The organism is Halorussus salinus, from assembly GCF_004765815.2.
GTDB lineage: Archaea > Halobacteriota > Halobacteria > Halobacteriales > Haladaptataceae > Halorussus > Halorussus salinus.
Window position 1 is genome coordinate 391356 of the sequence record NZ_SBIS02000008.1, and the last position, 115343, is coordinate 506698.

92 protein-coding genes and 1 pseudogene (1 of these 93 only partly in view) are annotated in these 115343 nt (G+C 65.7%); 54 read left to right on the forward strand and 39 right to left on the reverse strand.

The window, feature by feature from the left end; translation table 11 throughout:
* Both EPL00_RS18860 and EPL00_RS18865 read left to right on the forward strand, forming a co-directional pair.
* A protein-coding gene (locus EPL00_RS18860) for a hypothetical protein (protein ID WP_135854009.1) crosses the window boundary here: on the forward strand, positions 1-218 show its 3' end. 763 nt of this gene lie to the left of the window's left edge; only the last 218 of its 981 coding nucleotides appear in the window; its start codon lies beyond the left edge, outside the window; the stop codon is at positions 216-218.
* A 49-nt stretch (positions 219-267) separates the two neighbouring features.
* Positions 268-759 carry an acyl-CoA thioesterase gene (locus EPL00_RS18865; protein ID WP_135854008.1) on the forward strand — a complete coding sequence of 164 codons (492 nt, stop codon included), beginning with the start codon at positions 268-270 and terminating at the stop codon, positions 757-759.
* A 66-nt stretch (positions 760-825) separates the two neighbouring features.
* Here EPL00_RS18865 and EPL00_RS18870 read toward each other — a convergent pair whose 3' ends face one another.
* The 7 genes from EPL00_RS18870 to EPL00_RS18900 form a co-directional block, all read right to left on the reverse strand.
* Positions 826-1632 (reverse strand): hypothetical protein, encoded by an 807-nt coding sequence (locus EPL00_RS18870; RefSeq protein ID WP_135854007.1) that lies wholly within the window; start codon positions 1630-1632, stop codon positions 826-828.
* A 294-nt stretch (positions 1633-1926) separates the two neighbouring features.
* The gene (locus EPL00_RS18875; RefSeq protein ID WP_394352084.1) at positions 1927-2913 is read right to left on the reverse strand and encodes a ribonucleotide-diphosphate reductase subunit beta; all 987 of its coding nucleotides are present in this window, start codon (positions 2911-2913) and stop codon (positions 1927-1929) included.
* A 2-nt stretch (positions 2914-2915) separates the two neighbouring features.
* Positions 2916-5360 carry a ribonucleoside-diphosphate reductase subunit alpha gene (locus EPL00_RS18880; protein ID WP_135854005.1) on the reverse strand — a complete coding sequence of 815 codons (2445 nt, stop codon included), beginning with the start codon at positions 5358-5360 and terminating at the stop codon, positions 2916-2918.
* Between the two features lie 204 nt (positions 5361-5564).
* Positions 5565-7349: a Rieske (2Fe-2S) protein gene (locus tag EPL00_RS18885; protein WP_135854004.1), complete on the reverse strand. Its 1785-nt coding sequence runs from the start codon at positions 7347-7349 to the stop codon at positions 5565-5567.
* 66 nt (positions 7350-7415) lie between these two features.
* Positions 7416-8630, reverse strand: coding sequence for an ABC transporter ATP-binding protein (locus EPL00_RS18890; protein ID WP_135854003.1), 1215 nt, complete (start codon positions 8628-8630; stop codon positions 7416-7418).
* Positions 8623-9765, reverse strand: a complete 1143-nt coding sequence (locus EPL00_RS18895; protein ID WP_135854002.1) for an ABC transporter ATP-binding protein — start codon at positions 9763-9765, stop codon at positions 8623-8625. Before EPL00_RS18895 ends, EPL00_RS18890 begins: the two co-directional genes overlap by 8 nt.
* Before the next feature lie 94 nt (positions 9766-9859).
* Positions 9860-10195, reverse strand: coding sequence for a hypothetical protein (locus EPL00_RS18900; protein WP_135854001.1), 336 nt, complete (start codon positions 10193-10195; stop codon positions 9860-9862).
* 283 nt (positions 10196-10478) lie between these two features.
* On the opposite strand from EPL00_RS18900, the gene EPL00_RS18905 reads away from it, so the two are divergent.
* Positions 10479-11297, forward strand: a complete 819-nt coding sequence (locus EPL00_RS18905; RefSeq protein WP_238398252.1) for a GNAT family N-acetyltransferase — start codon at positions 10479-10481, stop codon at positions 11295-11297.
* Positions 11298-11301: 4 nt separating this feature from the next.
* Here EPL00_RS18905 and EPL00_RS18910 read toward each other — a convergent pair whose 3' ends face one another.
* Positions 11302-11952 (reverse strand): metal-dependent hydrolase, encoded by a 651-nt coding sequence (locus tag EPL00_RS18910; RefSeq protein WP_202932696.1) that lies wholly within the window; start codon positions 11950-11952, stop codon positions 11302-11304.
* A gap of 129 nt (positions 11953-12081) precedes the next feature.
* Between EPL00_RS18910 and EPL00_RS18915 the strand changes: the two genes are divergently transcribed.
* A complete protein-coding gene (locus EPL00_RS18915) occupies positions 12082-12795 on the forward strand; it encodes a cyclase family protein (protein WP_135854000.1) in 714 nt (237 codons plus the stop codon).
* Positions 12796-12892: 97 nt separating this feature from the next.
* Here EPL00_RS18915 and EPL00_RS18920 read toward each other — a convergent pair whose 3' ends face one another.
* Positions 12893-13123: a recombinase zinc ribbon domain-containing protein gene (locus EPL00_RS18920; RefSeq protein ID WP_135853999.1), complete on the reverse strand. Its 231-nt coding sequence runs from the start codon at positions 13121-13123 to the stop codon at positions 12893-12895.
* A 195-nt stretch (positions 13124-13318) separates the two neighbouring features.
* Positions 13319-14236: an ArsR/SmtB family transcription factor gene (locus EPL00_RS18925; protein WP_135853998.1), complete on the reverse strand. Its 918-nt coding sequence runs from the start codon at positions 14234-14236 to the stop codon at positions 13319-13321.
* Between the two features lie 187 nt (positions 14237-14423).
* On the opposite strand from EPL00_RS18925, the gene EPL00_RS18930 reads away from it, so the two are divergent.
* The 3 genes from EPL00_RS18930 to EPL00_RS23670 all read left to right on the forward strand — a co-directional run bounded on the left by EPL00_RS18930 (position 14424) and on the right by EPL00_RS23670 (position 16914).
* Positions 14424-15650 carry an ABC transporter substrate-binding protein gene (locus EPL00_RS18930; RefSeq protein ID WP_135853997.1) on the forward strand — a complete coding sequence of 409 codons (1227 nt, stop codon included), beginning with the start codon at positions 14424-14426 and terminating at the stop codon, positions 15648-15650.
* 2 nt (positions 15651-15652) lie between these two features.
* Positions 15653-16669 (forward strand): FAD-dependent oxidoreductase, encoded by a 1017-nt coding sequence (locus EPL00_RS18935; protein WP_135853996.1) that lies wholly within the window; start codon positions 15653-15655, stop codon positions 16667-16669.
* Between the two features lie 101 nt (positions 16670-16770).
* Positions 16771-16914 carry a hypothetical protein gene (locus EPL00_RS23670; protein ID WP_202932697.1) on the forward strand — a complete coding sequence of 48 codons (144 nt, stop codon included), beginning with the start codon at positions 16771-16773 and terminating at the stop codon, positions 16912-16914.
* A gap of 135 nt (positions 16915-17049) precedes the next feature.
* Here the strand turns inward: EPL00_RS23670 and EPL00_RS18940 are convergent, their stop codons facing one another.
* The 4 genes from EPL00_RS18940 to EPL00_RS18955 form a co-directional block, all read right to left on the reverse strand.
* Positions 17050-18348 (reverse strand): hypothetical protein, encoded by a 1299-nt coding sequence (locus tag EPL00_RS18940; protein WP_135853995.1) that lies wholly within the window; start codon positions 18346-18348, stop codon positions 17050-17052.
* A 283-nt stretch (positions 18349-18631) separates the two neighbouring features.
* Positions 18632-19585, reverse strand: a complete 954-nt coding sequence (locus EPL00_RS18945) for a hypothetical protein (protein ID WP_135853994.1) — start codon at positions 19583-19585, stop codon at positions 18632-18634.
* 97 nt (positions 19586-19682) lie between these two features.
* On the reverse strand, positions 19683-20750 hold the full coding sequence (locus EPL00_RS18950) for a zinc-dependent alcohol dehydrogenase family protein (RefSeq protein WP_135853993.1): 1068 nt from the start codon (positions 20748-20750) through the stop codon (positions 19683-19685).
* 89 nt (positions 20751-20839) lie between these two features.
* On the reverse strand, positions 20840-22807 hold the full coding sequence (locus EPL00_RS18955) for a methyl-accepting chemotaxis protein (protein WP_135853992.1): 1968 nt from the start codon (positions 22805-22807) through the stop codon (positions 20840-20842).
* Between the two features lie 204 nt (positions 22808-23011).
* Here EPL00_RS18955 and EPL00_RS18960 point away from each other — a divergent pair, with 204 nt between their 5' ends.
* The 6 genes from EPL00_RS18960 (at position 23012) to EPL00_RS18985 (ending at position 27660) form a co-directional block, all read left to right on the forward strand.
* On the forward strand, positions 23012-23971 hold the full coding sequence (locus EPL00_RS18960) for an aldo/keto reductase (RefSeq protein ID WP_135853991.1): 960 nt from the start codon (positions 23012-23014) through the stop codon (positions 23969-23971).
* A 63-nt stretch (positions 23972-24034) separates the two neighbouring features.
* Complete coding sequence (locus tag EPL00_RS18965; RefSeq protein WP_135853990.1) at positions 24035-24295, forward strand: AbrB/MazE/SpoVT family DNA-binding domain-containing protein; 261 nt, start codon at positions 24035-24037, stop codon at positions 24293-24295.
* Positions 24295-24726: a type II toxin-antitoxin system VapC family toxin gene (locus tag EPL00_RS18970; protein ID WP_135853989.1), complete on the forward strand. Its 432-nt coding sequence runs from the start codon at positions 24295-24297 to the stop codon at positions 24724-24726. The genes EPL00_RS18965 and EPL00_RS18970 overlap by 1 nt, the downstream gene beginning before the upstream one ends.
* 81 nt (positions 24727-24807) lie before the next feature.
* Positions 24808-26004 carry an MFS transporter gene (locus EPL00_RS18975; RefSeq protein ID WP_135853988.1) on the forward strand — a complete coding sequence of 399 codons (1197 nt, stop codon included), beginning with the start codon at positions 24808-24810 and terminating at the stop codon, positions 26002-26004.
* Positions 26005-26083: 79 nt separating this feature from the next.
* Positions 26084-27349 carry a translation elongation factor EF-1 subunit alpha gene (gene tuf / locus EPL00_RS18980; RefSeq protein ID WP_135853987.1) on the forward strand — a complete coding sequence of 422 codons (1266 nt, stop codon included), beginning with the start codon at positions 26084-26086 and terminating at the stop codon, positions 27347-27349.
* 125 nt (positions 27350-27474) lie between these two features.
* Complete coding sequence (locus tag EPL00_RS18985) at positions 27475-27660, forward strand: DUF5786 family protein (protein WP_135853986.1); 186 nt, start codon at positions 27475-27477, stop codon at positions 27658-27660.
* Positions 27661-27755: 95 nt separating this feature from the next.
* Here the strand turns inward: EPL00_RS18985 and EPL00_RS18990 are convergent, their stop codons facing one another.
* Positions 27756-30812, reverse strand: coding sequence for an FAD-binding and (Fe-S)-binding domain-containing protein (locus tag EPL00_RS18990; RefSeq protein WP_135853985.1), 3057 nt, complete (start codon positions 30810-30812; stop codon positions 27756-27758).
* A gap of 114 nt (positions 30813-30926) precedes the next feature.
* On the opposite strand from EPL00_RS18990, the gene EPL00_RS18995 reads away from it, so the two are divergent.
* The 4 genes from EPL00_RS18995 to EPL00_RS19010 all read left to right on the forward strand — a co-directional run bounded on the left by EPL00_RS18995 (position 30927) and on the right by EPL00_RS19010 (position 35339).
* Positions 30927-31487: an LUD domain-containing protein gene (locus EPL00_RS18995; protein ID WP_135853984.1), complete on the forward strand. Its 561-nt coding sequence runs from the start codon at positions 30927-30929 to the stop codon at positions 31485-31487.
* A 4-nt stretch (positions 31488-31491) separates the two neighbouring features.
* A complete protein-coding gene (locus tag EPL00_RS19000; RefSeq protein WP_135853983.1) occupies positions 31492-33729 on the forward strand; it encodes an LUD domain-containing protein in 2238 nt (745 codons plus the stop codon).
* Positions 33730-33918: 189 nt separating this feature from the next.
* Positions 33919-34521 carry a hypothetical protein gene (locus EPL00_RS19005; protein ID WP_135853982.1) on the forward strand — a complete coding sequence of 201 codons (603 nt, stop codon included), beginning with the start codon at positions 33919-33921 and terminating at the stop codon, positions 34519-34521.
* A gap of 98 nt (positions 34522-34619) precedes the next feature.
* The gene (locus EPL00_RS19010) at positions 34620-35339 is read left to right on the forward strand and encodes a uracil-DNA glycosylase family protein (RefSeq protein ID WP_202932698.1); all 720 of its coding nucleotides are present in this window, start codon (positions 34620-34622) and stop codon (positions 35337-35339) included.
* Between the two features lie 16 nt (positions 35340-35355).
* Here EPL00_RS19010 and EPL00_RS19015 read toward each other — a convergent pair whose 3' ends face one another.
* The gene (locus tag EPL00_RS19015) at positions 35356-35526 is read right to left on the reverse strand and encodes a hypothetical protein (RefSeq protein WP_162224272.1); all 171 of its coding nucleotides are present in this window, start codon (positions 35524-35526) and stop codon (positions 35356-35358) included.
* Positions 35527-35673: 147 nt separating this feature from the next.
* Between EPL00_RS19015 and EPL00_RS19020 the strand changes: the two genes are divergently transcribed.
* Positions 35674-36111 carry a DUF1810 domain-containing protein gene (locus EPL00_RS19020; RefSeq protein ID WP_135853981.1) on the forward strand — a complete coding sequence of 146 codons (438 nt, stop codon included), beginning with the start codon at positions 35674-35676 and terminating at the stop codon, positions 36109-36111.
* 75 nt (positions 36112-36186) lie between these two features.
* Positions 36187-36633: a spore germination protein GerW family protein gene (locus EPL00_RS19025; protein ID WP_135853980.1), complete on the forward strand. Its 447-nt coding sequence runs from the start codon at positions 36187-36189 to the stop codon at positions 36631-36633.
* 8 nt (positions 36634-36641) lie between these two features.
* Here EPL00_RS19025 and EPL00_RS19030 read toward each other — a convergent pair whose 3' ends face one another.
* Both EPL00_RS19030 and EPL00_RS19035 read right to left on the reverse strand, forming a co-directional pair.
* A complete protein-coding gene (locus tag EPL00_RS19030) occupies positions 36642-37871 on the reverse strand; it encodes an FAD-dependent oxidoreductase (RefSeq protein ID WP_135853979.1) in 1230 nt (409 codons plus the stop codon).
* A 147-nt stretch (positions 37872-38018) separates the two neighbouring features.
* A complete protein-coding gene (locus EPL00_RS19035; protein ID WP_135853978.1) occupies positions 38019-38198 on the reverse strand; it encodes a hypothetical protein in 180 nt (59 codons plus the stop codon).
* A 221-nt stretch (positions 38199-38419) separates the two neighbouring features.
* Here EPL00_RS19035 and EPL00_RS19040 point away from each other — a divergent pair, with 221 nt between their 5' ends.
* The 9 genes from EPL00_RS19040 (at position 38420) to EPL00_RS19080 (ending at position 46138) form a co-directional block, all read left to right on the forward strand.
* Complete coding sequence (locus EPL00_RS19040; RefSeq protein WP_135853977.1) at positions 38420-39100, forward strand: energy-coupling factor ABC transporter permease; 681 nt, start codon at positions 38420-38422, stop codon at positions 39098-39100.
* Positions 39100-39429 (forward strand): cobalamin transport operon protein, encoded by a 330-nt coding sequence (locus tag EPL00_RS19045; protein WP_135853976.1) that lies wholly within the window; start codon positions 39100-39102, stop codon positions 39427-39429. Before EPL00_RS19040 ends, EPL00_RS19045 begins: the two co-directional genes overlap by 1 nt.
* Positions 39426-40238, forward strand: a complete 813-nt coding sequence (locus EPL00_RS19050) for an energy-coupling factor transporter transmembrane component T family protein (RefSeq protein WP_135853975.1) — start codon at positions 39426-39428, stop codon at positions 40236-40238. Before EPL00_RS19045 ends, EPL00_RS19050 begins: the two co-directional genes overlap by 4 nt.
* 68 nt (positions 40239-40306) lie before the next feature.
* Positions 40307-41104: an energy-coupling factor ABC transporter ATP-binding protein gene (locus tag EPL00_RS19055; protein ID WP_135854358.1), complete on the forward strand. Its 798-nt coding sequence runs from the start codon at positions 40307-40309 to the stop codon at positions 41102-41104.
* Between the two features lie 176 nt (positions 41105-41280).
* Entirely contained in the window at positions 41281-42324 is a 1044-nt protein-coding gene (locus EPL00_RS19060; RefSeq protein ID WP_135853974.1) for an ABC transporter substrate-binding protein, read from the forward strand.
* On the forward strand, positions 42321-43196 hold the full coding sequence (locus tag EPL00_RS19065; protein ID WP_135853973.1) for an ABC transporter permease: 876 nt from the start codon (positions 42321-42323) through the stop codon (positions 43194-43196). Before EPL00_RS19060 ends, EPL00_RS19065 begins: the two co-directional genes overlap by 4 nt.
* The gene (locus EPL00_RS19070; RefSeq protein ID WP_238398254.1) at positions 43187-44059 is read left to right on the forward strand and encodes an ABC transporter ATP-binding protein; all 873 of its coding nucleotides are present in this window, start codon (positions 43187-43189) and stop codon (positions 44057-44059) included. The genes EPL00_RS19065 and EPL00_RS19070 overlap by 10 nt, the downstream gene beginning before the upstream one ends.
* Before the next feature lie 100 nt (positions 44060-44159).
* Positions 44160-44852 (forward strand): hypothetical protein, encoded by a 693-nt coding sequence (locus EPL00_RS19075; RefSeq protein WP_135853972.1) that lies wholly within the window; start codon positions 44160-44162, stop codon positions 44850-44852.
* Complete coding sequence (locus EPL00_RS19080; protein WP_135853971.1) at positions 44849-46138, forward strand: hypothetical protein; 1290 nt, start codon at positions 44849-44851, stop codon at positions 46136-46138. Before EPL00_RS19075 ends, EPL00_RS19080 begins: the two co-directional genes overlap by 4 nt.
* A gap of 203 nt (positions 46139-46341) precedes the next feature.
* Here the strand turns inward: EPL00_RS19080 and EPL00_RS19085 are convergent, their stop codons facing one another.
* Positions 46342-46800 carry a PH domain-containing protein gene (locus EPL00_RS19085; protein ID WP_135853970.1) on the reverse strand — a complete coding sequence of 153 codons (459 nt, stop codon included), beginning with the start codon at positions 46798-46800 and terminating at the stop codon, positions 46342-46344.
* A gap of 269 nt (positions 46801-47069) precedes the next feature.
* Between EPL00_RS19085 and EPL00_RS19090 the strand changes: the two genes are divergently transcribed.
* The 3 genes from EPL00_RS19090 to EPL00_RS19100 all read left to right on the forward strand — a co-directional run bounded on the left by EPL00_RS19090 (position 47070) and on the right by EPL00_RS19100 (position 51414).
* Complete coding sequence (locus tag EPL00_RS19090) at positions 47070-47927, forward strand: hypothetical protein (RefSeq protein ID WP_135853968.1); 858 nt, start codon at positions 47070-47072, stop codon at positions 47925-47927.
* Positions 47928-48392: 465 nt separating this feature from the next.
* Positions 48393-49694: an MFS transporter gene (locus tag EPL00_RS19095; protein WP_135853966.1), complete on the forward strand. Its 1302-nt coding sequence runs from the start codon at positions 48393-48395 to the stop codon at positions 49692-49694.
* A gap of 466 nt (positions 49695-50160) precedes the next feature.
* The gene (locus EPL00_RS19100; RefSeq protein WP_202932699.1) at positions 50161-51414 is read left to right on the forward strand and encodes a COG1470 family protein; all 1254 of its coding nucleotides are present in this window, start codon (positions 50161-50163) and stop codon (positions 51412-51414) included.
* A gap of 22 nt (positions 51415-51436) precedes the next feature.
* Here the strand turns inward: EPL00_RS19100 and EPL00_RS24195 are convergent.
* From EPL00_RS24195 to EPL00_RS19110, 3 genes and pseudogenes are all read right to left on the reverse strand, one after another.
* Positions 51437-51595, reverse strand: a pseudogene (locus tag EPL00_RS24195) (FxLYD domain-containing protein); the annotation flags it as partial.
* Between the two features lie 147 nt (positions 51596-51742).
* Complete coding sequence (locus EPL00_RS19105) at positions 51743-52606, reverse strand: ABC transporter ATP-binding protein (RefSeq protein WP_135853964.1); 864 nt, start codon at positions 52604-52606, stop codon at positions 51743-51745.
* Positions 52603-53481, reverse strand: coding sequence for a hypothetical protein (locus EPL00_RS19110; RefSeq protein WP_162224273.1), 879 nt, complete (start codon positions 53479-53481; stop codon positions 52603-52605). The genes EPL00_RS19105 and EPL00_RS19110 overlap by 4 nt, the downstream gene beginning before the upstream one ends.
* 286 nt (positions 53482-53767) lie before the next feature.
* Between EPL00_RS19110 and EPL00_RS19115 the strand changes: the two genes are divergently transcribed.
* Positions 53768-54646, forward strand: coding sequence for a transcriptional regulator (locus EPL00_RS19115; RefSeq protein ID WP_135853962.1), 879 nt, complete (start codon positions 53768-53770; stop codon positions 54644-54646).
* Positions 54647-55306: 660 nt separating this feature from the next.
* Positions 55307-56002 carry a hypothetical protein gene (locus EPL00_RS19120; RefSeq protein WP_135853961.1) on the forward strand — a complete coding sequence of 232 codons (696 nt, stop codon included), beginning with the start codon at positions 55307-55309 and terminating at the stop codon, positions 56000-56002.
* 263 nt (positions 56003-56265) lie between these two features.
* Here EPL00_RS19120 and EPL00_RS19125 read toward each other — a convergent pair whose 3' ends face one another.
* The gene (locus EPL00_RS19125; RefSeq protein ID WP_135853960.1) at positions 56266-56583 is read right to left on the reverse strand and encodes an RPA12/RPB9/RPC11 RNA polymerase family protein; all 318 of its coding nucleotides are present in this window, start codon (positions 56581-56583) and stop codon (positions 56266-56268) included.
* Positions 56584-57271: 688 nt separating this feature from the next.
* Between EPL00_RS19125 and EPL00_RS19130 the strand changes: the two genes are divergently transcribed.
* The 8 genes from EPL00_RS19130 to EPL00_RS19160 all read left to right on the forward strand — a co-directional run bounded on the left by EPL00_RS19130 (position 57272) and on the right by EPL00_RS19160 (position 68721).
* Complete coding sequence (locus tag EPL00_RS19130; RefSeq protein WP_135853959.1) at positions 57272-57466, forward strand: hypothetical protein; 195 nt, start codon at positions 57272-57274, stop codon at positions 57464-57466.
* Positions 57467-57653: 187 nt separating this feature from the next.
* Positions 57654-59417, forward strand: a complete 1764-nt coding sequence (locus EPL00_RS19135) for an ABC transporter substrate-binding protein (RefSeq protein WP_162224274.1) — start codon at positions 57654-57656, stop codon at positions 59415-59417.
* 7 nt (positions 59418-59424) lie between these two features.
* Entirely contained in the window at positions 59425-60450 is a 1026-nt protein-coding gene (locus EPL00_RS19140; protein ID WP_135853957.1) for an ABC transporter permease, read from the forward strand.
* Positions 60447-61559 carry an ABC transporter permease gene (locus tag EPL00_RS19145; RefSeq protein WP_135853956.1) on the forward strand — a complete coding sequence of 371 codons (1113 nt, stop codon included), beginning with the start codon at positions 60447-60449 and terminating at the stop codon, positions 61557-61559. Before EPL00_RS19140 ends, EPL00_RS19145 begins: the two co-directional genes overlap by 4 nt.
* Complete coding sequence (locus EPL00_RS23675; RefSeq protein ID WP_202932700.1) at positions 61556-62614, forward strand: ABC transporter ATP-binding protein; 1059 nt, start codon at positions 61556-61558, stop codon at positions 62612-62614. Before EPL00_RS19145 ends, EPL00_RS23675 begins: the two co-directional genes overlap by 4 nt.
* Entirely contained in the window at positions 62611-63687 is a 1077-nt protein-coding gene (locus EPL00_RS23680) for an ABC transporter ATP-binding protein (protein WP_202932701.1), read from the forward strand. Before EPL00_RS23675 ends, EPL00_RS23680 begins: the two co-directional genes overlap by 4 nt.
* A 16-nt stretch (positions 63688-63703) precedes the next feature.
* Positions 63704-66484, forward strand: coding sequence for a glycosyl hydrolase (locus EPL00_RS19155; protein ID WP_135853955.1), 2781 nt, complete (start codon positions 63704-63706; stop codon positions 66482-66484).
* The gene (locus EPL00_RS19160; protein ID WP_135853954.1) at positions 66481-68721 is read left to right on the forward strand and encodes a glycoside hydrolase family 3 N-terminal domain-containing protein; all 2241 of its coding nucleotides are present in this window, start codon (positions 66481-66483) and stop codon (positions 68719-68721) included. Before EPL00_RS19155 ends, EPL00_RS19160 begins: the two co-directional genes overlap by 4 nt.
* 21 nt (positions 68722-68742) lie before the next feature.
* Here EPL00_RS19160 and EPL00_RS19165 read toward each other — a convergent pair whose 3' ends face one another.
* The 7 genes from EPL00_RS19165 to EPL00_RS19195 form a co-directional block, all read right to left on the reverse strand.
* Positions 68743-69831 carry a TrmB family transcriptional regulator gene (locus tag EPL00_RS19165; RefSeq protein WP_135853953.1) on the reverse strand — a complete coding sequence of 363 codons (1089 nt, stop codon included), beginning with the start codon at positions 69829-69831 and terminating at the stop codon, positions 68743-68745.
* Between the two features lie 103 nt (positions 69832-69934).
* Entirely contained in the window at positions 69935-70741 is an 807-nt protein-coding gene (locus tag EPL00_RS19170) for a hypothetical protein (protein ID WP_135853952.1), read from the reverse strand.
* The gene (locus EPL00_RS19175; protein WP_135853951.1) at positions 70738-72120 is read right to left on the reverse strand and encodes an acyl-CoA thioesterase/bile acid-CoA:amino acid N-acyltransferase family protein; all 1383 of its coding nucleotides are present in this window, start codon (positions 72118-72120) and stop codon (positions 70738-70740) included. Before EPL00_RS19175 ends, EPL00_RS19170 begins: the two co-directional genes overlap by 4 nt.
* Positions 72121-72388: 268 nt before the next feature.
* Positions 72389-73354, reverse strand: a complete 966-nt coding sequence (locus EPL00_RS19180) for a transcription initiation factor IIB (RefSeq protein ID WP_135853950.1) — start codon at positions 73352-73354, stop codon at positions 72389-72391.
* A 164-nt stretch (positions 73355-73518) separates the two neighbouring features.
* A complete protein-coding gene (locus EPL00_RS19185; protein ID WP_135853949.1) occupies positions 73519-74601 on the reverse strand; it encodes a sugar ABC transporter permease in 1083 nt (360 codons plus the stop codon).
* The gene (locus EPL00_RS19190; protein WP_135853948.1) at positions 74598-75563 is read right to left on the reverse strand and encodes a carbohydrate ABC transporter permease; all 966 of its coding nucleotides are present in this window, start codon (positions 75561-75563) and stop codon (positions 74598-74600) included. Before EPL00_RS19190 ends, EPL00_RS19185 begins: the two co-directional genes overlap by 4 nt.
* A 9-nt stretch (positions 75564-75572) precedes the next feature.
* On the reverse strand, positions 75573-76862 hold the full coding sequence (locus tag EPL00_RS19195; protein ID WP_135853947.1) for an extracellular solute-binding protein: 1290 nt from the start codon (positions 76860-76862) through the stop codon (positions 75573-75575).
* A gap of 273 nt (positions 76863-77135) precedes the next feature.
* Here EPL00_RS19195 and EPL00_RS19200 point away from each other — a divergent pair, with 273 nt between their 5' ends.
* On the forward strand, positions 77136-78260 hold the full coding sequence (locus EPL00_RS19200; RefSeq protein ID WP_135853946.1) for an ABC transporter ATP-binding protein: 1125 nt from the start codon (positions 77136-77138) through the stop codon (positions 78258-78260).
* Positions 78261-78426: 166 nt separating this feature from the next.
* On the opposite strand, the gene EPL00_RS19205 is transcribed toward EPL00_RS19200, so the two are convergent.
* On the reverse strand, positions 78427-79779 hold the full coding sequence (locus EPL00_RS19205; protein ID WP_135853945.1) for an erythromycin esterase family protein: 1353 nt from the start codon (positions 79777-79779) through the stop codon (positions 78427-78429).
* A 441-nt stretch (positions 79780-80220) separates the two neighbouring features.
* Positions 80221-82440 carry a glycoside hydrolase family 15 protein gene (locus EPL00_RS19210; protein ID WP_135853944.1) on the reverse strand — a complete coding sequence of 740 codons (2220 nt, stop codon included), beginning with the start codon at positions 82438-82440 and terminating at the stop codon, positions 80221-80223.
* Positions 82441-82545: 105 nt separating this feature from the next.
* On the opposite strand from EPL00_RS19210, the gene EPL00_RS19215 reads away from it, so the two are divergent.
* The 5 genes from EPL00_RS19215 to EPL00_RS19235 all read left to right on the forward strand — a co-directional run bounded on the left by EPL00_RS19215 (position 82546) and on the right by EPL00_RS19235 (position 90145).
* Positions 82546-84603, forward strand: a complete 2058-nt coding sequence (locus EPL00_RS19215; protein WP_135853943.1) for an alpha-amylase family glycosyl hydrolase — start codon at positions 82546-82548, stop codon at positions 84601-84603.
* A gap of 58 nt (positions 84604-84661) precedes the next feature.
* Positions 84662-85720, forward strand: coding sequence for a TrmB family transcriptional regulator (locus EPL00_RS19220; protein ID WP_135853942.1), 1059 nt, complete (start codon positions 84662-84664; stop codon positions 85718-85720).
* Between the two features lie 60 nt (positions 85721-85780).
* Positions 85781-86809, forward strand: coding sequence for an LLM class flavin-dependent oxidoreductase (locus EPL00_RS19225; RefSeq protein ID WP_135853941.1), 1029 nt, complete (start codon positions 85781-85783; stop codon positions 86807-86809).
* Positions 86810-86933: 124 nt separating this feature from the next.
* Complete coding sequence (locus EPL00_RS19230; RefSeq protein ID WP_135853940.1) at positions 86934-88148, forward strand: AAA family ATPase; 1215 nt, start codon at positions 86934-86936, stop codon at positions 88146-88148.
* A 5-nt stretch (positions 88149-88153) separates the two neighbouring features.
* Complete coding sequence (locus EPL00_RS19235; RefSeq protein WP_238398255.1) at positions 88154-90145, forward strand: McrC family protein; 1992 nt, start codon at positions 88154-88156, stop codon at positions 90143-90145.
* Positions 90146-90269: 124 nt separating this feature from the next.
* Here EPL00_RS19235 and EPL00_RS19240 read toward each other — a convergent pair whose 3' ends face one another.
* The 4 genes from EPL00_RS19240 to EPL00_RS23880 all read right to left on the reverse strand — a co-directional run bounded on the left by EPL00_RS19240 (position 90270) and on the right by EPL00_RS23880 (position 99508).
* Positions 90270-90659 (reverse strand): hypothetical protein, encoded by a 390-nt coding sequence (locus EPL00_RS19240; RefSeq protein ID WP_135853939.1) that lies wholly within the window; start codon positions 90657-90659, stop codon positions 90270-90272.
* 88 nt (positions 90660-90747) lie between these two features.
* Positions 90748-93426 carry a DUF1156 domain-containing protein gene (locus tag EPL00_RS19245; RefSeq protein ID WP_135853938.1) on the reverse strand — a complete coding sequence of 893 codons (2679 nt, stop codon included), beginning with the start codon at positions 93424-93426 and terminating at the stop codon, positions 90748-90750.
* Between the two features lie 6 nt (positions 93427-93432).
* Positions 93433-96642 carry a DUF499 domain-containing protein gene (locus EPL00_RS19250; protein WP_135853937.1) on the reverse strand — a complete coding sequence of 1070 codons (3210 nt, stop codon included), beginning with the start codon at positions 96640-96642 and terminating at the stop codon, positions 93433-93435.
* A gap of 94 nt (positions 96643-96736) precedes the next feature.
* Positions 96737-99508, reverse strand: a complete 2772-nt coding sequence (locus EPL00_RS23880) for a DUF1156 domain-containing protein (RefSeq protein ID WP_135853936.1) — start codon at positions 99506-99508, stop codon at positions 96737-96739.
* 155 nt (positions 99509-99663) lie between these two features.
* On the opposite strand from EPL00_RS23880, the gene EPL00_RS19260 reads away from it, so the two are divergent.
* The 3 genes from EPL00_RS19260 to EPL00_RS19270 all read left to right on the forward strand — a co-directional run bounded on the left by EPL00_RS19260 (position 99664) and on the right by EPL00_RS19270 (position 105842).
* Positions 99664-101535, forward strand: coding sequence for a DEAD/DEAH box helicase (locus EPL00_RS19260; protein WP_135853935.1), 1872 nt, complete (start codon positions 99664-99666; stop codon positions 101533-101535).
* Positions 101532-102893, forward strand: coding sequence for a cell division protein ZapB (locus tag EPL00_RS19265; RefSeq protein WP_135853934.1), 1362 nt, complete (start codon positions 101532-101534; stop codon positions 102891-102893). Before EPL00_RS19260 ends, EPL00_RS19265 begins: the two co-directional genes overlap by 4 nt.
* A gap of 156 nt (positions 102894-103049) precedes the next feature.
* Complete coding sequence (locus tag EPL00_RS19270; RefSeq protein WP_135853933.1) at positions 103050-105842, forward strand: DUF1156 domain-containing protein; 2793 nt, start codon at positions 103050-103052, stop codon at positions 105840-105842.
* Between the two features lie 476 nt (positions 105843-106318).
* Here EPL00_RS19270 and EPL00_RS19275 read toward each other — a convergent pair whose 3' ends face one another.
* Positions 106319-107761, reverse strand: coding sequence for a hypothetical protein (locus tag EPL00_RS19275; protein WP_135853932.1), 1443 nt, complete (start codon positions 107759-107761; stop codon positions 106319-106321).
* Positions 107762-107775: 14 nt separating this feature from the next.
* On the reverse strand, positions 107776-110400 hold the full coding sequence (locus tag EPL00_RS19280; protein ID WP_135853931.1) for an AAA family ATPase: 2625 nt from the start codon (positions 110398-110400) through the stop codon (positions 107776-107778).
* 138 nt (positions 110401-110538) lie between these two features.
* Between EPL00_RS19280 and trxA the strand changes: the two genes are divergently transcribed.
* Together trxA and EPL00_RS19290 are read left to right on the forward strand one after the other, a co-directional pair.
* Entirely contained in the window at positions 110539-111018 is a 480-nt protein-coding gene (trxA, locus tag EPL00_RS19285; RefSeq protein ID WP_135853930.1) for a thioredoxin, read from the forward strand.
* 89 nt (positions 111019-111107) lie between these two features.
* Positions 111108-111713, forward strand: a complete 606-nt coding sequence (locus tag EPL00_RS19290) for a class I SAM-dependent methyltransferase (protein WP_135853929.1) — start codon at positions 111108-111110, stop codon at positions 111711-111713.
* 7 nt (positions 111714-111720) lie between these two features.
* Here the strand turns inward: EPL00_RS19290 and EPL00_RS19295 are convergent, their stop codons facing one another.
* Positions 111721-112083 carry an SHOCT domain-containing protein gene (locus EPL00_RS19295; RefSeq protein ID WP_135853928.1) on the reverse strand — a complete coding sequence of 121 codons (363 nt, stop codon included), beginning with the start codon at positions 112081-112083 and terminating at the stop codon, positions 111721-111723.
* A 292-nt stretch (positions 112084-112375) separates the two neighbouring features.
* Between EPL00_RS19295 and EPL00_RS19300 the strand changes: the two genes are divergently transcribed.
* Both EPL00_RS19300 and EPL00_RS19305 read left to right on the forward strand, forming a co-directional pair.
* Positions 112376-113899: an SLC13 family permease gene (locus EPL00_RS19300; protein WP_202932702.1), complete on the forward strand. Its 1524-nt coding sequence runs from the start codon at positions 112376-112378 to the stop codon at positions 113897-113899.
* Between the two features lie 80 nt (positions 113900-113979).
* Positions 113980-115176 (forward strand): nitroreductase family protein, encoded by a 1197-nt coding sequence (locus EPL00_RS19305; RefSeq protein WP_135853927.1) that lies wholly within the window; start codon positions 113980-113982, stop codon positions 115174-115176.
* Positions 115177-115343 lie beyond the last annotated feature (167 nt).

A 115343-nucleotide genomic window follows, 5' to 3' on the forward strand; every position in this document is an offset into this window, starting at 1 on the left:
GGACGCAAGTCCGCGGGACGAGCCTCGTCGAGTACGCCCGGCTCGGCGAGACGACCGTCGAGACGCCCGCGTGGTACGACGAAGCGAGGAGACGGACCGACGGCGAAAATCCGGACGGAACCGCACGCACCGCGACGACCACCGAGTCAGACGAGACGACTGCCGCGGCCGCCACTGCCGCCATCGCCGCCACCCGTAAGAAAGTTCGTTTGGATTAGTGCAAACCTAGTAGATTTATGCGTCCGGACGCCGGAGTGGGAGACGACAATGCAACAGCAGTCGGCACGCCGGACGGCGACCTTGGACGACTCCCACACCGAGACGACCGAGATTCTGATGCCCGACGACACCAACAACCTCGGGCGGGCGCTCGGCGGGTCGGTCCTCCACTGGATGGACATCTGCGGGGCCATCTCTGCCCGGCGGTTTGCCCGGCGACAGGTCGTCACGGCGTCGATGGACCACGTGGACTTTCTGGCTCCCATCGACCTCGGTGACGTGGTGGTGACGGAGGCGTACGTCTTCGAGACCGGCGAGACCAGCATGGAGGCGAAGGTGGACGTGTACGCCGAGCGACCGAGCGACGACGAGCGCCGCGAGACCGCGACCTCCTTCTTCACCTTCGTCGCGCTGGACGACGACGAGAAAGCCACGAGCGTGCCGGACCTGCGGTGTCCGACCGACGAGCAGGAGGCCAAACGGGCGCACGCGCTGGAGGAACGCAAGAAACGGCGATTGGAGTTGGCGGAGAAGGTGTAGGAATCGGACGAAGCTATCGGAAAAGCGGCTCGTCGAGCTATTCAAACGGCACCGTTGGCGGTTCCTTCATAGCAGCGATAGTATAATCGCAAGTACGCTAATTATTACCCCCGACCCAGCAAGTGACGATTCGATATACCCCGATTGCTTGAGCAAGTACGAGATGTACAACGGAGTCACTACGATAGCCACGTGAAGCGCGATGATTACGGATAGCTGCGTAGAGACTAAAATCGCGCCCACGAGTATCGGCCAAACGGTTAGAACCAGTGTCGCGCCTAGACCGTAGCGAAAACAGGTTACGATAGTACCATAGCTGGAAACGTACTCGGAGAAATCGAAAATCGCATCACGGCTTCCGATAATCGCTTTAGCAATTGTAAATGCAACCGACAGTGCGATTGCTATAGCTACACCAATTCCGAGCATCTTTAACACAAACGTCCAGAGTACCAGCAGTTTGGGCTTGAAGAACGTGTACGCCAGCAGAAATCCACCGACTATCAAACCCGTTCGTCGGTGTGTCATTATACCGCCAAGTGCGACTACCGCGATAGCCGGTATCAGGACGAGTATACAGGCGATAGCGAGGAGATAGATAGGCTCCAAGTATTGAGACTGACTCGTCCACCACTGATAGGTCCCCTGAATATCCATCTTCAGGGGCATCTCCGATGCAGTCCGGTAAAGCGCTTTTTTGGTACTATTCCGTTCCCGTTCCGTACCCTGCCACGGAAAGAATACGTATATAAACGAAAACAAGAGGAAGGCGTTTAGAATTGCTAAAATCGTTGGCGTGGCCTGGATTATCGCGTTTGCTTTCCTTTCAAGAGTTTCCTCTATCGACTCCTCTAGCTGTTGAATTCCTATCATCAAAACCCCGACTAACTGCATTATCTTCGGGTTATTTATAATAAAATCGAAAAAGGGACTAGGTACTTTCGCAATCTGAGAGAATAGATTACTTAACACTATTGTTGGGTACATAGTCACAGCGTGCGTGAACGACGTTTTTCGCTTGTAAACGCCGATACAAGAAAGTAATGTCTAGTGAATCTATAACGATTACAGTAGGGTTTTCTTTGTGTTTCTGCACGCCTAAACAGGTTTAGTACGTTAGACCTCGGGAAAATAGTTCGTGAGGCGTTAGACCAACCGAACCGGTCGCTACCAGTCCAACGAGCCGCCCGAGCGGTACTCCGTGACCTGCGTCTCGAAGAAGTTCTTCTCCTTGTTGAGGTCGGTCGCCTCGGACATCCACGGGAATGGGTTGTCCGTGCCGTAGGACTCGGGCAGGTCGAGTTGCCGGAGGCGGCGGTCGGCGACGTACTCGACGTACTCGGCGAACTGCTCGGGACCCATCCCCAGAATCTCGTCGGGGCAGGCCTCGCGGGCGTAAATCTGTTCGAGTTCGACGGCCTCCTCTATCATCGCGGTGATTTCGGCACCGAACTCGTCGGTCCAGACGCCGGGGTTCTCCTCGCGAATCGTGTTTATCAGGTCCACGCCGAACGCCAGATGGACCGACTCGTCGCGCATGATGTACTCGAACTGCTGGCCGATGCCGACCATCTTGTTCTGGCGCTTCAGCCCGAGCATCATGGCGAACCCGGCGTAGAAGAAGATGCCCTCCATCACGACGTAGAACCCGACCAAATCCCGGAGGAGCGACCGCACGTCCTCGTCGGTCCGGAGTTCGAAGTCGTCGTCCAAGATGGACTGGGTCATCCCGACGACGAACTCGTCTTTCTCCTCTATCGCGGGCACCTCGTCGTACATCCCGTACACGTAGTCGGGGTCGAGACCCAGCGAGTCACAGCAGTAGATGAACGTGTCGGTGTGGATGGCCTCCTCGAAGGCCTGCCGGAGGAGGTACTGGCGACACTCGGGGCTGGTGACGTACTCGTAGATGGCCAACACGATGTTGTTGGCGGTCAGCGACTCGGCGGTCGAGAAGAACCCGAGGTTCCACTCGACCAGTTGGCGCTCGGCGTCGGTGAGCGCGTCGCCGTTCCACTGGGTCGCGTCCTCGCCCATCGGAATCTCCTCGGGCACCCAGTTGTTGTCGATTCCGGCGCGGTAGTACTCGCGCGCCCAGTCGTACTCTATCGGCAGTATCTTGTTCGGGTCGGTCTTGTCGTCGTTCAGTATCATGGTCACTGACAGGCGTCGCAGGTCGGGTCCTCGACGCTCGGGAGGTCGTCTCGCGCGCTGTCCGAGTCGTCGGAATCCGCGGCGCTCGACTGCCCGCGAGTCTGGGTCTTGCCGTACTGGTCCATGTCGAGGGTGGACTTCTCTATCTGGGACGCGCCGAGCGTCCGCAGGTAGTAGGTCGTCTTCACGCCGAGTTCCCACGCGGTCTGGTACACGTCGTCCAGCATCGACCCGTCGGTCGTCGGGAAGAAGACGTTGTGCGAAATCGACTGGTCTATCCACTGGCCACGGCGGGCGGTCAGGCGCAACTGGTGGCGGGGGTCCACCTCGAAGGCGTTTCGGTAGAGTTCGCGCAGGTCGGCCGGAATCTCCTCGATCTCCTGTATCGACCCGTCGTGGAACTTGATGCGATCCACCATCTCGTCGTCCCACAAGTCGCGCTCCCGCAGGTCCGCGACGAGGAGGTCGTTTATCACGGTGAACTCGCCGCTCATGTTGGACTTGACGTAGAGGTTCGAGTAGATGGGTTCGATGGATGGCGTGGTCCCCGCGATGGTCGAGATGGTCGCGGTCGGCGCGACCGCCATCGTGTTGGAGTTTCGCATCCCGTGGGTCGCTATTAGGTCTCGCACCGCGTCCCAGTCGAGGCGCTCCTCGCGCGGCAGGGGAATCTCGCGGCCGCGCTCCTCCTCCAGCAGGTCGATGGTGTCCTGCGGGAGGAGTCCCCGGTCCCACTTCGACCCCTCGAAGGAGGGGTAGGCCCCGCGCTCGCGGGCCAACTCCGCCGAGGTCCGGATGGCGTGGTAGGCGACGAGTTCTTGGGACTCGTCGGCGAACTCGACGGCCTCCTCGGAGGCGAAGGGAATCCGTTGCTCGAACAGCGACTCGTGGAAGCCCATCACGCCCATCCCGACCGGGCGGTGGCGCATGTTCGACCGCTCGGCCTCGTCGGTCGGGTAGAAGTTCAGGTCTACCACGTTGTCGAGCATCCGCATCCCGGTCTCGACGCTCTCGCGCAGTTTCTCGCGGTCCAGACCGTCACCGTCGGGACTGACGTGCTTCGAGAGATTGACCGACCCGAGGTTACAGACCGCGTGTTCGTCCTCGCTGGTGTTGAGGGTAATCTCGGTGCAGAGGTTCGAGGAGTGAACCACGCCCTCGTGGTCTTGGGGCGACCGGACGTTGCAGGGGTCCTTGAACGTAATCCACGGGTGACCGGTCTCGAACAGGCGCGTGAGGGTGTCGCGCCACAACTCCTCGGCGTCCACTCGCTCGTACTGACGGAGTTCGCCAACCTCGGCGCGCTGTTCGTACTCGCGGTACAACTCCTCGAACTCCTGTCCGTACGTCCCGTGGAGGTCGGGCACCTCGTCGGGGGAGAACAGCGTCCACTCGCCGCCCTCGCGGACGCGCTTGACGAACAGGTCGGGAATCCACGCCGCGGTGTTCATGTCGTGAGTCCGGCGGCGCTCGTCGCCGGTGTTGCGCCGCAGGTCGATGAAGTCCGGGTAGTCGAGGTGCCAGCATTCGAGGTAGGCGCAGGCCGCTCCTCGGCGCTTGCCCGACCGATTGATGGCCGCGGTCACGTCGTTCGAAATCTTGAGGAACGGGACGACGCCGGTCGATTCGACGCCAGTCGATTCGATGAGCGACCCCGAGGCTCGGACCGGCGTCCAGTCGTTGCCGAGACCGCCGCTGTACTTCGAGAGTTGGGCGTGGCCCTTGTAGGAGTCGAAGATGCCTTCGAGGTCGTCGGGGACCGTCGTCAGGTAGCAGGAACTCAACTGCGCGTGGGTGGTCCCGGCGTGGAACAGCGTCGGACTCGACGGGACGAACCGCAGGGTCGAGAGGAGGTCGTAGAACTCGCGGGCGTACGCCTCGCGCTCGCCGACCGACTCGCGCAGGGCGAGTCCCATCGCCACGCGCATCCAGAACGCTTGGGGAAGTTCGAGGCGCTCGCCCTCGGCGGTCTTCAGGAAGTACCGCTGGTAGAGGGTGTCCAGCGCCATGTAGTCGAACAGGTCGTCGCGCTCGGGCGCGATGGCCTCGGCCATCGAGTCGAGGTCGTAGGCCAGCATGCGCTCGTCTATCAGTCCGGCCTCGACGCCGCGCTCGACGTTCTCGGCGAACGTCTCCCGATACGCCGACGCCGCGGCCGCCGAGTCGAGACCGTCGTCGGGGACCTCCCCGACGACCTCTCGATGGTACTGCTCGCGGAACAGCGACGCCGCGACTCGCTTGAACGCGGGGTCGCGCTCGATGCGGGCGGTCGCGGTCCCGATGGCGGCCTCGTAGACCTCCTCGCGGGAGGCCCCGTCGTAGAGGTTGCGCTCGGTCTCGGTCGCGAGTCGTGCGACCGTCTCGTCGCCGACCGACTCGCAGTCGGCGCAGGCGCGCTCGAATACGGCTCGTATCGTCTCCGTGGTGGAAGTCGTAGCTTGGCTCATGTGTTGTCCGGACCGAGGAGCGCGCGTCGAACGCCCTCCGAGAGCGGTCTCGCGCTTTCGAGCGAACGACGGCGTTTCCACTAATCGCTCGGTAGAGGCGGTCTACGACGGCGCACTCCTCGGCTGTACCAACTGCTGACCGGCCACACCCGGATAAAGCTTTCCAAGCTACGTTTCAAAAGAGCAAATAGATTTGTATTCGAGCTACGACTCGTGAATCTTCTCGCCGCGGTGGAGCCTGTCGGCGATGGTGAACGTTTGCTCCGCGGAGCGCCGGGTGGGGACGTGGGCGGCGACGTAGCGCGCGGTGGCGACCAAGTGCGTGCGCGCCTGCTCGGGGTCGTCGGTCAGGTCGAACTGCTCGAAGGCCGCCTCGACGTTCTGGAGCGTGTGGAAGCCAGCGTCTTCCCGGAGGAGTCCTTCGCCCAAGACCCGCTTCAACTCGGCGGGGTCGCCACCGTCCGCCAGATACGCCGCGACCAGCTTTCCGGCCGCATCGACCTCGCCCTCCTCGTCGAAGAGTCCGAGGAGTTCCCCGTGCAAGTCGTCGGGGGCCTCGACCTCGGTCCCGTCGGGAATCGGCGTCGGCGGCGTGTTGAGGAATCGGTCGAGGTAGACGCTCGCCGCGCCAGCGATGGCCCCGCGGTACGCGGCCGTCGAGTCGGCGGTCGCGGGCGAGTCGGTCCGTCGGGCGGCCTTCTGGACCGCGTTGGCGTAGGTGTAGGTGTGGTGGACGGTGTTCCAGTCGTTGAACTCGTTGGAGGTCCCGAACCGGGCGACTCGGCGGCCTGCGGCCTGCGCGACCGCGCCAGCGAGTTCCTCGGGAGTCGCGCCGTTCTGAATCGCCGCCTTCGTCGCGGTGACTATCTCCTCGGGGTCGTCGCTGAGGAGGGTGTCCACGAACCCCTCGGGCGCGTCCCAGTCCTCTTCGTCTCCCTGCGCGGCCAGTTCCGGGAGTTCGTCGTACGCGTCGAACGCGAGTTCGGCCACGTCGATGGGTTGTCGCCACGACGACAACTCCTCGGAGCGCGTGGCCTCGGTGAGTCGCGGGATGACGCTCGGCAGAATCTCGTCGGCGCGGTCCCAGCCCACGTGGTCCAGCGCCTCGCAGGCCTTGTTCACGAAGTCGAAGGTGTGGCCCGCGTCCATGTACAGGTGGTCGGTCGCGGCCAGATAGAGGATGTCGGCGACCTCCGCTGGCTCCAGCGTCTCGATGGCGGTTTGGAGGCATCGCTCCGCGCCGTCGCGGTCCCGGACCTCGACGGTCTCGCGGAACCACTCTTCCAGACGCTCGCGGGAGAGGTCCCGCGTCGAGAAGGACGGCTGGTCGAACGTGGGCGGTTCGCCCTGACAGTCCTCGGCGACGTGGTAGAGACCGGTGTAGAGCGCGCGCTTGCGGTCCTCGGGCCGGAGTTGGTCGTGCAGGTTCGCCATCGCCGAGAGGATAGTCAGCCCGGAACTCCACCCGTCGTCGCGGAACTGCGCGCCGAAGGTCAGCCCCTGTTCGAGCGGGTCGGCATAGGGGACCTCCTCGTCGGCGAGGCCGACGACCGACTTGGCCACCACGAGTCGCAGGCTCTCCTCTAATCCAGTCTGGAGTCGGTTCGTGTAGTGTTCGACCGGCGGCAGGTCGGGGTCGGGATGCGGGTCCACGTACACCTCGCCGTCCCGGACCTCGACGGGGAAGCTCTGTACGTCGTCGGCCCACGGGTCGAAGGTGTCGCCGCAGGAGAGTTCGAATCGCGCGTGGTGCCAGTGGCAGGTCAGGATGCCGTCGTCAACGGTGCCGTCCGCGAGCGGGAATCCCATGTGCGGACAGCGGTTGTCCACGGCCCGAAACTCGCCTTCGTGGTGAAAGAGGGCTATCGCGCGGCCGTCGGCCCGCGCGACCGTTCGCTCCTCGTCTCGGAGTTCGTCGGCGTCCGCGACGCGGACGAACGACTCGCTGGCCGTCGATTCGTCGCCGGAAGCAGGGTCTTCGGTCGCCATAGATAGTGGATTGTCACCATCCCTCAAAACGGTTCCCGGAAGCGATTTTTTGTAACTCTCCCCACACTACTGGTCGTGGAGGAGACAGGCCGCCGGGTGGCCCGCGTCGGTCTCCCGGAGCGTCGGTCGCTCGCGCTCGCAGACCGTCTCGAACTCGTCGGCCAGCAGGTGGCGGGCCGCCTCGCGGTCGCCCGCGACCAGCGCGTCGAGGGCCGAGGAGAGAACGTCGTCGGCCTCCTCGTCGGCGAGGCTCGCGGGGATGTCGAGCCGGTCGCGGACCGCCGACGAGTCGGTCTGCGCGTCGAGGTCGAACTCGTCGGCGTCGAGCGCCGCCCGGAGGTCCATCACCGCGCGCCAGTTCGCCTGCTCGAAGTCGTAGCCCTCGGGCTGAACGATTTCGGGGCATCTGGTGTGGAACCGGCACCCCGACGGCGGGTCCGCTGGCGAGGGTACGTCGCCCGAGAGGCGCACCCCCGACCCGCGCTGGCCGGGGTCGGGCGCGGGCACCGACGAGACAAGCGCCCGCGTGTAGGGGTGCTGTGGGTCCGACAGCACCTCGCTGGTCGGACCGGTCTCCACGATTTCGCCGAGGTACATCACCGCCACGCGGTCACAGATTTCACGGACGACCGCCATGTCGTGGCTGATGAGCAACATTCCGAGGTCGAACTCCCGCTGGAGGTCGTCGAGGAGCGAGAGGATGCTGGCCTGCACCGACACGTCGAGCGCCGAGACCGGTTCGTCGGCGACCAGCAGGTCGGGATTGAGGACGAGCGCGCGAGCCAAGGCGGCGCGCTGTTTCTGCCCGCCGGAGAACTCGTGGGGGTAGCGGTCGAAGTCGTCGGCCGACAGCCCGACCCGCTCCAGCAGGTCCGCGACGACCTCGCGCTGGCGCGCGTCGTCGCCGACGCCGTGAATCGAGAGCGGTTCGGCGACCGACTCGCCGACGGTCATCCGCGGGTCGAAACTCGACGTGGGGTCCTGAAACACCATGCCGACCCGCCTGCGGAACTCCCGGCCGTGGGACCGCTCGCGGTCCGCGACCGGCGAACCGTCGAACGCGACCGCGCCGTCGGTCGGTTCTTCCAGTCCCATCAGCGTCGTCGCGACGGTGGACTTGCCACACCCCGACTCGCCGACCAGTCCGACCGTCTCGCCCCGCTCGACCTCGAAGCTCACGCCGTCTACCGCCCGGACCTGTCCGACCTCCCGACCGAGGAGACCCTCGGTGATGGCGTAGTGTTGCTTCAGGTCCGAGACCGACAGGAGCGTCTCAGTCATCGTCGTCCTCCTCGGCGAGCGCGGCGTCGTCGGGTCGGTCGGCGACGGCGGCCGTGCCCGACACGCTCGCGGACTTCGACGCCCCGGCCCCCGGCGCGCCCGCCTCCATCTCCGCCGGGTCCCGCTCCGGGCCGTAGAAGACGCAGGAGACGCAGTGGTCGTCGGGCGTCTCCTCGCCCGCAGTCGCGGTTGGGTCGCCCTCGTCGAATGGGGCGTCGCCGTCGAAATCGTGTAGGGGCGGTTGCTCGCCCGACTCGCACTCGGCGACCGCCGCGGTGCATCGCGGGTGGAACCGACAGCCAGCGGGCGGGTCGGTCGGGTCGATGGGGTCGCCGGGAATCGGGTCGAGCGCCGACCCGACGCCGGGCAGACACTCCATCAGCGCGCGGGTGTAGGGGTGGCCCGGCGCGTCGAATAGCTCCTCGACGCCGCCCCGTTCCATCACCTTCCCGCCGTACAGCACGACCATGCGGTCGGCGACCTGCGCCGCGACGCCGAGGTCGTGGGTGACGAAGACGATGCCCATCTCGCGCTCGTCCTGCAAATCCCGCAGGAGGTCGAGAATCTGAGCCTGAATCGTCACGTCGAGGGCGGTGGTCGGTTCGTCGGCGACCACGAGGTCCGGGTCGCCCGACAGCGCCAGCGCGACGACGACCCGTTGAGTCTGACCGCCGGAGAACTCGTGGGGGTAATCGTCGTACCGCGTCGCGGCGTCGGGGATGCCCACCCTGTCGAGGAGGTCCACCGCTAGCTCGCGGGCCTCGTCGCCCGACACCTCGCGGTTGCGCTCGACGGCCTCGCGGACCTGCGCGCCGACGGAGTACACCGGGTCGAGCGCGCTCTGTGGGTTCTGGAAGACGTGGGCGATGCCCGACCCGCGAACGTCCCGGAGGTCGGCTTCCGAGAGGTCCAGTAAGTTCCGCCCGCCGAACCGAATTTCTCCCTCTAACTCTGCCGACACGAGGCGGGTCAGCGACTCGCAGGTGACGGTCTTGCCCGACCCCGATTCGCCGACGAGACAGACCGTCTTACCCGCCTCGACCTCGAAGCTCACTCCGTCTACCGCGCAAATCTCTCCGCGCTCGCCCTCGAACGTCGCCCGGAGGTCCCGGACCGACAGCAACGGGTCAGCCATCGGCGACCTCCCTTCGGTCAGCAAGTTCCTCACGTCGCGTTGACATTGACTTGGGAAGACATACCAATTCGTCAAAAGGGTTTGGTTTCGGGGGTCAGTCCAGCAGGTCCCGGTAGTCGGGGCGGACCCACGAGTAAGAGACGCGTTCGAGACTCTCACGGACGTTCTCGTTGCGCGCGAGGGTCTCGGCCTCGTCCTGTCGGACGCCTTCCGCGTCGAAGGGCATGACCGACGAGAACACCCCCTCGTAGTGGTAGACCGCGCGCCCGCCGCCCGCTTCGAGGCCGACCAGCGAGTACGCGCCGTTGTCCCGGCGCAACAGGTGGGCGGCTTTCAGGTACACGTCGCCGCCGCCCTCCTCGCGGGCGATGGCCTCGCAGAGTCGGTCGAACAGTTCCGTGTTTCCCGTGGGCGCGGCCGAACTAGCCATGTTCGAGACCACGGGGGCGACGACTAAAGCGGTGAGCCAAGCGGAGTGAAACTGAAAGTGACGTATCGACCGTCAGACGCGATTGTTAGTTATCTATACTTTCGGAACTTGTACGAACGCATAGATTAATAACTGTCGGCGAAAAGGTAGGAACACAGGCCTGATTGGTAGTCAGTGTCTGTCATTCCGGGCTGGTATCCCGACATCACTACTCCCAAACTGGATTCTGACGCCGCGACGCGAAGTACCACGCAGTGACGAGTTTCCTTCGGCGACCCGATAGTTGACCGCCGAGCGCGTCGCGGGCCGAAGCACCCATCCCTACGGGCGGCCAACTCCGGTCGTGTTCCCCCACGAAATCGAAACCGAGCGCCTGCGACTCGTCCGTCTCTCGCGGGCCACGGTGCCGACCGCGCAACTCTATCGGCACATGCGCGCCGGGGCACCGCACATGAGCGAGGTCAGCGAGTACGCGATGTGGGACCCCCACGAGACGCCCAAGGACACCCACGACTTCCTCGTGGACGTGGAACGGCAGTGGGACGACCGCGAGCAGGCGACTTACGCTATCTTCGCGCGCGACGACGAGGCCACCACCGACCCGGAAGATGCGACCGACGCGAACGACGCGACCGGCGCGAACGACGCGACCGGCGAACTGGTGGGCACGACGAGCCTCGACTTCGACTGGGACCGCCGGTCGGCCGAACTCGGCATCTGGCTCCGCAAGCCCTTCTGGGGCCGGGAGTACTCCGGCGAACGCGCGGCCGCCCTACTGGAACTGGCCTTCGACCTCCTCGACCTCGAACTCGTCGGCGCGTCCCACCGCACGGGCAACGAACGGTCACGCCGGGCCATCGAGAAGTACGTCGAGCGATTCGGCGGCCAACACGACGGCGTCCTCCGGGACTTCTTCCCGCGGGACGGCGAGGTCGGCGACCTGCACCGCTACACCATCTCGCGCGAGCAGTTCCGGACCGCGACCGGAGAGAACGAGGCGACGAGAGAAAACGAGACCCCGACCGAGAACCGGGCCGCGACCCCGACCGAGAACGAGACCCTGACCGAGAACGAGGCCGCGACGACGAGGAGCGACGAGTGAACGGTCAGTCGCCGCTCTGGACCCGCGGGGGCGATTCGGCCGCGTCACCGTCAGCGGCGCGGAATCGCTCGGGAAGCCGCGAGCGGAGCGTCGGCGGCACGCGCGGGACGAGGAGTTCCGCCAGCATCGCCAGCGGTTTCCGGGCGAGGGCGTAGGCCGCCGAGACCGCCAGCACCGCCGCGACGAAGGTCCGGGGCGTCCCGGACCACGCGACGAACGCGGGCGCGGCGAAGACGCCAGCCACGAGCAGGTCCTCGGGCGCGCCGTCGTAGCGAATCCAGCGCCGAGGAGCGACCCACCTTCCGTTGAAGTGGTCGTAGACCGCGCGGTCGGACTCGGCCTCCCACGGCCGGAGTTCGAGGCCGCCCCCGAACACGTCCATCAGCGAGTGGGCCGCGGCCCCGGCGAGGAACAGCGCGAGCGCGACCGTCTCGGCGACCGGCGCGACGGCCGCGAGCGCGACCGCGGGGACCGCGGCGACCGCATAGTACACCGGGTAGTGGAGGGTCCGGCGGTGGCCAGCGTAGAGGTCGAAGTCGGGGAACACGCTCCCGGCGACGCCCGCGACGAACGCGACGGGCGCGAACTCGGGCGCGACGGCGGCCGTCGCGGTCGCGAGGACGACGCCGAACAGGGCGTGGGTGGTCGCCATCATGTGAGCGACGCGTAAGTCTCGGGGCGATAAATGCGTGTCGTGTTAGGCCGTACCACATCAGGAAGTGGACGCGATAAATCGAACCGACGAATCCGGAGGCTGAAATCCGAGGAGCGCCACCGTCGAGGCATGCCAACCCGCGACCTCTCCCAGTCGCTCGACGCCGACGCGACGGTGTACCCCGGCGACCCGCCGGTCGAATCGACGCCCGCGGCGACCCACGAGGAGGACGGCTACCGCGTCACCGAGTGGCGACTCGGGACCCACTCGGGGACCCACGTGGACGCGCCGAGCCACACCGAACCCGACGGGAAGAATTTAGACGCGTTCGGCGTCGAGGAGTTCGCCTTCGAGGCGCGACTCGTGGACTGCTCAGGCGTCGGCGCGCGCGAACCCATCGGTTCCGAGATGGTGCCCGAGCGCGAGAGCGAGCGCGGGAGAACTGAGACGAATGGAATGGAGACGAATGGAACAGCGAAGAGTGGAACAGCGAGAGCCGAGATGGTCGTCTTCCGCACCGGGTGGGCCGACCACTGGGGCACCGACCGATACTTCGACCACCCGTATCTGACCCGCGAGGCGGCGGCGACCTGCGCCGACCGGGGCTTCCACGTCGGGATGGACGCGCTGAGTCCCGACCCGTCGCCGAGCGAGCGCGAAACGGCCGAGGAGACCGAACCGGAGGGCGTCCCCGCGCATCGGGAACTCCTCGGGAGCGACCGGTTGGTCGTGGAGAACCTGACCGGACTGGCTGGACTCCCCGAGCGGTTCGAACTGCGAGCCTACCCGCTCGCGCTGGCGGCCGCTGACGGGTCGCCCGTCCGAGCGGTGGCAACGTGGTGACGCGGTGTGATGGCGACGCCGTGACGCGATACGGTGGCGACGCCGTGACGGAGCGACGCGGCGAGGTGGCCGACCGAGGCCGCCCGCCGATTCGGAGTCAGTGTGTCGATGGCAGTACGTCTTTCACCGGATAGAGGTCCTCGTGGATGCCCTCCGCGTCGCAGTCCTCGTTCGGGCATCGGTAGTACCACCCGTCGTCGGTGGCCGCCGCGGCCTGAAATCGCTCCCCGCATCGTCCGCAGAACAGCAGGGAGTCGAAGTCGTCCGCGCCGCGTGAAAGGTCTACGTCGTCGGTGCTGGTCTCTCGGCTCTCGAGGAGTTGTTCCATACGCTAACATCACGGGGCATCATATTAAAGACCCACCGTTTTTCCCCACGTCCGGGAAGGTTCCCCGAAAATTTAGCTCCGGGACGCTCGAATCGAATTCGGCCTCGCGCCGTCCTGCGGTGGCCTCGCGCGGGCGACGGCGCGGCGCGACGAAATGTAATCGCAGTTATATAAATGTAATCGCAGTTATATTTCTCACCGGGCGCGGAGGTACCACGCGACCCCGAGCGCGAGGAGAACCACGAGTCCCCCGAGGAAGAAGACCACCCCCGGCGGGAGACCGCTCGTCGCCGCGCCGGAGGTCCCGCCGGACGAGGCCACCGTGGTCGTCGCCTCCTCGGCGACGGTCCGAGTCGCCTCCAGCACGGTCTCGGTCGCGTCCGCGCCGGTGGGGACCTCCTCGGCCGTGGTGGGCGTCGCGTCGGCCCCCGTCGCTTCGGTCCGGGTCGCTTCAGTTCGCATCGCTTCGGTTCCGGTCTCGATTTCGGTCCGGGTCTCGGCCGCGGTTCCGGTGGCCTCGGGGCGCGTCGTGGCCGCCTCCGGGGTGGTCGTCGCGGCGTCGGCGGTCACCTCCTCGGTCGCGTTCAGTCCGACCGCGGGGTCCTCCTCGGTCGTCCCGGCGACCGACTGTCCCTGCCACTCGCGGTCGGTGAGCGAGGAGCCGACCGCGTTCGGGCCGCCGAACAGCCGCTGGACGGCGAGACTCGACAGGCCCAACACGCCGAGGCCGCCGAGCAGGCTGGAGAGGGCGGATTCGAGTCCGGGCGCGTCATCGTCGCCGCCAGCGAAGACGACCAGCGGTTTCGCGGCGGGCGCGTACACCTTCATCTCGCGGCCCTTCTCCGAGTAGACGGTATCGACGACTTCCACGAGGTCGGCGTCGGTCAGGCGTTCGAGGTGATAGCGCACGTTCTGGATGGACGTGTCGGCCTCGTCGGCGAGTTCGGAGGGCGTCGCGGGGTCGTCGTACAGCGCGGCCAGCAGGTCGCGGGCCGTCTCGGATTGGAGGGCCGCGAGGAGGTCGTCGGCGTCGTCGCTGTCCACGCCGACGACTTTGGGTTCACCCCCGTCACCGGCCGAGGGGTCGGGGCTGGAGGGCAGGAGGTCGGCCATACCGACTCGTTGCAGGCGTCGGGGTTATAATTTTGCGTCTCCGGATTCAGGAGCATTGGTCGCAGTGGCGTCTTCGGGCGTCGAATCGGCTATCGTTCTCTCTCGGCCGTTCTTGTCGTCGGTCCGTTATGAGTTAGGTGTGCCTAAAAACCGGAAGACGTTTAATGATTTAGGGTAGCCTAAACGTATGGAACGCGACGCTCACCGCGGCGGCGAATCGACGCGACGCGACTGTCTGAAGTACGGCGGAGCGATAGTCGGCGGGGGACTCCTCGCGGGCTGTGTCGGCGGGAGCGACGCCGGTTCGACGGCGACGACGACCGGACAGGAGACGACGACCCGAGCCGAAACGACCGCGGCCGAGACGGAAACGGAGACCGAGACGGAGACCGCCGAGTCGGAGACGACGACGGCGGACGACGGCTCCTACACGGTCTCGATGGCACCGGTCGGCGACGTAACCTTCGAGTCGGTTCCCGAAACGTGGGTCGCCAACAACGGCAGTTGGGCCGACATGGGCATCGCGCTCGGGCGCGAACCGCCGAAGGCGCTCTGGCTCACCAATCGGTACCACACCCAGTACTACGACGAGATTCCCGGCGTCTCGGTGGACAAGAGCGACATGGTGTCGCTCTACCAAGACGGCGTCAGCAAGGAACTGTTCTACGAACTCGACGCCGACGTTCACGTCATGGACCCGAACTTCCTCCAGAACCGATTCAAGGGCTGGGAGCAGGCCGACGTGGACGAGATAACGGAGAACGTCGCGCCGATGTTCGGCAACTGCATCTACGCCCAGCACTACCCGTGGCACTCCGACTACCGGTACTACACGCTCTACGAGGCGTTCGAGAAGCTGGCGACGGTGTTCGGAGCGACCGACCGCTACGAGGAGTTCTCGTCGCTCCACGACCAGTTCCAGTCGAACCTCGATTCGGTCGTTCCGTCGGAGAGCGAGCGGCCGTCCGCCGCGGTCCTCTGGGGCGTCGGCGAGAAACCGGAGAAGTTCTACCCCTACATCATCGGCGAGGGCACGGGCTTCAAACATCTACGGGACCTCGGCGTCGGCGACGCGCTCGCGGACTCGGACGTGAAGGACTTCCACGGGAGTCGCGCGGCCATCGACCTCGAAACGCTACTGGAGGTAGACCCCGAGGTACTGATGCTCCGCGGGTACGAGGCCAAGAGCGAGCAGGAGTTCCGGAACACCGTGGTCGAGTTCCTGAAGAACGACGACACGGCGAGCGCGCTCACCGCGGTACAGAACGGCGACGTGTACCGCGCGGGGAGCCTCTATCAAGGCCCCATCACGAACCTCGTCCTCACCGAGCGGACCGCGGCGCAACTGTACGACGCGAGCGACGAACTGTTCGACCGCCAGCGCGTCGCCGACATCGTGAACGGGGAGTTCTGACGATGGGCGGAGCGTCCGACGATGGGACGGGAGCGAACGCGGACGAAGGTTCGGCGACGGACCTCCTCGACGAAACGACGGTCGTCGTGGTCGGCGGCGGACCCGCGGGCTGTTCAGCGGGCGTGTTCACCGGGCGGTACGGTCTCGACACGACCGTCTTCGACCGCGGGAACGCGGCGCTCCAGCGGTGCGCCTACTTGGAGAACTATCTGGGCTTCCCGGCGGGAATCGACATCGACACCTTCCACGAGTTGATGCACGCCCACGCCGAGGAATCGGGGTGCGACATCGTTCCCGAGACGGTCGTCTCGGTCGAGCGCGACGGTGAGGACGGCGACGATGGCGACGACGATGATAACCGCGACGGCGACGACGAGTCGCGCTTCGTCGTGGAGACCCAAGCCGGTCGGCGCGTCAGGACCGAGTACGTCGTGGTCGCGGCGTGGTACGACGGGTCGTATCTCCGGGCGCTCGGCGACGACGAGATGTTCGAAGAACACGAGCATCACGGCGAGGTCGAGGAGCGTTTCGACCCGGAGTACGCCGACGACGACGGCCGGACGCCGGTGGACGGACTGTACGTCGCGTCGCCCGCCGACGCGCGAAGCGCGCAGGCCATCGTCGCCGCCGGGAACGGCGCGCACGTCGCGCGCCACCTCATCGAAGACCACCGACGCGAGCAGGGCTACCCGGAAGGCGTCGCCGCTCACTACGATTGGCTCCGTCGGGACGCGGAGTTCTCCGGCGAGTGGGCCGACCGGGACCGCTGGCGCGAGTGGTTCGAAAACGAGGTCGGCGACGACTATGAGGTGGACGACGACCGACTGGCCGACCTGCGCGAGACATACATCGACCGCGAGTTCGCGACGCGCCGGACCGACGAGGAGGTCCGCGAACAGTCCGAGCGGGGCCTCGAACGACTGGTCGAGATAGTCGGCACCGGACGACTCCTCGACGCGATGGACGACGAGACCGTCGCCGAGTACGCCGCTGAGGCGGTCGATTCGCGCGGCGAGTAGTCGGTCGGCGACGACCGCGGTCCCGAGACGGAGCGGCGCAACTCGCCCGACTTCCGACTACTGCCCAAAGCTACAAGCCGAGAACTGTGGTAGCACGCGGCATGGCACTGTGTCCGAACTGCGAGTCCGACATCAGCGAGTGGGCCGAGCGACTGGAGCAGGCAGACCGCGCCAGCACGCCGAAAGTCTGGACCTGTCCGGACTGCGACGCCGTACTCGGCATCTCGGACTGGGGGTCGTCGTAGCTAGCGTTTACGGTTTCGTTTTCGCTTTCGTTTACGGACACGTCGGTTCGTTCTCGCGTGGGCCTACTCGTTCCGACACACGCTCGTTCTGACGCTCGCCCCGACGCTCGCCCGTTCTGACGCTCGCCCCGACGCTCACTCGCGCTCGACGGTCCACCCGCGCCAGCGCGAGACGGCACCCCGCGCGTCGATGGCGTACGCGCCGAAGGGGAAACCGGGGTCGATGTCGTAGGTGACGCTCGCGGTGTCGTACTCGCCCGAGACCCGCGAGACGGCGTGAACGTCGTCGCCCTGCGCTATCCACCAGACGATTCGGTCGAGTTCGCCGTCGGCGTCGGTCGCGGCGACCTCGAACGCGACGTTCTCGGTGGTCTCGCGGGCGGTCCGGAGGGTGCGGGCCTGCGGGCTGACGCGCTCGACCACCGGCGCGCGATTCCCGTCGGGGCCGACCTCGACGGTCCATTCCACGGCGTCGATGGGGTCGTCGCCCTCTTGGGAGGAGTCGCCCTCGCGGTAGACCTCCGACCGAATCCGGTAGGTCCCCGCCGAGTCGAAGCGGTGGGTGAACGTCGCGCGCTCGGGGGTGCCGAGGTGGTCGTAGAACAGGTCGGGGCCGACGCGCCGGTCGCCGTCCACGTACCACTCGGCGTTCACGTAGTCGCCGGGGTAGTCGGCGGCGTCGGTCTCGAACAGCACCGGCGTATCGGGTCGGACCGTGACTCGCTGGCTCGGACTGGCCCGCGAGACGGTCGGCGAGGAGTCCCCGGACGACACCTCGGTCCCGTTCCAGTACACCGTGGCGGGACCGGCGAGCGCGAACGCCGTGATGGCTCCCGTCACCTCGAACTCGTCGGTCCCGCCCTCGGGACCGACGTGGCCGACCGCTCGGGTCCCGTCCACCGTATCGCCGCTGTCGAGTTGCCGGACGGACTCCTCGGCCGCGAACTCGTAGGCCGCGACGCCGCCGCCGTCGCTCTCGACGCGGAGTCGGTCGGTGCCCGACCCCGAATCGAAGTCCGCGCCGGTCAGCGACCCTGCGGGACGGGGGAACGACGACGCCGCGACTTCCGACCCGTTTCGGTAGAGCGTCGCCGGACCCGCGAGGACGAGGCCGGTAATCGACCCCGAGTACTCGAACGCGTCGGCACCGCGCTCCGGGCCGACGTTGCCCGCGGCGCGACCGCCGGACACGCGGTCGCCGCTGTCCTTCTGCCGGAGGTCGCCGCTGACGGTGAACTCGTAGGCGGCGAACCCGCCGCCGTCGCTCTCGATACGGAGGGATTCGGAAAGTCGGGGCGCGTCGGTGGCTCTCTCGGCGGGCGCTCGCTCGACGGGCGCTCGCTCGGCGGCGGCGGCCGGACCGCCGAGCAACGGTGCGACGCCAGCGGCGACTCCTCGTTTCAGGAACCGTCGTCGGGAGTTCTCGCGGACCATACTCCCGGCAACGGGAAAGAGAATCAAAGTTATATCCGGCCTAGCCACAATATTCGTCGCCTACCTCGGGGATAGGCGTCGGTTTTTCGGCGAGGTCGGCGGACGCGGAGGGGCCAGTAGTCGCGAAGTGGCCGGTGGCCGCGAAGCGGTCGGCAGTCGAAAAGTGGTCGCCCGGCCCGAAGGTGCCTCGGCGCTGAGGAACGCGGGAGAGACCCCAATAGACAACGATTCATCCACTCTATAGAATGATTTAGAATTGTCCGGGCGAGCCTGCACGTTTCCGCTACCCGTCGCCGCACGGTCCCCGCGAATCGCCGTGGCCGAGGTGGGCCTCGACGGCCGACTCGCTCCCGACGCGAATCGTGCGGGCGTTGTCGGGGTTGCCCGGCGGCCGGTGACAGACCGCGTAGCCGTCGCTGTCGTCGCCGCGCTCCTCGTCGTCGTCGCCGCTCTCGTCGTCCTCGCTCTCGCACTCGCCGGTGGCGAGTCGTATCGGCTCGTCCATCCCGAGCGAGATACGCTTCGAGACGCCCGCGGAGCCGGACAGGAACTCCCAGTCGGTGACGGTTCCCTCGTAATGCTTCTCGTGGAGGGCGGCCTCCTCGCCGAACGCCGGGGCCACCGCGACCTCGAACTCCTCTCCGAGACCGCGGAACGCGCCGCCGTCAGTGCCGCCGCTTCCCCACGTCCAGTCGATGCGATGCTCCGTGCCCTCGGTCGCCCACCGGTCGTAGTTCGAGGGCGCGGGGTCACCGTCAGGGTCGCGGTAGCGGTCGTCCTTGACCACCCACGCGCCGCTCTCGGGGAGGCCCGAAATCCGGAACGTCGCGCTCCCGCCCGCCGAGGAGTCCAGACTCCCGTGGACGACCACGAGGCTCAGCCCCGTCGGTCCCTGATAGAGGAACGCGACGCTGGTCCGGGGGCGCTGGAGGTCGGCGGTGCCCGCCGAGCCGTAGGTGGCGGCGTCGCCGACCGACGCGCCGTTGTCGTCGCTGACGTACTTCTCGGGGAGTTGGTAGTCGTAGAACGTCTCGACCGGCAACTGGCCCCGGAGCGGACGGACCGGCACGCACTCCTCGCCCTGCACGAGGCGGTACTGGCTGGTCGCGGTTCGGCGTTCGGTCTCGTCGGTCCCGACCGCGCCGGTCGCCGCGGTGCCGACCGCTCCGGCCGCGAGCGTCGTGCCGACGGCCGACAGCACCGCCCGCCGGGTCGGCGTCGATTGCTGGCCACTCATCGCCTGCGAGGTAGGGCAGGTGCTGGTATTGTTATCGGGTGGTTACCACCGAGTCCAGCCGTTCGGGAAGTCCACGAACCCGATCAGTGGCCTGTCGTCAGAACTCCGTGACGACCTCGATGCCGACCGTGCCGTAGTCGCTCATCGCGGCGAGGCGGTCGGGCACGGCGTCGAGCGCGACCTCGTTCGTGACCAGTTCGGCGGGCGACACCACGCCGCGGTCCATCATCCGGAGGAGTTCGCCGTACCGGGTCGGCGGCATCCCCCGCGAGCCGAGGAAGGTAATCTCGTTCATCGTCATCGCGTCGGTCGGGAGCGAGACCTCCCCGCGCTCGGCGTCGGTCGTCAGCCCCAACTGGAGGTGCTGGCCGCGCTTTCGCAGGCAAGCGACCGAGTTCCGGCAGGTCTCGGCGACGCCGAGCGCGTCCACCGAGACGTGGGCACCGCGACCACCGTCGGTGAGGTCCCGGACGGCCGCGGGCACGTCCACGACACGCTCGGCGTTCACCGTCTCGTCGGCACCCAATTCGCGGGCCTTCGCCAGCTTCTCCTCGCTCAAATCGACCGCGACGACGGTCGCGCCCAGCGCGTCCGCGACGTGGACCGCCGAGAGACCGACGCCGCCACAGCCGTGGACCGCCACCCAGTCGCCGGGCGTCACGTCCGCGCGGTGGGCCAACCCGTGGTACGCCGTGGCGAACCGACAGCCCAGTCCGGCCATTTCGACCGGCGAGACGTTCTCGGGCAACGCGACGGCGTTGTAGTCGGCGTAGGGGACGTGGACCCGCTCGGCGAACGCGCCGGGCGCGGCCTCCTCGAACCCGAGCGCGATGCCGTCCTCGCAGACGTTACCGTGCCCGTTCCGGCAGTTCTCGCAGTCTCCTCGGCCGAGGTTGAACGGGACCGCGACGCGGTCGCCCTCGGCGAATCGTTCGACGGCGGAGCCGGTGGCGACGACGCGCCCGGCGGGTTCGTGGCCGAGAATCTGGCCCTCGGGGACCCGGTCGTCGGCCCACTCGCCGTGGCCCTGCCACGCGTGCCAGTCGCTCCGGCAGATGCCACACGCCTCGGTCTCGATTACGACGCCGTGAGCGTCGGGGTCGGGGTCGGGGACCTGCTCGATTTCGAGGAGGTCGCCGTACTCGCGCAGGACTGCGGCTCTCATGGACGTGTGTTTCCCGCGGTCGGAATTAAATCGGTGGGGTCGGACGACGGCGACGAACCGCTCGCTCGGGAGGACGACGAACGGCCGCGCTACGCCGAATCGACCCGCGGTGGCGCGTCCGCGTCGGCGTCCCGGCCCGCCGCGTCTCCGACCCGGAACGCCGAGACGAGCGACTGGAGGCGTTCGGCCCGGTCGGTGAGCGACGCCGCGTTGGCGCTGACCTGCGAGGCCGACGAGGCCTGTTTCTCGGCGGTCGCGGAGACGCTCTCGACCGCTTCGGCGGTCGAGCGGCTGATGTCCGCGGCCTCGTCGGCCATCGACACCGCCTGCTCGGCGCTGTCGGCTTGGTCGTCGGTCGCGTCGCGTATCTCCCGGACGCCGTCGTCGGTGTCCTCGGCGTTCTCCCGGACGCGAGCGAACGCGTCCGCGACCTCCCGGACCGCCTCGACGGACTCCTCGACGTGTCGCTGGGCCGACGCCACCTCGTCGGCGGTCCGGTCGGTCTGGGACTGGACCTCCCCGATGAGCTGTTCTATCTCCCCGGCCGACTCGCGGGTCTCGTCGGCCAACTGCTTGACCTCCTCGGCGACGACCGCGAACCCCTCTCCGTTCCCGTCGGCGTCCCCGGTTCCGGCGCGCGCGGCCTCGATGTTGGCGTTCAGTGCGAGCATGTTCGTCTGCTCGGCGATGTCGCCGATGAGTTCCACGATGTCGCCGATTTCGGCCATCCGGTCGTCCAGCGCCGCGACGTTCTCGACGGTCGCGTCGATGGCCTCCTCGACCTCGCGGGCGCTCTCGATGGCCTCCCGCGCGGTCGCTTCGGCGTCGTCGGCGACCGCGGCCGTCTCGGTCGAGGTCTCGGCCACGGTCTCCGCGGAGGCGGCGACCTCCTCGATGGCCGCCGAGATGTCGTTCATCGCCGTCGAGACCTCGCCGAGCATCCGGCGCTGGTCGTCCGCGCCGGTCGCTATCTCCCGAATCGCGTCGTTGACCTCCTCGCTGGCCTGCTCTATCTCCTCGGTCCCGGCGTCGGCCTCCTCGCTCGTGGCCGCGACCTCGCGGGCGAACGACTGGATGTCGGCCATCGCGGATTCGGTCTCCGCCAGCATCTCGTTGAACGCCTCGGCGATCTCGGTCATCGCCTCGCTCTCGCTGTCGGGGTCCAACCGGACGCCGAGGTCGCCGTCGGCCGCCCGCGCCATCGCGGCGCTGTATGCCTCGGCCTTGGTTTCGAGGTGGTCGTTCAGTCGTTCGACCGCCTCCTGTCGGGCCTCCGCCTCGGCTTTGGCCTCCTCGGCTTCGCGCTTGGCCTCCTCGGCTTCCGCCCGCGCGGCTTCGAGTTCCGCCTGCTTCTGTTCGAGGGTCTCGACCTGCGCGGTCTTCTCGCGGGTCCGTTCGAGTTGCTGGCGGGTCTCCTCGCGGGAGCGTTCGGTCGAGTACCAGTGAGTCATCAGCGCCGCCGCGAGCGCCACGACGAACGCCGCGTGGATGACCGCCCACGCCCACGGGTTGTTGATGGCGGCGGCGTGGTTGTAGACGCGACTCGGGTCTATCATCCCGAAGTAGCCGTGCTGGACGGCGACGAACACGATGCCCAGCAAGAAGGGAACCCAGTCCTCGTAAACGGCGACCACGGCCATCACGACGAAGAAGTGGAAGTGCGCCTCGATGAAGCCGCCCGAGAAGTGGACGAGGACGGAACAAGAGAACGTCAGTCCGGCCGTCGCGAGGGCCGTCCGGGTTCGCCGCTCGAACCCCGGCCAACTCGCCAACAGCGCGAGCGCGACGATGACGCCGAGTTCGAGGAGGACCGACGAGAGCGGAATGCTGGGGATGGTCGCGCCCGTGACCGACTCGGTGCCCTCGTAGAGACCTAACGCGAGGAGGACGGGTACGTGTGCGACGAGGAACGCGAGGACGTTCCGGTGGCGAGTTCGCCACGTCTCCTCGGGGATTGACTGGCCGTCCGGCGTGTACTTGACGTACTCTCGAATCGTTCGCCGCCACCCGCTCGCTCGGGCTTCGGCCCCGCGAGCGTCGGGTTCGGTCTCCGCCATGTACGTTTCCGAGGATTGCCGAACAAAAAACATTTGGACTAAATGCCGTAGAATCTTTGTTCTAATCCAACATTTCCGTCGAATCTGAGATGTCGAGGTCGGGTCCGCGACCGCACGACCGCCCGGTTCCCGCGCGACCGCGTTCGATATCGCCGTCCGCCGCCGACGCACAGAACTAAGGCCGAACCCGCCGACACGAGGAGCATGGAGTACGTCAAACTCGGGTCCACGGGAACGAAGGTCTCGGAAATCTGCTTCGGGACGTGGCGCTTCGCCAAGGAGACCGACGGGACCGTCGAGACCGACCGTTCGACCGCCTTCGACCTGCTGGACGCGGCGTGGGACGAGGGGGTCAACTTCATTGACACCGCGAACGTCTACGGCGACCCCAACGGCACCGCCGAGGAGTGGATAGGCGACTGGCTCTCGGACTACGACCGCGAGGAGTTCGTGCTGGCCTCGAAGGTCTACTTCGGGGTCGGCGACGGCCCGAACGACGGCGGCCTCTCGCGCAAGCACATTCGGAGCCAGATTCGAGGGACGCTCGAACGCCTCGGGACGGAGTACCTCGACGTGTACTACATCCACCGGTGGGACGACGAGACGCCCATCGAGGAGACCCTCCAAACCCTTCACGACCTCGTGCGCGAGGGGAAGGTCAACTACCTCGCCGCGAGTTCGATGGCCGCGTGGCAGTTGACCAAGGCGCTCTGGACCAGCGACGTAGAGGGACTGGAACGCTTCGAGGTGACCCAACCCCGGTTCAACGCGGCCTACCGCGACCCCGTGGCCGACTACCTCGACGTGTGCGCCGACCAAGACCTCGCGGTCTGTCCCTACTCGCCGCTGGAAGGCGGGTTCCTGACTGGCAAGTACGAGCGCGACGGCGACGGTCCGGAGGGGTCGCGGGGCGACCTCTACGACTGGAAGAACCGGTTCGACGAGCGCCAGTGGGACGTGCTGGACGAGGTTCGCGCGGTCGCCGACGAGACCGACGCCACGCCCGCGCAGGTCTCGCTCCGGTGGCTGGCCGACCAGCGCGAGTTCCAGTGTATCCCCATCGTCGGCGCGCGGACGCCCGACCAACTGGAGGAGAATCTGGGCGCGAGCGAGGTGTCGCTCTCTGACGACCAGTTCGAGCGGATTCGAGAGGCGTACGAGTGAAACCCGACGCTCCTCATGAACCACCACATGAGGTTTAAGACGGTCGAGTAACGACTGTTACGTATGGCAACGAACGGAGAGCAGACGACCATCAACGATCACTACTCGGTCACGGTTCCGGCGGCGATTCGAAATCGACTCGACATCCAGCCGGGCGACAAACTCGATTGGGCAGTTACCGACGACGGTGACCTCGTAGTCCAAGTCGTCAAACAACGGTACGGAGCGTTCGAGGACTTCGAGGCCGTAGATATGGGCGAAACGGACGTTGCTAACGACCACGACGTTGCAGGTGTCGAGAACAAATACGACGAGGTGCGGTGATGGCTGTCGCGGTTATCGACACGAACGTACTCGTCGCTCGCGTGAGTTCCCGAGACGCGAATCACGACGCGGCGAGTGCTATCGTAGATGCGGCCGACCACGGCGACCTGCCGACGATGCGGGTCACGAACTACGTCCTGACGGAGACGTTGAACTATCTCCACGAGCGCAAACGGCATCAAGTGGCAGTCAAATTCTACGAGCGTCTCACCGAAGCGGCGGGTTTCGAGTTAGTTCACACGCCGAAGACGGACTTCTCGACCGCTGTCGAGATGTTCGAGCGATACGACGGTCTCTCGTTCGGTGACGCGACGATATGGGCGTACATGGACCGTGAAGGGTTGGAGCATCTGTATAGCTTCGACGACGATTTCGACGCGGTCGGCGACATCACGCGCTTCGAAACGGCGACGAACCCGTTCGAGCCTTGATTCTCTCGTGGAGCGTCAGATATTTTCTCCGATATTTCCGCCAAAGCCGGAGTTTTATACCCGCCCCGAAAAAGTGACCTCGTGACTGACGACCGAGAGGCCTCGCGCCGCCAGACTGTCGGTCTCGTCGCCGGACTGTTCACCCTCTCGGCCGCGGCGGGCGCGTACGAAATCGCCCCCGCGAGCGTCCTCCCGCTCGTCCAGACTTCGCTCGGCGTCGGCGAGACCGGGGCGTCGTGGCTGGTCAGCGTGATGTACCTGACCGCGGTGGTCGCCAGCGTGCCGGTCGGGGTCGTACTCGACCGCGTTCGCGTCCGGCGCGCCGTCGCGGTCGCCACGCTCGCGCTCTTGGTCGCGGGCGCGTGGGGATGGGTCGCCGCGACCGCGGGGGCCTACTGGTGGCTAGTCGCCTCCCGAATCTTGGGCGGACTCTCGTACGTGCTGGTGTGGAACGCGGGCGCGAATCTGGTCGGGCAGGCGGTCGAACCGGACGTTCGTGCGACCGCGGTCGGCGTGTTCACCGCGAGCGCGCCGGTCGGGTTCGCGCTCGGGCAGTTCGGCAGTCCCCTCCTCGCCGAGCCGTTCGGGTGGCCCGCGACGCTCCCGGCCTTCGCCGCCATCGCGGTGGTCGGCGTCACCGTCTTCCTGTTGGCGACGCAGGGCCGCCGAATCGGCGTCGAGACCGCGACCCCGAGCAGGAGGGAGGTCCGCAATCTCTTCACCAACCGGGCGGCGTGGACACTGTACGGCCTGTGCTTTCTGGCGTTCTCGCTGTACCTGTTCCTCAACAGCTGGCTTCCGAGCTACCTGAACGACCGCCTCGGCGTCTCGCTCGCGGTCAGCGGCCTGTTGACCGCGCTGTTCCCCGCGGTCGGCGTCGTCTCGCGGACCAGCGCCGGACCCGTCTCGGACCGCCTGTTCGGCGGGGAGCGCCGCCCGGTCGTCCTCGGCGCGTTCGTCGTCGCGGTGCCCGCCGTGGTCGGGTTCGTCGCGGTCTCGGGAGTTCCGGCCGCCGTCGCGCTGGTCGTCGTCGCCGGGTTCGCGGTCCAACTCTCCATCGGCCTGCTGTACACGTACGTCCCGGAAGTGACCTCCTCGGCGGTCCGAACCACGGCCATCTCGCTGTTGACCAGCACGGGCTTGCTGGGGGCCTTCGTCGCGCCAATCGCGGGCGGCGCAATCATCGACGCGGTGGGGTATCGCCCGGCGTTCTGGACCGCTGGCGTCGTCGCGCTGTTGGGGGTCGTGCTGGCGTGGTACGCCCCCGACGCGCGCTGACGTATCGGCTGACTCTCGCTCGGCGGAAGCTATATTGACTCTGCGAGACGACACCTAGAGTCGTACGGTGGGGGATACCATGCCAGAGAAACCACATCAGAACTTGGCCATCATCGGCCACGTAGACCACGGAAAATCGACGCTCGTGGGGCGACTCCTCTACGAGACGGGGAGCGTGCCAGAACACATCATCGAACAACACAAAGAGGAGGCCGAGGAGAAGGGCAAGGGCGGCTTCGAGTTCGCCTACGTCATGGACAACCTCGCCGAGGAGCGCGAGCGGGGCGTGACCATCGACATCGCCCATCAGGAGTTCCAGACCGACGAGTACTACTTCACCATCGTGGACACGCCCGGCCACCGCGACTTCGTGAAGAACATGATTACGGGTGCCTCGCAGGCTGACAACGCGGTCCTCGTCGTCGGCGCGGACGACGGTGTTCAGCCACAGACCCAAGAACACGTCTTCCTCGCGCGCACGCTCGGCATCAACGAACTCATCGTGGCCGTCAACAAGATGGACGCGGTGGAGTACGACGAGAACCGGTATCGGGAGGTCGTCACCGAGGTCACGGACCTGCTGAATCAGGTCCAGTTCAACACCGAGGACGCGAGTTTCATCCCCATCTCCGCGCTGGAGGGGGACAACATCGTCGAGCGAAGCGGGAACATGGAGTGGTACGACGGCGAACTCGTCCTCGAAGCGTTGAACGGTCTCGAAGAACCCGAGCCGCCGACCGACGCGCCGCTCCGACTCCCGATTCAGGACGTGTACACGATTTCGGGCATCGGGACCGTCCCGGTCGGGCGCGTCGAGACGGGCGTGCTGAACACCGGTGACGACGTGTCGTTCCAACCGAGCGACGTGAGCGGCGAGGTCAAGACCATCGAGATGCACCACGAGGAGGTCCCGGAGGCCCAGCCCGGCGACAACGTGGGGTTCAACGTCCGGGGCGTCGGCAAGGACGACATCCACCGCGGCGACGTGTGCGGCCCGGCCGACGACCCGCCGACGGTCGCCGAGACGTTCACGGCCCAAATCGTCGTGATGCAACACCCCTCGGTCATCACCGCGGGGTACACGCCCGTCTTCCACGCCCACACCGCGCAGGTCGCCTGCACGATGGAGTCCATCGACCAGAAGATAGACCCCTCGTCGGGCGAAGTGAAAGAGGAGAACCCCGATTTCGTGCAGTCGGGCGACGCCGCGGTCGTGACGGTCCGACCGCAGAAACCCCTCTCTATCGAACCCTCGTCGGAGATTCCGGAGTTGGGGAGCTTCGCGGTCCGGGACATGGGCCAGACTATCGCCGCGGGGCGCGTACTGGAGGTCAACGAGCGATAGCGCGCGCCGGTTTCGAGGTCGGCAGTTTCCGGCGGCCGAAGTCGAATATCACGAATTTTCGACGTGCTAACCGGCGGGCGGCGAACATCGCATGATTTTACTGTGCGCACAGAGTTCGTTGGAACATGGGTTTTGGTAGCTACGACGAGTCCGAGCAGAAGGACCAAGAAAGTGACTTCGACGAGGACGACGGCGTGAACGTCCACGAGAACTCCCACGAGGGCGAGATTTCGTTCGACTCCGACGCCTCCCAAGACGAACTCCTCGACCAGTTGAACGACATCAAGAACAGCGGCGACGACGACGAGTAGACCGAACCGACCGCCCTCCGGCGACCGATTTTTCTGCTTTCCGCCGAGCGAACGCGATAGGTTTCGGCGTCGGCCTCGCCGTCGGCGACCGGCGCTCACCGACCGGCGAGCGCGTCGGCCAACTTCTCGACGGGATGGGGCGGTTCCGCGCTCGCTCCCTCGCGGTCGCCCAACTGCGTCCGGCAGGACGCCCCCGGCGCGACCACCGAGTCGCCGTCGCTGTCCTCGACCTGCTCGAACAGGATGTCGCCGATGGCCTTGCTCATCGAGTAGTGTTCCTCCTCGTAGCCGAAGCTCCCGGCCATGCCGCAACAGCCCGAATCGAGGGGGTCCACGCGGTAGCCCGCGCGTCGGAGAACCCCCACCGCGTGGTGGTCCTTCTTGGTCGCCTTCTGGTGGCAGTGGCCGTGGTAGGTCAGCGACTCGTCGGGCGCGTCCCAACTGGCGTTCTCGTCCAGTCGGAACGCATCGACGTACTCACAGACGCCGTAGGCGTTGCGAGCGACCGTCTCGGCGTCCGGCGCGAGCGACCCGTCGCCCAGCAGGTCGAGGTAGTCCGACTGGAACATCACCGCGTCGGAGGGTTCGGCGACCACGAGGTCCCAGCCCTCCTCGATTCGCGGCGCGAGTTTCCGGACGTTCTCGCGGGCGGTGTCGCGGGCCTCGTCCACGAGGCTCTTGGAGAAGGCGGGTCGGCCGCTGTCGGTTACGTCGCTGGGGATGCGGACGTGGACGTTCGCGGCTTCGAGCGCCCGGACCGCCGCCTTGCCGACCTCCGGGTGGCTGTAGTTGGTGTAGGGGTCGGCTATCAGCATCGCCTTCCGGTCGGCCTCGTCGGCCGAGACTCGGGGACCGCGGTCGGCGTACCAGTCCCGGAGCGTCTCGCGGTGGAACTCCGGGAGGCTCCGCTCGCTGGCGATGCCCGCGACTTTCTCCATCGCGGCACGCGCGCCCGGAATCTTCGTCGCCCAGTTCGAGAGGGGCGCGAGCGCGCTCCCGAGCGAGAGCAGGGTCTCGGTGCGTCCGAACAGTTTGCTCCGGAGGCCGACGCCCTCGCGCTGGTGGCGCTGATGTTCGACCTCGACTTTCAGCTTCGCCATGTCCACGCCGCTCGGACAGTCGTGCTTACACCCCTTACAGCCGATACAGAGGTCCAGCACCTCGTCGGCGAACTCGTCGGTGAACACCTCACCCTCGGGCAGGTCGCCGGACATCGCCTGCCGGAGCATGTTCGCCCGGCCGCGGGTCGAGGTTATCTCCTCGTCGGCCGCCCGGTAGGTCGGGCACATCACGCCGCCGGTGGTCTCCTGCTCGCCGCGACAGCCAGCGCACCCGTGACAGAGTTCGACCATCCCCTGAAAGCCGTTGTCGTTCGCCCAGTCGAGCGCGGGGTCGAAGCCCGCCTCGAAGTCGTACTCGGGGTCGAAGCGCAGGTTCTCGGTCATGTCCACGTCGCCACAGACCTGTCCGGGGTTCAGGAGCCAGTCGGGGTCGAACGCAGTCTTCAAATCGCGGAACGTCTGCCAGAGGTCGTCGCCGTACAACTTTCGGTTCCACTGGGTCCGGGCGCGGCCGTCGCCGTGTTCGCCCGAGACCGACCCGCCGTACTTGACCACGAGGTCGGTCACGGCGTCGGCGATTGACTCCATCTTCTCGACGCCTTCCACATCTTTGGTGTTCACGAGCGGCCGAATGTGGAGGACGCCGGGTCCGGCGTGGGCGTAGTAACTGGCGAAGGTGTCGTGGTCGTCCAAGATGTCGTGAAAGTCCGCGACGTACTCCGGCAGGTTCTCGGCGGGGATGGCGGTGTCCTCGATGAACGAGATGTGCTTCTCGTCGGTGGTCCGCGACAGCAGGATGGGGAGTCCGGACTTGCGCATCTTCCAGAACTTCGCGCGCTCCTCGTCGTCGTGGGCCTCCATCGCCGCGACCGCGTAGTGCGGTTCGGCCGTGACCTCGGTCGCGCCCTCGCCGGGTTCGGCCTCGGTCGCCGCGCCGGGCACCCGGTCGGCCACGAGGTCCGCGACCTGCTGGCGGCCGTGGTCGTCGTCCTCGGCGTAGAACTCCACGAGGAGTACCGAGTCGGTCCCCTCGGGGAGCATCCCCACCACGTCGCGGAACTCGTCGGTGTCGGCCGCCAAGTCCAGCAGTACGTCGTCCATCACCTCGACCGCGGCCGGGTCGTGTTCGAGGATGGGTGCCACGTCCTCCATCGCGTCCAGCACGTCGTCGTAGGTCAGGAGCGCGACCGCCTTCGTCTCGGGGACCGGTTCGAGCGAGACGGTCGCCTCGGTGACGACCGCGAGGGTGCCCTCGCTCCCCGCCAGCAGTTTGGCGAGGTTGACCGTGCCGCCGCCCGCTTCGGTCGCTCCGCGGGCTTCCTCCACGAGTACGTCCAGATTGTACCCCGAGACGTTGCGCTTCAGGTCGGGATAGCGCGCGTCGATTTCGTCGGCCTCGTCGTCGATGATGCGAGCCACCTCGGCGTAGATGCGGGCCTCGATGTCGCCCTCTGGGTCGCCCTCCTCGCGCAAGGTCTCGACTTCGACCTCGCCGAACGTCGTGACGGTGCCGTCCGCGAGGACGACCTCGCACTCCTCGACGTAGGCGTCGGTCTTGCCGTAGACCAGCGAGTGCGAACCGGTCGAGTTGTTCCCGATAGCGCCGCCGAGGACGCTCTTGTCGCCCCACGCGGGGTCGGGCGCGAACTTCAGGTCGTCGTCCGCGAGGTCGGCGTTCAACTCGCCGAGCGTGACGCCGGGTTGGGCGGTCGCGGTCGCCTCGTCGGGGTCGAACGAGACCAGCCCGTCCATGTGCGTCGTGAAGTCGAGGACCACGGCCTCGTTGACGGTCTGGCCCGCGAGGCTCGTGCCGCCGCCCCGCGGGAGAAGCGGTATCTCCTCGTCGGCGCAGTAAGAGACGACCGACGCCACGTCGTCGGTGTCGGTCGGGAAGACGACGCCGATGGGAGTCTGCTCGTAGATGCTGGCGTCCGTGGCGTACAGTTGTCTGGTGTAAGTGTCGAATCGTACGTCGCCCTCCACGCGCGAGTCGAGCGCGGCCAGCAGGTCGGGCCGGGCGACCTCCTCGTCGCGGTAGTCGTAGTCGCCCCCGTCGGCGGGGTCGGGGGAGTCGGTGGGACGGATAGCCATGCCCCACAGTTGCGAGGAGAGCCGCATAAATCCGTGGTCGTCGGTATCCGCCGAGACGTTCGGGAGGCGGTCGCCCGTCGAACGTTTATTGGGGTCACGTCCCAACCACGAGCCATGAGCGCAGACGTAGCCGAGGAGTTCGCGGCCTCCCTGCGGGACCTCGGCGTCTCGTGGTCGCGGACGACGAGAGAGGGGTTCGAGGAGACGGTCGCCGACGCCGTGGAGCCGCCCGCGGTCGGCACGGAACTCCCCTTCGAGGGCGTCTCGCTGGCCGAAACCGACGTGACCGCGGACCCGACGCCCGCGCGACTCGACGCCGCGACGACGGGCGTGACCGCGGCCGCGTTCGCCATCGCGGACTACGGGTCGGTCGTCCTCCGGCCCGACGAGTCGGGCACCGAACCGGTCAGCCTCTACCCGGAGCGCCACGTCGCGGTGCTGGCCGCGAGCGACCTCGTGGCCGACATGCCCGCCGCCTTCGACCGACTCGCAGAGGCGGTCGAACGCGAGCGCGGTGGCGGAGCGGAGAGCGGTGGCGGGACAGAAGGCGGTGACGGAACCGGCGGCGACGCGATAATCGCCACCCGCCCGAGCGCGACCGCGGACATGGGCGCGCTCGTGACGGGCGCGCACGGCCCGAAGACGGTCCACGTAATCGTGCTGGAGGACGAGTGAGCCGATGAGTTCGAAATCGCGCGACGCCAAGGCCGCCGAGATTCGGCGACTCCTCGCCGAGGAGGGCGCGTCGGTCGCCGAGAACACCCGCGGGTTCAACGAGGGACGATACGAGTCGGTCGCCCGATTGGACGACTACGACGAGTTGAAGGCCGAGGCGCGGGCCATCAAGGAGGACGCCATCGAGCGCCTGCCGGAACTAATCGAGGAGGTCCGCGAGAGCGTCGAGGCCAACGGCGGCACGGTGTATCTGGCCGACGACGCCGCGGACGCGAACCAGTATATCGCGGAAGTCGTGAAAGACCGGGACGCCGACACCGTGGTCAAGAGCAAGTCGATGACCTCCGAGGAGATAGCGGTCAACGACCACCTCGAAGCCCGAGGGACCGAGGTCTGGGAGACCGACCTCGGGGAGTTCGTCCTGCAAGTCGCCGACGAAGCGCCGAGTCACATCGTTGCACCCGCCATCCACAAGTCCCGCGAGGGCATCGCCGAGCTGTTCAACGCCCACTTCGACGTGGCCGAACCGCTCGAAACCGCCGAGGAGTTGACCCAGTTCGCCCGCGAGTACCTCGGCGAGCGCATCGAGGAGGCCGAGGTCGGGATGACCGGCGCGAACTTCGTGGCGGCCGAGTCGGGGACGATGGCGCTCGTGACCAGCGAGGGCAACGCCCGCAAGACGATTCAGGCGACCGACACGCAGGTCGCGGTCGCGGGCGTCGAGAAGCTGATTCCCACCGTCTCGGACCTCCAGCCCTTCGTGGAGCTAATCGGACGCTCCGGGACCGGCCAAGACATCACCTCCTACGTCTCGCTGTTCACGCCGCCGGTCGAGTCGCCGACCGTCGATTTCGCCGACGACGAGACGCCGCTCTCCGAGGTCGGGAGCGACGACCGGGAGTTCCACCTCGTCCTCATCGACAACGGCCGGACGGCGATGCGCGAGGACGACCAACTGCGCGAGACGCTGTACTGCATCCGGTGTTCGGCCTGTGCGAACTCCTGTGCCAACTTCCAGTCGGTCGGAGGCCACGCCTTCGGCGGCGAGACGTATTCGGGCGGTATCGCCACCGGGTGGGAGGCGGGCGTCGAAGGTCTCGACACCGCCGCGGAGTTCAACGACCTCTGTACGGGGTGTTCGCGCTGTGTCAACCAGTGTCCGGTGAACATCGACATCCCGTGGATAAACACGGTGGTCCGGGACCGCATCAACCGCGGCGATGGCGGCGCAGGCGGCGAAAGCGCCGAGTTCGACTGGCTCGTGGAGGGACTGACGCCCGACGAAGAACCGGGTGGCGTGAGCCTCCAGAAGCGGTTCTTCGGCAACTTCGAGACGGTGGCGAAGGTCGGGTCGGCGCTGGCTCCGGCGTCGAACTGGCTGGCCGACCGCGCGCCCTCGCGGTGGGCGATGGAACGAATACTGGGCATCGACCGGCGGCGCGAGTTGCCCGCGTTCGAATCGCAGACGCTCGTGGAGTGGTTCGAGGCCCGCGGAGGCTCCCGAATCGCTCCGACGGCGGCCGACCGCGAGGCCGTCCTCTATCCGGACCTCTACACGAACCACGTGCAGGTCAAGCGGGGGAAGGCCGCGATTCGGGTGCTGGAAGCGTTGGGCGTCAGCGTCAGGGTGCCGGAGATGGCCTCGTCCGGCCGCGCGCCCCTCTCGCAGGGGATGATTGCCACTGCCGAGCGCCACGCCGAGGAGGTCGCACCCCCACTGCTCGACCACATCGAGGCCGGACGCGACGTGGTGGTCGTCGAACCGAGCGACCTCGCCATGTTCGAGCGTGAGTACGGGAAGCTCCTCGACGGCGAGCGCCACCGGGCGCTGGCCGACGGGAGTTACGAGGTCTTGGAGTACGTGTACGGACTCCTCGAACACGGCGAGGAGGTCGAATCGCTCGCGGCGGGCGAGGGCGAGGCGGTCGCCTACCACAGCCACTGCCAACAGCGCACGCTCGACCTCGAACCGTACACGACCGCGGTGCTGGACGCCGCCGACTACGACGTGATTACCTCCGACGTGGAGTGTTGCGGGATGGCCGGGAGCTTCGGCTACAAGGCCGAGTACTACGACCTGAGTATGGACGTGGGCGAGCAGTTGCGCGACCAGTTCACCGCGCCGGAGACGAGCGACCGCACCGTCGTCGCCAGCGGGACCTCGTGTTTGGAGCAACTGGACTCGCTGTTGTTGGGGCGGGAGAGTCGCCATCCGGTGGAGTTGCTAGACCCGAAGCAGTAAACGTATCCGCGAAACCACAGCCAATTTTGCAACTTATCGTCATTTTTATTTGCGGGGGTTTCGACACGTATTCTTCACGGCCACTATCTAGCACAGAACATGTGCCGGACTGAAAAAACAAAGTCGATAATAAAAAATCACAAGTGGAAGATAGCGATTATAACAACCGCACTACTACCCATCTCGTTAGTGATAGGAGTACTCACCGGAAGAATAAATGGTAAAGTTGCTTCGTCTATTGGAACTCTGTTTTTAGCCAGCGTTACTCTAATCAGCGTTCTTTTAAACTATAGACAAGCGCAATACATGCGAGAAGACTTAAACTTTAGAAGAAGACCTCAGGTTTCTATCCATCACAAATCTGGACAAGGATTAGGATTACTATGTTTTGAAAACACAGGAGAGATGCCAGTAGAGGTTACGTTTAGACTTTCTATGGCGTCACAAATAAAAATCACTCCTGAGTCCCCTATCTTAGAACCAACTACAAAATATGAACAAATATCAGAAAAAATGAAAATCACAAATGTCGGGAACTGGAAATCAGTTACTATTTTTCTTGAGCCAAAGGAGAGAACCGAATATACGGCAGGATTTTTAACAGATGAGATTAGGATTAGAGAAGAGAAGTATAATGAATACGAATTCTTTTGGTTGCGAGTGGATGCAGAAGTCCATTCGCCTTTTGAAAAGAAGGTTCGAAAAACTGAACGTTTATTCCATGTAGATATTTGGAATAATGGAATGTTTTCTTCGACATCATTTCCGTCAGCGCAGAAAAACACCCGATAGAATACTTTTATCTATTTGTAATTTATAATATTTAAAATCTTTTTATACAGAATTAATAAACCGGGGCGGATTTAACCGCCAGTCCACTATTCGCGCCCGTGAAGAACGTCACGGACAGAACCAGCAACCCCTTCGGGATGCGGCCGCCCTGCCCCCACGAGTGCGCGTCGGGCGTCAGCGCGGTCTACGGCTACGGCGACGCCAACGCCGACTTTCACCTAATCGGCGACTATCCGGGCGTCCACGGCGGCGAGGAGACCGGCGTCCCCTTCACGGGAAGCCTCACGGGCGAACGACTCCAACCGGTCCTCAACGAGGTCGGTCTCGTCGGCGACACCTACAGCGACGACCCGGCGCTGGCCGACTGCTTTCTGAGCTATCGGCACATGTGCTGTCTGCCGGACGGGGACGCGCCGACCGAGGCGGACTACGACCGACTCGAACCCTTCTTCGACGCGGAGTTGCGCGCCATCGCGGCCCACGTCCTCCTCCCGGTCGGCGAGCGCGCGACCCGACACGTCTTGCGTACCTACGCGGCGCGCGAGGCCCTGCTCGACGCGCCAGCGGACTCGGCGGACGGCGATTCGCCGGACGGCGAATCGCCAGCGGACGCGTCGGACCGCATGGCCGACCTCCACGCCGACCACGTGCCGGGCCGGGGCTTTCTGGTGATTCCGGTCCGCGAACCCGCCGAGTGGGACGAGGGCGACGCCGAGGAACTGGTCTCCTCGCTGTCGGACCTGCTGGCGACCGACTACCGCCAGACCGCCGACCTCGGGCGGTTCCTCGCGGAACACGACACCTACGAGGTGCGGTGAGTCCGCGAGCAGTTCGCTACTCCTCGCCTGCGAGTCCGAGGAGACCGACGAACGCTCCGAGAGTCATCACTAACAGTCCGAAAACGCTGACGAGTTTCGATGCCCCGTAGAACTGTGGTCCGTTCAGCGAGACGAAGCCACCGAAGACGACCGATAGCAGTCCGAACCGATAGGTGTCTCTCGACATGTTCGTTCGTGATATTCTGGTCTCAAAAAGTTGGTGTCGAGTCGGTCGGGGCGTCCGACGTTCTCTAACCGGGGGACCCGACCGCGAATTCGAGTCACCGGACTGTTTTAGTAGCAGTTACTCGAAAGAAACGAATCGAGACGGAGAATGACGAGTCCCGAGGAGCCCCACGACCTACAGCGATTCGTCGAGGCCCAGAATCCAGTGATGGACGAAGTCAAGAAGGAACTGCGGTCGGGCCGCAAGCGGAGCCACTGGATGTGGTTCGTCTTCCCGCAGATGGAGGGCCTCGGCCGGAGCGAGATGGCTCGACGCTACGCGATTTCCTCCCGAGGAGAGGCCGAGGCCTACCTGTCACACCCGGTACTGGGTCCCCGCCTGCGGGACTGCACAGAGTTGGTGAACGCCATCGACGGGCGCTCGGCGAACGAGATATTCGGGTCGCCCGACGACCTGAAGTTTCGCTCCTCGATGACGCTGTTCGAGGCGGTCGCGGACGATTCGGCCCCGTTCCGGACGGCGTTGGACCGGTACTACGACGGCGACCGCGACCGGAAGACGCTGGACCTGCTGGAAGACGCCTGAAAGCAATCGCCTCGGCGAACCCGCGGGCCAATCTCTTTGCCGCTCTGCGTCGAACCTGTCGGCGGTGAAACACCGATGAGTGCCACGCAGTTAGATTCCCTGATGGAACACCTGAACGGGAGCGCGAACGTCCGAGCCGTCTTCGGCGACCCGATAGAGCGCGACGACCGAACCGTCGTCCCGGTCGCGCGCGTCGCCTTCGGGTTCGGCGGCGGGTTCGGCGAGAGCCACGGCGTCGAGTCCGACGACCGAGACGACGAGGAGCGCGGCGCGACGCCCGGCGAACGCGACGAGGAGGCCGGGGCCGACGACCGAGGCGAGGCGGACGGCGACGACCGAACCGGCGTCGCCGAGAGCGAGGGTGGCGGCGGTGGCGGCGGCGGCGTGGCCACCCCGGTCGGCGCGCTCGAAATCGGCGACGACGGGACCCGGTTCGTCCGGTTCGGGGACCGGCGGCGGTCGCTCGCGTTGCTGGTCGCGGGGTGCGTGGTCGGATGGCTGGCGGGTCGCCGAGCGCGGTAGAAGCCGAGCTATCGGGCACCGTCGGGCGGCCGAACCACGTCTTCGTCGGTCACGCTCCGGCCGTCGAACTCCGCGACGAGCGCGTCGAGTCGCTCGGGGTCGTCCGCGCCGAGGAGTTCGCGGTCCGCCGTGACGCACTCCGCTTCGACGCCGAGTCGGTCGCACACGAGGTCGGCGGTCGCCGCCGCCATCCGGCGGTACGTGGTCAGTTTCCCGCCGACGATGCTGGCGAAGTTCGCCACGCCGTCCTCGGCGTGGTCGAGTCGGAAGAACCCCCGCGAGATGCCGCGCCCGCCGCGGTCCTCCTCGTCGGGGCCGTACAGCGGTCGGACGCCCCACCACCGCCGGAGTTCCGGAGCCTCCGCGACCGGCGGGAGCATGGCCGCGCACTGGCGGACGGTCTCATCGACCTCCCACTCCGCGGTCTCGTACTCGTCGGGGTCCTCGACGCGGACGCTTGTGGTTCCGAGGACGACCTCCGAGTCGTGGGGCACCACGATGTCGCCGTCGTCCGGCGCGCGACAGCGGTTCAAGACGGGTCCCAGACCGTCGTAATCGACCGAAATCATGACGCCGCGAGTGGGTCGCATCTCGACGGACACGTCGGCCATCGCGGCGACCTCTCCGGCCCACGCTCCGGCCGCGTTGACGACGTACTCGGGTTCGATTCGGCCGCCGACCGACCCGCCCAAATCGACGCCGGTGATGCGTCCGTCCGAGACGGTCACGCCTTCGACCGGCGCGTGGGGGTGAATCGTGGCCCCGTGGTCGCGGGCGTCGGCCGCGTTCGCGGCCACCAGTCGGGAGGGGTAGACCACCGCGTCTGGCACCTCCATCGCGCGCTCGACCTCCGACGAGAGGTCGGGGACCCGCTCGCGGGCCTCGTCGCCGTCGAGGAGTTCCGTCGGAATCCCGACCTCCTCGCAGGCCTCGCGCTTCGCCTCGAAGTAGGCGGGGTCGTCGTCCGCGAGTTGGACGAACAACCCGCCCGCGTCGCGGAGGCAGGCCCCGGCGATGTCGCGCAGGACGCGGTTCTCCTCGATGCACTCCTCGGCACCGACCGGGTCGGACTCGGCGTAGCGCGCCCCGCTGTGCAACAGGCCGTGCGAGCGGCCCGAGGTCCCGCTCGACAAGCCGCCGCGGTCCACGAGCGTCGCGTCCACGCCGCGCAACGCGAGGTCGCGCGCGATTCCGGCCCCGGTCGCGCCGCCGCCGACGACGAGGACTGTCGTCTCCATACCGGTCCTTCGAGTAGACGAGTAAGTGTCTGACGGCGACGGCGGGAGGTGCCGAGGCAGGGTCCGCCGCGAGCCGAACGCCGGAGGACCGAAGGGCGGAACCGAAGGGCCGAACCGGACCGAAGGGCCGGACCGAGGAGTCCCGCCTCAGTCGTGGCGGTGGGGCCAGTCCTCGATGGGAGTGAACGCGCTCTCCCCGCACGCCCCACAGCCCTCGGGCGCTTCGTACCGGTGGCCCGAGTCGGTGTGTTCGACCACGGTGCCAGCGTGGACCGTTTGACACGCGTTACAGACGAACAGCCTCGGATGCTCGGGTTGGTGAGCCATGAGAACATTCCACGCGTTCCACCGGCATAAGTCTCCACTCCTCGCCGGTCGCCGCGGGGAGTCGGCGAGCGACCGGTCGAATCGACCAGTCACCGGGACGACCGCCGCGCCGACGGAGTGCGTCGTTATCAATATTCTATCCCAGTTAGATAGTGGTTATTATCCTATCTGGATTCATACGGCAACTTTATTATATTGGTACCCTATATTGTTAATCAGATATGGCGCACATTCACCTCGGCGAAGGCTCGTTCCCGCTGTGGGCGCTCGCTCTCTGGACGACGCTCGCCGTCGGACTCGTCGGTACCGTCGTGTACCGCGTCCGCAAGGGCGGTATCGAGACGCATCAAATCGCGCTCGCCGGAATCGGCGCGGCCGCGAGTTTCGCAATCTTCCAACTGAACATCCCCGTGTGGGGCGGCATCCACATGAACCTGACCGGTCTCGTCGGCATCCTCGCCGGGCCACTGCTCGGCGCGCTCATCGCGCTGGTCGTCAACATCTTCTCGGCGGCGCTCGGCCACGGTGCCGTGGGCCTCCTCGGGGCGAACACACTCGTCAACGCGAGCGAGGCCATCGTCGCCTACTACGCCTTCAAGACGCTCGTCGGTCAGGACTGGGACATCTTCCCCGCGAGCGCGAGCGCCGCGACGCTGGGCCTGACGGCTGGCGCGTTTCTGATGGGCGCGATTATCGTCGTCAGCGGCGTGAACGGGAGCGCGTTGCCCCGTAGCGACCTGACGATAGCCGTCGCCGGACTGGTCGGTCTCAACCTCGGCGTCGCCGTGATAGAGGGCATGCTGACCGGCTTCATCGTCCAGTTCCTCGCGTCGGTCCGCCCCGACCTCGTCGGTCTCGGCGACCGCGAGACCTGCGAGAAGTCCGCGGGGGTGACCGCCTGATGCGACGCTGGAAGCAGTACGGCGGTCTCGCCGGTCTGTTCGCGGTCTGTCTCGCGGCCGGTCTCTGGGGGTTCCGTTCGACCGGCGGGTCGCTCCCGTGGGCCAAGCGGTCGGCGAAGGCGCTCCAGCGCGGCGTGAAGGACGGCGGCGGCGCGCTCGTTGACTTCGGTCGCGGCATCGTCGTCGCTGGCCCCATCCGGAAGGGCGGGCTGATGCTCGAATTTTTCGGCGTCGTCGCCCTGCTGGCCGTGGTCGGCATCGGACTGTACGTCTACGTAGACCGGTACCGCGGTCTGGATAGCACGGGCCGCGCGCCCCGACAACCGTGACGACGCTCTCGAACCACGTCCCGGACCCGCGGCTCGTCACGGCGTTCGCCGAGCGCCGGGACGGCCCGCTCCACCGCATCAACCCGTGGACGAAAGTCGGCGTCGTCGGGGCGCTCGTCCTCGCGGTGACGGTGTTCGACAGGCTCGCACTACTGGCCGGTCTCTACGCCACCGTTCTGGCCGTGTACGGTCTCGCAGGCCTGCCGTATCGACGCTTGGCTGGCTGGTACACGCTCCCGGCGCTGTTCGTCGTCTCGGTCGCGGGACCGCTCGCATTCCTCGAACCGGGGACGCCCATCGGCGGCGCGCTCGCCACGCCCGTCGGCGAACTGTCGGTGACGCGGGCCGGACTCGCGCTGTTCGCGGAACTCAGCTTCCGGTCGCTGACCGTCGTCACGTTCGCCCTCACCGCGTCGATGACCACGAAATACACCCACGTTGCGTACATGCTCGGCCGACTGCTTCCCCGGCCCATCGACCAAATCGCGTTGCTCACCTATCGGTTCACCTTCGTCATGCTCGAAACCCTCGAAGACCTCGTGAAGGCCGCGCTCTCCCGCGGCGCGAACTTCTCGGAGTTCTGGTCGAACAAACGCCTCTACGCGCGGATTCTCGGCATGACGATGCTGTCGGCAATCGAGCAGTCCGAGCGGTTGGTCAAGTCGATGGAGGCCCGCGGCTACGACGGCGACATCACGCTGTACGGCGACGTGCCGCGTCCGCCCGTCGGCGAACTCCTGCTGGTCGCCGGAGCGTACGTCGCGGTCGTCGGCTACGCGGCAGTCGCGGTCTACGGAGGAGGACTGTGACCCGCGACGAATCGCCGCTCGTGGACCTCCAGTGTGGTGCCCACACCTACCCCGACGGGACGGTCGGGATGCACGACGTGGCGTTCAGCGTCTCCCCCGAGGAGGTCGTCGCGCTCGTCGGCGGCAACGGCGCTGGGAAATCGACGCTCCTCGAACATCTCAACGCGACGCTCGTCCCGGACGACGGCGAGTTGGTTGTCGATGGAACCCCCATCACGGAAGACAACGAGGCTCACGCGCGCAAGGAGGTCGGCTTCGTCTTCCAAGACGCCGACACGCAACTGGTCGCGCCCACGGTGCTGGACGACGTGATGTTCGGCCTTCGGAACTACGGCGTGCCCGGCGACGAGGCGAGAACGCGCGCTCGGGAGGCGCTGGCGACCGTGGACGCCGGGCATCTCGAAGACCGCATCCCCCACTACCTGAGCGGCGGCGAGAAACGACTCGTCGGACTGGCGGGCGTCCTCGCGCTCGAACCGAGCGTGGTCGTCTTGGACGAACCGCTCGCGGGTCTCGACCCCGAGCGGTCCCGACTGGTCGCCGAGCGCGTCCGCCAGATTCACGCGGAGGGCATCAGCGTCGTCCTCTCGACCCACGACCTCGACTTCGCCGCCGAGGTCGCCGACCGCGTCTGCGTGATGAGCGACGGCAACGTCGCCGGGAGCGGAACGCCCCGCGAGGTGTTCTACGACGGCGCGCTGTTAGAGGAGGCGAACCTCCACCCGCCGAGCGCGGTGCGGGTCGCCCGCGACGCAGGACTGGACGCCGAATCGCGGCCCGTGACCGAGCCGGAACTCGTGGCGCTCCTCGGGGAGACCGACGATTCGCAGGGCGCGGAGACCCCCTCGCTCGACGGCGACGACTGACTCCTCTTCTCGATACTCGCGGCGTCTTCTCGGTGGAGCCGATTCCGACTGTCCAGTTCGTGCGGCCAAATGGCGAGTACGCCCGTCCGATAGCGGAGAGACCGACGCCGCGTTATATGAAAAGTAGAGATAAAATTAGCAACTTTTATTATAACTACCCCTATTGTTATTATTCAATGGGAGGACACTCGCGTCGTAGATTCCTTCGGAACGGAGCGGCAGTCCCAACGGTCGGCCTCGCGGCGACGGCCGGTTGCGTCGGGTCGCTCACCGGAAGTGGCGACGGTAGTCTCGACGGTCTCACCGTCGCGTACGTGCCGATTTACCCGAACGTACAACACTACGTGATGCAAGCGGAGGGCTTCTACGACGACGTGCCCGCCGAGGTGACGGCGAAGCGATTCTCCTCGGGACCGGGCGTCGTGAAAGCGTTCGCCAGCGACGAGGTGGACGTTGCCCTCTTCGGCATCACGCCCGCGATGGTCCTCGCGGACAAGGGCAAACAGGCGGGCGTCCTCGCCGCGAACTCCCGCGAAGGGTTCAAAGTGATGGGTACCGCGGAGTTCGCGGACCTCTACGAGAAACACGGCGAGCGAGCGTTCTCGACGTTCGAGGAACAGAAGGGACGCAAAGTCAGATTCGGCGCACCGCCCGATGGTAGTGTCCCGGATGTGGTGCTACGCTACTGGCTCGAAGAAGCTCTCGGACTCGGGAAACTGGAGTCGGTCGTCTCGAAGTCGAAGGTGCCGCCCGCGAAGGCCCCTCAGACGATGCAAGCAGGCGATATCGACGCGACGGTGATTCAGGAACCGTTCGCGACCGTCGTCGGCAACGACGACGGTTTCCGCGAACTCGCGTGGTCGGGAGAGATACTCGACGGCCATCCCGTCACGGTGCTGTTCGCACAGAAGCGCGTTCTCGACGCGACGGAGACCGCACAAGCCCTCGTCTCGGCGCACGTCGATGCGACGGAGTTCGTTCGAGACAACCCCGAGAAGGCCGCCGAGGACGCCAGCGCAGTCATCGGGTCGGGCGTGAGCGACGACCTCGCAATCGCGGCGATGGAGTCGAAAGCGTCGAGCTACCTCTCGGACCCCCACGCGATTACGAGTCAGACCGAGCAGATGGCCGAATACGTCGCCGCCGTCGGTAACACGGACGAGGTCGTCTCGAACGAGAAGCTGTTCCACTTCGAGGCCTACGACGCCGTCACAGAATGAGTCTCGGAACCGACGCCGACGCCGCCGACTCGAACGGCGACGCGAACGCCGACGACCCGAGCGCGAACGGCGGACTCTTGAGGAAGCGAGACCCGGCCCGTCTCGGTCGCGGCGCGGTCGGTGTCGCGGCGTTTCTCGCGGTCTGGTGGGTCGGCGCGCAGGTGACGACGCCGTCGTATCTCCTGCCCGGCCCGGTCGCGTCCGCGAAGGCGTTCGCCGACCTGTTCGTCCAGACCGAGCCGACGACGCTTCCCGCGGTGGGGAGCGTCGGCGTCCCGGTCGGGTTGTTCAAACTCGGCCAGAGTCTCCTGCACTACGTGCCGGGACTGGTGGTCGGGAGCGTCGCCGGAATCGCGCTCGGCGTGGCGATGGGGTGGTCGGGCCGACTCGACGACTACCTCACCCCGGTCGTCCGCATCCTCCGGCCGATTCCACCGCTGGCGTGGGTCGTCTTCGCCATCCTCTGGTTCGGCATCCACCACACCGGCGCGGCGTTCATCGTCTTCGTCGGCGCGTTCTGGATCAACTTCTACGGCGCGTACAGCGGCGTCGAAGGCGTCTCCTCGGACTACACCGAGGTCGCGTCGAGTCTCGGCGTCGAAACCGACCGGGAGATGGTTCGGCTCGTGGTCCTCCCCGCGGCGGCACCGAGCATCCTCACCGCCTTCCGGACGAGCATCGGGCGGTGCTGGATGATAGTCGTCGGCGCGGAACTGTTCGGCGCGCCCGGCGTCGGCTACGAGATTATCAACGCCTCGAACAACCTCGCGGTGGACACGAGCGTCGCGTACATGCTCGTCATCAGCCTCGTCTACGTCGGCATGGACGTGGCGTTTCGAAACGTCGAACGGAGACTTCTCGCATGGCAATGACCGAAACGACCGAACGCTCGACCGAAGCCGACGGCGAATCGAAGACGGATAGCGAATCAAACACGGAGGGCGAATCGAACATCGAGGACAAATCGGCCGCCAGCGGCGAATCAGACACCGACGCGAAAATCGCGGTCGAGGGCCTCTCGAAGCGATACGACGCTCGCGGCGGCACCGTCGAGGCGCTCGCCGACGTGACCTTCGAGGTCGAAGACGGCGAACTCCTCTGCGTGGTCGGTCCCTCCGGATGCGGGAAGACGACGTTGTTCCGGACGATTGCGGGACTCGAATCCCCGACGAGGGGTCGCGTCACCGTCGATGGTGACCCGGTTACGGACCCCGGTATCGACCGCGGGATGGTGTTCCAGAACTACGCGCTGTTCCCGTGGCGGACCGTCCGCGGAAACATTCGGTTCGGTCTCGACCGGCCGACCTGCGACTGTCCGGACTGTGAAGCGCGCGTCGAGGAGTTGGTCGAACTCGTCGGACTCTCCGGGTTCGAGGAGGCCTACCCGAAGGAACTCTCCGGCGGCATGAAACAGCGCGTCGGCATCGCTCGCGCGCTGGCCGTCGACCCCGAAGTCCTCCTGATGGACGAACCGTTCGGGAGTCTCGACCCGGAGACCCGCGACCGACTGCACGCGGAACTGCTGGACATCTGGCGTGAGACGGACAAAACCGTCCTGTTCGTGACTCACGAGGTCGAGGAGGCGGTCAAACTGGGCGACCGCGTCCTCGTGATGGCGGCCGACCCCGGACGCGTCGCCGAGACCGTCGAGGTGTCGCTGGACCGCCCCCGCGAACGCGCGAGCGTCGAGTTCGTCGAGTACGTCTCCGAGATACGCGACCTGCTCGGGCACTGAGTCCCGCGGCGTCCCCAGCGTGACCCACGTCTACCCGTCCGCTGGCGGGCGAAACGTCACAAAGGATTTACCATCGGTGTTCGAACACCTCTTATCTCAGATGGTCCCGCTCACGCGCCGCCACCTCCTCCACGTAGCGACAGCGATTACCGGCGGACTGGCCGGGTGTAGCCGGTTCACCGGCGGTGAAAGCTCCTCGACGCGCTCGGTCTCCGGCGAGGAGTCGGCCCCTCCCGACGCCGACTCCCTGACCGACCCGCCGATGGTTCGCCGCCGGGCCGCCGAGGTTCCGATTCGGTTCGGGGACTCCGACCGCGAGAGCGGCGAGTCACCGGAACGGGACCGGCGCTCCTCGCTCGACCGGTACGAAGTCATCGACGCGCGGTCCACCGCCGACCGACTCGCGGTCGCCGACGGTATCGACGGCGAGCCAGTGTCGTCGTTCGTCTCCGCGACGGATTTCGACAGCGAGACGCTCTACTTGGAGACCCAACAGGTCGAGGAGTGCTTCCGACTGCGCCTCTGCTCGATATCGTGGCAGTCGAACAAAATTCAAACCGACTACGTGCGCCCGCTTCGGCCCTACGACGAGCGGTGTACCGCCGACGAACCCGCCTTCGAATCGCGCCTGATTCGGCTCCCGGTCGCCCTCGACGCGGACGCGGTCAACTCCTACGGGTCGAGCATCAGCGGGAGGAGTCGCTGTGACGGCGGCGGGTCGGTCCGTGCCGAGGCGTCGAGCGGGAGTTCCGATTCGACGGCGACCCCAACGACCGAGGAGGGCGACCGATGACCGAGGACGGCACCGCGACGCGCCGGGGCGTTCTGGCGGCCGCCGGTGCGACGCTGGTCGCGGGCTGTAGCGAGTTCGGCTCGCTCGGCGACGAGTCCAGCGAGTCCGTCTTCGGCCACGAGTTGCCGGAGGTCACCGACGACGGCGACGCCGAACCGGTCCTCGCCGAGTCGATTCCCGTCACTATCGAGCGGTCGAAACTGGACGACGCGACGCGGCGCGTCAACGAGCTACTGGAGACGCTTCCGATGCCGTTCGGCCCCGAGAGCGTTCCGAACGGCCACGTGAGAGGGCGGCTCCTCGACGCCGCCAGCGACGCGACGGCGCGCGTCGAGGAGGCCCGGAGAGCGGGGACCCGCTTTGCCTCGCTTCGGTCGCTCCGCGAGGCGCGCGCCAGCGCCCGCTACGCGTCTGCCGGGTGGGGATTCGCCGACCGCGGCGTGACGCGGGCGGAGTTGGCGGCCGAACGCGAGCGCGCGCTCGACGAGGCCCGGACGCTCCGAGCGAACCACGAGTACCGCGGGACCGACCCGGTCCGCGCGGCGCTCGTCCACGCTCGCGTCGAGCGGAACCTCGACGGCCTCCTCGACGCTCGCACGCCGTCGAGCCGCGTCGAGGAGGGGACCCTGCTGGGAGTCGCCGAGTGGGGCGAACACGCCGAGGAGGCGACCGCCCTCGTCGCGGACACGCGCTATCTGTACGACCGATTCACGACCTCGCTCCCGTCCGACGCCGGGACCGTCGAGAAGCGACTCGCGACTGCGGCCGACCGCCTCGCGCGGGACCTCCGGAGCCGTCGAGCGGACCTGCCCCCGGAGCCGACCGAGAACGACCGCGATATCGCGTGGCGGCTCCGGTATCGGCTCCGCGACGACGCGGCGTCGAGTGCGGACCGGGTCGCCGACGCGACCGGTCCGGCCAGCGCGGTGGTGACCGCGACCGACGGACTCACCGATTTCCTCGCGTACGACCGCATCCGAGACCGAATCGACAGCGACGAGGAGTTCGGCGTCGGAGACGCGGCCGAGGTTCGGGCGGTGCGCTCGCAGGCCGTCGAGGCGATTCGGACGGCGCTCACGGAGAGTCCGCGACCGGAACTGGTCCGGCCGGTACTCGCGGACGCCGCGAGTTGGGTCGCCTTCGCGGACGAAGCCCTCGCGCGCTATCGCGGCGAGGTGCGACTCGCGCGACTCGACGACCCCCTGCGTCGGTACTACACCGCGACCGCCCGCGCTCGGAGCGCGCCGTCGGCGTGTCGGCGCGTTCTCGACGCGCTCGAACGCTGAACGGCGTTTAGACCGACGCAGACTCGCGTCCTCGCGGTCGGCCAGATACTCGCGGAGGTCGCTCTCGCCAGCCGAGCGGCGAGAGGCCGTTCTCGGCGGCGCGAATTCCGGTATCGAAATCGACGGGAAGATTCGTGTGTACGCGACGCAGAAGTTTCGTTGATGCTGTAGGACGAGATACCGAAATACTCGTCGGCGATTCGCTACACGCGTTGTTTCTGCGAGTCGATCTGCCGCTGGGTGGGGAGATACCAGAGGATCTCCTCGATGTCGGTCCCCTTCGAGATTTCGACCGAGAGGTTCGAACCGCCCGAAACGTGGAGTTCGAGAACCTGCGGCCGACGGAAGATTGCGAGGAGCGTGATGAGAACGCCGACGAGAATCGGAATCGTAAGGATGCCCAGCGCCAGCGTCCGAAGGTCGATCTGGCGACCGTACTCGACCGACGTGACGTTATCGAGCGGCACTTCGCGGAACCCGAAGCCGCCCGCCATCTTCTCGTGTACGAGGAGTCGCTGGTTGGTCACGTACCAGTGGGTTTCGCCGTATCCGAGAAGGGATTTTACCCAGTGAACGAGTCCGTTCGGCCGATGTTTGAAGGAATACGAGACCTCCTCGCCCTTCAGCATGTAATCGTCAATGTCGCTGCCTCTACTTGCCATCACGCATCCGTTTCGTCTCCGTTACTTATACCTACGGACGAAATATTTATTTCTGAGAATAAGAGCGAAGTAGCCGCTACGCAGCCGACTACATCGCAGTGACCTTCTCGCTCGGCGAGCGCCCGGTCCCGCTAATCGGACTCTCGACCTTCGTCGCTACGACCGTTCGGGCCTCCTCGGGCGAATACGCGTCGCTGCCGACCGCCGAGAACGCCTTCCGGCGAAGACGAACCGGAAAACATTCAGTTCGGTTGTTAGTCTGGAACGACATGCGACGCCGCCAGTTCCTCTCGTCCGGAGCCGCCCTCCTCTCGGTCAGCCTCGCCGGATGCGGCCACCCGTCCGTCGTTCTCGATATGAACGACGCGACAGCAGACGATATCGCCGACGAGGTTTCGATGGCTACCGAGCCGGGGTCCGAAGAACACGCGGTCGTCACGTCGGCCCGCGAGAACGGCTCGGCGACGCGGACCGGACGGTACGAGCTGTTCGACCACACCACCACCGTCCGGGTGAACGATACCTTCTATAGCGTTTCGGAGACGCGACTCCGGAGTAGCGAGGTGACGGTCTACGAGGTCCTCCTCGATTTCAATCCGGAGGAGACGACGCCGGAACTCGGCGAAATAGAGTACGACGACCTCCCGGAGGTGGACCGTGACCGCCTCGGTTCGATTCTCTCGGAGGAACCGCGGTCCAACCACGACGGGTACGACGTGGGCGTCGGGTACGGAAGCGCCGAGGAGGTGGGGAACGACTCGGTGTTCGTCCCGGAGCGACAGTACGACGTTCTCGTCCACGACGGGAACCGGTATCGCGTGGCAGTTGACTCCCGAGATGCAACCGAGGCGGAGTACCGATACGAGGTGACGGAGATCGCTGCCGACGTGGACACGTTCGCGGATCAGATTCGAGAGCAGTACCTGTTCGCGCTCACGGACCTGTCCGACGCCGAGCGGACGGTCGTCGAGGGTGCAATCGACGGCGGGTACTTCGAGGACGGTGATGCCTTTCAGGCGGTAATCGAGCGTATCCGACAGCACGAGGGCTTGAACGAGGACGATTTCTACGGGACGTGGCTCCTCGAATACGAGGATGTCGAGTATATCACCTACGCGGAATGGTGATTTCGGGTCAGAGAACGCCGACGTATTCTCGACTGCTCGCCCGACGGTCTTCCCCTCGTATATCAACTAAACGTAATAAAAATTTATCTAATATAAAGTATTTTATGTTTGTTTTTGTATGGTTGGATGGAATCAGTACACTTTTTGCCGACCGCCCAGATTTTCCTTGCGAGTCGTTCTATGCCCTGCTGGCCCACGGTACGGCCGGTGTTCGACCCCCTTTCCCCTCCCGCCGCGCGACGGGCCCGATAGCCGCAGCACTCGGGTTCGTTTCGCTACCTCCTCGGTAGTCGCACTCTCTCTCGACCAGACACACACACAGATGCTGACACCGATTGAGCCACCGGTTAACAACCGGGGCTCGCACGGCCGCGTACCGACATTCGAGTCGAAGTCGAAGTTGAAATTGAACTGCTCGTCCGAATCACGCTACGATGCGCTGACACTCCGCGAGGAGGGTCCGCGATGATGGCTGCGATGCGGTTGCTGGGGCGTAACCGAGATTTCCGTCGGTTCTTCGCTGGCCAGTTCGCGACGAACGCCGGGGATAGCCTCTATACGGTCGCCGTACTCTGGCTCGCCTTCGAGTTGAGCGGTTCGACCGTCGTCACCGGTGCCCTGAACGCGATACTCCTGCTCCCGTGGTTACTACAGCTGTTCGCCGGACCACTCGTGGACCGTCTGCCACTCAGGTTCCTCCTCGTCGGGTCACAGGTGGTTCAGGGCGTCGTTGTGCTCGTTCTGCCGCTCGCGGCGGTCACTGGACGGCTCAGCGTTGGCGTGTTGTTCGTCGTCGTTCCAGTTCTGATGGTTGCATCGTTGGTAATGGCGCCGATGGAGACCGCGCTACTCCCTCGTATCGTCGATGACGAGCGACTCTCCGAGGCCAATTCTGCCCTGTCGGCGGTGACGCTCGGACTGGATATGGTGTTCGACGCGATTGGGGGTGGTTTCATCGCTGTATTCGGAGCGACGGCACTCTTCTTCGCCGACTCGCTCACGTTCGCCGTTGCCGCCCTGTTGTTCGCCGGTATCACGCTGGGAACGCCGGTGCATCGAGACGAGCGAGAGCGGAGCGACGAATCCGAACCGACCGTCGAATCGGTACTCCGGTCGTACGTTTCGGATCTACGGGCAGGTGTGGAGGTCCTCCGCGGAACCCTCTTTATCGAACTGGTGCTGACGACTGCGGTGGTGAACTTCGCCACAGGAGTCACGCTGGCGATTCTGCCAGCGTTCGGCGACGGTCTCGGCGGACCCGGAATCTACGGCTTGCTGCTGGGAGCCCTCGGCATCGGGCGACTCGTCGGATCGATTGCTGGCCCCTCTGTAGAGGATATCCCCTACGGGTGGGTGTTGATCTCTCAGGGACTAGGTGCGGGTTGCTGGGTCTTGGCGGTGTTCGCTCCGACACCGGCACTCACGGTAGTTCTGTTCGGCCTCGCGTGGGTGCCCGCTGGCGCATCGGGCGTACTTACGTCGACGCTGAACCAGCGAGTATTCCCGGCCGACTTACTGGGCCGGGTCACTGCGACGAAGGGAACTGCTTCGGGGGCGACGCTCCCGCTGGGTTCACTCGTCGGCGGTATCATCGCCGAAACGCTTGGAACGACAACGACCATGGCGCTAGCAGCAAGCGGCTTTGCCTTCACGGCCGTCTACGTCCTCTTACGTCCGCAACTCCGACAACTTCCCGCTGTCGGGGCCGCAGTTCCAGACGACTTCGACTTGCGGACCGAGACGGAGTCGGACTCCTCACACGGTTAAAACGACACGGCGGACACCTACGTCCGTATTTTCAAGCCAGCAAGATACCTACCTACCGATTAGTAACGTCCTCGTTCGGATACCGGTTGGTCTCGTACAGAATGCGGTCACCCGTCCGACGCGCAAAAACACCTATTCGGACTCCTTACCGAACGACCGCTCCGTCCGACCCCGGACAGGCTCCGGCTACGAGGAGTTTCAAAGAGACGACTAGCCGTACACCCTAAGACAGTCCATAAATTTATGCCCTATTAGTAAGTATATTATAACACACTAGAGATATTTTCGCCTGTGAATGTATACTATTCATTCAAGACAGAAGTTATATGTATTGTCGCTAAGAATTGGGACACGAGCAACTCCGCCGCCCGACTGCCCTCCACGTAGGTAGTAGCTGGGAGCGTGAGTTGCAACGCAACCCATGAAACTACGAGTACTCGCATTAGTGGTGTTGGTCGTCGGTGCAATGCCAGCCGCCACAGCACAGACAACGGCACCCACCGACCCATCCACCCTGACCGATTCAGGCGTATCGTCCGTTCAAGAAACCACCGCGAATCAAACCCAGACAGTCAACGCCAGCACTACCTCGGACGGCTCCTCCTCCGAGACATCCAATTACACCAAACTCTACGTCGAGAGTGACTACGACCACCCCGACCTCAAACCCGGCGAGTCCACGGAATTCACCGTCACGGTGACAAACCGTGAGGACTCCGAAGTGACACTCGATCCTCACGTTTACATCCCGCCGACCGGGGAAAACCTCATCAAGAAGTCGTGGGTCACAATCGAGGGCGACTCGACCGTCGGCGCTGGCAGTGAAACCGAGTTCAGTGTTACGATTTCCGTGCCCGAGAGCGCCGAGACGGGCCACTATAGCGGTCAAGTCGCGTTCACCGACGAAACCGTGACTTACCCCGGTCGCCCCGCCCGACCCGTCCACGCCGCCAGCGTCCGCATCAACGTCTGGAAGAAGCCCACCGTCGAAATCGTCTCCGGGACGTACGTGACCGGACAGGTCGAAGCCGGTGACACCGCCACCAAGCAAATCGTCATCAAGAACACCGGCGACCAAGCCGTCCCGCTCAGCCCCCAGCTCAGCCAAGAACGCCACCGCTACGGCGGGAGTTCTTCGCAACTCGACCCCGCATGGCTCGATATCGACGCTCCTTCGACAATCGAATTGGGCGAAACTGCGACCGTCTCGGTCACGGTATCGCCCCCTGAGAGCGCCGACAGCAACCGATACAGCAGCCAGCTTGACCTCGGCCTGAAAGACCCCAACCGCGACGGCAACAACAACCACTGGCAACAGATCAATCTGAACTTCGAGGTTTGGAACCAGCCCGAGGAGCCCTTCACGACTTCCTTCGAGGTGAGTGAGGAAACCGAAAATATCACCCTCACGCTCGGGCCTCGAACGAGCTACTACAGTAGCACTGACACTACCCCGAGCTTCGACGTGACGTTCGTCGCGCCCGACGGCACTATGGTCACTGCTAAGCGCGTCGAAGTGACGAACAAGGGCTTCGTCGACCTGAGCGAAAGCAACAATCCTAACGTCCAGCAACAGGGCGCCTACGGCGTCCGGGGTGACGGGAAGAAATTCGTCTACCGCGTCGACGACCCTGACGCAGGCGCGTGGAACCTCAAGGTCATGCCCGAAAACGCCATCGGGTTCACCTACGAGATTACACGCAACGAAAACGAAGCCTAGATAATTCCAACCATCGACATTTTTATTCGTTTACTCGAACAGTGAGCGTGTAGTCCGCGACAGTTCGAGCGTCTTCACCCGTATCGGAGTGGACAACCTCGAAAGACCATGCCGAATCAGCCGACAGCTCGGGGGCATTCGTAGTGGCGCGGTCTAGTGTCTGGCCGTCGGCTTGCTGGAACGTTGCAGTTAGACCGGACCAATGACTACCTCGTCACCTGTGTTCTCTAATGTATACGATGGGATACGAGGTCAGTGGATAAATACGCGGTTGTAATCCGTTGAGACCACGCATCCATAGCCGAGCCACCGGACGATTCGCCCCCGCCTACCCACGGAGATGGGTGTAGTAATTGAACAGGTCGGCGTACGTCGGTTCGGTCACACGGGCGTCCGCGAGCCCGTCAGCTACCGCCGACGGGTCCGTCTCCGGTGCGAGGAGTCCCCGGACGACGCCGTCGCCCCTGAACACCCGCCCGTCGATTACGTCGTCGGCGATCGCGTCGGTGTTCCCCAGCGAGGTCTCGACCACCGGCGGGACCGACGATTTGATCTCCGCTGGCGTCCCCTCCGCCGCGACGCCGTCGTCGGTGAAGAATACGATGCGGTCGGCGACATCGGCGTCCATCGGAAGGTGAGTCGTCACGAGGACCGCCTTGCCGCGGTCGCGGAGCGTCGATAACCGGTGGTGGATCTCGCTCACCATCGTGAGGTCGAGGGCGGCAGTGGGTTCGTCGAGGACGTACAGCGGAGCTTCGACACTGAGGGAGATCGCGAGTTCGAGTTTCCGACGCATCCCGCCGGAGTAGTGTTCCACCCGGTCGTCAAGCCGCTCACCGATTCCGAACTCCTCGACCAGCGTCCGCCACCTGTCGGTGAACGACGGGTTGAGTCGGTCGTAAAACGCGATGTTCTCCCGTCCGGTTAGTCTGTCGAGAATTAGCGCGTCCTGAAGGAGGAAGCTCGTCGCACCGGGACTGGCGGCTGGCGGTTCGCCGTCAATCTCGACGGACCCTGCGGACGGAACTAGCCCGCCAGCGAGACAAGAGACCAACACGGACTTCCCCGTTCCGTTGGGTCCCATCAAGACGACGATCTCGCCGGTATCGACGGTCAGATCGATTCCGTCGAACACCGGGGTCCCACCGAACGATTTCGCGATATCTTCGGCGACGAGTACCGACTCGTTCATCGGAGGACCTCCTTGTCGTACAACTGCCACCGTGCGAGGGCCGTACCGACCGCCGCTGTTCCCGCGCTGTAGACGGCGAGCGTGGCGAGACGACCTGCTGTCCCGACGAAGTCGATGGCCGAGACCCCTTCCACGGTGACGAGTCGGACAGCCATCGCGCGCGTCGCGAGTACGTTCGGGAACAGTTGCACCACCGACTGGTCGAGGATCGCCACCGACGGCAGCATCCCGTTGTATCCGGTCAGCATGAACCCGAACACCGCCACAAGCGACAACGCGAACTGCGCGTACTGTTCGTTGTTCGCCGCAACGACGATGGGGATCGCGGCGGTCATAAGCACGACGCTCAGACCGAGGAGCGCGGCGACCACCGTCGCGGCTTGGACCACACTCCCGACGCCGAGCGGAGCGCCATCGAGGATGCCGACGGCGAGTCCGAAGATAAGCGCCAGTGCCGCCACCGTCGAACTAGCCGCCATCCGCCCCGCGAGGTCCGCCGAGGGACTCACCGCCATCGAACGGTACGCGCGAAATCGGTCGGCCTCCAAGTCGACGGCGAGCTGACTCCCGAACACGGTCAAAGAGGCGATCATCGCGCCCAAGGCGGCGATTCCGACAGCGAACAGCCCCTTGGTAGTCGGGTCGAACGACCGCGTCGCCGTCACGAGGAGGTACATCATCGGCGGGAGTCCGATGGCGACGCCGAGTACCGTCCAGCTTCGACTGACATCGCGGAGCGTCCGGTAGGCGAACCCGGCGGCCTGCGCTACCCAGACGGTGCCCGCCCGTTCGACCGGTGGCGCCGCACATTCACTCGACGGTAGCTCCTCCGAACTGGCTCCGACATCCTCCACTCTCGTGCCGCGGTCGCTCACGCGCAGCCACCTCTGGAGCCGCCGCTTTCCGGGCGAGCGACCGATATCACCGCGACGTTCGCAGCTCTTTCGACCGGACAGCTCCCAACGAGGACTGTTCGCGTCCGGGCGGTTCCCGTCCGGTTGGTGAGTCTTCCGGGGACGACCGGAGTCACCGCCGAGGGCGAATTCGACATGGGCGATGAGTGTGCAGGAACAGTGGTAAGTGTTATCTGCACGGCCATTAAGTTGGAAACCCTACATAAAAATCGGAATACGTACGGCGCAGAAACCCGCACTGGGGAGCATGACGGACCCTGCGGACGGATCATACGAGGACACGTACGCGGCGCTGACCGACGAGACGCGCGTTCGCATCCTATTCGCGCTCGCGGAGCAGTACGACGAGGCGTGGTCGTCCGGGTGGCTCTCGTTTTCGGAACTGCGCGAACGGGTCGGCGTCGAGGACACCAGCCGATTCAGTTACCACCTCGACGAACTCCAAGACACGTTCGTTCGCAAGGTCGACGGTCGGTACCGCCCGCGAGTGGCTGCCCTCGAAATCGTGTCGGTCATCCGATCAGGGACGTACGACGGCGATGCGGTTGCGGTCGATGAGCGAGAGACCGACTACGAGTGTCCTCACTGCCAGCGGGCGCTCGTCGCTTCCTACCGGGACCACCACCTGTACCTCGGTTGTCCGTCTCACGGAGCGGCGGTCGCGTATCCGACCCCGCCGCGAGCGATGACGGATCGAACGCTGGAGGAAACGATCGACATCTCGCTTCGCAAACACGCCTGCGACGTGCGACTCTTCCGCAACGGTCTGTGTCCACACTGCTGGGGCACCGCCGGTCTCTCGTTTCCGCGAGAATCCGCCCCGGACTCGTATCTCTTAGACGATATCGCGTACGCGACGGCGGCCTGCGATACCTGTTGGGTGTCGTATCCGCTCCCGGTCGCCCACGCGGTTCTCGGTCACCCCGCCGTCGAAAACCTCTACGCCGAGCGCGGACTCGGACCGGCGGACGCCCAGATTGGACCACACGACCTAGCTAGGGTAAGCGAGGTCACCGACTGCGAGGGCAAATCGCCAGCGGTCAGGCTTACCGTCAGTCTCGACGACCGACCGCTCGTCATCGAACTGGACGAGAGTTGCGCCCTCCTCGATCACTGGCGCCGATAGCAGTACTCACTTCGGTGGTTGTTTGCGCCAACGTCGAGCAAGGGTCAGTAATCTCGAGGAGAACGCCGCGATACTCGACATCGAAGGTTTCCCCATCGAAGGCGAGGTTCGTGGACCAGATGAGAGTAAGTCGAAATAGGGGATTGGAGGACGGACACTCCGCAGGAGGGTCGGGGGAAAGGGGATTTCTGCGGTATGAATCCTCCGTATCGCACCATGCTGGGTGGCAAGGTGCATTTCGGACTCGACATACAAGAAATATAAAAATGTCGAAATTATTGTTTCAGTATTATTTTCCTGTAGCGAACCGGACTCTCAGTTTCGTCCCGACGAGTGAATCTTCGCGGTGTTCGTTTCCTCGGCAGTCCACAGCACTTCGTGGGGGGCGACGCCCAACTCGTCGCCCACGTCCGCCGAGATCATATTCTGGATGCAGCGGTAGCCGTCCTGTGGCTTTACCGTATCCGGGACTAGCTGCGTACTACACGTCAACTGAAACTACCAAGGTCGTTATGAAATTCAGGCCGAGTAACAGAGTAGCTCGGTTTTTGTTCATAATAAGCACGGTCTCTGACCAAAGCTATCCCATCATACTTCATGTATATTTAAATAAGTAAATTTCGTTATAGTTTTCGCGATCAGCGTCTTACAGTCGCCTTCATGGTACACCTCCCGGATTTCCGCTACTACACCAAATGGCACGACCACGGTAACCGAAAGCAATACGAAGCCCCCGCGGAGCCTTGGAGCCAGATTTACGTCGACCCGACCGACCCCGAGCGGTTGGCCATCGCTCCTCTACCGTGGGGTCTCGGACGCGTGCGAGGCGGCGACTGGGACTCCTCCGAGAACTGCCGGAGTCTCACCGACAACCGAATGTACGAGGGACTCCGCCAGCACTTCGAGGAGGACCGGGAATGGGAGGAGACAGTCTACCACGACTGGGTGGCGGAGTCCATCGAAGACGAGGGGCACTTTCGAGGGTACGAAAATCTCGAAACGGTCGTCGAGGAACGCTACCCTGCCGTCGACGCTCTCTACGAGCGCATCCGCGAGGAGGGCTACCGGCCCAACCACGGGACTATCTACGATACTCCGGAAGGAATCGAGGGAATTCACGAACTCGACCCGATGGTGCTGGTCGGCAGTTCGGGCGAGCTAATCTGGACCGAAGGCTTTCATAGGCTGTACTTAGCACGCTTCTCAGGAATTGACGAGATTCCGGTGTACGTACTGCGTAGGCACGCGGAGTGGCAGCGTATCCGCGACCGAATCGCTGCCGTCCCGGATGGCGAAGTGCCCGCCAACCTCGGCGAGTACAGGAATCACCCGGATGTCGAGGACGTAGTCGGGTAACGACAGGGGTTCACTCCCATCTCTCGCAGGGTTCTTCCCACCGGATCGGATCGCGGTCGTTGTCGATGTACGTTCGGTATTCGGTACGAAGTTCCCGCCAATTATTCGGTGTTCAGCTCGCGAACCCGTTACGTTCAGAATTTGTACCCTACTACGGTCGAACCGCCAATCCTGACGGAGAAGTGCTACCGTAACCCCGAGATTTGAGAGTCCGATGTGGCGGTCTGTACATATTTACGCGGCGGGGTTCGCGAGATGCGCCGTCAGGACTCGCGCCACTTGTGGCCGCACTCGACGCAAGTGAACAGCCGAACTTCGTAGGAGCCGCCCGGCTTCGGCAGCATCTCGTAGTAAGCCCGGTCGCTGTCGCAGTCGTCCGCCGGACAGGACTCCTGCATCGTCTCGGTGGAGCCTTGGGTCGCGTCGGCCACGGCGGGTGCCCCGTCGTCCTGCTGTCCATCTTGGGTCGTCATCGCCGCTTCCGCTTGCGAATCCCGCGACTCCTCGTTCTCACAGGAGCGACACACCCACGTGTCGCCCTCCGTGTGCATCATCGAACCGCACTCGTCACAGAATTGCATATAACGGAGGAATACACGGTTGCGGATATATGTGTTAACTTCCGATGCGTCGTGGCTTTCAGGCAACTGCTCGTGCCGACCGTGCCGAGTTATCGAAGAGGAGACAGGCAACGTTCGATCATGTCCGACATCTATCGACTGGCTACGGAGTGTAATAAACACGGCCCGAAATCTCGGGACGAAGGTGAATGTCAGTGTCGGAGTCCTCGGGATTCGAACAGGAGTATTCGAGTTGACGTACTGGGATGCCACATCGAGAGCGTCCTGTCGAAGTTGCTCGGCGGCGTACTCGTGAGACGGGTCTTTCCGACGCCCGAAGGCCGAGGAGAAGCGTGGTGTCGGTGGGATTGCCGTCGGTGAGCGGCGCGAAAATTTCGGTGAGGTAGTGACTTCGGCGTCGCGGCGTTCGACCTCTCGGGGGACGAAGCCAGTCCGGAGAATTCGAGTATCGGTTATCGTCGGCTGTGGTATCAGGTTCGCGGGAGTTGAGCAAGTGGGTGGTTTCCGGAAGTCCTAGAAGCGAGTCGAGTCGGGACGCTCCGGGGGCGGTGAGAGCGAACACCGCCGGTGGCGACGGAAAACGTATCAACTACGTGTTTATTCTGCGGGTGAAACGGCCTCGGAGCCAGCGACTCGCGACGAGAGCGAATGGCGGAATACTCTTACCGGTGGCTCTCACAGGGCCTGTATGTCCCGGAGCGTCCTCTCCGTGCTGTTCGCGCTCGACGCGATACTCCTCGTTCTCCTCGCTATCGGATTCCGGTTCACCGAACCTGGAACGCCGGAATACGCGATTTCGCAGGTGACGCTCGGTATCCTCCTACTCACTGGAGTCGCCATCGCGATCGCTGCACGCCGGGACCTGCCGTTTCTCGAACCCTGACGCCGGCCGGTCGCGCCGTCTTCTCCTCGTCGCTCGTCGCCCGCTAAGTGTAAGCAAAAGTATTTATTGAGTGCCTACACCAAAATTATCATGAAAAATATGTATATATAACGGTGTGTATTATCATGGTATGCCCCCTCAGGACACGGGACATAGGCGGAGAGTACCTCGAAAGACGCGCCGACGCGTGTTACAATCTATCGGCGCGGCCAGCGCAGTCGGTCTCGCCGGGTGCGCAGGGTCGAACGAAGACGCCGTGGAAGGAGACCAGACCGAGACGACGGCGTCCGGAACCGAGGGCGTGACCGACACGACGACCCAAAAGTCGGACTCGCTCGAAATGACCGACGAGACGTTCGTCACCGCGACGACGAACGTTCCCAAGGACATGCAGTTCAACCCGTACGGACAGAAGTACCCCGACCGTGCGGCGCTCGCGCTGTTCGAGAACCTCATCTACGTCAACGAGGCGACGAGCAAGTTCATGCCGGGCGTCCTCGAATCGTGGGACATCAGCTCCGAGTCGGTGACGCTGTCGGTCCGCGACGGCTTCCACTGGCACAGCGGCGAGGAGGTCACGGCCGAAGACGTTGCGTTCAAACTCAAACTCGAGATTCACGACGGTGCCGCGCTCAGCAATATCGTCGCCGCCGAGAACGTCTCAGTCACCGACGAATCGACGCTCGAACTCGGACTGAAGCGGGCCGTCGCCGACGAGGTGTTCCTCTACTCGCTGAAACCCATCGCACTCGACACGCCTCCGGCGGAGTTCCGAGAGTTCTTAGAGGCGTACGAATCCGACGGCGAAGCCCCCGGTCTCACCGAGAAGACTATCGAAGAACCGAACGGGACGGGTCCGTTCGCGTTCGTTCACGCCCGCAATCAGGAGTTGCTCGCCGAACGCGTCGAGGACCACCCGGACGCGGATAAAATCAACTTCTCCCAGTTCAAGTGGAACTACCTCCAGTCGAATCAGAAGCAGTGGCAGGCGCTCCGCACCGACACCGTCGACGGCATCGACAACGTGTTCACGCCGAGCAACATCGCACAGTCCTACGGCGACCACGTCCGGGAGATTCAGATGCCCGCCAACTGGGGAATGGGCATCATGTTCAACCACGACCACGAACACTACGGCCAACAGAACGTCAAGCAGGCGATTCAGTTCGTCATTGACCGCGAGAAACTCGCACAGACCGCGGGCGAGAAGATGCACGTTCCCGTGGAAGTTCCGTGCGGTCTCCCCGGTAACTTCGACGGCAGTTACAAGGAGTGGCTCGGCGACTCGCTGTCGGACTTCGAGCGGTACGAACCCGACACCGACCGCGCAGCGAAACTCCTCCGAGAGGCCGGGTTCTCGAAGGACGGCGGGACGTGGACCGACGCGAACGGCAAGACGCTGTCGTTCCCGTTCAAGATTCCCTCCGGGTGGAACGACTGGACCGCCGGCGGCCAGTCCATCGTGCAGGACCTCAACGACTTCGGCATCGAGGCGTCGCTCAACCCGAGTCAGTCCTACTGGGGCGACATCTACGGCAATCAAGAGTACAGCGTCGCCGGTCTCGGCTGGGCCGACGGCAAGCTCTATCCGTACTTCTCGCTCAACAAACTGCTCAACGGCACCCGCTCGCGCGACATCCTGAAGTTCCCCCGTTCGGCCGAGGTGCCACCCATCGGGAACCCGGACGGCGAGACGCGGACGGTGGAGTTCGAAGCCGAGCTACAGAAACTCGCTAGCCTGACCGGCGAGGAGGCCAAGCAAAAGACCCAGGAGCTGGCGTGGGTCATCAACCAGCATCTCCCGATGGCTCCGCTGATGGAGAAGGTAGACCAGTCGTGGGTCACGACCGACGACTGGAACACCACCACGAGCGACGACGAGGACGCCATCGTGGATTGGCCCCAGTACTACCTCCCCCGTGAAGGGAAGCTGACCGCGAAGCCGGAGTGAGTCTGGGATGTTCGGTTACTTCGTCAAGCGGACGCTACAGGCGGTTTTCACGGCATTTTTCGTGGTGACGCTCTCGTTCGTGCTGGTTCGACTCATGCCGGGGAACCCGGCCGACCAGCTTCGCGGCCAGCTCATCCGTAACAACCCGGACCTTTCTCAGGAGGAAATCAATCGCCGGGTCGCCAACTACATCAACATCGACTACAGCCAACCGCTCCACGAGCAGTATTTCGCGTACGTCTCCGGCATCCTTCGGGGTGACCTCGGTCACTCGGTCAGCCAGAACGCCCCCGTCTCGGAGATTCTCGGGCAGGCGCTTCCGTGGACGGTGTTCGCGTTCTCGGTCGCCATCCTGCTCATGTTCGTTCTCGGCATCTCTCTCGGAGCCGTCATGGCCTACAACGAGGGAAGCCGGTTCGACGTGAGTACGACGGGACTCGGTATCGTCCTCAACTCGACGCCGAACTACGTGACCGCGCTGCTGTTCCTCTACGTGTTCGGCTTCACGCTCGGGTGGTTTCCGACGAGTGGGCACATCTCTTCGAGCATCGTGCCCATCGTGGACCCGTTTCGACCGGTCGCGACGGCACAGTTCGTCGCCAGCGCGGTGTACCACGCAAGTCTGCTCGTCGCCACCGTCGTCATCACCGGGTTCGGCGGCGTCGCACTGGCGATGCGGGGCAACAGCATCCAAGTGCTGGGCGAGGACTACCTGCGTGTCGCGCGACTCCGCGGCCTCTCGGACACGCGAATCGCGTTGCGGTACGTCGCCCGCAACGCCGTCCTCCCGATGTACACGGGACTGCTACTGGCGTTCGGTGCCATCATCGGCGGGTCGGCCATCCTCGAACAGGTGTTCACCTACCCCGGACTCGGCTACTACATCGTCGCCGCGGTCGAAGCGCGCGACTACCCGCTCATGATGGGCGGGTTCGTCCTCATCACGCTCGGGGTCGTCGTCGGCGCGTTCATCGCGGACCTGACGTACGGACTCGTGGACCCCCGCGTCTCCACGGGAGGTGACGCCTCGTGAGCCAAGGCAATCAGTCCGAGACCCAGCCGGTCGGCAGTGGCGGGTTCGGAACCGTCGCCGACTCGTCGTTGAGCCGCGGCGAACGCTATCGCCGCGTCCTCGACCTCTGGCTCGTCGCGCCGCTCCGCGTCGTCTGGAACGACGTTCGCGCTCGCATCGGAGCCGCGCTCGTCGTCGGATTCCTCGTAATGGGCGTCGTCGGCCCCGCGCTGGTCGCCGAACCCCGCGTCGGACAGGCACCGCTCCTCGTCGGTCCCTTCGAGGGCGGTCTCGTCGGCGGAAGTTGGTACGAAGTGACGAGTACGTCGCTGTTCGGTGTCTCCGTGCCGTGGGTCGCGGTTCACTGGCCGCTGGGCACCGACAACGTCGGTCGCGGGATTCTCGAACAGGTCGTCCACGCGACCCCGCGCATGCTCACGATGATTACCACCGCCGGGCTGTTCGTCACGGTCCTCGGGACGAGCGTCGGCGCGCTCGCGGGCTACACTGGCGGTCGACTCGACCAGTTGCTCTCGACACTCATCGACATCGTGATGACCCTGCCGGGACTGCCGCTGTTGCTCATCCTCGTCGCACTGCTCGAACCGAAGAGTCCGGTCGTCCTCGGCATCGTCCTCTCGCTACAGGGCTGGGCTGGCATGGCTCGCGCCATCCGCTCGCAAGTCCTGACGATTCGGTCGACCTCCTACGTCGAGGCGTCGCAAGCGATGGGGCTATCCACGCCCACCATCGTCGCCAAGGAGATCGTCCCGAACATCATGCCGTTCGTGATGATAAACATGGTCAACGCGATGCGACAGGTCATCTTCGCGTCGGTCGGCCTCTACTTCCTCGGTCTCCTGCCGTTCTCGGAGGTCGTCAACTGGGGCGTGATGCTCCAACTCGCCTACTCGAACGGCGGCCTGCTCACGGTCGACGCCGCCCACTGGCTCCTCGTGCCGATGGTCGCCATCATCCTGCTGTCGATGGCGCTCATCCTGTTCGCGCAGGGGATGGACCGCGTGTTCAACCCCCGCGTCCGGGCGCGGCACGCGGAGACGACCGAGGGGAGCGGCGACGAGCCGACCGACACGTCGGCTCGAACCGCCTCGCTCGGAGGTGAGCTATGAGCCGGACGCCCGCGTCCGACGCCGAGGCTCGTCGGTCCGGCGACGACGATGTCGTCCTCGAATGTCGGAACCTCTCGGTCTCGTTCGGGATGGACCGCGGGACCTCCTACGTCGTCAACGACGTGGACATCGACATCAGACGCGGCGAGATTCTGGGCATCGTCGGCGAGTCCGGCTCCGGGAAGTCGATGTTCGCCTCGGCGCTGTTGAACGCCGTCGTGGACCCCGGACAGACCGACGGCAGCGTCACCTACTACCCGCGGGAGGGCGACCCCGTGGACGTTCTCGAACTCGACAAACAGCCCCTGCGGAGCCTCCGCTGGGCGGACATCTCGATGGTGTTCCAAGGGGCGATGAGTTCGTTCAACCCGACGATGGCGTTCCGCGAACACTTCGTGGAGACGCTGGAAGCCCACGACTACGACGTGGCCGAGGGCATGGAACGGGCCGAGGAGCTACTGGCGGACCTCTATCTCGACCCCGAGCGCGTCCTCGATTCGTACCCGCACGAACTCTCGGGCGGGATGAAACAGCGCGCGCTCATCGCGCTCTCGCTCGTCCTCGAACCCGAAGTGCTGGTGATGGACGAGCCGACGGCGGCGTTGGACCTCCTCATGCAGCGGTCCATCGTCAGCCTGCTGTCGGACCTGCGCGAGAAGTACGACCTCACGATGGTGTTCATCACTCACGACCTGCCGCTGGTCACGAAACTCGCCGACCGCATCGGCGTCCTCTACGCCTTCGAGTTCGCCGAGGTCGGCGACACCGAGGAGTTGGTCCACGAACCGCGCCACCCCTACACGCGCGCGCTGCTCAACGCGGTTCCGAACCTCGACGCGCCGCTCTCGGAGATGCGGCCCATCTCGGGGTCCGCGCCCGACCCGGTGGACATCCCGGCGGGCTGTCCGTACCACGAGCGGTGTCCGATGGCGACCGACGAGTGTCGCGAGCGCAAGCCACAGACGGAGGCGGTGTCCGAGACCCACGAGGTGGCCTGCCATCACTGGCCCGACGTGGACGAGTACGTCTCGCTGGCGACGGAGGGCGAGCGATGAGTACCGACGAGACGGTCCTCTCGCTCTCGGACCTCGAAGTTCACTTCGAGAAAGAGGACAGCGGACTGAACCCGTTCGCGGACCGCGAGACGGTTCGCGCCGTCGATGGCGTGAGCCTCGACATCGGGGCGAACGACGTGGTCGCCATCGTCGGCGAGTCCGGGAGCGGGAAGACCACGCTCGGGAAGGCCGCTATCGGTCTCCAAGAGCCGACCGGCGGCTCGGTCAGCTACCGCGGCCAAGACATCTGGGAGGCGAAGGGCTGGCGGTCGGACTCCTCGATTCCCCACGACGAGATTCGCCGGTCGCTCCAGATTATCCACCAAGACCCCGGCTCGGCGCTGAACCCGAACCGGACGGTGCTGTCGTCGCTGGCGGCCCCGCTGAAGCGGTGGGAGCCGTCGCTCGGTCCCGAGGACCGCGAGGCGCGCGTCCTGCACTTCATCGAGCGCGTGGGGATGACGCCGCCCCACGACTACGCGAACCGGTATCCCCACCAGCTCTCGGGCGGCGAGAAACAGCGCGTCGCGCTCATTCGGGCGCTGTTGATGAACCCCGACCTCATCCTCGCCGACGAGGCGGTCAGCGCCTTGGACGTGAGCCTGCGGGTCGAGATGATGGACCTGCTCCTCGAACTACAGGCGCAGTTCGACACCTCGTTCCTGTTCATCAGCCACGACCTGTCGAACGCCCGGTACATCGCCGAACACGCGGGCGGCAGACTCGGCGTGATGTATCTGGGCGAACTCGTGGAACTCGGCCCCGCCGAGGAGGTCCTCCGGAACCCCCAACACCCCTACACGAAGGTCCTGAAGTGGGCGACCCCGGAACTCGGTCGCGACGACGGCCCCAGCGAGCCGCCGGTGCGCGAAATCGACATCCCGGACCCGGTGAACCCGCCCTCGGGCTGTCGGTTCCACACGCGGTGTCCGAACGCGACCGAGGAGTGCCGCGAGGCGGCACCGTCCGAGACGCTCGTCGGCGACGAGGAGCGCCACCGGGTCGCGTGCTACCGGGCGACCGACGACGGAGCCTACTGGGATAGTCCCCCGCTCGACGGGGCGGAACGATAACCGTTCAGACTCCCCCATGACAGACGAACACGCCACAGACGACGCGAACGCGCCGGACGAATCTACGACGAAAACCGAACGGACGACTCACGAATCGGCAATCCACGAATCAGCGACTCACGAATCGGCGACGGACCGCTCGGTCGGTCGCCGCCGCTATCTCTCGGGCGTCGGCGCGTTCGGGACGGTCGGACTCGCTGGCCTCGCGGACGCCCGCGAGGCCACCGGAGACGACTGCATCGGGCGACCCTCGGACGACGAGAACGAGGCTCCTCGGGTCGCATCGAGCGTGGTCGGCGTCGGTGCCGGAAGCTACGCGACGACCCTTCCCTCCGGCGAGGAGTCCCCGCCCGAACGGGTCTACGCCACGGGCGACCTCTCGGCTCCGTATCCGACGAACGACTGGTGGAGCAGCGTCCTCTTCGCCCAGTACGGGTCGGCGATGTGGGCACACCCGCTGGTCGGCACGCCGACCAGCGAGGGTCTCGACCTCTCGCACCCGACCGAGTGGACGTTCTCGAACGTCTCGGGCGACAAGAACCGAGGCAACGTCGCCGAGATGGACGACACCACTGACCTCACCATCTCGACCACGGGCGGGTCGTTCGCCGACACCCAGTGTGCGGGCTACGGCGACTGGCACACCGAGGTCCGGTGGGGTGCGGGCGACTCGACCACCCCGACACTCGACGTGACGCTCGCGCAAGGTTCGCCGTTCGCCTTCGCCGAGGTGACGGGGGCGGACGCCGAACTCTCGTTCGCCGCGACGCCGACCGTGTGGGCCGACAGCGGGAATCTCCTCGGACTCTCGGTCAACGGCCACCACTACGGCGTCTTCGCTCCGAGCGGAGCGACGTGGAACGGCCTCGGTTCGGCGACGCTGACGAGTGGTCTCGGTGGAGCGGGGTACGTCGCTATCGCCGTCCTCCCCGAGGCGACGACGACGGCGCTCTCGCGCTACGAGTCGTACGCCTACAACCAGATTACCGGCACGACCGTCTCGTGGACCTACGACCAGAGCGCCGGTGAGGTCCGGACGACCCACATGTTCGAGACGAACGCCCGCGCCGAATCGAGCGCGACCGGAACCATCGCCGCGCTCTACCCCCACCAGCACAAGCACACCACCACCGCGCTGGACGACGACACGTTCGTCTCCCCGCGCGGGACGATGCGGACGACGACGGGCTCGTCGTTCGAGACGGTGCTCGACCTCCCGCCGGACCTGCCGTATCTCCCGGACGTGGGGTCCGTCGAGCAGAGTCGCCTCGCGGGCTACGTGGACGACGCCGAAGCCGAATCGCCCCTGATTCGCGCCGGACCCGACGCTCCCGGCGACGGGACCTACTGGACGGGCAAGAACTACGAGCGCCTCGCGCAGTTGCGGCCCATCGCCGAACAGGTCGGCGACTCGGCGGCCGCCGACGCGTTCGCCGCGGCGCTCCGCGACGACTTGGAGACGTGGCTCGACGCGACCGTCTCGGGGGCAAGCGACTCCGAGGATGTCTTCTACTACGACGACACGTGGGGGACGCTCGTCGGGTACAACGACTCCTTTGGCTCCGGTCCCGAACTGAACGACCACCACTTCCACTACGGCTACTACGTCACGGCGGCCGCCGAAATCGCTCGGCGAGACCCGACGTGGGCCGACGACGCGAACTGGGGCGGGATGGTCGAACACCTGATTCGGGACTACGCCAACCCCTCGCGGACGGACTCGATGTATCCGTTCCTGCGGAACTTCGCGCCCTACGCCGGTCACTCGTGGGCCGCGGGGAACCCCGCGTTCGACCTCGGCAACAACCAAGAGTCCTCCTCGGAGGCCGTCAACGCATACGCGGCCGTCCTGCGCTACGGCGAGTACACCGGGAACACCGAACTGCGCGACCTCGGGGCGTACCTAATCGCCCACGAGACGACCGCAGTAGACGAGTACTGGTACGACGTGGACGAGGAGAACCATCCGGCCGACTGGGACTACAGCTACGCCGGGATGGTCTGGGGCGCGGGCTACAAGTACGACACGTGGTGGACCGACGACGTGGAGGCGATTCACGGCATCAACGTCCTCCCGGTCGGCGGCCACTCGCTGTCGCTCGGCCGAAATCGCGCGGCGGCGGCGGCGACGTACGACGAACTCGTCACGGCCAACGGCGGCGACAGCTTCGACTACTGGCCCGATGTCCTGTGGTCGTATCGCGCGTTCAGCGACCCCGCGGACGCTCGGTCCCTGTTCGAGGCCAGCGCCGGGTCGTACCCCGTCGAGTTCGGCGAGTCGAAAGCCCACACCTACCGATGGGTGACGGCGATGGAGGACCTCGGAGCGGTCGAGGCGAGTATCACCGCGGACGCACCCCTCGCCGCCGTCTTCGACGACGGCACGACGACGACCTACGTCGCGTACAACGCCGACGACACCGCGACGACCGTCGATTTCTCCGACGGCACGTCGCTGTCGGTTCCGGCGAACGAGTTGGCGACGACCAGCAGTGACGACTCCGGCGACTCGGGCGGTCCGACCGTCGAGTCAGTGACGACGACGACCGACGCGAGGGGACCGTGGACCGACGCCAGCGTCGATTGGGCGGTGGCAGACGCCGACGGCGACCTTCGGTCGGTGGCCGTCGAACTCCGCGACAGCGCGGGAACGACCCTGGACACCACGACGACGACCGTCTCGGGTAGCACCTCGTCGGGGACGACCGACCTGCGGACCCGAGACGCCCCGGAAACGGTCGCAGTGACGGTAACAGATGCAGCGAACAACGAAACAGCCACGACAACGACACTATGACGAGACAGGACACCCAGACCACGCAACGAGACGAGAGCGACGCAGAAGTAGAGACCCTCCTCGAGGAGATGACGCTCCGGGAGAAGGCCGCGCAGTTGGCCGGCACGTACGTCGGGACGATGGGCGAGACCCGAACCGTCGAAGACGCCAAGGCGTCGGTGCGCGACCACGGTATCGGGTTCGTCACGCCGTTCGGCTACGGCGCGTCGCCGCATCGGGACTCGACGGAGGTCGTCGAGATAGCCAACGAACTCCAACGAATCGCCCGCGAGGAGACCCGCCTCGGAATTCCGGTGTTGATTCCGGTGGACGCGATTCACGGCCACGCCTACGTCGAGGAGACGACGGTGTTCCCGCATAACATCGGCGTCGCGGCGGCGCGCGACCGCTCGCTCGCCGAGGAGATAGGGACCGTCACCGCGACAGAGGCCGCCGCGACCGGTGCGGGTCTCACCTACGGGCCGACCTGCGACGTGGCTCGGGAGCCGCGCTGGGGGCGGACGTTCGAGACGTTCGGCGAGTCACCGTATCTCTGTGGCGAACTCGCCGCCGCGAAGGCTCGCGGGGTCGGGGCGGCGACTGCCGACGTTGCCGCGATGGCGAAACACTTCCCGGCGTACGGCGGCCCCGAGCGAGGCGAAGACGCCTCGCCGGTCGAGCGGTCGGTCTCGTCGCTGTACCGCGAGTACCTCCCGCCGTTCGAGAAGGTACTCGCCGAGGGCGTCGAGGGAGTCATGCCGAGTTACAACTCCATCAACGGGGAGCCGTCTCACGGCTCGTCCCACTGGCTCTCGTCGGTCCTGCGCGACGAACTCGGCTTCGAGGGCTACGTCGCCTCCGACTGGAACGGCATCAACATGCTCCACGAGAACCACAACGTCACGAGGAGCCAGCGGGAGTCCATCCACCGGTCGTTCACCGCGGGCGTGGACGTACACTCGCTGGGCGGAGCCGACCACGCGGACCACCTCGTGTCGCTGGTCGAGGAGGGCCGCGTCGACGAGTCGGCCATCGACACGGCAGTCCGGCGGGTCCTTCGGCTCAAGTCGGACCTCGGACTGTTCGAGGACCCCTTCGTCGATGCGGCGTCGTCCGCCGAGACGCTGGGGGACCAATCCCATCGGAAGGTCGCGCTCGACGCCGCGCGAAAGTCGATGACGCTCGTGCAGAACGACGACGACCGGCTCCCGTTCGACCCCGAACTCGGGGAGGTGCTGGTCACCGGCCCGAACGCCGACGAACTGACGAGCCAAGTCGGCGGCTGGAGCCTCAAGGAGGACGACGAACTCGACGGGACGACGATTCGGGAGGGAATCGAGTCGGTCACCGGTCCCGAGACGACGGTCCGCCACGAACGGGGTGCCGGTATCGACGAGGGCGACGACCTCGACGCGGCGGTCGCGGCGGCCGAGGAGGCCGACGCCGCGGTCGTCGTCCTCGGGGAGAACTGGTATCTCCACGAGTTCGGCCCGCAGGACGTGAACGGGCCGACCGACCAGTTCCCGAACCGCGCGCAACTCACGCTGCCGGCGGCCCAGCGCGACCTCCTCGAAGCGGTCCACGAGACGGGGACGCCGACCGCGCTCGTCCTCGTCTCGGGGCGACCGCTGGCGGTCCCGTGGGCGGCGGACAACCTCGACGCCGTCCTCCAGGCGTACTACCCCGGCGAGGAGGGCGGGCTGGCGGTCGCGGAGACGCTGTTCGGGCGGAACAACCCGAGCGGGAAGCTCCCGATTTCGGTCCCGCGGTCGGCGGGCCACCTCCCGGTTCGACACGACTACCTGCCACACCCCTACCCCATCGGGGACGACGAACACCTCCCGTCGTACGACCCGCTGTGGGAGTTCGGCCACGGCCTCTCGTACACCGACTTCGACTACCGAGACCTCTCGGTCGCCGACGAGTCGCTCGCCGCCGACGAGTCGGTCACGGTCTCGGTGACGCTGGCGAACACCGGCGAGCGCGCGGGCGAGGAGGTCGTCCAACTCTTCGGCGGCCGGGAGTACGCCTCGGTCGTCACGCCGGTCGAGGAACTCCTCGACTTCCGGCGGGTCTCGCTCGACCCCGGCGAAGAGACGACCGTCGAGTTCGACGTGTCGGCCGACGCCTTCGAGGTCGTCCGTCCCGACGGCACCGGTCGCTTCGAGTCGGGACCGCTCTCGCTGCGGTGTGAGTCGCTCGACGCGTCGCTCGAAGCGGTCGCAGACGAATCGCCCGAAGCGGTCGCCGACGACTGACCCGTCCGGTGAGGTCGCCGGTCACTCCGCTCGGGCGAGCGGCGTCTCGCCCGCGTCGATACCGACCAGCGAAATCGTCCGGACCTCGATGTCTTCGAAGACCGCGCCCCACCCGCCGAGGGTGTAGGTCTCGTCCCCCGCGTCGAGCGTGACGACCGTGAACGCCCCGAGGTCGGACAGTGCCGCCCGCCCGCGCTTGCGGTGGTCGCCGAGAAACGAGATGTCGGTCACGGTTCCGTCCATCGCCGTCTCCGATTCCGTGGCCAAGTCGATACCCTCGATTCGCACGCGGAGGTCGTACTCGTCCACCAGTCGGGAGCAGTCGCAGACGAACTCCTCGAGGGTCACGTACGTGAACCGGTCGCGGTCGTCCGCGTAGACCGTCGGGTAGAGGTTCCAGAGGCAGGTCAGATAGTACCAGTGGAACACGAACGGGAGGATGCGGTCGTAGACGAGAACGCCGTAATCCTCGTCCGAGCGCGTGTTCGGCGCGAAACACGTCCGATGACGGTCGATGACGACGAGAAACGGACCCGGAATCGAGCAGACGCGCAGTTCCGAGAGCGCACCCTCGGGGTCGAACTCCTCGGGCGGTAGCTCCCCGTCGTTGGCGTAGACGGACGCCCGGACGATTACCCCGCGTTCGCGGGCCTCGCGGAGCGCCGGGCAGAGCAACTGTATCTGCTCGTACGTGCCGGCGATTTCGACCACGGTCTCGGCGTCACCCACGAGGTCCTGTGCGTTCTCCACCGCGGTCTCGACGCGCTTCGTGACGCCGATTCTAGCATCCATCTGCACCGGCTCCCGGTACCGCTCGTGGACCTCCTCGGCGGCGTCCTGAAGCAGTTCTCCTCGGGATTCGAGTTCGCCGACCAACTCGTCAGGTTCGGACGGTCGCGCGTAGAGTTTCTCCCGCTCGATGGTCTCGGCGTACCCCCTCGACTCCAGACTTCGGAGAACGTCGTACACCTGCGAGACGGGAACCGAACTCTCCCGACCGACCTCGATGGCCGGTGCGACACCCATCTCCAGCAACGTGAGATATGCATCGACCTGATACGACGTGAGATCGGCGTATTCGAGTGCCTGCGTGAGAATGTCTCTGTCCATACCGAGACACAGTGGGCACCGTCACATGAAGGTTCTGAGGTTCCGAGCCGACCCCAGACGCGTCGCCGAGACGACGGCGGTCTCGCCGAAACGAGGAGGGTAGTTACCGGAAGGCGGCGAAGACGCGTCGCCCGAGCGCCTCGACGGTGCCAGCGACCAATCCGGGCACCAGCCAGACGACCCAGGCGGTCGGGAGGCCGAGCGGCGACCCGCCGGTCGCCACCGCGACCACCGCGGCGGTGACGACGACCACGAGACAGACGAGCGGCGTCACGACGCGGTGGCGCGCGAACAGGTACGCGACCGCGAGGCCGCCGACGAACCACCCGCCGACGGCGAACCCGAGGAGCGCCGGGTCGCCGAAGCTCCTACCGAGGAGGTACACCGGAAGCGCGGAGAGGACCGCCAGCGCGACGCCGCTCGCCGCGGCCAGTCGGAGGGCACCGCGGCGTGGCAGGCGGCCGATGGGGGTCGCGTCTCGCCCGGTGGTCGCTCGGAGACCGGGAATCTCGGATTCGACGGCCCCGACGACGCCGACGACGACGACCAGCCACGGACCGACGCCGACGAACCGGGCGAGCAGCGGGTCTCCGACCGCAACCGCGTCGCCGGCGACGCGCGTCGCCGTCACGCCCGGCCGCAGGAGGCCGAGACCGACGGCTCCGACGACGGCCGCGATGGCGACTCCGACCGCCGCCCGACGGCCGCGGTCGTGACACCACCAGCCGACGAGTCCGACGAGTCCGAGCGCGACGCCGCTCGTGGCGACGAAGACGAGTTCGGCGGCGTCCGCCGGGACGAGGTAGCCGTCCGCGAGGGCGGCGAGACCGACGACGAGGGGGACGGCCGCGGCGGCGACGGCCGGGCGCACAGTCCACAGAGCGTCGGGGAGCGCGTCTCGCGCGCTCATCGCAGTCCCTCCTCGAACGTCGAGAGGACGACCGGCCACGACTCCTCGGCGGCGCGCGCGAGTCCTTCGGGGGACCCACCCAGTGCGGTCGTCGTCCCCGGTAGGGGACTGTCGATGGTGGTGAGTCCGGTGGTCGGCTGGTACGGGAACGAGATGGCGTGTCCCGCCGACTCGACCGTGAGGTGTCGGACCGAGTGGGGATGGTCGTGCTCGCGGAGTCGCCGCTCGGCTATCCCGCCGAGTTCTGCCGACGGCCACAGGCGGTCGTCTTCGCCCGAGACCAGCGTCACCGGGCCGTCGATGTTCTCGACCGGAATCGTCGCCCGCCGGATTCGCTCGTCGCTAGCCTGTTCCAGTCCGACCTCGTAGGTCGGGCGCAGCGACACCGACTCGCCCAGCGGCCACGACGCGGCGTAGTCGCCGACGACCGAGGGCGGGAACCCGGTCGGGACGTAGGGGACCTCCTCGCCGTCGAGGGTCCACGACGAGGTGGTCTCGCCGCCGTAGGTCAACCCGGCCCAGACGACGCCCGAGGGCGCGTAGGCCGCGACCGCGCCGACCCAATCGAAGGTCGCCCCCGCGAGGAGGGCCAACTCGGCCCCTTTCGAGGTCCCGAGGAGACCGACGGGTCCCTCCCGGACCGCCGGACGGCCGCGCATCCAGTCGGCGCTTCGCTGGAGGTATTCGAGCGGAACCTCGGCGAGTTGGTCCGGGAGTGGCTCCGGGTCGCCGAAGTACTGGGGCGCGAAGGCCGCGTAGCCGTGCGCCGCCAGCATGAGCGCGGTGCCATAGTCCGGTTCGCCGCCCGAGCCGTGGAGGACGACGACGCCGGGGAACGGCCCGTCTCCGCTCGGCCGGAAGAGCAGGCCGACGAGTCCGTCCGGCGCGTCCCGTACCTGAAGCTTCTCGGGGCCGAACCGCCGGTTGACGGTCTGTTCGCCGATTCGTTGGCCCCCGACGCTCGCGGCGAGCGTCAGGTCACTGGTCCCCCTCGGCGGAATGTATATCGAGGCGTCGCCGTCGGTCGGCCGCATCGACCAGACCAGCCCCATCGGGGAGACGCCGTCGTAGGTGCCGGCGTCTGGAGCGTGTTCGGCGAGGTCGACGACGCCCTCGGACGAGGCCGTGAAGCGAGCGAACGAGGCCCACCGGCGACCCTCTCGGTCGGCCGTTCGCGCGGTGAGGGTCACGTTCGCACCGGGGGCCAGCCCGGTGACGCTGAGGTCGAACTCCTCGTCGTAGTGGAGGGCGGTAGGCGATACTCGAAGCTCGCCGGTCGTGTCGGTCGCGCGCTCGTCGGCGCTCGTCCCGATTCGGCTCGGAACTCCGACGAGGGAACCGGCGGCGAGACAGCGGAGCGCAGAGCGGCGTGAAATCATCTTCCAGTTCGGCAGTTCTACCACACTACTGATAAAAGATAGGAAACATACCGAGGCCCCGAACCTCCGTCGTGATGTTCTTCCGGAGTTCGGCGTCGGCCCGATTTTCGGCCGCAAGCGTTCGAGAGCGTCCGCCGCGTACGTCGGTATCGGTCGGGACGGCTCTCTCAGTCCGTCCGACGAGGCTTTCCTCTATCGGCGTGGGCAATCGCGTAGCCGGACGAACAGTCTCCGACCGGTCGAAATCGGGGGTCCCGCGGTGGGCGAGTCAGTGGATGCCCATCGCTTCGATCTGTTCCTGATACCGGTTGCGGATGGTGACTTCCGTCACCTGCGCGACCTCCGCGACCTCGCGCTGGGTCTTTTTCTCGTTGCAGAGCAGGGAAGCGGCGTAGATGGCCGCGGCCGCGAACCCGGTCGGCGACTTGCCCGACAGCAGGCCCTGTTCGGCCGACTCGTCGATTATCTCCTTGGCCTGCATCTTGACCTCCTCGCTCACCCCGAGATCTGAACTGAACCGCGGGACGTACTCCTTGGGGTCTACCGGCTCCATTTCGAGGCTGAGTTCCTTCGCGACGTAGCGGTACGTGCGGCCGATCTCCTTCTTCTCGACGCGCGAGACCTCCGAGACCTCCTCTAAGCTCCGGGGGATGCCCTCTTGGCGACACCCGGCGTAGAGGCAACTGGTAGCGACGCCCTCGATGGAGCGGCCGCGAATCAGGTCCTCGTTGAGCGCGCGTCGGTAGATGACCGACGAGACCTCTCGGACCGACCTCGGTACCCCGAGCGCGGAGGCCATGCGGTCGATTTCGCTCAACGCGAACTGGAGGTTGCGCTCGCCCGCGTCCTTGGTCCGGATGCGCTCCTGCCACTTGCGCAGGCGGTGCATCTGACTGCGCTTCTTCGAGGAGATCGACCGACCGTAGGCGTCCTTGTCCTTCCAGTCGATTTGGGTGGTCAGCCCCTTGTCGTGCATCGTCTGCGTCGTCGGCGCGCCGACGCGACTCTTGCTCTCGCGCTCGCTGTGGTTGAACGCGCGCCACTCCGGCCCGCGATCTATCTGTTGTTCTTCGACGACGAGCCCGCAGTCCTCGCAGACGACCTCGTTGCTGTCGCCGCTCGTGACGAGATTGTCCGACTCGCACTCGGGACACTGCTGACCCTGCTTCTCGTCGGTTTCTGCCTCTTCTGCACGGTCGCGCTCGCGCTCGCGCTGTCGGTTTGGCCGGGCCATTAATTCGACTCACATCTAATCGTTTGATGGTCTAATAAGTATGGTTCTGGCCGAGCGCGAGAATTGTGAATTAGATAACCGGTTAGCACAGTGTTTCGCGTCGTTCGCACCGGAGCGGTCGGGTCGAGAGGCGGTCCGGACGGACCGCCCGATGGCGGTTCGCCCTACCCTTCCATCCCGCCGAACGAGAGTCCGCCCTCGATGTACCGCTGAGCGAACAGGTAGATGAGCATGATGGGCGAGGCGAACGTCAACGCGAACGCCGAGAACCGCGCCCACGGGACCGAGTACTCCGATATCAGTGAGAACAGTCCCACCGGGAGCGTGTAGTTGTCGGTCCCCAGTATCGTCTGGGCGACGACGAACTCGGTCCACCCCGTGAGGAAGGTGAAGATGAACACCGTCGCCAGCCCCGCCTTCGACAGCGGCAGGATGACCTCCACGACCACGCGCCACGCGGGCGCGCCGTCAACGACGGCGGCCTCCTCGTAGGAGACCGGGATGCCGTCCATGTAGGTCTTCAACAGCCACGTGTTGAACGGAACCGCCGTCGCCGCGTAGTAGACCGACAGCGCGAGCTTGTTGTCGTTGAGCCCGACCTGCACGAACACGGTGTAGAGGCCGATGAGCAACGCGATTCCGAGGCCTCCTCCGACCTGCGTCAGGAGTACGTACCCGAACAGTATCTTGCGCCGACCGATGAACTCCCGCCGCGAAAGCGCGTACGCCGCGGGCACGACGAGACACATCGACAGGACGACCGTCGGGATGGCGACCGTGAGGCTGTTCCAGAAGAACGTCTTGAACTCAGAGGGGTCGTCGACGCCGTAGGCCGACGCGTCGAGGAGTTCCAGTCGCGGCGTGTCGAACACCAGCGCCGTGTCGGTGAGCGGAATCCCCAGCCCGATTTGGTAGCTCGGGACGATGAGGTCGCCGAGAACCCAGATGAACGGCTGTAGCGACGGTTGCTCGGGGAGGAGTCGCAGGCCATCGACCGAATGTATCGACCCGCCGGTCCCCGACAGCGCCGAGATGAGTATCCAGTAGATGGGGAACAGCAGCGCGAGGACGACGACCAGCGCACCCATCGTCAGCCCGAGCGTCTTCAGCGGTCGGGACGGCGGGATGTCGCCGTTCACGACGCCCTCGGCGGTGTAGCGCATCTCGCGGGCCGTGTCGGCGGGTGCAGTCACGAGTCCAGCGGCGTCGTCTTTCAGACTGCGTGCGATGGAACCGAGGAGACTCATTGCTCGCTCACCCCGTCAGCGAGTCGGCCGCGCTTGACGTTCAGCCACATGAACGCGCCGATGAACGCGACCGCGATGAGGCTGATAGCCGCGCCCTGTCCGTACTCGAAGTAGGTGAACGCCTCTCGGTAGCCGTAGACGACGACCAGTTCGTTAGCCCGCGCGGGACCGCCCTCGTTGAACACGTACGGGATGAGGAACTGCTGGAACGACGCGGCGGCAGTGAGGATGGACGCGAACAGGACCGGCCGCTTGATGGACGGGAGGGTGACGTGGAGGAACCGCGCCGCGTAGCCCGCGCCGTCCACCTTCGCGGCCTCGTGCAGTTCGTCGGGCACGTCCTGAAGCGCGCTCACGGTGATGATGACCATGAACGGATAGGCCAGCCACGCCTCGGTGACGTTGTACGCGAGAAACGCCATCCAGCGGTTGCTCAGCCACGATACCGTCGAGAGTCCCAGCGACTGAAGCACCTGATTCGCCAGTCCGAACTGCGCCGAGCTGAAGATGCCCCGCCACACCGTGATGGTGAAGATTGCCGGGAGTCCCATCGGGATGATGATGAGCGAGCGCATCAGGCGCTTGCCCCGAACCCTGTCGCCGGTGACGACCAGCGCGACGCCGATGGAGAGCGTCAGTTTCAGCACGACGCTCGTGGCGACGAACAGCCACGTGATGCCGAAGGAGTTCCAGAACTGCGGGTCGGTCAGGACGGTGACGTAGTTCTCCAACCCGACGAACGACGCCTCCCCGAAGGTGAGAATCGACGCCGCGCCCTCGCCCGCGAACAGGTTCGAGGGTTCGGCGTTCGTGAACGAGATGCCGAGGAGATACAGGATGGGGAACAGCATGAACGCCGAGAACACGAACAGTCCCGGCAGTACCAACAGTAGAGAGGCGTCTTCCCGTTCGAGGAAGGGGACCTCTTCGACCCGTCGCGCGACGCGAGAGGCGGTGCTCATAGATTCGGGCTACTCCCAGTTCTGTCGGACGGTCTTCTCGGCCTGTTGCATCGCTTGCTCGACGCTCGCGTCACCGTTGAATATCTTGGTCACCGCGTCGGTGAGCGGTTGCCAGACCTTCCCCATCTTCGGGTCGGTCGGCATCGGGATACCCTGCTGGACTGTCTGGGAGAACGCTTTCACGTCCGCGGGGAGCGCGTCGCTCCCGGCGAGACTTTCGAGGACGGGGATACTCCCTTGGTTCTTCGCGGCCTGTTCGAGCAGGTCCTCGTTCGTGGTGTACCACTCGGCGAACGACTGTGCGGCCGCGGTACCCGCGTCGTCGTTGCCCATCGCCTTGGCGAAGTACCACATCTGGATGCCGGTGTAGGGTCGGGCCTCGCCGCCTTCGGGCGTCGGGAGCTTCGTGACGCCGTAGTTGACGCCCTTGTCGTTGAGCGTCGAGAGGTACCACGGGCCGTTGATGGCGAACGCGGCGTTACCCGACGGGAACGGGGCGGCCTGCGTCTCGTAGCCGGGGTCGTTGGGCATGTAGGGCTTGAAGTTGTCGAGCGCGAACTGGAAGCCCTCGATGGTCTCGGGCTGGGTGAGACCGAGCATCGGGTCCTCCTCGGGGTCGAAGTAGTAGCCGCCGAACGCTTGGGCCCACGCGCTGACGAAGTACGGGTCGAAGGGGTAGCTGAGTCCGTAGGTACCGTTTGCCGGGTCGTGGTGTTCGTCCATCACGGACTTCATCTCGGCGACCGTCGAGGGTGCCTCGTCCACCATGTCGGTGTTGTAGACGAGCGTCACCGTCTCCGCGGCGTAGGGGAGTCCGACGACGTTCCCGTCGAACTGGACGGCTCCCGCGGCGGCGTCGGTGAAGGTGTCGAGGTCCACGTTCAACTGGTCGCTCCGGTCGGTGACGAACCCGCGCTGGTAGTAGTCGCCGACCCAGTCGTGCGCCCAGTCGAACAGCTTCGGTCCCTGTCCGGCCGGAATCGCGCTCGTGGTCTTCTTCTTCAGGTCGGACACGTCGGCGCCCTCGATGGTGTGTCGAGAATTGTCGTTGAACTGCTTCAGGGCGGCCTCGCGTGCCTCTAGCTCGGTGTCCTGAAGCCGGTACCACGCTTTCGCGGTTCCGGCGGGACCGGTCGTGGTCGTGTCGGTGCTATCGCCGCTGGTGGTGTCGCTCTCGCCGTCGTCTCCTCCGGCGGTCGTCGTTTCGTTCTGCTGCTGGACACTGGCACAACCTGCGAGCGCGGCGAGGAGTCCCGCGCTACCGATGCTCCGTAGTGCTTTTCTGCGATTCATTGTCATGGGGTGAATACGTGATGAATTATTCGTTCACGACTTAAAGTTTGGGATTCGGGTCACGCGCTCGGGCTCCTCGAAACCGCCCACCCGGAGAAATCGGGCGGTAGAGCGTTCGATACGAGAGTCGCCTGTTACCGCGGAGTATGAATCCGTCGGTTCGCGGCGGACGAATCGGCGAATCCGACCGGTCGCCTAGAAGATACGACGAAATAATCCCTCACAAATTCAACTCAGAAGGCAAGAGTTAAACCGTGAGGGTCGTACACATGGAGAAAGATGGCGACAGTTACGCTGGACGACCTCACGAAGGAGTACTCGAACGGGCAGATTCTCGCGGTCGATGGCGTCGACCTCACCGTCGAGGACGGCGAGTTCGTCACCGTCGTCGGCCCCTCAGGCTGCGGGAAATCGACTACCCTGCGAATGATCGCCGGACTCGAACGACCGACCGACGGCCACATCCACGTCGGCGGCGAGGACGTGACCGACGTTCACGCGCGCAAGCGCGACGTGGCGATGGTGTTCCAAAACTACGCGCTCTACCCCCACAAGACCGTCAGGCAGAACATGGCCTTCGGACTGCGGATGAGTACCGACCTCTCGAAGGACGAGCGCCACGAGACGGTCCGCGAGACGGCCGAGATGATGGGCATCGAGGACCTGCTGGACCAGAAGCCCGACGAACTCTCCGGCGGCCAGAAACAGCGCGTCGCGTTGGGCCGAGCCATCGTCCGGGACCCCGACGCGTTCCTGTTCGACGAACCGCTCTCGAACCTCGACGCGAAGCTCCGGACCACGATGCGCACCGAGATTCAGCGCCTCCAGAACGAGTTGGAGACGACCTCCATCTACGTCACTCACGACCAAGAGGAGGCCATGACGATGGGCGACCGCATCGTCATCCTGAACGGCGGGCGACTCCAGCAGACCGGCGTCCCCAAGGAGGTGTACGACGACCCGGCGAACGAGTTCGTCGCCGGGTTCATCGGCTCGCCGAGCATGAACTTCCTGACCGTCGAAGTCGAGTCCGGCGGCGGGACGACCACGCTCGTCGGCCCCGACGGCTTCGAGTACGCGCTCGCCGACGAGCGCCTCCGGAACGCGGTCCGGGGCCACGACCGGGTTCGACTCGGCATCCGCCCCGAGGACGTGTCCGTATCGGGACCGGGCGGCGATTCCGTCGAGACCGAGGTCGAAGTCCTCGAACCGGTCGGGTCGGACAACTATCTGCACCTCGCGCTCGGCGACGAGTTCATCGCGCGGGTCCCCTCCGACGTGGAACCCGACCCCGGCGAAGCGATTCACGTCGCGTTCGACAGCACCGACCTCCACCTGTTCGACGCCGAGGAGGGCGACTCCCTCCTCTACGAGGCCGAGGAGTCGGCGGCCCCCACGCCCTGACCGCGCCGACGTATTTCGTCGTTCCGTCAGCAAACGCTGTCTCCTCTCGTCGTCAGCGTTACCAGTAGCTGACAATACGTTTTCTTTATCCAGACCAATGTACGTAAATAATATGATAGATTTGCTCAATTCGTGGTGCGGATTCAGCAAACATGCGAGCTTCGACTCAGTACTCCGGACTATCGAGTACGCGAGACGGCGTCGTCTCCCGGACGAACAGTAGGCCATCGAACGCCTCAGGAAGGACCCGAACTGCGTTGTGGGCCGCCTGTCCGTCCTTCTCGTTCTCAGACGGACCGTCGGGACCGTAGTAGACGGCTCCGAGCTTCCGCTTTGCCCGCGGCTCGGCAAGCCACTCATCGAGTCGGTCGTTCTCGCTGGCGGTGTCGAAGTCGAGGAATGCGAGGTTGCCACCGGCCGCGGCGAACACGCGAGTGATGGAGTCCGCTGGCGGCTCGTCGAGCGACCACGTAGTGAGTTCGCTCTCGGGAGTCAACTCGATGCCAATCGCGCGGAACGACCCACCGAGGAAGTCGAATCCGAGTGCGAAGTAGTCGTCACCGTATCGGTCCGCGAGATAGCTCCCCAGCGACGGGGCCGACTCCACTCGCGCGCCCGAGTTTACCGTCCGGCAGATGTGGCTGTCGTGTGCCCAGAGTACGGCGCGGTCGAGGGCCTCGTACTCCAGCACCCACGAGAGGTTCTCCGCCATCGCCTCGTCCCGGACAACCATCGAGGCTTGTTTCCCATCGGTCTCACGGGCCGTGCGGCGCTGCCGTGCCTGCTCGATAACGCGGAGACAGCGCCGGGCCATCACGGTTTCCCGTTCGCTGGTCGCCATCACGAACGCCTCCCTACGCTCCTCAAACGCAGTTCCGAGTCGGTCGAGCAGTTGCTCGGTCGCCTCGGGGTCGTGGTCGCTCATGTACTGGTCGTTGATGTCACCCTCGTCGTTCGTTGCGTCGAGGTCCGCCTGTAGTTCCTTTCGGAGGTCTGGGTCGGCGCTGGCGAGGAACTTGTCGAGGCGTTCGACCGCTCCGGTCGTATATTGAGCGTCGATACCGTAGAACCGAACCCGGTCGTCGAGCGGTCGCTCGGCGTTGAACTCACGGAGCCACTCCACGAACGCGAGTACGGATTCGGTCCGCCAAACCCAGAAGTGCGTCCCGGCGAGTGCTTCGAGCGCGTCACCTTCGCCGTGGACGACGTAATTGTCGAGCGCCATCGTCTCGGGCAGGTTCGCTTCCATCGCGAACAGTCGTAGGCCCTGCTCTTCGACGAGATACCGGACGATGCGGTGTTTGAGCTGGAAAAACTCTCTCGTTCCGTGGGTCGCCTCACCGAGGCCGATGATGCGGGCGTCGGCGAGCGCGTCACCTACCGGATCGAGGTCGGCGTGGTCGGCAGTCGGGTCGGTCGTCGTGAGATTGACACCACTACGCCGGAGTCGTTCAGCGAGTTCGTCGGTCGCCGCGGGGTCGGTCGTAGTCGATTCTTTCGTCGGTGTAGTGTCCGTCATTGGTAGTGTGTCTGAGGTGGTCAAAAGCGAGTCGTGCCATAGCGGTCACGACCGGAGCAGTCGCTAGTCGGTGTAAAAGACAGATTCGCCCGAGGGTGGCGTCGCTACGAGCGAACGACCACCGTGGAGTGAGGCGAATCCCACTCAGACGTGACGCAGATACATCTTGTACTTGTTAATAATTAGATTGTCAGTTAATTGTTTCGGGAAAGCTGAACGACGGTACATCCAGTGAGCGCCCTTCGGATTCTCCTCAGGGACGAAGCATCGGTCGTCCGAATCGTGAGTCGGTGCTGCTTGAGGTCGTCGCAACCGCACTGGGATGCTGGCACGTTACTCGAAGCATCTACGCGAATGATGCCGAGACGACCAGTTCACGCCCTCAACTAAGCGACGGTTACAGCGAGAAGTTCGAACAAATAGCCGCGCTATTGACGCTCGTTACTCGCTCGGAACCGCGACCTCCTCGTCGGCGAGCAGGTCGCGCTCGGCCAGTAGCGCGAGGGTCGTCGTCCGGAGGGCGTGGGGCCACCCCAGCGGCGTCGCGCTGTCGGGCGTCCCGTCGTCGAACACCTGCTCGGGCAGGAGGTCGCCGTTCCGACAGAGCGGGCCGTCCGGGAGGACCAGTCCCAGTAGGTCGCGGGCGGTCGCCGCGAACTCTCGGGCGCGCGAGTCGTCGTGGTCTTCCAACAGCGCCGCGAGGTTGGCGGCGGCGAACGCGCCCCACGCGGTCGAGACGGTCCATATCTTCTCGTCGTCCTGCGAGCGGGTCCGCCAGTCGTCGCCCTCGTAGCGTGCCAGTCCGCGGACCTCGCTGGCGTCGGGGTCGCGGTGGAGTTCGTCCACGACGGTCCGGACGTGTGAGACGAGTCTGTCGAGTCGCTCGTCGTCCACTTCGGCCGCGCGGTCGTAGGCGAGGTGGGCGCTAGCCAGCGCGAGCGACCCCGAGTCACAGCGCGGGTCGATGTCGCCCGCGTCGATAGTGCTGTCGCCGTCACTGGTGTCCTCGTCGTCCGCGTCGGTCGTTCCGTCGCCGGACTCGTCGTCGGGGAGGATGCGATAGCCGTAGATTCCACGCTCGGGTACCCAGAGGTCGTCCAATCCGGCGTACACGCGGTCGGCGCGCTCGCCCGCGGTGTCGGCGAGGTCGGCGTTAGCGAGGTCTTCGTCGGCGAGGTCCGCGTCGGTGGCGGCCGCCGTCGCGTACGCTTCGAGGAACGTCGCGGCGGTGTGGGCGAACTGGCCCGTCGCGTCCTCCCACGCGTTCTGACAGACCACGGGGAGACCGTCGTCCGTGAGCGTCCGGTCGAGGCCGGAGAGGGCGTCCGCGAGCGTCTCGGTCGCGCGGTCGGCGAGGTCGCCGTCGAGCGCGGGCAGGGCGTCCGCGAGGTATGCGACGACGCTGGCGGTCTGGTCGGCCTGATAGTCGCTGTAGTCTACCTCCTCGCCGACCGCGAGGTGGCTGTTGGCCCACCCCGGCGCGAGCGTGCGGTTGCGCGGCCAGACGCGATGTGGCCACGTCCCGTCGTCAAGTTGCGTCTCGCAGTAGCTCTCGGCGCTCCGGGCGTGCCAGTCGTCCAACCCGAGGTCGAACCGTCGGTCCGACTGGAGGAGAAACCGGGAGATTTCGGCGTCGTCGCGGAACCACGTGTAGCCGTAGCCCCCGGAGTGGGTGAAGTAGGGGTCGAACTCCGGCCCGGCGATGCGGAGGCCCGTCGGCGCAGAGAGGAGACCGAGCGCGCGGAGGTCGGCGGCCACCGCGTCGCTCTCGGGCAGGTCGTCGGGAACCTCGGGGGCGTGGTCTTTCGCGGCTTCGCTCAGTGCGCCGGTGTCACTGTAGGCGTCGAGAACCGCGTCGAGACGGTCGAGCGCCGCGGCGCGGTCGGTCCGGGAGGAGTCAGTCAACAGCGTGGCGAGCGTCGCCGCGCCCTCCTCGAAGGGGAGTTCGCATATCACGTCGCCGCTCAGGCTTGCCTCCTCGCGGCGGCCCTCCTCGTCGGAATCGTCCCCGCGGTCGGCGTCGAGCAACTCCCCGAGTTCCGGAGGCACGCGGCCAGTGGCGGTCGTGAACCCGGTCGCGCTGGCGGCGTAATCGTGTTCGGCGTCGTGGTACAGTTCGACCGCGTCGGCGTGGTGGAGTTGGCTGATGCCGGTGTCGCGGCCCTCCGGACCGAAGCCGAGCGCGGCGACCAGTTGCAGTCCTCCGGTCTCCTCGTCGGAGTCGCCGTTCTCTTCGCCGGAGGCGGAATCGGGGACCTCCTCGGTTTCGGGGGCCTCCTCGCGTTCGAAGTGCGTGATGTGGGCCTGCCCGAGCGTGAGGTCGTACTGCGTGAGCGTCTCGCCGGAGGGTAGTCGGTGGTCGGTGACGACGAGCGTCGTCCCGTCCGCGTACGACTGGCCGACTGTCTCGCAGTCGTCGAACCACACTACGTCGCCGTCGAGTCGGACGCCGAGTCGGGAGGAGTCCAGTCCGTTGCGACCGGTAAGCGGGTAGCCGAAGTCCCGAATCCGGCCGTCGAGAGCGACGTGAACGAGTCGCCCCTCGCCGTCGCTCGGCGTGTAGCCCGAAAAGCGGCCCGTCGTCGTCCGGCGTTCGCCCGGAAAGCAGGTATCGTGGTCCTCGTAGCGTACGAAGTCGTCCAGCGCGTCGCGAAGTTGCATTGCCTGAACGAAGGCGGACCCCGAATAATAATCTTTGGTGTAATTGTAGTTCACGGATACACGATTTGCGCAATAGTGAAGTGTCTCCCCGCGAGGGGTGAGAACATGCACGAACCCGGTCCACCGCGATTCACGCACGTCGGCACGTCGGTCGAACTCGCTCCTCGACACCCCGACCCCGAAGCCGACTTCTCGTGGCGAGTGCGCGACCGTCCCGAGGAGAGCGACGTGGACCTCGGCGACGGCGCCGTCGTCCACCTCGACCCGGACGCGCCCGGCGTCTACGAGGTCGAACTCGACGCCCCGGACGGGACCCACCGCCAGACGGTCCGGGCGTTCCCCGACCCGCGCCGGGAGGTCCGGTTCGAGGCACCGATTGGCGACCTCCCCATTTCGGCCGAGGAGGTCGGAGACCTGCCGATTATCGGCCCGTTCAACGACTACACGGTCGGGCGCGACCTGATGGGCCGCGAGGGCGACAGCTACGTCGCCGACCTGCTCCTCGCGCCGGGCGACCACGAGGGCATCTGCGTGCTGGACGAGAAGTTCGAGAACGTCCACACCATCGACGTGACGGTCGAGGGGCCGGGGCGACCGCGGGTCCATCTGGAGGGCCGCGTCGCGGACGATACCCTTGTCGTGACCGCGCGCGCGGAGGCCGCGCCCGAGGGGAGCAGTCCCGAGGTCGAGTTCTGGCTGGACGACCGCGACGACCTGCCGGACTCGGCGGTGACGGTCGATGGGAGCGAACTCCGCGTCCCGGTCGAGGAGGTGCCCGACGAGGCGCGCGTCCACGCCGTCGCGGTCGCCGAGCGCCACAGCGTCGCCGACACGCTGGTCGTTTCCGGTGGCAGAGAGGTCAACGTCTCCCGTCCCAACGACCCGCCGGAGTGGGCCGAGGAGGCGACGGTGTACCAGATTTTCGTCCGGCGGTTCACCGGCGAGACCGTCGAGACGACGTTCCCCGAGATAGAACGACGCGTGGAATACCTCGAATCGCTCGACGTGGACTGCCTGTGGCTGACGCCCGTGGTCGAGAGTCCGACCGACCACGGCTACCACGTCACCGACTACTTCGACACGGCGAGCGACCTCGGGACCCGCGAGGAGTTCGCGTCGCTGGTCGAACGCCTCCGCGAGGCCGGAATCCGGGTCGTCTTCGACCTCGTCATCAACCACACCTCGCGGGACCACCCCGCGTTCCAGATGCACGCGGCGGGCGTGCCCGAGTACGCCGACTACTACGAGCGCGTGCCCGCCGACGCCGCCGACGCCGTGGACGTAGACGACGTGGACTGGGCGGGCGAGGGGTCGCCGGGATACTACTTCAACTGGACGCGCATCCCCAACGTGAACTACGACTCGCTGGCGGTCCGGGAGTGGATGCTGAACGTGGTCGACGAGTGGGCACCGGTCGTGGACGGCTTCCGCGCCGACGTGGCGTGGGGCGTCCCCCACGGCTTCTGGAAGGAGGTCCGCGAGCGAGTGAAACGCGAGGACTCGGAATTCCTCCTGCTGGACGAGACCATCCCGCGGGACCCCCAGTTCCACGAGAACGAGTTCGACGCCCACTACGACACCGACCTCTACGGCGCGCTCCGCGACATCGGACGGGGAGACGCCCCGGCAGAGGCGCTGTTCGACGCGCTCGACGCGAACCACCGCGAAGGGTTCCCCGAGTCGTCGCTGTTGCTCCGCTACGTCGAGAACCACGACGAGAGCCGTTACGTCTCGGAGTGCGGGACCGCGGCGCTCCGGGCGGCCGCGGCCGCGACGTTCACCCTGCCGGGCGCGCCGATGATTTACTACGGGCAGGAGCGGGGCGTCGCCGAGCAACGCGGCGAGATGCAGTGGTACGACGGCGACGCCGACCTGACCGAGTTCCACCGTCGGCTCTCGAAACTCCGGAGCGAGCAGGCGGTCCTCCGGTCGGGCGAAGTCGAGCGCGTGGACGCGGTCGGGGACGACCGGACCGTCGCTTACGCCCGCGACGACGGCGACGAGCGACTGGTGGTTCTCCTCGACTTCGGCGACCGGGAGGGCGAGGTCACCGTGGAAGTCGAAGAATCAGTCGGCGAGACCGACCTGTTGACCGGCGAGGAGGTCGCCACCGACGAGGGAGTCGAAGTCCGAGATTGCGTCGTGCTTCGGAGCGAACGCTGAGCGCGCGGGCCGCCGCCAGACACGGTTTTTAAGTTCTGGCCGTGGCATTCTTCGGGCGATGGACGACCCGACGCTCTCCCAACTGCTCCGGAAGTTCGGCTTCTCCGACAAGGAGATAGACATCTATCTCACCATCCTCGACCACGGCGAAGCGAAGACCAGCGTCATCGCCGACGACGCCAGCGTCTCGAAGCGGTACGTCTACAGCGTCAGCGAGGAGCTAGAGGACCGCGGGTTCGTCTCGGTCAACGACCACTCGGTGCCGACGACGGTTCGGGCCATCCCGCCCGAGGAGGTCGTCGGCGCGCTGACCGACGACGTAGAGCAGATGCGCCCCGCGCTCGAAGCCCACTACTCGCAGGTCGAGCCCCAGTCGGACGCCTTCGAGGTCGTCAAGTCCCGCGTGACGGTACTCAAGCGAATCACCGGACTCATCCGCGAGGCCGACAAGGAGGTGGCGCTGTCGCTCCCCCACGACCACCTCTCGGAGGTCGCCGACGAGTTGCGCGACGCGGTGGACCGCGGCGTGCTGGTCATGCTGGTGGTGACGGGCGCGGACCTCGACGCCGACCTCGGGTTGGAGGGACTCGCCACGGTCGCTCGCGCGTGGGAGGAGTCGATGCCGACGATGATAACCGCCGACCGGACTCGGAGCCTGATAGCTCCGCACGAGATGATAGCGCGGGCCAACAGCGGCGAGCGCGCCATCACGTTCACCCAGAACCAACTCGCGCCCGTCATGGTCGGTTCGTTCTTCGGCAACTACTGGCCGATGGCCGAGGAGGTGTACGTCGCCGACCCCCACGAACTGCCCCGGACGTACGACGATTTCCGGCAGGCGGTCCTACAGGCGACGCTCCGCCACCGTGCGGACACCCCGCTCACCGCGACCGTGCGCGGCCACCCGACGGACGGCGACGAGGGGGACGGTCCCGACGAGATAAGGGGCCGAGTCGTCGGCGTCCGGCAGGGACTCGTGGAACCCGCGAACAACTCCTTCCCGGTCGAGGCCGCGCTGGTCGTGGCGACCGGCGAGGGCGAGTATCTGGTCGGCGGGGAGGGCGCGTTCGTGGAGGACTACGAGGCCGAGGAGGTCGTCTTGGAGTTCGCCGAGTAGGAACGCCCGAGAGACGGCCGGTAGCCAAACTGTTATTCCGCCCAATCTCCGAACCCCGACATGGAGCTTTCTGCCGTCGACCTCTCGCCGGTCCCCGACGAGGGCACCGCGACCGACGCGTACGCGAACACCGTCGAAGCCGCACAGCAGGCCGAACGACTCGGTTTATCCCGGTTCTGGGTCGCCGAACACCACGCGATGGCCGACCGACTCGCCGGAACGACGCCGGAGGTGTTGCTCGGGCATCTCGCGGCCGAGACCGACTCGATTCGGCTCGGCTCCGGCGCGGTCCTGCTCAACCACTACAGCCCGTTCAAGGTCGCCGAACAGTTCGGCGCGCTGGACGCGCTCGCGCCCGGCCGCATCGACGCGGGCCTCGGTCGCGCGAACGGCTCGCCCGCGGCCGACCGCGCGCTCGGGACCTCCCGGCGCGTCCAGAACCCCGACGAGGAGCATCGCGAGAAGATAGAGGCCGTCGTCTCCCACCTCCACGACGACTATCCCGAGGACCACGAGTACGGCGACCTCTCGATTCCGCGGTCGGGCGAGGAGACGCCGACGCCGTGGGTGTTGGGGTCGAGTCCGTCGAGCGCGGCCATCGCGGGGGAACTCGGCCTGCCGTACTGCTTCGCGGGGTTCATCCGGCCGCAGTTCGCCGAGCGCGCGTTCGAGGAGTATCGCGAGAACTTCGAGCCGTCGCGGCTGGCCGGGAGCGTCCCGGAGCCACATGGAATCGTCGCGGTGAACGCAATCGCGGCCGACACCGACGAGGAGGCGGCGCGACTCCGGGCGGTCGCGGAAGCGTCGTTCGCGCGCCTGCGACGCGGCGAGGCCGGGACCACCCCGTCGGTCGAGGAGGCCATCGGGGAGTTGGGCGGCGTCCCCGAGCCGACACCGGCAACGCTCGACGCCGACGAGTGGCCGCGCGCGCTCTCGGGGAGTCCGGAGACGCTGGCCGACGTGGTGGAGCAACTCGCCGACCGCGTGGGGGTGGACGAAGTGATGATTCAGCACGTCGTCGCCGACCACGACGACGGGCTTCGGTCCCACGAGCTGCTGGCCGAGGGCCTCGGGGTGGCGGGTCGGTAGACCGCGGGTGGTTGGGTGGCGGGTCAGTAGACGGCTGGCGGGGGCGGGGCGGTAGACCGCGGGCGAGGGGGAGAACGACGAGTTGCGTCGGGATTTAAGAACGGCGACTCGGTTGCTGTTGGTAATGAGTACTCGCATCTCCCTCTCGCAGGCCCGCGACGAGATAGAAGTCCTCCGGCGAAACGAGTCGGAGACGAAAAACGCCATCGAGAACGCCGCGAGCGTGGACGTACTCCGGTATCTAATCGCCGAGGAGAAACTGGACGAGACCCACGACGGACCGCGGGGATTGGGGACGATTCGGAAGGCGGTCCTCGACTCGGAGCTGGCACCGCTGGAACTCAAGCGCCTCGTGAGCTATCGCGGCGACGAGACCCCCGAGGAGATTCTCGTCCCCGACGAAGTAGTCCGGAACGCGACGGTCGCGCTCGAAACGGGGAAACCGGTCGTGCTGTACGGGCCGACTGGAACCGGCAAGACGACGTTCGCCAAGCAACTCGCACAGCGGACCTGCGTCGGCTACACGCTGAACACGGCCACGCCGTCGTGGACGCCGTCGGACATCGTAGGCGGCATCTCGCCGGACACCTCCGGACGCGGCATCCAGTACCACCGCGAACTCGGGTGCGTCTCGGAGGCGGTACAGCGCGCGCGGCAGTTCGACGTGGACTACGGCGTCATCTTGGACGAAATCACGCGGGCGGATATCTCGAAAATCTTCGGGCCGCTCTACACCGCCATCGAGAACCCCCACCAGACCATCTTCGAGACCGACGAGGGGGACACGATAGAACTGGACGACCGCGTGAACGTCATCTGTACGATGAACATGTCCGACCGCACGGTGAACGAACTCGACGACGCGATTACGCGCCGGTTCGCGATGGTCGAGTTGGACGAGTACCCCGAACAGAACCGGCGGGCACTCCTCGAAGGGTGGCTCGACGAGTTCGTCGCCGAGACCGTGGAGACGGACACGACCCGCCTGCGCGAACTGTTCGAGGCGGACTTCCGGCGGGTCAACCGCGGGCGAGACGACACCTCGCAGGGACCCATCATGCGGTTCGGCCCGATGCACTACCGCGACGTGGCCGCGTTCGTCGGCGCGGCGTGTGACGACGGCGGGCAGTACGAGGGCGAACTCCCGCGGGCAGTCGGGCAGGCGTACAAGACGTTTCTGGTCCCGCGGTTGTTGAACGCCGCCGCGTTCCCGCAGATGGAGCGAATCGCCAAACATTATCGGACGCTCGACGACGAGTTCTCCGCGTTCGACCTCGAACCGGCCGCGGCGTTGGCCGAGCGCCGACTCGCCGAGGAGCGCCGCCAACTCGGTACGTGACCGACATGACGAACGACACGGACGGCACCGACGCCACCGACACGACGAACGAGACCGACCACACCGACACGACGAACGATACTGACCACACCGGCACGACCAGCGACACCGACCACACCGACACGAACGACACCGTCGCAACGCCGGTCGGCGACGCCGAGAGCGCCGCGGGCGTCGATGCGACCTACGACTACGACCCGTCGATTCGGACGTATCCGGTCCCGGAGCGGGGCACCATCGAAATCCGGGGCTGCCCCGAAGATATCGACCAGCGGATGGAGCGGGCGTCGTTCACCGTCGAACGGCAGGGGTTGTACCGCAAGTCCCAGCGAGCCATCGAACCGGTCGAAGACGGCCGGGAGTACGACGTACTCACGGTCCGGACGCTGGACGGCGGTGCGAGGCTCCGAATCGACGCGACCGACCTCGTGGGGACGGTGGGTCTCACGCCGAGCGCCGCGGTCCGAATCGACCCGAAGGTAGACTGGTCGTGCATCTTCGAGATGCTACTGGCGGTCTACGAACGGCGGCGCTCGACGGACTACCGCGGCGTCCCGACCGACCGACTGCTGGACGAGGAGGCCGACCTCGACGGCATCTTGGTCGCGTTGGCCATCAACCTCCTCGACGGACTGACCACCATCCACCGCCGGGGACTCCTCCGGGAGTTGCACGTCCGCCGGGTGGACGGCGTGGACGGGCGGGGCCGGATAGACCTCGAACGGACCCTGTCGAACCACGCTCGCGGCGCGCCCGAGCCTCACTGGGTGCAGAACGAAGTCGAGTACGACAACGCGGCCAACTCGCTGTTGCACTACGCGGGGACGACGCTCCTGCAACTGTTCCGAGAGCGCGCCCGAGACGGTCTCTCACAGCAACACCAGCGGATATACTCGGAGCTACACCGGGAGATGCGCCGCCTCGAAGCGATGGGCATCACGAGCGACAGTCGGGACGTGGGAGCGTACCGAGACCTGTCGCTTCGGGACCTGCCGCGACAGCGCCACTACTACGACGACGCGCTGTACGTCGCCAAGGCGATACTCTCGTCGTCGCTGGGCCACCAGCACAGCGACGGGCGGTACGACCTCGTGGTCGATTACGTGATGAACATGGAGACGCTGTTCGAGGAGTACTCGCAGGCGGTCCTCGAAGCGCAACTCGACGAGATTCGAGCGTACGACCACGTGGATTCGACCGCCAGCGTGGCGATGCGCGACTCGCCGACGGTCACGCCCTTCGAGGACGAGGGCGACGTGTTCCACCAACCCGACCACGAGTTGTTCGAGGGCGAGGAGAGTCTGGCCGTCCTCGACTCGAAGTACTACGCCGAGGGGAAAGACCCCGTGAAGCGGTCGCCCTCGCGCTCGCGGCTGTTCAGCTACGCCTACCTGCTGGAGACGGACGAACTCGGCTTTCTCTGTCCGCTCAGCGAGCCGAAAGAGCGGCGGGTGACCCAGACCGACGCGCGGCTCCGGGTCGTCGGCCCGGACGCGGACGAGGAGTTCTCGCCGAGGAGCTACGAAGCGGCGGTCCACGACTACCTCTTCGACGTGCTGGTGGAACGGGAACCGGCGCTGGAAATCCTGCGCGCCGTCGAGGGGCCGGTGGCGTCGGGGGTCGAAACCGCGGTCTGCTTGGAGGGCGTGGACGCCGACGCGCTCGCGGCGGTGAAGTCGATGAGCGGGCCGTTCACCTACCGCAATCGGCGGCAGTTCTCGTGGCGCGTCCTCCAGATGGCGGGGCGACTGTCGTGGCGGGCGGGCAACGTCACGGAGTTCGAGGACGAGGGCGAGTGGGCGCGCGACCGAATCGAACTCGCGTTGGACGAGCGGTCGCCGCTGGCACACACCTGCGTCCCGGTCTTCTGCTCGGACCGCTCGGCTGGCAAGGAGTGGCTGGACTGCTACTTCCTGAACGCGGGCGGCGACGGGAGCGTGGAGTCGGTCGAAATCGAACTGCGGACGGACCCGGCTAAACGGAACGGTGGACGGTGAACCGCCTCGGGGTCAAGCCCCGAGGCACTCGACCTGCTCAGCCTGTAGAACCGGACGGTGAGCGTCGGGCCGGGACGGTGAGCGTCGGGCCGGGACGGTGAGGGTCAGAACGGAGCGCCGACGGTCAGAACGGAACGGTGAACCACGTCTTCTCGCTGTTGCGACACTGCATCTGGCGGCCGAACAGTTCGTGGAGCGGGTAGATGGCGTCGTCGGTGAAGATGTCGAAGGCCACGTCGCCGCGGTGGATGTCGGCGTCGATTTCGAACTGAATCATCGGCGTCGGGTCGGCGTTCTCCAAGTCGTCGGCGCGCCGGTCCATCACCCGCGAGAGGTCCGCGATAAACTCGTCGTCGTAGGCGTCTTCGAGACCCACGACCGTCACCTCGTCGGGCACGTCGTCGGATTCGAGCCGGTCGCGGAACTCCTCGACTGGAATCTGGTACTCGACCGTCTCGTACTCCCCCGCGACGACGATGTTGTACACCCCACGCAGTCGGCCACGTTCGGACATTACTCGTTCGGATTTTCGAATCGAAGTGGTAAATACGTAACGAGTAGTCGCTGATACGTCCGACTCGACCGCCGCGACGGACGCCCGCTCAGTAGTTGCTCAGGTCGCGGTTCCCGAGGACGCGCCGGTAGGCGTCGTCGTCGGTCGCGTCGGCGAGTCGCCCCGCGAGGTCCCGAAGGTCTTGGCCGGTGGTCCACTTGTCGAGGTAGTTGCCGACCTTCTTGCCCTCCTCGTAGCGGTACCGGAGGAACTGAATCTTGTCGAGGTTGGTGAGGTGGTCGCCGCCCTCGCCGTTGACGCGCTCCTCGATGTAGGCCCGCCGGGCCTCGTTGTCCCACGTCCCGAGTTGGAAGCCGTCGTCTTGGGTGTAGAGACGCAGTTCGGCTAACTCCTCGGGCGCGGCGCTGGTCCCGCGACAGAGCTTGTTCACGTCGTCGTAGGACGGGTCGTCGGTCCCGAGGAGGTCCACGAACACGTCCTCGATGCCCTCGTCGCTGGCCTCTTGGATGATGCCGTAAATCTTGTCCACCACGTCCTTGGCGTCCAGAATCTCGCCGTCGTGCTGGACCTTGCCGTGGTGCTTGGAGTACTCGCGGAAGCACTCGCCCATCTCGATGACGCCGATGTCGCCCAGCGAGAGGTCGCGGTTCTCCTCTAACTTCGTGCGCGTCTCGCGGGCCGTCTCGTAGATGTTTCGTCTGAGGTCATTCCACGAAATCGGAGTGCGATTTTCTGCGGGCCGAGCGACCACCACGATGTCGAACGAGACGGATTCACCTTCGAGGAACTTACTTAGGTCTGCGGAAACGGGATATGTCGCGGTGACAGTGAAACCGACTTCACAGAGTGCCTCTAGCAGTTCACCCCACGACTCAGAGTCACTGTGGTGGTATGTGAACGTGAGTACTCCGTTTTCCTTCAGCGCACGACGAACCGCGGAAAATGCCTGTTTCAATTCGGACTCAAAGTCATCAACGTCTTTGTCTGATGCAGGGTTGACGACAATACTCTCCGAACGAGGGGAGTGTTCTGGCTCGAAGCAATCGTACTGATTTTCGAGAACAGGCTTTAGCCAGACGTAAAAATAATCAGATAACTCAGAATAGAGAACATTATTATAGTACGGTGGGTCGGTAATGACCAAATCGTACTCGTCTCTTTCGTCTAAATTTCGCACATCTCCCTGACGGATAGTGGAAGAATCTCCAATTGATTTGGAGAACTCTGCTGTTTTGGAAGTTTCGCCATCTTCTACGTATCTCTCTGTAGGGGACTTTGCGTATTCAACGCCCGATTTTACAATGTCAAACGACGAAGTGAATGTCCCTCGGCCAAATTTAGTCCCCCAAACGTTGTTTTCGACCGGATAGAGTGGGGGATTCAGCCGATTTATCCGGAAGATATGGTCTATTTTGTTGTAACCGCCATCGTACGTAACCATCATACAGTTCGTCCGGAGAGAATCTGACAGTGCGGTAAGAAGATACTCCTTGATATTCGTCGATTCGAGTTTATCTATAGATTTAGCTAACTTCGACAGGGCGAGGAGTTGACGTTCATTATAAAGGTCCGTCCATGTTTCGTAACCGTGTCTCGGGAGGTTTCCGTTTCCGGACATGGAACCGTCAAACTGATTTGCATCAGTCGACCATCCTGACCGAATCGGCTTGTCCGGCACGTACTGGCGAAGTTCGTCGGAATTCTCCCACTCCTGTTTGGCCTCTTCGAACAGTTCTTTGTCGGCCTCCGCGGCCGACTTGTAGCCTTTCACCTCGCTCTTTTCGCATCCCTGCTCGTCACAATGCGGGCAGTAGTACTCGACCGCGTACAGTCGAATGTCGAAGCCACCCTGTTCCTCGATGGTATCCGTGACGGGGTACTTCTGACCGCAGTCAGGACAAATGTAGTCGCCGTAGTCGATGTGACCCTCCTTCGCCGTGAACTCGTGACCACACTCCGAGCAGTCCGATTCGCTCTGCCAGTCGTCCACCAGCACGACCTCCTCGCAGGCGGGACAGAGAACGTTGTACTTGTCGTCGTTTTCGTACCGTCCTGCCGCGACTCGGAAGTCACGGTAGAGGGGAACAGTCGAATCGCACGACACACAGTCCAACTCCTTGACCCAGAAGTTGTACATCACGTCTGCCTCGTGGTCGCCGTTCGGACACGGCGTCCGGTAGTACTGGGTGATGTCGTCTGCTACGTCGTCGCGGACCTCCTCGAACGCGGCTTCGAGGTCCGCCACGTCGGTCCGGCCCGCTTCGAGTTCCTTCTTCGTGACGAACCACGCGACGGGGTTGAGGTCGTTGCCGACGACCTCCGCGCCGAAGCGGGAGGCTTCGACCAGCGAGGTCCCGCCACCCATGAACGGGTCGAGTACCTTCTTGCCCTCGACGGTCACGTCCTTGGGGTAGAGGTCCCACAGCGATTCGGGGTCGGTCATATCGACCTGCTCCAACAGGTCGGCTACGTCGGCCCCCTCGTAGTCGAAGTCCGCCAGCGTCTCGTTCTCCTGTCCGGGGTCGTCTACCGACACCTCCTCGGGGTCGTCCAGCAGGGTGTACAGCGAGATGGCCCGGAACACGCACCCGAGGCGGCGCGCCCACCACTTGTGCATCGTGTAGATTGGCCGGTAGTACATCTTCGCGCGACTCTCCTTCTCGGCGATCTCGTTGACGCGCTCGATTGGAAACCCGCGTTCTATCGGGAGTTCGCGGCGCTGTGCGTCCGACTGCTCGCTCTCACTCGCTGGAATGTCGTCGCTCATCGTGGGTTACTCCTTGCGGAACTCCATCTCGACGCGGATGTCCGTCGCGTCGGCGGGCACCTTGTCGAACAGCTTCGAGAAGACGGTGTACGGTTGGTCGGCTTCGAGGGTCGTGTCCACGTGCGTGCGCTCGGTCGCGGCGATGTCCCGCATCTCCTCGGGCACGCCCGCTGAGCCGGGGAGGACGAACTTGATGGACCCGTAGTTGAGCTGGCCTTCTCGGTGGAGCTGTCGCCACTTCTTGCGCATCTCGGTCGGGCTGTCGCCCTGATACTCGAAGTCCCACGTCTCGACCTCGCCGGGCTTCTTGAACGGGTAGCCGTTCATCCAGTCGCTCGGGTCCGACGAGCCGTTCGTCCCGACGGTGTACTCCGGGGCGGTCTCCTCGCCGAGGTTCCGCAGGAGGAACGTCTGGACCGCCGCCTCCGACACCGAGCTACCGAACCGGTCGCGGACCTGTGTGACCGTGAACTTCCCTTTCGGCTCCACGCCCTCGATGTAGTCGAGTATCTCCTCGCCGACGCGGGTCGAGACCGTCGGCACGAGCGTCACGTTCGCGGGGTCCCTGTCCCCGAGGTCCGAGAGATAGCGCCGCCCGGCTTCGAGGAGGTAGTTCTCCGCGAGGCAGTCGGTCACTGCTTTCCGGACCGCGGTGTCGGTGCGCTCGGGCGGCAGGAACACGTCCGGGTCGCCCCGAATCTCCCGGACGATGCGCTCGACGCTCGCCCGGCCGTCGCGGTCGATGGCCGCGTCGATGCGGTCCCGAATCTCGGCCGAGCCGATCAGTTCGGCCTCCGAAACGTCACGGACCGCGGCGTCGAGTTGCGGCTCGTCGAGGAGTTTCGTCCCGCGGACGACGACGTAGGCGTCGTCGCTCGTGAGCCGACCGACCGCCATCATCAGCGTGTCCTTCTCGTCGCCGTCGATGCGAACGTCGGTCTGGGTCAGCAGGTCCTCGTAGTACTCGCCGATATCGACTTCGTCGGTCCCGCCGCCGAACTGGGTCCGGAGGTCCTCCTCGACCTCCTCGATGGTCCACGTCTCGACGGGGTCGGCGTGGACGATGGTGGTCTTGGGCGTGAGGTCGTCCATCGACTCGTCGAAGCCGTCCTCGGCGGTGTGGACGAGGACCGACTTGTCTTCGAGCGCGGGTTCGGCGGCGTCGATGACGGCCCCGACGCTCCCCGGAATCGGGTAGCTCGGTTCCCGCAGGAACTCCTCGTACACGTCTTCGGGCGTCGTCTCGCCCTTTCGGTCGAGGAGGTCTTGGGTGATGGTCCACGTCGGCCCGCGAAGGTCGAAGGGGTCGGCGGCGGCCTCGGAGGCGATGTTGCGGGCGCTGTACTCGTCGCCGTCGAAGACGAACACGTCGAGGTCCATCGGGTTGGCCGTCTCGAACTCGTCGAGCAGGTCGTCGCCGTCCACGACCTCGCCGTAGGCCCGGCGGAGTTCCTTCCGGAGTTCCTCCTCTTCTTGACTCTTCATCGCCTCGATTCGCGCCCGAATGTCCCGGTCGAGGGCGTCGTCCGCCAGCACTTGCCGCGCGCCCTCGACGTAGCGGGCCTTGTCGATGTACCGCGTGCCCGACTCGATGGCCTCGTCCGGAAGCGGCTGGACGAAGACGAAGGTGTTGCGCCAGTTGCGCCCGCGGCCGTCGTCGGTGATGACGCGCTCGACTTCCTCTGGACCCCACTCGTCGCTCTTGACGACGACCTTCACGTCCCGCGAGTCGGGGACCGACCGGATGTCGTCGGTCCGGAAGCCGACGGTGTGGGTCCCCGGCCCGAACAGTTCGGTCACGATGTCCGCGATTTCGCCCTTCGCGGAGGCCACGGACACGTCACTGGCGGCGTTCCTGATGAGCGCGTTGGGGTTTCGCTTCTCGCGTATCGCGTACTTCCCGTTGAGTTTGTGGAGGTGCCACGCGACGCCGTGGAGCTGTTCGAGGTTGATGTAGATGTCCGAGATACGGTTGCCGGTCTGGTAGGTTCCCACGACTATCTGGGAGACTTCCGCGCCCTCGCCGTGGCTGTCGTTGAGCGAGTAGAGCAGAATCGTGTTGAGAACCCGGCGGCCGTACTCGACTTCCCCGCGGACCCGGTTCTCGATGTCGGAGACGCACGCCGACGGGCGCTCGAAGTTTATCTTCGAGAGTTCGTCCTCGAAGGTCTCGGCGTCCACGTCGCCGTGGGTAATCAGGTCGGTCCGCTCCCGGAGTTCGAGCAGGAGCGTCGAGAAGAGATATATCATCCCCCGCGTGTTCTGGTTGTCGTCGCTCTCGTAGTAGCGCGACTCCAGCGTCTCGATGAGTTCGGGGTGGAGCGGGTAGGTCTCGCGCATCTCCTCGCGCAGACCCGACTCCACCTCCACGTAGTCGGAAGTCTCGTAAGCGTCCACGTAACCGTTGACGATTTCGCGGGCGGCCTCGTCGTCTACGTCGTCGATGAGGCGGTGGAGCAACACGTCGCGCTTGCTCACCTTGCTACTCATGTTCACCTCCACGGCGTCCTCGCGGTCGAGGATGTCGTGGACCTTCGAGCCTTTCCGGAGGACCGAGACGATGGTGTAGAGTTCGAGGTCGGGGAGTGCGGTCGCCTCCAACAGCGACTGGAGGAACGCCCGGTTGGCGCTCTCGCGGTCGTCGTCGAGGGTGTCGTACCAGTCTTCGAGTTCGTCGGCGATGAACGCGACCGTCCGGTCGCCGACGGCCTCCTCGATGGTCTGAACGTCGGGGTAGCCGCCGCTCTCGAACGACCCGACATCGTAGTCCAGCGCCTCGAAGAACGGCTCCCAGAGGTAGTCGTAGTCGTTGTTCTCGTACTGCATCGCCACCGTAATCGGAATCGCGTCCTCGGGGAGCGCGTCGCCGAGACCGTCGATAGTACCGTCGGCCCACTCACTGGCGGCGCTCGGGTCGTCGAAGCAGTGATACAGCGCGACCATCTGGTGGGACTTCCCGGACCCGTACGGACCGTAGAGGATGTGGGTCTGGCGCGGGTCCTCGCCGTCGAGCGAATCGCGGAGGATAGTCAGCGTCTCGTGGAGTCCTTGGGTCGGGACCGTCCGGTCGAAGAACGTCGCGGCGTCGGACTCGAACTCGCTACTCTTGTCGATGTTGTAGAGTTTGACCTGCCCGTCGATGCGGCCTTCCTCGCGTAACTCCTCGCTGAGTGTTACAGTGTCCGAAATCGTAGTAGGGAGGGAATCGCTGGCCATTGGATATTGGTAGGATGAAGAAGGGCTTTCATAAGTACTACGGTGCCCGATTCCCGGTACGCCAGCGAGGAGAACCGCGAAATCGGCGTCGCAATCAGAAGCTCGAAACGTCGCGGTCGCCGAGGAGTCGCCGGTACGTCTCGTCGCCCGTCGCGTCCGCGAGTCGAGCGGCGAGGGTCCGGAGGTCGTCGTCCACGTCCCACCGCTCCACGTAGTTCCCGACCGTCTTCCCGGCTTCGTACCGGTGGCGGAGGAACTGGAGTTTGTCGAGGGCGGTAATATTCTCGTCGCTGTTCCGGTCGAGGCGCGCTCGGATGTACGCCTGTCGCTCCTGATTGTCCCACGTGCCGAGTTCGAAGCCGTCGTCCGTCGAGAACAACCGCATCTCCCGCAACTCGTCTGCGTCCGCGTTCGTCCCGCGACAGAGCTTGGTGACGCTGTCGAGCGTCGGGTCCGACGCTTCGAGGAGGTCCACGAACACGTCTACGAGGCCGATTTCGCTCGCTTCTTGGACGATACCGTAGATTTCGTCCACCACGTCCTTGGCGTCCAAGATGTCCCCGTCGCGCCGGACGTTCCCGTGGTGTTTCGAGTACTCGCGGAAACAGACGCCCATCTCCACGACGCCGATGTCGCCCCGCGAGAGGTCGCGGCCCTCGGCCAACTCCTGTCGGGTCTCGACGGCCGCCTCGTAGATTCGGCTCCGGAGCGTCCGCCAGCTAATCGGGGTCCGGTCGCGCTCCGCTATCGGCCGGGCGACGACCACGATGTCGAACGACACCGCGTCGCCCGTGATGAACTTCTGTACGTCCGCCGAAATCGGGTAGGTCGCCGTCACCTCGAACCCGCTGTCACAGAGGGCTTCGAGGAGTTCGCCCCACGACTCCGAATCGCTGTGGTGGTAGGTGAACGCCAGCACGCCGTCGTCGGTCAGGGCCTGCCGGATTACCGTGAACGCCTCGTGGAGTTCCGACTCGAAGTCCTCGCTGGTCTTGTCGAGGAAGGGGTTGGTGACGATGCTCTCGGCGCGCGGGGTCACGTCCCGGTCGAAGCCGTCGTACTCGCCCGAGAGGAGAAGCTTCTGCCAGACGTAGAAGTAGTCGGCGACTTCCGAGTAGATGACGTTGTCGTAGTACGGCGGGTCCGTGATTACCGCGTCGAACTCGTCTTCGAAGCCGAGGGTCCGCATGTCGCCGCGGTGGAGTTCGAAGTCCTCGCCGATTGGCGTCTCGAAGGGGTCGGTCTCGACGGACTCGCCCTCCTCGACGTATCGCTCGGTCGGCGCGTTGGCGTACGCGACGCCCTCCCGAACCATCTCCCAGTTCTTCCGGAAGTTGCCCATGCCGTAGTCGGTCCCCCAGACGTTCGCCTCGGCGGGGCGCTGTTGGGGGGCAAACGAGTTCGTCTGGAAGAGGTCGTTGATGTGGTTCCGGGAGGCTTGGTAGCCGACCATCGCGTTGTTGAACCGGAGCATGTCGCTGAACGCCAACAGGAGGTACTCGCGGGCGTTCTCGTCGTCCACGCCGTCGATGGCCCGCAGGAGCTTCGAGAGCGCGAGGAGTTGCCGGTCGTTGAACATGTCGGTCCACTGCTCGTAGCCGTGCTGGAACACGTCGTTGCCGCTAATCGAGGAGGCGGCCGTAATCGCGCCCTCCGGAATCTCCTCGTCGGGGACGTACGCCCGGAGTTCGGGCGACTCGTCCCACTCGGCGGCCGCCTCGGCGTACCGCTCGCGGTCGTACTCGCTGGGGGCCTCGTAGCCTTTCGCCTCGGAGATGTCTCGTCCGCGCTCGTCGCACTCCCGACAGTAGTACTCGACGGCGTACAGTTTCCGGTCGTACCCGCCCTGCTCCTCGATAGCGTCGGTGATGCCGTACTTCCGGCCGCACTCGGGACAGGAGTAGTCGCCGTGACCCACCGTCCCGTCTTCGGGGACGAACTCGTGGAAACAGTGGTCGCAGGTCGATTCGCTCCGCCAGTCCTCGACGTAGGTCAGGTCCTCGCACGACGGGCAGTAGACGGTGTACTCGTCGGCCCGGTCGTACCGCCCCTTGGCGACGCGGTAGTCCGAGAACAGCGGTACGGCGTGACCGCACGACACGCAGTCCAGTTCCTTCACCCAGAGGTAGTGCATCACGTCGGCGAGGTGTCCGTCGGCGTCCCCGTCACTGTCGTCGGCGGCGGCGTCGGCGGTGTCGGCGGCGGCGTCGGCGGCGTCGTCGCCCTCCGCGTCACCGCCAGCGGCGGCCTCCGCGTCGGCGGCGTTCGGACACGGCGTCCGATAGTAGGACGCCAGCTCGTCGCCGACCGCCTCGCGGACCTCCTCGAAGGCCGCGTCGAGCGTCTCCACGTCGGTTCGCCCGGCCTCCATCTCCTTCTTCGTGACGAACCACGCCACGGGGTTGAGGTCGTTGCCGACGACCTCCGCGCCGAACCGCGAGGCTTCGACCAGCGAGGTGCCTCCTCCCATGAAGGGGTCGAGTACCGTCTTGTCCTCGACGGTCACGTCCTTGGCGTAGAGGTTCCAGAGCGGCGACGGGTCGGTGGCCTCGACGGTCTCGACCCACGTGTCGAGGTCGTCGGTGCCGAGACCGAAATCGCTCAGTTTCGTGGTCTCCTCGCCCGGTTCGGTCGCGGTAATCTCGGTCTCGCCGTCGAGGAGGGCGTAGAGACAGATAGAACGAAAGACGCACCCGAGGCGACGGGCCCACCACTTGTGCATGGTGTAGATGGGACGGTAGTGCCGTTTGGCTCGGCCTTCCTTCTCGGCGATCTCGTTGATGCGCTCGATGGGGAACCCTCGCTCGATGGGAAGAGAGAGACGAGAAGCGTCTCGGTCGTCGTTCTGCCCGTCTCGGTGAGCCATATTACTGGAACCTGTGGCGGGACCGTTTAAAAACCTTCGTCAGTCGGGCGCTCCGGGGGAGCGTCCCGGCGGGTCGGCCGGTAGCGATGGCACCGACGCCGACCGCGACGGGAAAGAGTGTAATTTGATATAGGGGAAGGAAGACAGACCAACGCATGGCCGACCCTGACCGGACGAGCGACGAATCGGCCAACTTCGTGTCGGTCGAAGTCACGGCCGAATCCGCCGACGCGCTCTCGGACGCGCTGTCGTCGGGCGACGAGACGCCCACTGGCGACCACGCGCGGCCGAGTCACGCGCGGTCGATTCACGCTCGCCGACTGCTCGCTGGCGAGGCCGACGCCTCGCTCCAGTCGCTCTCGACGCTCGACTCGGAAGCCGTGAAGCTCCTCGAACATCAGGTGGATGCGGCGTACCGCGCGCTGTTCGAGATGAACGGGACGGCGTTGCTCGCCGACGAGGTGGGACTGGGCAAGACCATCGAGGTCGGGATGATTCTGAAGGAGATGGCCTACCGGGACACCACCGACTCCGTACTCGTGCTGACGCCCGCACAGTTGGCCCAGCAGTGGCAAGGGGAGTTGCGAGAGAAGTTCGGGCTAGAGTACGTCTGTAACTACGACGAGGAGTTCGAGGGGTTCGACGCCCACGACCGGATAATCGCCAGCATCGACACGGCCAAGAGCGACCGGTATCGGACGACCGTCCTCGCGCGCGACTGGGACGTACTCGTGCTGGACGAAGCCCACTACGTCAAAAACGAGGAGACCGACCGCTACGACCTGATAGACCGCCTCGCGTACCGGTACGCGTTCTTCCTCACGGCCACGCCGATTCAGAACGACGTGACCGACCTGTACAACATCGTCTCGCTCCTGCGGCCCGGTCTGTTCGGCACGCGAGAGACCTTCAAACACTACTTCCTCGAAAGCGGTCAGGAGACGCTGGTCAACACGACCGAACTCAGGGACCGGCTCTCGGAGGTGATGATTCGCAACCGGCGGGCCGAGACGGATGTCGATTTCACCGACCGCCACATCGACACGCGGACGTTCGACCCGACGCCCGCCGAACGGGAACTCTACCGACTCGTCTCCGAGTACGTCGAAGGAGCCTACAGCCGAGACGGCGGCCAGAAACTCGTCCTCATGCTCCTGCAGAAGGAGGTCGTCAGCAGTCCCGCCGCACTCGCCCACACCATCGAGAAGCGCCTCCACGACCAGCAGGAACTCACCAACCGCGAGGAGTTGCGGACCATCCGCGACCGAATCGACGACATCGAGACGGTGACCAAGCAGGAGCGACTGCTGGACATCGTGGACGAGGCGCGAGAGCGCGTCGAGAAGGGTCGGGTCATCGTGTTCACGCAGTTCCGGGCGACCCAGCGGGAACTCGTCGGGGCGCTCGCCGACGAGGGGTACGCGGTCCACACGTTCCACGGCGGCCATTCGAGCGACGAGAAGGAGGCCATCGTGGAGGATTTCCGGCGGGAAGGGGGTATCCTCGTCTCGACGGACGCGATGAACGAGGGCCGAAACCTCCAGTTCTGTAACGTCATGGTGAACTACGACCTGCCGTGGAACCCGATGAAGGTCGAACAGCGAATCGGGCGCGTACACCGCATCGGGCAGGACCGGGACGTGTACGTGTTCAACGTCGCGTTGGACGACACCGTCGAGGAGTACGTCCTCGACAAGCTCTACCACAAGATAGACCTCTTCCAGCAGACGGTCGGCGAACTGAGTACGATTCTCTCGGGACTCGAACAGTCGGGGTCGAGTTTCGAGGACGAGATTTTCGAGCGACTCGTGAGCGCCGACTCGGAAGTCGAGTTGGAGAACGATTTCGACGCGATGGCGGTTGACCTCTCCGAGCAACGGGAGTTGGCCGAGAAGATGGAGCAGTTCAACGACGACGTGTTTTCCGGGTTCGAGTTCGGTGCCGGAGCCGACGGCGACGCGACGGGAGAGAGTGACGACAGCGACGCGAGCGACGCGACTCGGGACGCGGGCGGGGGCGGACGATGAGCGGCGACGAGGCGGCCGACTTCGCGCTCGACCGCACCGACGAGCGCGTGGACGCCTACCTCGGGGCGCTCCTCGGGGACAGCGACGTGGCCGTGGAACGTCGAGACGACGAGTGGGAAGTCACCGCCGAGTCGGCCGACCCGACGGGTATCGGTCCGTTAGACGAGGCGCTGGCGGCGGCTCCCGAGGGCACGATTCGGTTGGTGGACCGCGACGAGGGCCGCGTGGGGCGCGGGGCGGCGGGCGGCGACCGCGAGGACCGTGACCCGGACCGCGACGACCTCGGCCCCGGCGAGTACGAACGAACCGGCGACGGGGCGCTCGTGACCGCGATACTGGACGCCGACGCCGCGTCTGCACCGGTGGGCCACTGGCGCGTGGCGGACGGCGTGTCGGACGTGCCCGACCCCGACTGGCTGGCCGAGTCGCCCGCGAGCGTGGTAGACCGGTCGTTCCGGTCGTACTACACGCGCCGGGCGGTCTGTCTCTGCTTCGAGGCGTCGATAGAGACGGTGAGCGAGTTCGAGCGGGACCTGCTGGTTCCGGTGGCGATGGACGCCGAGACCGAGGCGCGACTGCCGGGACTCGAAGCGTGGTTCGAGTCGGTCACGGCCGGTCCGGCGCTCGACCCCGAGCGCGTGGTCGTCGGCGGTGGAACCGCGAGCGACGAGTCCGCGGGTGATGGAACCGCGAGCGACGAGTCCGTGGGCGGTGGGGCCGCGGGCGGTGGGGTCGCAGACGACGACCGCTGGCCGGACGCCGAGGAGGTCGCCGATTTGCTGTCGGCGGGCCGGGAGTACGCCGAGGAGGCCGTCTCGTCGGCAGTCGAGTCGGTGCGCCGTCGGGCGACGCGAGCCGCGAACGTCGAGTTCGAGGAGTACGCCGACCTCAAGGGCGAGCGAATCGAGCAGTTGCGCGACGAACGCCAGCAGTTGTCCGAGCGACTGGACGCGATAGCGACGGAGTTGGACGAGGCCGCCGACCGGTCGGAGCGACTGGCCGCGTTGGACGAGCGGTCGGCGGTGCGCGACGAGCGCGAGGCGGTCGCGGCGGAACTCGACGCGCTGGAGACCGCGCGAGCCGAGGGGTTCCCCGTAAGGCGACGCGAGATTCGCGCGCGCCACAGCGTCGCGGTCGAACTCACGGCGACCGCGGCGACGGCGGTCGCCTACGAGAAGGGCGATTTGGTCGTGTCGGTGCGCGACGAGGGCCGGGCGGGGAGCTACACGGTGCCCTACGGCCGGGGCGTCGGCGTCGATGGGGACGCGGCGTGCGACCAGTGTGGGTCGCTCCTCGGGGCCGAGAACCCGATTCGGGTGACGGACGCGGGACCGGCGTGTCGGTCCTGTCGGGAGTAGGCCGGTGGAGTCGCGGTCGGACGCGAGGAGGCCGGTAGAGTCGCAGTCGGACGCGAGGAGGCCGGTGGAGTCGCAGTCGGACGCGAGGAGGGCGCGGTCGTGCGAATCCATATACAGGTTTATCAACACCAAGCCCAACAACAGCGGTATCTACCCATGGCAGGCGAGTCAGACCGACCCGAACTCCCCATCGAGCGGGGCTTTCCCATCGAGCGCATCAACGAAATCGCCGAGAAGGAGAGTCGCGCCAAGCAGTACTACCGGCCAATCTACACGATGCACAAGTGGTGGGCGCGCCGACCGGGGAGCGTCTTCCGGGCCATCTGTCTCTACGCGCTACTGGACGACCCCGAGGAGGTGTCGGTGTTCGAACCCGGCGAGAACAAGACGCTCTCGGACTTCGGCGGCGGGGCAGACGAGATTCGGGACCTCCTCGGCAACGTGAACCAAGCCGACCCCGAGTCGCTGTGGGACCTCTACCCCAAGGACGTGCGCGTCGAGGACAAGAAGATTCTCGACCCGTTCATGGGCGGCGGGACCTCGCTGGTCGAGGCGTCGCGCTTCGGCGCGGAGACGGTCGGGTACGACCTGAATCCGGTGGCGTGGTTCGTCACGAAGAAGGAACTCGAAGCGGGCCGGACCGACGTGGCGGACCTCGAAGCCGCGTTCGAGGAGGTCCGCGACGACGTAGCAGACGACATCACCCAGTACTACCGGACACCCTGTCCCAACGCCGCGCCCGAGGAGGCCGCCACCGAGGAGGCCCCGGCCGCCACCGAGGAGGCCCCGACCGCCACCGAGGAGGCCCCGACCGCCACCGAGGAGGCCCCGGCCGCCACCGAGGAGGCCCCGGACGCCAGCGACGACCCGCTGGCCCACGGCCACGACCACGAGGCCGACGTGATGTACAACTTCTGGGTCAAGGAACTGGACTGCGTGTCCTGTGGCCACACGGTGCCGCTGTTCAAGGACTACCGCGTCGCCAAGGGTCGCTACGACGACGACGACAAGTACAACGTTCTCTGCCCGGACTGCGGGGACATCGTGCTGGTGGACGACTGGCGAAGCGAGTGCAGTTGCTCGTCGTGCGCCCACGAGTTCGTGCCCGAGGAGGGCAATGCTTCTGGTAGTAACTACACCTGCCCAGATTGCGGCCAAAAGTACGGCATCACCGACGCGATTCAGGAGCAGGGCGGGTTCGACCTGCGACTCTACGCCGTCGAGTGGTACTGTCCGACCTGCGACGAAAATACCGGTTCACGAAGCGAATCGAAGGGATACAAACCAGTAAGTGCTTTTGACGAAGCACTTTATTCTGAGGCCGCTTCCGTGTGGGAGCAACAGGAAGGATTGCACCAGTACATTCCTGATGAAAAAATTCCAGAAGGTGCAATCACGGCGTCATCTTCTATCAGTGGAAACGACGTATTCAATCATGGGTACAGGTTCTGGGAGGATATGTTAAATGAACGCCAGAAACTATCTCTCTCTAAACTTCTCAAGAAAATAGAAGGGATAGAAGACCAAAACGTAAAGGAGTATCTTCTGCTGGCCTTCAGTGACTGCTTACGAACTAATACTTTGATGTGTTCTTACCAGCCATCTAGAAATCACTCCAATCACATCTTTAAGACAAATTCGTTCGACCCTCCGCAACAACCATCTGAAGGAAACGTTTGGGGAGCAGAATACGGGATGGGAACGTTCCAATCCATCTGGAATATGGTGATTAGTGGTGTCGAATACGCGAACGCACCTACTGAACGGCACGTAAAGAAAGGAGAAACGATAGAAACTGACAAATTTGCTGGCACAATTGGAGATAAGTCAGAAGTCTACCAAGGAGATATGCGGAAAATCAGCTCGGAAGATGAGTACGATGCAATCATTTCTGACCCACCGTACTACGACAACATCATTTATTCAGAAGTGTCCGACTTCTTCTACGTCTGGCTAAAAATCCTTCTCGAAGACGAGTACGACTGCTTTTCTGCCGAAAAGACCCCACGCGCCGAAAGCATAGTCACGAATCCGTATCTCGACAAAGACGTAGAAGACTTCGAGTCCGAACTTCACCACGCCTTTTCGGTGATTCGCCGTGCAGTAAAAGAAAATGGAGTAGTCGCATTCACGTATCATCACAGCGACTCCGAATCGTGGGGTGAGTTGCTTGAATCACTCTGTGAAAGCGGATTCGAAGTGACGGCGACGTATCCGATTAACTCCGACCTTCACAAGTTCATCGGTGGTGAGGCAGTTTCGTTCGATATTGTCGTCATCGCCCGACCAGTCGAGGAGCGCGAACCCATCACGTGGCGCAACCTCCGGCGGAACATCATCAAGACCGCCCAAGAGACTCGCGCGGACTTGGAGGAGAACCGCGAACTCAAGTCCGGCGACATCGGCGTCATCGAGATGGGCGAGTGCTACCACGAGTACTCCAAGCACCACGGCGAGGTCCGACGCTACGGCGAGATTATGGACGCCAAGGACGTGGTGGACGAAATCTACGGCATCATCCAAGAGAACAGCGAACTCGGCGAGGTCGAGGTGTTCCTGAGTCTCCTCGGGACGACCAGTCCCTCCTACGACGACGTGAATCTGGAGTGCCGGTCGGCGAACGTCACGCCCGACCAGTTGAAGGCCAAGAAACTGTTCTCGACGGCGGACGGCTTCAGCCTCGGGACGTGGAACGACGACGCCCGGCAGGCGTACATCGAGGAGCGCGTCAACGGCACCGTCGAGGAGTCCCTGTCGGCGCTGGACAAGGCCCAGTTCCTGCGCTACCGCTACGAACACGGCAAGACCGTGGGCAACTACCTCCAGAAGTGGCGCGACGACGACGACCTGCGCGAGACCTGCGAGTCGCTGGCGGAAGTGACCGACGACGAGGGGTACGAGCGACTCCTCGGCGGCGACCAGTCGCTCGGCAGTTTCGGCGACGAGTAGCGCCGCTCGAACCGCACCGCGACCGCAGGCCGCTCTGTCGCCGACGCCTCTCAGACCGCACCGCACAGCATCGCAGACTGCGCCACGACAGCAGACTGCGCCACGACAGCAGACTGCACCGCGACAGCAGACCGCACCGCGACAACAGACCGCACCGCGACAGCAGACCGCACCGCGAACCGCGCTGTTGCCGACGCCTATCAGACCGCACCGCACAGCACCGCAGACCGCACCGCGACAACGGACCGCACCGCGACGGCGAACCGCACCGCGACGGCGAACCGCGCTGTTGCCGACGCCTATCAAACCGCACCGCACAGCATCGCAGACTGCGCCGCGACAGCAGACCGCACCGCGACAGCGGACCGCTCCGCGCCGCACCGCCCGGCACCGCCCCGCTTCGCACCGCTTCGCACCGCTACGCAACGCTCTTCATTGCTTTGGAAACGGGAAATATTTCTATAGGATTGGTAGCGTTAGGTCTCGTCCGTTCGGGACGACCCTCCTCGGGACGACTCTTCTCGGGACGGCCGCGCGAGGTCACCGTACAGGTCGGCGAGTTGCTGGCGAAGCACCGCCCCGAGGTCGCCCGCCTGCGCGACCCGAACCGGGCTGTCGGCGTCGATGGGCGTCGCAAGCGAGTCGTCGTCGTCCACGACCAGCAGGCCGTTGTCCGCGCCGTACCAGTCGTCGGGACCCCCGTCGAAGACCAACCGCCCGTCGTGGCGCATGTACGCCAGATATTCCAGTAGTTCCTCGACGCCGCGCTCGACCGTCGCCGCGCCCGACTCGCCGTCGCCGTGGTACTTCACTTCCACCACGAACGAGCGGTCGGGGACGACGCGGCCGGACTCCTCGTAGACGACCAGCACGTCGGGGCGCTTGGTCGCCACGCGCGAGTCGGTGTCGAACAACTCCCCGCGAATCCGGCGGGTGCGCTCGCGGGTCTCCTCGCGGCGCGTCACCGACCCCGCCGCCGCGTCGGCGGTACTCCCGAGGAACGAGAAGTCCTTCGACCCGGCGGCCTGCTCGTAGAACACCAGCAGTCGGTCGCCGTCGGCCAACTCGAAGCGCGCCACTTCGTCCCGTCCCCGGCGAATCGGCGCGAGGTCGCCCGACGCGCCGACCACCGCCGATAGCTCCTCGACCACCGCGAACAGGACGTAGAGTTCGAAGAGCGTGCTGTAGGTGCGCTCGGCCGAGCGACCCGAACCGGTGGGCACGACGAGCGTGTTCGCCAGCAGGTCGCGCAACTCGTCGCGGTCCGGGTCCGACGAGCAGACCGCCTCGTACCGCCGGTATCGCTCGGCGGCCTCGCGGTACAGCGCGTGGCGCGACCGACGGGCGGCCTCGACCATCGCTGGCGTCGGCTCGCCCGGCTCGGGGTCCCGAATCCGGTTCAGGACGACGTTGCTCGCTATCGTCCGGCGGGTCCGGTCCAGCAGGCCGTCGCTCCACGCGTCGCCCCAGTCGTAGGCCGCCAACTCGTCGGCCCACGTGTCGAGTCCGGCTTCGAACCGGTCCAACAGCGCCCGCAAGAGGAGGTTCTCGTCCAAGTCGTACTCCTCGTAGCGCGACTGGGTGACGAACAGCGTCGAGTCGTCGGGGTTCCGGGCGTAGCGTTCGCGCATCGTCTCGCTCCAGTCGATGCGACTCGACACCTCCGAGCGCGTGACCGTCGATTCGGTCGCCGTACCTGTCCGGAGTTCTCGAACCCGCCGCCGGAGCGCGTCGGCGAACGCGACCGTCTCGGACTCCAGCAGGTAGTGGAGGACGAGCAGGTCCTCGAAGCCGACCGCCCGCTCGCCGAAGGCCGCGTCCGCGAGCGCCTCGCCCACCGCGTCGCTCCGTAGCTCGCCCGACATGACGTACAGTTCGAGGTCCGTCGCCACCCGCTCTACGAGTTCGTCCGGCTCCATGCGACGCCTCCGGGCTACCTCCGGAACTGCTCGGTCGCCGCCCGGTCGAGGGCGTCGCCGTCGATTCGGGACAGGCTCGCCAGTTCGTCCAGCACGCTCTCGCGTCTGGTCTCGACCATCCCCTCCAACTGCGGGAAGGCGTAGGCGACCACGGCGTCGGCGATGGCCCGGCGGCGCTGTCGTTTGGTCCCGCGCGGGAGCTGTTCGACGTACGCGAGCATGTCGCGCGCGACGGCCGGGCCGAGGCTCCGAGCGTACTCGTGGTCGTTCATCACCCGCCACGCCCCGAGGAGGCCCGCCACCACGGGGTCGCCGGGGTCCACGCCCACGTCGTCCCACGCGTCGAGGTACCCGGCGGCGAACTCCTCGGGCGTCGGGTCGGTGTCGTCCGGTCCCGGCACGGTCGGGGCGTCCACCCGGACGAACGCGAACCGGCGCATGAACGCGTAGCTCATGTCGTACAGCGAGGTCTTGTCGTAGCTGTTCATCGTGGCGAGGAGCCGCCACGCGTCGGGGACGACGTACTCCTCCAGCGAGAGGTCGGTGCCGCCCGACTCGTCGTCGCCGCCCGCGTCCCCGTCGGGGGCGTCGTCGTCACGCGCCGGGCGGACCAGAATCTCGTTGCCCTGCTTGGTCTCGTAGGGCAACTGCACCGACTGGCCCGACAGCACGGTGAACAACTGGCCGAACGCCTTGTCGATGTCCGACCGGTTTATCTCGTCGATGACGGTCACGTCGTTTCGCTGGCGGCCGTCGCGCTTGAACCGCCGGAGGAGTTGCCCCGGCCGGAAGGCCAACTCGCCGTCGCCGTCGCGTTCGGGCATGTACCCGCCGACCGTCTCGAAGGTGGACCAGTCGGCCGTCGCCGTCGTGAGGTGGGTCCCGGTGTACACGTCGTCGTGTTCGGCCGCCAGATGCGCCGCGACCTGTTCGGCGAGTTCGGTCTTCCCGGTGCCCGGCGGTCCGGTAAAGATGACGTGGTTGCCCGCGTTCAGCGCGGCCCGAACCTGATTCAGCAGGTCGTCCAACCCCGTCGCCATCGTCTCGGGGAAGTGAAGCCCCTCCACGTCCGCGGCCGAAATCTCGACTTCGGGGTCGGCGGTCACGTCCAGCGGCGTCTCGTCGGGGCGCGGACCCGGCCCGAACTCGTTGAGCCGGTCGAACTCGGATTTGACCGACGCGAGTTTCGCCCGGACGCGGTGCCACCGAAGCTCGTCGGTGGGTCGGTCGGCCCGCTCCAAGTCGAGTATCGAGCGCCAGTCGGAGGTCCGGCGGTCGTCGCCGACGTGGAGACCGTACTTCACGTAGTCGTGGTGGAACCCGACGTACAACTGGTAGTGGTCGGTGTGGGACTCGCCCTCGTCGGGGTCGGGGTAGACGCAACACCAGCCGAACTCCCGGAGCTTCTGCATCGGTCCCATGAAGTCCACGACGTGAGTCCGAAGCCCGCCGTCGTCCGCGAACGACGACAACTCGCTGGCCACCGCCTCGAAGTGGTGGCGAAGCCGCGGCTTGAGGAAGTCGTAGTAGACGCCCCCGAGGATGGTGTAGGGCCGCCACCCGGTCGTGATGTCGCCGTCGTGGTCGTCGTTGACCCGCTTTTCGTCGGCCTCGTAGGCTTTCGGACTGAGTTTCCCGTCGGCGTGCCGGTCGAGCGCCGCGACCCGGATGCGATTTATCGGCTCGCCGTCGGTGTCCTTGTTCTGCCAGTACTCCCGGAACGAGGCCGGTAGCTCACCGTACAGGTCGTCGTAGACCGGGACGACGTTCCGCGGTCCCTCGTCGCTTCGGGGGTCTATCGCGTCGAGGTGCGCCGACACGTCCCAGAGGTGGTTCAGCAGGTAGTCGTTGGTGAGTTCCGGAAACGTCCCGAGACCCAACTCCCGGCCGAGCGCCGCGACCGTGTCCGGACTCACGTCCACCCCACACCGGTCTTCGAGCGCGATGGAGATGTCGCTGCTCCACGTGTCCACCACGTCCTCCGCGCGGTCGCTCGTGAGGTCTACCGACGCCGCGTGACTGTCGTGGGTCGCCTCCCGGTGTGGTCCCCAGTTACAGAAGTACTCGACCAACCCCTCCGCGGCCGGGACCGCCTCGTCGGTCGTCGGTGCCGACCGGAGGTCCCCGAACAGCCAGAGCGCGGCGTGAATCGCGGACAAATCGAAGTAGTAGCCCGCCGCTTCCGTCTGTGGACGACTCCTGTCGGGGTCCGGACGAGCTATCGTCCGCGCCCGCGACCGGACCTCCTCGACCAGCGCCTCAGGCGTCTCGGAGTCGATTTCGCCGTACGTGCCGACGAACGAGGGCGCGTCGTAGCCGAGCGTCGCCGCCGCCTCCGAACTCTCCACCGCGTCGGGCGAATCGAGGAGGTAGTGCCACGCGACGGAGACGTGATGCTCGGTCTCGTCGGAGTAGAACCCGGCGTCCGACCCGGCGTGGGTCTCGTAGTCGTCGTCCCGGACGGTGCCGAACCCGACGACGCCGACGCCGCTCAGGAAGGCGAACACGCGGTCGCCAGCGGACGCTCGGTCGGGGAACCCGTCTCTCGGCCCGTACGTCGCGACGACACCGGCGTCGAGGGGCCGCCGACCGTCGTCCGGGAGCGACTCGCTGTTCGTGTTAACCCACCAGTAGGTCATGTCTCGTCCTATCGTCACACGATTTGTTGTTAATTGTTTCCATCGCTACGTATAACCGGAGCGGAGCAACACGACGGAGACCAGTATTGTGCGCCTTTTACAAAACAGTTAAATTCGTTGAACCCGAACCACGACGTGATGAGCGAAGACGAACTCGAATCCATCCGCGAACGGAAGCGCGACGAACTCCTCGGCGATGGGAGCGGCGCAGGCGACGCCGCCGCGGCCGGGAGTGACGCCGCCGCCACCGAGAATGACGCCGCCACCGGGAGCGACGGAGACGCCGGGACGGCGGAGGCCCCGAGCGAACCCGTCCACGTCGAGAGCGTCGAACAGTTCTCGGACGTGACCACCCAGTACGACGTGACGCTGGTGGACTTCTACGCGGACTGGTGCGGTCCGTGCAACATGCTCGAACCGACCGTGGAGGCCATCGCACAGCGCACCGACGCCGCGGTGGCGAAGGTGGACATCGACCAGCATCAGGGGTTGGCCACGCAGTACGGCGTCCGCAGCGTGCCGACACTGTTGCTGTTCGCCGACGGCGAGCAGGTCGAGCAGGTCGTCGGCGTGCAGGACGAGGAGACCCTGACGAAGCTCGTCGAGCGGTACAGCTAAGACGCACTCGTCGGTCCCGCCGCGGTAGTCTTGTCTCTTTCGCGCACATCCCACAGTCGTTAAGGGGGTCGGCAACCGAGTCGGAGACGATGGGCTTTCACACCTTCGACCCCGAGTCGGCCGACAAGTTGGAAGACGCATCGCGGTACAGGTATCTCTCGCGCGAGGAGCTAGTCGGCGCGCTGGACCTCGACCCGGACCGGAGCGCCGTCGCCGACTTCGGGAGCGGCACGGGGTTCTACACCGACGACGTGGCCCCGTTCGCCAGCGAAGTCCGCGCCGTGGACGTGCAGAGCGAGATGCACGAGTTGTACCGCGAGAAGGGCGTCCCCGAGAACGTCTCGCTCGTGACGGCGGACATCGGGGACCTGCCGTTCGCCGACGGCGAACTCGACGCCGCCTTCTCGACCATGACGTTCCACGAGTTCGCCGGGGACGGCCACGGAGACGGCGCGGCCGACCGAGCTGGTGCCGACGATAGGTCGGGTGCCGAAGTAGAGGTCGCGCGCGTCCTCCGCGAGGGCGGGCGCTTCGTCGTCGGCGACTGGAGCGCGAACGGCGACGGCGAGAGCGGGCCGCCGGTCGGCGAACGCTACGACCGCGACGAAGCGGTCGAACTCCTCGAAAACGCGGGGTTCTCGGTCGTCCGCGCGGACGAGCGCCCCGAGACGTTCTTCGTCGTCGCCGAGCGGTGACGCTGGGCTAGCTCTGCAATCGGTCGCGCCGTTCCTCGAACTCCTCGTCAGAGAGGTCGCCGCGGGCGTAGGCCCGGCGAAGTTCTTCGAGGGCGGGGTCCGACGACGAGTTCGATATCGCGCGGTAGAGGAGATACCCACCGCCAGCGAGGACGACCAAGCCGACGACCCAGAAGCCGAACATCCACGTCGGCGTGGCGCTCCCGCCGAACCCGCCGGGACCGGTCGGGCCGGTCGGATTCGCCGGACCGTGCATCCACCATCCCATCCCCATCAGCGGCCACGCGAACAGCATCGTCACGACCGGGAGCAACAGTAACACCGCGAGCGCGACGAGGAGCAGTCGGGAAAGTTGTGCGTCCGTCGCCATGTTCTGCAAGACGCCTTCCAGCGGTAAAACTCTGCGTCGGCGGGCGCAAGTACTCGAACGGTGTGGCGCTGCGTGGACGCGAGAGTACTCGACCGACCGTAACCGAATCGAGGAGCGAGAGGGACCGCTTCAAGATTCGGGAAGGGTTCCCTCCTCGCGGAACTGTCGCCCCGAAGATATTTCCGGCGGTCCGTGGAAGTGACGCCAGCAATCGTGTCGGGAGCATCGGACTCGGAGCGACGAGACCGGGCGCGGGACGCGACGTGACCCGTCCGCGCTCGCCGAACTGGCCATGAAGCTCCCGCGCCCGCCGAACTGGCTGGTCGTCCTCGTGGCCACGGCCGCGACGGTGGCGGTCGCCGCCGCGCCGACGCCCGCGGGGTTGACCCCCGAGGGCCAGCGCGCGCTCGCCACCGGCGTCTTCGCCGCGAGCCTCTGGATTACCGGCGCGCTTCCCCTGCCCGTGACCGCGCTGACGGTCCCGTTCTGGCTCGCCGCGCTCGGGGTCTACCCGACGCTCGCCGAGTCGCTGTCGGGGTTCGCCGACCCGGTGGTCTTTCTCTTTCTCTCGACGTTCGTCCTCGCCGCGGCGCTCCAGAAACACGGGCTGGACCGCCGAGTCGCACTCCGTCTGCTCGGGCGCGTCGGGACGACTCCTCGCCGGGTCGTCCTCGGCGTGATGGTCCCGACCGCGGGTCTCTCGATGCTCATTTCGAACACCGCGACCGTGGCGCTGATGGCTCCCATCGCCGTCGGCATCGTCCGGCAAATCGACGCGACCGCCGAGGAGTCCGTCGGGAACCTCCACACCGCGGCGCTCCTCGGGGTGGCCTACGCCGGGAGCATCGGCGGCATCGGGACGCTCGTGGGCACGCCGCCGAACGCCATCGTCGTCTCGGCGCTCGCCGACGCGGGTTACGAGGTCGATTTCGTGGAGTGGCTGGCTATCGGTCTGCCGACGGTCGCCGCGACGCTCCCGCTGGCGTGGTACCTGCTCGTCTCGCTCTATCCGCCCGAGGAGGTAGACGTGTCGGCCGCGCGCCGGAGCGCCCGCGAGACCGCGACTTCGGCTGGCGCGCTCGACCGGACGGCCAAGCGGGTCGCCGTCGTCTTCCTCGCCGTGGCGACGCTCTGGCTGGTCGGCGGTCTGGGCTTTCTTTTCGAACCGCTCCTTTCGTCGCGGTGGTACACGACGCTCTTCGGGAGCGAAGGCGGCGCGGGCGACGCCGGGTGGTTTCTTGGGGCGGGCGATTATCAGGGACTCCTCTACTTCGTGACCGTCGGATTGGCCGCGATTCCGGTCCTCTTTCTCGTCGGCGGCGTCGAGTGGGACGACGTGGAGCGAATCGACTGGGGGACCCTGCTGCTGTTCGGCGGCGGCCTCTCGCTGGCGGACGCGCTCGCGGACACCGGCGCGACCGAGTGGCTCGCGGCCGGGGTCGTCCGTTCGCTCGGGACGGCCCCGCTGGTCGTCCTGCTGGCCGCCGTCGTCGCGCTGACCGTCGCGTTGAGCGAACTCGCGTCGAACACCGCGACCGCGGCACTCCTCGCGCCGGTCCTCATCGAAGTCGGTGGTGACCTCCCGGCCGCGGGCGTCGATGCGGCGCTCCTGTTACCCATCGCGAGCGCGGTAGCCGCGAGCTACGGCTTCGCGCTCCCGGTCGCCACGCCGCCCAACGCCATCGTCTTCGGGACCGGCGAGGTGACGCGCGGCCAGATGCTCCGGGCCGGGTCGGTGCTGGACGTGGTGTTCGTCTTCGTGACGACGGCGGTGTTGCTCGCGCTGGCGGTGACGGTGTTGCCGGGCGTGGTGTGAAATTCCCGTCGTACGACGAGTCACGCCTCGGACCACACGCACAACTAAGTCCGTGGCGCTCGTGTCGGGCGTTCGTAACTATGGGGGAGCAGAATCCGGAGATAGTACGACGACCTAGCGAGCGCGAGCGCCGAGGCCTCGTCTCGCGGGCCAGCGAGACGATCGGCGAGACGGTCGGGCAGGTCTCTCTGCGGCGCAGGTGGGTCGGCGGACCGCGACCGTGGCGAGTCTCAGCGTCGGCGTTTCCGAAGGAGTCGGCGCTGGAGAAGCGCGCCCGGTTTCTCGTCCGGTACGCAGTGTTGGCACCGTCGAGTCACAACACCCAGCCGTGGCTGTTCACGGCCGACGACGACGAGATTCGGCTGTTCGCCGACTTGGACCGGTGGCTGACGGTGGCCGACCACGACAAGCGCGAGCTGTATCTCAGCCTCGGGGCCGCGCTGGAGAACCTGCTGGTCGCGGCCGACCACTTCGGACTGGGCTTCGAAGTGGCATACATGCCGGGGAGCGACAGCTCCCACGCCGCGACGGTTCGGCTGTCGGAGTCGTCGGGGTCGCCCCAGTCGTCGGACTCACAGCGTTCACCGGAGTCGCCGCTCGAAGGCGGCGACTCCGCCGAGGAGTCGTCCGCCGACTACCGAGGAGCGCGACTGTTCACCGCCATTCCCCACCGCCGGACCAGTCGCGGGCGATTCCGGGCCACACCGATACCGACCGCGGACCTCGCCGCGTTGGACCGCCACTGCGTCGAGGCGGACGTATCCCTCCAGATGGTCGCCGACGCCGAGACGCTGGACGCTATCGCGGACCTGACCGCTCGCGCGAACCGGCGGTTGTACGCCGACTACGCCTACCGACGCGAACTGGGCCGGTGGGTCGGTCGCGGCGCGTTCGGCGACCCGTGGCCCGCCGCGAAGGTCGGGAAACTCGCCGTGAGCCACCTGAATCTCGGCCGCCAGCGCGCTCGAAAAGACGGGCGAGCGATACGCGAGGGGCCGGTCGTCGCGGCCCTTCGGACCGACGACGACGGCCGACGGAGCCAGATTCGAGCCGGACAGGTGTTCGAGCGGTTGAGTCTGCTCGCGACCGCGCTCGGCATCGGGATTCATCCGGTGAGCGCCGCGCTGGAAGTCGGGGGGTTGCGGCGGGAGTTGGTCGACCTCCTCGGGCGACCGGACCGTCCGGCCCAGCACCTCTTCCGACTGGGTTACCCCGAACGGGAGAGCGAGGAGCGGCGGTCTCCTCGACGACCGGCCGAGGCGGTGCTGGTCGATTGAGCGAGCGGGGCGAGAGGCGGGACTCCTCGGCCGAGCGTGCGGAGTGGCCTCGTCCGACCGAACGTACGGAGCGACGGCGTTCGACCGAGTTCGTGTGAATCAACCGCACACTTATATCCGGTCGGTCCTAACCTCGGGTGAGTTCGCCGCCCGACCCCGATTCTCGC

Excerpts from the sequence above, each read along its gene's own strand:
- EPL00_RS19280 (WP_135853931.1), bottom strand. The coding sequence starts at position 110,400 with ATGACCTACTGGTGGGTTAACACGAACAGCGAGTCGCTCCCGGACGAC.
- EPL00_RS19305 (WP_135853927.1), top strand. The coding sequence starts at position 113,980 with ATGGGGGAGCAGAATCCGGAGATAGTACGACGACCTAGCGAGCGCGAG.
- EPL00_RS19040 (WP_135853977.1), top strand. The coding sequence starts at position 38,420 with ATGGCGCACATTCACCTCGGCGAAGGCTCGTTCCCGCTGTGGGCGCTC.
- EPL00_RS19120 (WP_135853961.1), top strand. The coding sequence starts at position 55,307 with ATGGTACACCTCCCGGATTTCCGCTACTACACCAAATGGCACGACCAC.
- EPL00_RS18985 (WP_135853986.1), top strand. The coding sequence starts at position 27,475 with ATGGGTTTTGGTAGCTACGACGAGTCCGAGCAGAAGGACCAAGAAAGT.
- EPL00_RS19265 (WP_135853934.1), top strand. The coding sequence starts at position 101,532 with ATGAGCGGCGACGAGGCGGCCGACTTCGCGCTCGACCGCACCGACGAG.
- EPL00_RS23680 (WP_202932701.1), top strand. The coding sequence starts at position 62,611 with ATGAGTACCGACGAGACGGTCCTCTCGCTCTCGGACCTCGAAGTTCAC.
- EPL00_RS19275 (WP_135853932.1), bottom strand. The coding sequence starts at position 107,761 with ATGGAGCCGGACGAACTCGTAGAGCGGGTGGCGACGGACCTCGAACTG.
- EPL00_RS19055 (WP_135854358.1), top strand. The coding sequence starts at position 40,307 with ATGCACGACGTGGCGTTCAGCGTCTCCCCCGAGGAGGTCGTCGCGCTC.
- EPL00_RS19215 (WP_135853943.1), top strand. The coding sequence starts at position 82,546 with ATGCACGAACCCGGTCCACCGCGATTCACGCACGTCGGCACGTCGGTC.
- EPL00_RS19270 (WP_135853933.1), top strand. The coding sequence starts at position 103,050 with ATGGCAGGCGAGTCAGACCGACCCGAACTCCCCATCGAGCGGGGCTTT.
- EPL00_RS19020 (WP_135853981.1), top strand. The coding sequence starts at position 35,674 with ATGACGAGTCCCGAGGAGCCCCACGACCTACAGCGATTCGTCGAGGCC.
- EPL00_RS19025 (WP_135853980.1), top strand. The coding sequence starts at position 36,187 with ATGAGTGCCACGCAGTTAGATTCCCTGATGGAACACCTGAACGGGAGC.
- EPL00_RS19155 (WP_135853955.1), top strand. The coding sequence starts at position 63,704 with ATGACAGACGAACACGCCACAGACGACGCGAACGCGCCGGACGAATCT.
- EPL00_RS19115 (WP_135853962.1), top strand. The coding sequence starts at position 53,768 with ATGACGGACCCTGCGGACGGATCATACGAGGACACGTACGCGGCGCTG.
- EPL00_RS18890 (WP_135854003.1), bottom strand. The coding sequence starts at position 8,630 with ATGACTGAGACGCTCCTGTCGGTCTCGGACCTGAAGCAACACTACGCC.
- EPL00_RS18970 (WP_135853989.1), top strand. The coding sequence starts at position 24,295 with ATGGCTGTCGCGGTTATCGACACGAACGTACTCGTCGCTCGCGTGAGT.
- EPL00_RS18915 (WP_135854000.1), top strand. The coding sequence starts at position 12,082 with ATGCCAACCCGCGACCTCTCCCAGTCGCTCGACGCCGACGCGACGGTG.
- EPL00_RS19300 (WP_202932702.1), top strand. The coding sequence starts at position 112,376 with ATGAAGCTCCCGCGCCCGCCGAACTGGCTGGTCGTCCTCGTGGCCACG.
- EPL00_RS18930 (WP_135853997.1), top strand. The coding sequence starts at position 14,424 with ATGGAACGCGACGCTCACCGCGGCGGCGAATCGACGCGACGCGACTGT.
- EPL00_RS18945 (WP_135853994.1), bottom strand. The coding sequence starts at position 19,585 with ATGAGTGGCCAGCAATCGACGCCGACCCGGCGGGCGGTGCTGTCGGCC.
- EPL00_RS23670 (WP_202932697.1), top strand. The coding sequence starts at position 16,771 with ATGGCACTGTGTCCGAACTGCGAGTCCGACATCAGCGAGTGGGCCGAG.
- EPL00_RS19260 (WP_135853935.1), top strand. The coding sequence starts at position 99,664 with ATGGCCGACCCTGACCGGACGAGCGACGAATCGGCCAACTTCGTGTCG.
- EPL00_RS18900 (WP_135854001.1), bottom strand. The coding sequence starts at position 10,195 with ATGGCTAGTTCGGCCGCGCCCACGGGAAACACGGAACTGTTCGACCGA.
- EPL00_RS19035 (WP_135853978.1), bottom strand. The coding sequence starts at position 38,198 with ATGGCTCACCAACCCGAGCATCCGAGGCTGTTCGTCTGTAACGCGTGT.
- EPL00_RS19240 (WP_135853939.1), bottom strand. The coding sequence starts at position 90,659 with ATGTCCGAACGTGGCCGACTGCGTGGGGTGTACAACATCGTCGTCGCG.
- EPL00_RS19000 (WP_135853983.1), top strand. The coding sequence starts at position 31,492 with ATGAGTTCGAAATCGCGCGACGCCAAGGCCGCCGAGATTCGGCGACTC.
- EPL00_RS19090 (WP_135853968.1), top strand. The coding sequence starts at position 47,070 with ATGCGACGCCGCCAGTTCCTCTCGTCCGGAGCCGCCCTCCTCTCGGTC.
- EPL00_RS19220 (WP_135853942.1), top strand. The coding sequence starts at position 84,662 with ATGGACGACCCGACGCTCTCCCAACTGCTCCGGAAGTTCGGCTTCTCC.
- EPL00_RS19205 (WP_135853945.1), bottom strand. The coding sequence starts at position 79,779 with ATGACGGACACTACACCGACGAAAGAATCGACTACGACCGACCCCGCG.
- EPL00_RS19075 (WP_135853972.1), top strand. The coding sequence starts at position 44,160 with ATGGTCCCGCTCACGCGCCGCCACCTCCTCCACGTAGCGACAGCGATT.
- EPL00_RS18865 (WP_135854008.1), top strand. The coding sequence starts at position 268 with ATGCAACAGCAGTCGGCACGCCGGACGGCGACCTTGGACGACTCCCAC.
- EPL00_RS19200 (WP_135853946.1), top strand. The coding sequence starts at position 77,136 with ATGGCGACAGTTACGCTGGACGACCTCACGAAGGAGTACTCGAACGGG.
- EPL00_RS19250 (WP_135853937.1), bottom strand. The coding sequence starts at position 96,642 with ATGGCCAGCGATTCCCTCCCTACTACGATTTCGGACACTGTAACACTC.
- EPL00_RS19230 (WP_135853940.1), top strand. The coding sequence starts at position 86,934 with ATGAGTACTCGCATCTCCCTCTCGCAGGCCCGCGACGAGATAGAAGTC.
- EPL00_RS18940 (WP_135853995.1), bottom strand. The coding sequence starts at position 18,348 with ATGGTCCGCGAGAACTCCCGACGACGGTTCCTGAAACGAGGAGTCGCC.
- EPL00_RS23880 (WP_135853936.1), bottom strand. The coding sequence starts at position 99,508 with ATGGCTCACCGAGACGGGCAGAACGACGACCGAGACGCTTCTCGTCTC.
- EPL00_RS18955 (WP_135853992.1), bottom strand. The coding sequence starts at position 22,807 with ATGGCGGAGACCGAACCCGACGCTCGCGGGGCCGAAGCCCGAGCGAGC.
- EPL00_RS19290 (WP_135853929.1), top strand. The coding sequence starts at position 111,108 with ATGGGCTTTCACACCTTCGACCCCGAGTCGGCCGACAAGTTGGAAGAC.
- EPL00_RS19105 (WP_135853964.1), bottom strand. The coding sequence starts at position 52,606 with ATGAACGAGTCGGTACTCGTCGCCGAAGATATCGCGAAATCGTTCGGT.
- EPL00_RS19235 (WP_238398255.1), top strand. The coding sequence starts at position 88,154 with ATGACGAACGACACGGACGGCACCGACGCCACCGACACGACGAACGAG.
- EPL00_RS19060 (WP_135853974.1), top strand. The coding sequence starts at position 41,281 with ATGGGAGGACACTCGCGTCGTAGATTCCTTCGGAACGGAGCGGCAGTC.
- EPL00_RS19295 (WP_135853928.1), bottom strand. The coding sequence starts at position 112,083 with ATGGCGACGGACGCACAACTTTCCCGACTGCTCCTCGTCGCGCTCGCG.
- EPL00_RS19085 (WP_135853970.1), bottom strand. The coding sequence starts at position 46,800 with ATGGCAAGTAGAGGCAGCGACATTGACGATTACATGCTGAAGGGCGAG.
- EPL00_RS19210 (WP_135853944.1), bottom strand. The coding sequence starts at position 82,440 with ATGCAACTTCGCGACGCGCTGGACGACTTCGTACGCTACGAGGACCAC.
- EPL00_RS19180 (WP_135853950.1), bottom strand. The coding sequence starts at position 73,354 with ATGGCCCGGCCAAACCGACAGCGCGAGCGCGAGCGCGACCGTGCAGAA.
- EPL00_RS19165 (WP_135853953.1), bottom strand. The coding sequence starts at position 69,831 with ATGGACAGAGACATTCTCACGCAGGCACTCGAATACGCCGATCTCACG.
- EPL00_RS18870 (WP_135854007.1), bottom strand. The coding sequence starts at position 1,632 with ATGATAGGAATTCAACAGCTAGAGGAGTCGATAGAGGAAACTCTTGAA.
- EPL00_RS18885 (WP_135854004.1), bottom strand. The coding sequence starts at position 7,349 with ATGGCGACCGAAGACCCTGCTTCCGGCGACGAATCGACGGCCAGCGAG.
- EPL00_RS18990 (WP_135853985.1), bottom strand. The coding sequence starts at position 30,812 with ATGGCTATCCGTCCCACCGACTCCCCCGACCCCGCCGACGGGGGCGAC.
- EPL00_RS18925 (WP_135853998.1), bottom strand. The coding sequence starts at position 14,236 with ATGGCCGACCTCCTGCCCTCCAGCCCCGACCCCTCGGCCGGTGACGGG.
- EPL00_RS19195 (WP_135853947.1), bottom strand. The coding sequence starts at position 76,862 with ATGACAATGAATCGCAGAAAAGCACTACGGAGCATCGGTAGCGCGGGA.
- EPL00_RS18875 (WP_394352084.1), bottom strand. The coding sequence starts at position 2,913 with ATGATACTGAACGACGACAAGACCGACCCGAACAAGATACTGCCGATA.
- tuf (WP_135853987.1), top strand. The coding sequence starts at position 26,084 with ATGCCAGAGAAACCACATCAGAACTTGGCCATCATCGGCCACGTAGAC.
- EPL00_RS19125 (WP_135853960.1), bottom strand. The coding sequence starts at position 56,583 with ATGCAATTCTGTGACGAGTGCGGTTCGATGATGCACACGGAGGGCGAC.
- EPL00_RS19080 (WP_135853971.1), top strand. The coding sequence starts at position 44,849 with ATGACCGAGGACGGCACCGCGACGCGCCGGGGCGTTCTGGCGGCCGCC.
- EPL00_RS19160 (WP_135853954.1), top strand. The coding sequence starts at position 66,481 with ATGACGAGACAGGACACCCAGACCACGCAACGAGACGAGAGCGACGCA.
- EPL00_RS18920 (WP_135853999.1), bottom strand. The coding sequence starts at position 13,123 with ATGGAACAACTCCTCGAGAGCCGAGAGACCAGCACCGACGACGTAGAC.
- EPL00_RS18880 (WP_135854005.1), bottom strand. The coding sequence starts at position 5,360 with ATGAGCCAAGCTACGACTTCCACCACGGAGACGATACGAGCCGTATTC.
- EPL00_RS19065 (WP_135853973.1), top strand. The coding sequence starts at position 42,321 with ATGAGTCTCGGAACCGACGCCGACGCCGCCGACTCGAACGGCGACGCG.
- EPL00_RS19170 (WP_135853952.1), bottom strand. The coding sequence starts at position 70,741 with ATGAGCGCGCGAGACGCGCTCCCCGACGCTCTGTGGACTGTGCGCCCG.
- EPL00_RS19070 (WP_238398254.1), top strand. The coding sequence starts at position 43,187 with ATGGCAATGACCGAAACGACCGAACGCTCGACCGAAGCCGACGGCGAA.
- EPL00_RS18960 (WP_135853991.1), top strand. The coding sequence starts at position 23,012 with ATGGAGTACGTCAAACTCGGGTCCACGGGAACGAAGGTCTCGGAAATC.
- EPL00_RS19045 (WP_135853976.1), top strand. The coding sequence starts at position 39,100 with ATGCGACGCTGGAAGCAGTACGGCGGTCTCGCCGGTCTGTTCGCGGTC.
- EPL00_RS19140 (WP_135853957.1), top strand. The coding sequence starts at position 59,425 with ATGTTCGGTTACTTCGTCAAGCGGACGCTACAGGCGGTTTTCACGGCA.
- EPL00_RS23675 (WP_202932700.1), top strand. The coding sequence starts at position 61,556 with ATGAGCCGGACGCCCGCGTCCGACGCCGAGGCTCGTCGGTCCGGCGAC.
- EPL00_RS19100 (WP_202932699.1), top strand. The coding sequence starts at position 50,161 with ATGCCAGCCGCCACAGCACAGACAACGGCACCCACCGACCCATCCACC.
- EPL00_RS19185 (WP_135853949.1), bottom strand. The coding sequence starts at position 74,601 with ATGAGTCTCCTCGGTTCCATCGCACGCAGTCTGAAAGACGACGCCGCT.
- EPL00_RS19015 (WP_162224272.1), bottom strand. The coding sequence starts at position 35,526 with ATGTCGAGAGACACCTATCGGTTCGGACTGCTATCGGTCGTCTTCGGT.
- EPL00_RS19030 (WP_135853979.1), bottom strand. The coding sequence starts at position 37,871 with ATGGAGACGACAGTCCTCGTCGTCGGCGGCGGCGCGACCGGGGCCGGA.
- EPL00_RS18950 (WP_135853993.1), bottom strand. The coding sequence starts at position 20,750 with ATGAGAGCCGCAGTCCTGCGCGAGTACGGCGACCTCCTCGAAATCGAG.
- EPL00_RS19130 (WP_135853959.1), top strand. The coding sequence starts at position 57,272 with ATGTCCCGGAGCGTCCTCTCCGTGCTGTTCGCGCTCGACGCGATACTC.
- EPL00_RS19190 (WP_135853948.1), bottom strand. The coding sequence starts at position 75,563 with ATGAGCACCGCCTCTCGCGTCGCGCGACGGGTCGAAGAGGTCCCCTTC.
- EPL00_RS18895 (WP_135854002.1), bottom strand. The coding sequence starts at position 9,765 with ATGGCTGACCCGTTGCTGTCGGTCCGGGACCTCCGGGCGACGTTCGAG.
- EPL00_RS19245 (WP_135853938.1), bottom strand. The coding sequence starts at position 93,426 with ATGAGCGACGACATTCCAGCGAGTGAGAGCGAGCAGTCGGACGCACAG.
- EPL00_RS19095 (WP_135853966.1), top strand. The coding sequence starts at position 48,393 with ATGATGGCTGCGATGCGGTTGCTGGGGCGTAACCGAGATTTCCGTCGG.
- EPL00_RS18910 (WP_202932696.1), bottom strand. The coding sequence starts at position 11,952 with ATGATGGCGACCACCCACGCCCTGTTCGGCGTCGTCCTCGCGACCGCG.
- EPL00_RS18965 (WP_135853990.1), top strand. The coding sequence starts at position 24,035 with ATGGCAACGAACGGAGAGCAGACGACCATCAACGATCACTACTCGGTC.
- EPL00_RS18935 (WP_135853996.1), top strand. The coding sequence starts at position 15,653 with ATGGGCGGAGCGTCCGACGATGGGACGGGAGCGAACGCGGACGAAGGT.
- trxA (WP_135853930.1), top strand. The coding sequence starts at position 110,539 with ATGAGCGAAGACGAACTCGAATCCATCCGCGAACGGAAGCGCGACGAA.
- EPL00_RS18995 (WP_135853984.1), top strand. The coding sequence starts at position 30,927 with ATGAGCGCAGACGTAGCCGAGGAGTTCGCGGCCTCCCTGCGGGACCTC.
- EPL00_RS19225 (WP_135853941.1), top strand. The coding sequence starts at position 85,781 with ATGGAGCTTTCTGCCGTCGACCTCTCGCCGGTCCCCGACGAGGGCACC.
- EPL00_RS19175 (WP_135853951.1), bottom strand. The coding sequence starts at position 72,120 with ATGATTTCACGCCGCTCTGCGCTCCGCTGTCTCGCCGCCGGTTCCCTC.